Annotated in this window: 98 protein-coding genes, 1 tRNA gene and 1 pseudogene (2 of these 100 cut by a window edge); 57 read left to right on the forward strand and 43 right to left on the reverse strand. The window is 62.3% G+C overall.

Annotated elements, in window-relative coordinates:
- Positions 1–371 carry the 3' end of a methyl-accepting chemotaxis protein gene (locus tag R9B85_RS03600; RefSeq protein WP_423771054.1) on the forward strand. It extends 769 nt beyond the left edge of the window, so the window shows 371 of its 1,140 coding nt (coding positions 770–1,140); its start codon lies beyond the left edge, outside the window; it ends in the stop codon at positions 369–371.
- 30 nt (positions 372–401) lie between these two features.
- Here the strand turns inward: R9B85_RS03600 and tssM are convergent, their stop codons facing one another.
- The 3 genes and pseudogenes from tssM to vasI form a co-directional block, all read right to left on the reverse strand.
- Positions 402–4,010: a type VI secretion system membrane subunit TssM gene (gene tssM / locus R9B85_RS03605; RefSeq protein ID WP_423770843.1), complete on the reverse strand. Its 3,609-nt coding sequence runs from the start codon at positions 4,008–4,010 to the stop codon at positions 402–404.
- A pseudogene (gene tssA, locus R9B85_RS03610) lies at positions 4,007–5,475 on the reverse strand (type VI secretion system protein TssA). The gene tssM and the pseudogene tssA overlap by 4 nt, the downstream one beginning before the upstream one ends.
- Positions 5,463–6,095, reverse strand: coding sequence for a type VI secretion system-associated protein VasI (vasI, locus tag R9B85_RS03615; protein ID WP_181457360.1), 633 nt, complete (start codon positions 6,093–6,095; stop codon positions 5,463–5,465). Before vasI ends, tssA begins: the two are co-directional and overlap by 13 nt.
- 298 nt (positions 6,096–6,393) lie before the next feature.
- Here vasI and tssB point away from each other — a divergent pair, with 298 nt between their 5' ends.
- The 18 genes from tssB (at position 6,394) to R9B85_RS03705 (ending at position 25,631) form a co-directional block, all read left to right on the forward strand.
- Positions 6,394–6,897, forward strand: coding sequence for a type VI secretion system contractile sheath small subunit (gene tssB / locus R9B85_RS03620; protein ID WP_112252900.1), 504 nt, complete (start codon positions 6,394–6,396; stop codon positions 6,895–6,897).
- A gap of 17 nt (positions 6,898–6,914) precedes the next feature.
- Positions 6,915–8,405: a type VI secretion system contractile sheath large subunit gene (gene tssC / locus R9B85_RS03625; protein WP_112252901.1), complete on the forward strand. Its 1,491-nt coding sequence runs from the start codon at positions 6,915–6,917 to the stop codon at positions 8,403–8,405.
- Positions 8,402–8,812: a type VI secretion system baseplate subunit TssE gene (gene tssE, locus R9B85_RS03630; protein ID WP_423770844.1), complete on the forward strand. Its 411-nt coding sequence runs from the start codon at positions 8,402–8,404 to the stop codon at positions 8,810–8,812. Before tssC ends, tssE begins: the two co-directional genes overlap by 4 nt.
- 3 nt (positions 8,813–8,815) lie before the next feature.
- Positions 8,816–10,582: a type VI secretion system baseplate subunit TssF gene (gene tssF / locus R9B85_RS03635; protein ID WP_112252903.1), complete on the forward strand. Its 1,767-nt coding sequence runs from the start codon at positions 8,816–8,818 to the stop codon at positions 10,580–10,582.
- Complete coding sequence (tssG, locus tag R9B85_RS03640) at positions 10,546–11,562, forward strand: type VI secretion system baseplate subunit TssG (RefSeq protein ID WP_112252904.1); 1,017 nt, start codon at positions 10,546–10,548, stop codon at positions 11,560–11,562. The genes tssF and tssG overlap by 37 nt, the downstream gene beginning before the upstream one ends.
- Positions 11,559–12,116 carry an FHA domain-containing protein gene (locus tag R9B85_RS03645; protein WP_112252905.1) on the forward strand — a complete coding sequence of 186 codons (558 nt, stop codon included), beginning with the start codon at positions 11,559–11,561 and terminating at the stop codon, positions 12,114–12,116. Before tssG ends, R9B85_RS03645 begins: the two co-directional genes overlap by 4 nt.
- Complete coding sequence (gene tssJ, locus R9B85_RS03650; RefSeq protein ID WP_215520586.1) at positions 12,113–12,907, forward strand: type VI secretion system lipoprotein TssJ; 795 nt, start codon at positions 12,113–12,115, stop codon at positions 12,905–12,907. Before R9B85_RS03645 ends, tssJ begins: the two co-directional genes overlap by 4 nt.
- A gap of 52 nt (positions 12,908–12,959) precedes the next feature.
- A complete protein-coding gene (gene tssK / locus R9B85_RS03655; RefSeq protein WP_215520585.1) occupies positions 12,960–14,303 on the forward strand; it encodes a type VI secretion system baseplate subunit TssK in 1,344 nt (447 codons plus the stop codon).
- A complete protein-coding gene (icmH, locus tag R9B85_RS03660) occupies positions 14,300–15,172 on the forward strand; it encodes a type IVB secretion system protein IcmH/DotU (protein WP_243432251.1) in 873 nt (290 codons plus the stop codon). Before tssK ends, icmH begins: the two co-directional genes overlap by 4 nt.
- Positions 15,173–15,305: 133 nt before the next feature.
- Positions 15,306–15,821, forward strand: coding sequence for an Hcp family type VI secretion system effector (locus R9B85_RS03665; protein ID WP_207877776.1), 516 nt, complete (start codon positions 15,306–15,308; stop codon positions 15,819–15,821).
- A gap of 73 nt (positions 15,822–15,894) precedes the next feature.
- Entirely contained in the window at positions 15,895–17,961 is a 2,067-nt protein-coding gene (locus tag R9B85_RS03670; RefSeq protein ID WP_423770845.1) for a type VI secretion system Vgr family protein, read from the forward strand.
- A gap of 14 nt (positions 17,962–17,975) precedes the next feature.
- Positions 17,976–19,337 (forward strand): DUF2169 family type VI secretion system accessory protein, encoded by a 1,362-nt coding sequence (locus R9B85_RS03675; protein WP_423770846.1) that lies wholly within the window; start codon positions 17,976–17,978, stop codon positions 19,335–19,337.
- A 1-nt stretch (position 19,338) separates the two neighbouring features.
- On the forward strand, positions 19,339–19,695 hold the full coding sequence (locus tag R9B85_RS03680; protein WP_215520583.1) for a DUF4150 domain-containing protein: 357 nt from the start codon (positions 19,339–19,341) through the stop codon (positions 19,693–19,695).
- A gap of 3 nt (positions 19,696–19,698) precedes the next feature.
- Positions 19,699–20,871 (forward strand): hypothetical protein, encoded by a 1,173-nt coding sequence (locus tag R9B85_RS03685; protein ID WP_207877769.1) that lies wholly within the window; start codon positions 19,699–19,701, stop codon positions 20,869–20,871.
- A 24-nt stretch (positions 20,872–20,895) separates the two neighbouring features.
- Positions 20,896–21,891, forward strand: coding sequence for a WD40/YVTN/BNR-like repeat-containing protein (locus R9B85_RS03690; RefSeq protein WP_423770847.1), 996 nt, complete (start codon positions 20,896–20,898; stop codon positions 21,889–21,891).
- Between the two features lie 100 nt (positions 21,892–21,991).
- Positions 21,992–23,755: a type VI secretion system Vgr family protein gene (locus tag R9B85_RS03695; protein WP_423770848.1), complete on the forward strand. Its 1,764-nt coding sequence runs from the start codon at positions 21,992–21,994 to the stop codon at positions 23,753–23,755.
- Positions 23,756–23,803: 48 nt separating this feature from the next.
- On the forward strand, positions 23,804–24,235 hold the full coding sequence (locus R9B85_RS03700; protein ID WP_112252910.1) for a DcrB-related protein: 432 nt from the start codon (positions 23,804–23,806) through the stop codon (positions 24,233–24,235).
- Positions 24,186–25,631: a DUF6531 domain-containing protein gene (locus tag R9B85_RS03705; protein WP_423770849.1), complete on the forward strand. Its 1,446-nt coding sequence runs from the start codon at positions 24,186–24,188 to the stop codon at positions 25,629–25,631. The genes R9B85_RS03700 and R9B85_RS03705 overlap by 50 nt, the downstream gene beginning before the upstream one ends.
- Here R9B85_RS03705 and R9B85_RS03710 read toward each other — a convergent pair.
- The 9 genes from R9B85_RS03710 to R9B85_RS03750 all read right to left on the reverse strand — a co-directional run bounded on the left by R9B85_RS03710 (position 25,570) and on the right by R9B85_RS03750 (position 33,117).
- Positions 25,570–26,720 (reverse strand): IS3 family transposase gene (locus tag R9B85_RS03710; RefSeq protein WP_087535084.1). Its coding sequence is split into 2 segments (ribosomal slippage): positions 25,570–26,486 and positions 26,486–26,720, totalling 1,152 coding nucleotides; the frame shifts between segments, so codons are not numbered across the junction. The two genes, R9B85_RS03705 and R9B85_RS03710, sit on opposite strands and share 62 nt — an antisense overlap.
- A gap of 88 nt (positions 26,721–26,808) precedes the next feature.
- Positions 26,809–28,155, reverse strand: coding sequence for a tyrosine-type recombinase/integrase (locus R9B85_RS03715; protein ID WP_423770850.1), 1,347 nt, complete (start codon positions 28,153–28,155; stop codon positions 26,809–26,811).
- A gap of 229 nt (positions 28,156–28,384) precedes the next feature.
- Positions 28,385–28,460, reverse strand: a tRNA-Gly gene (locus tag R9B85_RS03720).
- Positions 28,461–28,524: 64 nt separating this feature from the next.
- Positions 28,525–29,085 carry a CDP-diacylglycerol--glycerol-3-phosphate 3-phosphatidyltransferase gene (gene pgsA, locus R9B85_RS03725; RefSeq protein ID WP_015271035.1) on the reverse strand — a complete coding sequence of 187 codons (561 nt, stop codon included), beginning with the start codon at positions 29,083–29,085 and terminating at the stop codon, positions 28,525–28,527.
- Positions 29,086–29,117: 32 nt separating this feature from the next.
- The gene (gene uvrC / locus R9B85_RS03730; protein ID WP_252378244.1) at positions 29,118–30,941 is read right to left on the reverse strand and encodes an excinuclease ABC subunit UvrC; all 1,824 of its coding nucleotides are present in this window, start codon (positions 30,939–30,941) and stop codon (positions 29,118–29,120) included.
- A 6-nt stretch (positions 30,942–30,947) separates the two neighbouring features.
- Positions 30,948–31,586, reverse strand: a complete 639-nt coding sequence (gene gacA / locus R9B85_RS03735) for a response regulator transcription factor GacA (RefSeq protein WP_112252913.1) — start codon at positions 31,584–31,586, stop codon at positions 30,948–30,950.
- Positions 31,587–31,649: 63 nt separating this feature from the next.
- On the reverse strand, positions 31,650–32,039 hold the full coding sequence (locus R9B85_RS03740; protein ID WP_112253242.1) for a helix-turn-helix domain-containing protein: 390 nt from the start codon (positions 32,037–32,039) through the stop codon (positions 31,650–31,652).
- Between the two features lie 117 nt (positions 32,040–32,156).
- Positions 32,157–32,588, reverse strand: coding sequence for a GNAT family N-acetyltransferase (locus R9B85_RS03745; RefSeq protein ID WP_075045798.1), 432 nt, complete (start codon positions 32,586–32,588; stop codon positions 32,157–32,159).
- A 142-nt stretch (positions 32,589–32,730) separates the two neighbouring features.
- The gene (locus tag R9B85_RS03750) at positions 32,731–33,117 is read right to left on the reverse strand and encodes a DUF488 domain-containing protein (RefSeq protein ID WP_207877756.1); all 387 of its coding nucleotides are present in this window, start codon (positions 33,115–33,117) and stop codon (positions 32,731–32,733) included.
- A 127-nt stretch (positions 33,118–33,244) separates the two neighbouring features.
- Here R9B85_RS03750 and R9B85_RS03755 point away from each other — a divergent pair, with 127 nt between their 5' ends.
- Positions 33,245–34,861 (forward strand): inorganic phosphate transporter, encoded by a 1,617-nt coding sequence (locus R9B85_RS03755; protein ID WP_313855630.1) that lies wholly within the window; start codon positions 33,245–33,247, stop codon positions 34,859–34,861.
- Between the two features lie 106 nt (positions 34,862–34,967).
- On the opposite strand, the gene R9B85_RS03760 is transcribed toward R9B85_RS03755, so the two are convergent.
- The 3 genes from R9B85_RS03760 to R9B85_RS03770 form a co-directional block, all read right to left on the reverse strand.
- Positions 34,968–35,663 (reverse strand): glutathione S-transferase N-terminal domain-containing protein, encoded by a 696-nt coding sequence (locus R9B85_RS03760; protein ID WP_112252917.1) that lies wholly within the window; start codon positions 35,661–35,663, stop codon positions 34,968–34,970.
- An 88-nt stretch (positions 35,664–35,751) separates the two neighbouring features.
- Positions 35,752–36,249, reverse strand: coding sequence for a PaaI family thioesterase (locus R9B85_RS03765; RefSeq protein ID WP_112252918.1), 498 nt, complete (start codon positions 36,247–36,249; stop codon positions 35,752–35,754).
- Positions 36,250–36,309: 60 nt separating this feature from the next.
- Positions 36,310–37,692: an amino acid permease gene (locus R9B85_RS03770; protein WP_112252919.1), complete on the reverse strand. Its 1,383-nt coding sequence runs from the start codon at positions 37,690–37,692 to the stop codon at positions 36,310–36,312.
- A 255-nt stretch (positions 37,693–37,947) separates the two neighbouring features.
- Here R9B85_RS03770 and gcvA point away from each other — a divergent pair, with 255 nt between their 5' ends.
- Positions 37,948–38,844, forward strand: a complete 897-nt coding sequence (gene gcvA / locus R9B85_RS03775) for a transcriptional regulator GcvA (RefSeq protein ID WP_015271044.1) — start codon at positions 37,948–37,950, stop codon at positions 38,842–38,844.
- Positions 38,845–39,079: 235 nt separating this feature from the next.
- Positions 39,080–40,333: a 2-aminoadipate transaminase gene (locus R9B85_RS03780; RefSeq protein WP_112252920.1), complete on the forward strand. Its 1,254-nt coding sequence runs from the start codon at positions 39,080–39,082 to the stop codon at positions 40,331–40,333.
- Positions 40,334–40,346: 13 nt separating this feature from the next.
- Here R9B85_RS03780 and R9B85_RS03785 read toward each other — a convergent pair whose 3' ends face one another.
- Positions 40,347–40,649, reverse strand: a complete 303-nt coding sequence (locus R9B85_RS03785; RefSeq protein WP_112252921.1) for a hypothetical protein — start codon at positions 40,647–40,649, stop codon at positions 40,347–40,349.
- A 246-nt stretch (positions 40,650–40,895) separates the two neighbouring features.
- Here R9B85_RS03785 and R9B85_RS03790 point away from each other — a divergent pair, with 246 nt between their 5' ends.
- Positions 40,896–41,321, forward strand: a complete 426-nt coding sequence (locus tag R9B85_RS03790; RefSeq protein ID WP_112252922.1) for a hypothetical protein — start codon at positions 40,896–40,898, stop codon at positions 41,319–41,321.
- 73 nt (positions 41,322–41,394) lie between these two features.
- The gene (gene fusA, locus R9B85_RS03795; RefSeq protein ID WP_112252923.1) at positions 41,395–43,506 is read left to right on the forward strand and encodes an elongation factor G; all 2,112 of its coding nucleotides are present in this window, start codon (positions 41,395–41,397) and stop codon (positions 43,504–43,506) included.
- A gap of 129 nt (positions 43,507–43,635) precedes the next feature.
- On the opposite strand, the gene R9B85_RS03800 is transcribed toward fusA, so the two are convergent.
- From R9B85_RS03800 to R9B85_RS03810, 3 genes are all read right to left on the reverse strand, one after another.
- Complete coding sequence (locus tag R9B85_RS03800; protein ID WP_112252924.1) at positions 43,636–45,078, reverse strand: SulP family inorganic anion transporter; 1,443 nt, start codon at positions 45,076–45,078, stop codon at positions 43,636–43,638.
- A gap of 82 nt (positions 45,079–45,160) precedes the next feature.
- Positions 45,161–46,870: a S8/S53 family peptidase gene (locus tag R9B85_RS03805; protein ID WP_375149341.1), complete on the reverse strand. Its 1,710-nt coding sequence runs from the start codon at positions 46,868–46,870 to the stop codon at positions 45,161–45,163.
- 54 nt (positions 46,871–46,924) lie between these two features.
- On the reverse strand, positions 46,925–48,097 hold the full coding sequence (locus R9B85_RS03810) for a hypothetical protein (RefSeq protein WP_112252926.1): 1,173 nt from the start codon (positions 48,095–48,097) through the stop codon (positions 46,925–46,927).
- 126 nt (positions 48,098–48,223) lie between these two features.
- Between R9B85_RS03810 and R9B85_RS03815 the strand changes: the two genes are divergently transcribed.
- Both R9B85_RS03815 and aceA read left to right on the forward strand, forming a co-directional pair.
- Positions 48,224–48,988, forward strand: a complete 765-nt coding sequence (locus R9B85_RS03815; protein WP_181457362.1) for a secretin N-terminal domain-containing protein — start codon at positions 48,224–48,226, stop codon at positions 48,986–48,988.
- 489 nt (positions 48,989–49,477) lie between these two features.
- On the forward strand, positions 49,478–50,803 hold the full coding sequence (aceA, locus tag R9B85_RS03820; RefSeq protein ID WP_112252927.1) for an isocitrate lyase: 1,326 nt from the start codon (positions 49,478–49,480) through the stop codon (positions 50,801–50,803).
- A 234-nt stretch (positions 50,804–51,037) separates the two neighbouring features.
- Here aceA and R9B85_RS03825 read toward each other — a convergent pair whose 3' ends face one another.
- Both R9B85_RS03825 and R9B85_RS03830 read right to left on the reverse strand, forming a co-directional pair.
- A complete protein-coding gene (locus tag R9B85_RS03825) occupies positions 51,038–51,301 on the reverse strand; it encodes a DUF3077 domain-containing protein (RefSeq protein ID WP_112252928.1) in 264 nt (87 codons plus the stop codon).
- Positions 51,302–51,457: 156 nt separating this feature from the next.
- Positions 51,458–51,700: a hypothetical protein gene (locus tag R9B85_RS03830; RefSeq protein ID WP_112252929.1), complete on the reverse strand. Its 243-nt coding sequence runs from the start codon at positions 51,698–51,700 to the stop codon at positions 51,458–51,460.
- Between the two features lie 1,183 nt (positions 51,701–52,883).
- Here R9B85_RS03830 and R9B85_RS03835 point away from each other — a divergent pair.
- The 13 genes from R9B85_RS03835 to nuoN all read left to right on the forward strand — a co-directional run bounded on the left by R9B85_RS03835 (position 52,884) and on the right by nuoN (position 67,856).
- Complete coding sequence (locus R9B85_RS03835) at positions 52,884–53,297, forward strand: NADH-quinone oxidoreductase subunit A (RefSeq protein ID WP_003251427.1); 414 nt, start codon at positions 52,884–52,886, stop codon at positions 53,295–53,297.
- A gap of 9 nt (positions 53,298–53,306) precedes the next feature.
- A complete protein-coding gene (locus R9B85_RS03840; protein ID WP_003251429.1) occupies positions 53,307–53,984 on the forward strand; it encodes a NuoB/complex I 20 kDa subunit family protein in 678 nt (225 codons plus the stop codon).
- A 78-nt stretch (positions 53,985–54,062) separates the two neighbouring features.
- Complete coding sequence (gene nuoC / locus R9B85_RS03845) at positions 54,063–55,844, forward strand: NADH-quinone oxidoreductase subunit C/D (protein ID WP_085625347.1); 1,782 nt, start codon at positions 54,063–54,065, stop codon at positions 55,842–55,844.
- Positions 55,845–55,846: 2 nt separating this feature from the next.
- The gene (gene nuoE / locus R9B85_RS03850; RefSeq protein WP_003251433.1) at positions 55,847–56,344 is read left to right on the forward strand and encodes an NADH-quinone oxidoreductase subunit NuoE; all 498 of its coding nucleotides are present in this window, start codon (positions 55,847–55,849) and stop codon (positions 56,342–56,344) included.
- Positions 56,341–57,720 carry an NADH-quinone oxidoreductase subunit NuoF gene (gene nuoF, locus R9B85_RS03855; protein WP_039613100.1) on the forward strand — a complete coding sequence of 460 codons (1,380 nt, stop codon included), beginning with the start codon at positions 56,341–56,343 and terminating at the stop codon, positions 57,718–57,720. The genes nuoE and nuoF overlap by 4 nt, the downstream gene beginning before the upstream one ends.
- A gap of 134 nt (positions 57,721–57,854) precedes the next feature.
- On the forward strand, positions 57,855–60,569 hold the full coding sequence (gene nuoG / locus R9B85_RS03860; protein WP_112252930.1) for an NADH-quinone oxidoreductase subunit NuoG: 2,715 nt from the start codon (positions 57,855–57,857) through the stop codon (positions 60,567–60,569).
- Positions 60,566–61,573 carry an NADH-quinone oxidoreductase subunit NuoH gene (gene nuoH, locus R9B85_RS03865; protein WP_003251440.1) on the forward strand — a complete coding sequence of 336 codons (1,008 nt, stop codon included), beginning with the start codon at positions 60,566–60,568 and terminating at the stop codon, positions 61,571–61,573. Before nuoG ends, nuoH begins: the two co-directional genes overlap by 4 nt.
- Positions 61,574–61,584: 11 nt before the next feature.
- Complete coding sequence (gene nuoI / locus R9B85_RS03870) at positions 61,585–62,133, forward strand: NADH-quinone oxidoreductase subunit NuoI (protein ID WP_003251442.1); 549 nt, start codon at positions 61,585–61,587, stop codon at positions 62,131–62,133.
- A gap of 10 nt (positions 62,134–62,143) precedes the next feature.
- Entirely contained in the window at positions 62,144–62,644 is a 501-nt protein-coding gene (gene nuoJ / locus R9B85_RS03875; RefSeq protein WP_003261007.1) for an NADH-quinone oxidoreductase subunit J, read from the forward strand.
- 3 nt (positions 62,645–62,647) lie between these two features.
- Positions 62,648–62,956 carry an NADH-quinone oxidoreductase subunit NuoK gene (nuoK, locus tag R9B85_RS03880; protein WP_003251446.1) on the forward strand — a complete coding sequence of 103 codons (309 nt, stop codon included), beginning with the start codon at positions 62,648–62,650 and terminating at the stop codon, positions 62,954–62,956.
- A complete protein-coding gene (gene nuoL / locus R9B85_RS03885; RefSeq protein WP_114168202.1) occupies positions 62,953–64,806 on the forward strand; it encodes an NADH-quinone oxidoreductase subunit L in 1,854 nt (617 codons plus the stop codon). Before nuoK ends, nuoL begins: the two co-directional genes overlap by 4 nt.
- 40 nt (positions 64,807–64,846) lie before the next feature.
- Positions 64,847–66,379, forward strand: coding sequence for an NADH-quinone oxidoreductase subunit M (gene nuoM / locus R9B85_RS03890; RefSeq protein WP_112252932.1), 1,533 nt, complete (start codon positions 64,847–64,849; stop codon positions 66,377–66,379).
- A gap of 7 nt (positions 66,380–66,386) precedes the next feature.
- Entirely contained in the window at positions 66,387–67,856 is a 1,470-nt protein-coding gene (gene nuoN, locus R9B85_RS03895) for an NADH-quinone oxidoreductase subunit NuoN (protein ID WP_085625354.1), read from the forward strand.
- A gap of 79 nt (positions 67,857–67,935) precedes the next feature.
- On the opposite strand, the gene R9B85_RS03900 is transcribed toward nuoN, so the two are convergent.
- Positions 67,936–68,199: an ogr/Delta-like zinc finger family protein gene (locus R9B85_RS03900; RefSeq protein WP_112252933.1), complete on the reverse strand. Its 264-nt coding sequence runs from the start codon at positions 68,197–68,199 to the stop codon at positions 67,936–67,938.
- 200 nt (positions 68,200–68,399) lie between these two features.
- Here R9B85_RS03900 and R9B85_RS03905 point away from each other — a divergent pair, with 200 nt between their 5' ends.
- Positions 68,400–68,792 (forward strand): helix-turn-helix domain-containing protein, encoded by a 393-nt coding sequence (locus R9B85_RS03905; RefSeq protein ID WP_215520575.1) that lies wholly within the window; start codon positions 68,400–68,402, stop codon positions 68,790–68,792.
- On the opposite strand, the gene R9B85_RS03910 is transcribed toward R9B85_RS03905, so the two are convergent.
- The 3 genes from R9B85_RS03910 to R9B85_RS03920 are packed head-to-tail and all read right to left on the reverse strand — an operon-like array spanning position 68,789 to position 69,751.
- Positions 68,789–69,151, reverse strand: coding sequence for a hypothetical protein (locus tag R9B85_RS03910; RefSeq protein ID WP_023662583.1), 363 nt, complete (start codon positions 69,149–69,151; stop codon positions 68,789–68,791). The two genes, R9B85_RS03905 and R9B85_RS03910, sit on opposite strands and share 4 nt — an antisense overlap.
- Positions 69,144–69,491 carry a head completion/stabilization protein gene (locus R9B85_RS03915; RefSeq protein ID WP_215520574.1) on the reverse strand — a complete coding sequence of 116 codons (348 nt, stop codon included), beginning with the start codon at positions 69,489–69,491 and terminating at the stop codon, positions 69,144–69,146. Before R9B85_RS03915 ends, R9B85_RS03910 begins: the two co-directional genes overlap by 8 nt.
- An 11-nt stretch (positions 69,492–69,502) precedes the next feature.
- The gene (locus tag R9B85_RS03920) at positions 69,503–69,751 is read right to left on the reverse strand and encodes a helix-turn-helix domain-containing protein (RefSeq protein WP_003261017.1); all 249 of its coding nucleotides are present in this window, start codon (positions 69,749–69,751) and stop codon (positions 69,503–69,505) included.
- Positions 69,752–69,971: 220 nt separating this feature from the next.
- Here R9B85_RS03920 and R9B85_RS03925 point away from each other — a divergent pair, with 220 nt between their 5' ends.
- A complete protein-coding gene (locus R9B85_RS03925; RefSeq protein ID WP_423770851.1) occupies positions 69,972–72,044 on the forward strand; it encodes a TonB-dependent receptor family protein in 2,073 nt (690 codons plus the stop codon).
- 163 nt (positions 72,045–72,207) lie between these two features.
- Here R9B85_RS03925 and chrR read toward each other — a convergent pair whose 3' ends face one another.
- Complete coding sequence (chrR, locus tag R9B85_RS03930) at positions 72,208–72,768, reverse strand: class I chromate reductase ChrR (RefSeq protein WP_112252939.1); 561 nt, start codon at positions 72,766–72,768, stop codon at positions 72,208–72,210.
- A 157-nt stretch (positions 72,769–72,925) separates the two neighbouring features.
- On the opposite strand from chrR, the gene R9B85_RS03935 reads away from it, so the two are divergent.
- Positions 72,926–73,144 (forward strand): hypothetical protein, encoded by a 219-nt coding sequence (locus R9B85_RS03935; protein ID WP_003261019.1) that lies wholly within the window; start codon positions 72,926–72,928, stop codon positions 73,142–73,144.
- Here the strand turns inward: R9B85_RS03935 and R9B85_RS03940 are convergent.
- The 4 genes from R9B85_RS03940 to R9B85_RS03955 form a co-directional block, all read right to left on the reverse strand.
- Entirely contained in the window at positions 73,128–75,377 is a 2,250-nt protein-coding gene (locus tag R9B85_RS03940) for an Orn/Lys/Arg decarboxylase N-terminal domain-containing protein (RefSeq protein ID WP_112252940.1), read from the reverse strand. The genes R9B85_RS03935 and R9B85_RS03940 overlap by 17 nt on opposite strands.
- Positions 75,378–75,552: 175 nt before the next feature.
- Positions 75,553–76,311 (reverse strand): DNA polymerase III subunit epsilon, encoded by a 759-nt coding sequence (gene dnaQ, locus R9B85_RS03945; protein ID WP_423770852.1) that lies wholly within the window; start codon positions 76,309–76,311, stop codon positions 75,553–75,555.
- Positions 76,312–76,362: 51 nt separating this feature from the next.
- Complete coding sequence (gene rnhA, locus R9B85_RS03950; RefSeq protein ID WP_112252943.1) at positions 76,363–76,809, reverse strand: ribonuclease HI; 447 nt, start codon at positions 76,807–76,809, stop codon at positions 76,363–76,365.
- A gap of 15 nt (positions 76,810–76,824) precedes the next feature.
- Positions 76,825–77,598 carry a class I SAM-dependent methyltransferase gene (locus R9B85_RS03955; RefSeq protein ID WP_112252944.1) on the reverse strand — a complete coding sequence of 258 codons (774 nt, stop codon included), beginning with the start codon at positions 77,596–77,598 and terminating at the stop codon, positions 76,825–76,827.
- Positions 77,599–77,683: 85 nt separating this feature from the next.
- On the opposite strand from R9B85_RS03955, the gene gloB reads away from it, so the two are divergent.
- The 12 genes from gloB to R9B85_RS04015 all read left to right on the forward strand — a co-directional run bounded on the left by gloB (position 77,684) and on the right by R9B85_RS04015 (position 97,231).
- Positions 77,684–78,463 (forward strand): hydroxyacylglutathione hydrolase, encoded by a 780-nt coding sequence (gloB, locus tag R9B85_RS03960; RefSeq protein WP_112252945.1) that lies wholly within the window; start codon positions 77,684–77,686, stop codon positions 78,461–78,463.
- A gap of 100 nt (positions 78,464–78,563) precedes the next feature.
- A complete protein-coding gene (locus R9B85_RS03965; RefSeq protein WP_133974128.1) occupies positions 78,564–79,994 on the forward strand; it encodes a lytic transglycosylase domain-containing protein in 1,431 nt (476 codons plus the stop codon).
- Between the two features lie 218 nt (positions 79,995–80,212).
- Positions 80,213–82,042 (forward strand): extracellular solute-binding protein, encoded by a 1,830-nt coding sequence (locus tag R9B85_RS03970; protein WP_423770853.1) that lies wholly within the window; start codon positions 80,213–80,215, stop codon positions 82,040–82,042.
- Positions 82,039–83,874, forward strand: a complete 1,836-nt coding sequence (locus R9B85_RS03975) for an extracellular solute-binding protein (protein WP_215520572.1) — start codon at positions 82,039–82,041, stop codon at positions 83,872–83,874. Before R9B85_RS03970 ends, R9B85_RS03975 begins: the two co-directional genes overlap by 4 nt.
- A gap of 1 nt (position 83,875) precedes the next feature.
- A complete protein-coding gene (locus tag R9B85_RS03980) occupies positions 83,876–84,949 on the forward strand; it encodes a microcin C ABC transporter permease YejB (RefSeq protein ID WP_016488245.1) in 1,074 nt (357 codons plus the stop codon).
- Position 84,950: 1 nt separating this feature from the next.
- Positions 84,951–85,970 (forward strand): ABC transporter permease, encoded by a 1,020-nt coding sequence (locus R9B85_RS03985; RefSeq protein ID WP_085664605.1) that lies wholly within the window; start codon positions 84,951–84,953, stop codon positions 85,968–85,970.
- A gap of 1 nt (position 85,971) precedes the next feature.
- On the forward strand, positions 85,972–87,582 hold the full coding sequence (locus R9B85_RS03990) for an ABC transporter ATP-binding protein (protein ID WP_215520571.1): 1,611 nt from the start codon (positions 85,972–85,974) through the stop codon (positions 87,580–87,582).
- Positions 87,583–87,989: 407 nt separating this feature from the next.
- On the forward strand, positions 87,990–90,920 hold the full coding sequence (locus tag R9B85_RS03995) for an aminotransferase (RefSeq protein ID WP_112252950.1): 2,931 nt from the start codon (positions 87,990–87,992) through the stop codon (positions 90,918–90,920).
- Positions 90,921–91,331: 411 nt separating this feature from the next.
- Positions 91,332–92,237, forward strand: coding sequence for a LysR family transcriptional regulator (locus tag R9B85_RS04000; RefSeq protein WP_112252951.1), 906 nt, complete (start codon positions 91,332–91,334; stop codon positions 92,235–92,237).
- A gap of 122 nt (positions 92,238–92,359) precedes the next feature.
- Positions 92,360–93,295 (forward strand): hypothetical protein, encoded by a 936-nt coding sequence (locus R9B85_RS04005; RefSeq protein ID WP_112252952.1) that lies wholly within the window; start codon positions 92,360–92,362, stop codon positions 93,293–93,295.
- On the forward strand, positions 93,292–96,468 hold the full coding sequence (locus tag R9B85_RS04010) for a T6SS effector BTH_I2691 family protein (RefSeq protein ID WP_423770854.1): 3,177 nt from the start codon (positions 93,292–93,294) through the stop codon (positions 96,466–96,468). Before R9B85_RS04005 ends, R9B85_RS04010 begins: the two co-directional genes overlap by 4 nt.
- Before the next feature lie 91 nt (positions 96,469–96,559).
- A complete protein-coding gene (locus tag R9B85_RS04015; protein ID WP_423770855.1) occupies positions 96,560–97,231 on the forward strand; it encodes a DUF6708 domain-containing protein in 672 nt (223 codons plus the stop codon).
- 179 nt (positions 97,232–97,410) lie between these two features.
- On the opposite strand, the gene R9B85_RS04020 is transcribed toward R9B85_RS04015, so the two are convergent.
- The 13 genes from R9B85_RS04020 to R9B85_RS04080 all read right to left on the reverse strand — a co-directional run bounded on the left by R9B85_RS04020 (position 97,411) and on the right by R9B85_RS04080 (position 111,322).
- Positions 97,411–98,106 carry a response regulator gene (locus tag R9B85_RS04020; protein ID WP_423770856.1) on the reverse strand — a complete coding sequence of 232 codons (696 nt, stop codon included), beginning with the start codon at positions 98,104–98,106 and terminating at the stop codon, positions 97,411–97,413.
- Entirely contained in the window at positions 98,103–100,757 is a 2,655-nt protein-coding gene (locus R9B85_RS04025; protein WP_112252963.1) for a sensor histidine kinase, read from the reverse strand. Before R9B85_RS04025 ends, R9B85_RS04020 begins: the two co-directional genes overlap by 4 nt.
- A 156-nt stretch (positions 100,758–100,913) precedes the next feature.
- Complete coding sequence (gene kdpC, locus R9B85_RS04030) at positions 100,914–101,465, reverse strand: potassium-transporting ATPase subunit KdpC (RefSeq protein ID WP_215521521.1); 552 nt, start codon at positions 101,463–101,465, stop codon at positions 100,914–100,916.
- 10 nt (positions 101,466–101,475) lie between these two features.
- Positions 101,476–103,530 (reverse strand): potassium-transporting ATPase subunit KdpB, encoded by a 2,055-nt coding sequence (kdpB, locus tag R9B85_RS04035; protein ID WP_207878609.1) that lies wholly within the window; start codon positions 103,528–103,530, stop codon positions 101,476–101,478.
- Between the two features lie 9 nt (positions 103,531–103,539).
- Positions 103,540–105,234 carry a potassium-transporting ATPase subunit KdpA gene (gene kdpA / locus R9B85_RS04040; RefSeq protein WP_112252966.1) on the reverse strand — a complete coding sequence of 565 codons (1,695 nt, stop codon included), beginning with the start codon at positions 105,232–105,234 and terminating at the stop codon, positions 103,540–103,542.
- 9 nt (positions 105,235–105,243) lie between these two features.
- Positions 105,244–105,333, reverse strand: coding sequence for a K(+)-transporting ATPase subunit F (gene kdpF, locus R9B85_RS04045; RefSeq protein WP_003251485.1), 90 nt, complete (start codon positions 105,331–105,333; stop codon positions 105,244–105,246).
- Positions 105,334–105,571: 238 nt separating this feature from the next.
- Entirely contained in the window at positions 105,572–106,624 is a 1,053-nt protein-coding gene (locus R9B85_RS04050; RefSeq protein WP_112252967.1) for an AI-2E family transporter, read from the reverse strand.
- Between the two features lie 12 nt (positions 106,625–106,636).
- Positions 106,637–107,431, reverse strand: a complete 795-nt coding sequence (locus tag R9B85_RS04055; RefSeq protein WP_215521522.1) for a DUF4892 domain-containing protein — start codon at positions 107,429–107,431, stop codon at positions 106,637–106,639.
- Positions 107,432–107,540: 109 nt separating this feature from the next.
- Positions 107,541–108,395, reverse strand: a complete 855-nt coding sequence (locus R9B85_RS04060) for an alpha/beta hydrolase (protein WP_112252969.1) — start codon at positions 108,393–108,395, stop codon at positions 107,541–107,543.
- Positions 108,392–109,180 carry an alpha/beta fold hydrolase gene (locus R9B85_RS04065; protein ID WP_112252970.1) on the reverse strand — a complete coding sequence of 263 codons (789 nt, stop codon included), beginning with the start codon at positions 109,178–109,180 and terminating at the stop codon, positions 108,392–108,394. The genes R9B85_RS04060 and R9B85_RS04065 overlap by 4 nt, the downstream gene beginning before the upstream one ends.
- A 277-nt stretch (positions 109,181–109,457) precedes the next feature.
- Complete coding sequence (gene sixA / locus R9B85_RS04070; protein WP_112252971.1) at positions 109,458–109,916, reverse strand: phosphohistidine phosphatase SixA; 459 nt, start codon at positions 109,914–109,916, stop codon at positions 109,458–109,460.
- Positions 109,913–110,260 (reverse strand): DUF4389 domain-containing protein, encoded by a 348-nt coding sequence (locus R9B85_RS04075; RefSeq protein WP_027592856.1) that lies wholly within the window; start codon positions 110,258–110,260, stop codon positions 109,913–109,915. The genes sixA and R9B85_RS04075 overlap by 4 nt, the downstream gene beginning before the upstream one ends.
- 36 nt (positions 110,261–110,296) lie before the next feature.
- Positions 110,297–111,322, reverse strand: a complete 1,026-nt coding sequence (locus tag R9B85_RS04080; protein ID WP_025339958.1) for an NAD(P)H-dependent glycerol-3-phosphate dehydrogenase — start codon at positions 111,320–111,322, stop codon at positions 110,297–110,299.
- 220 nt (positions 111,323–111,542) lie between these two features.
- On the opposite strand from R9B85_RS04080, the gene R9B85_RS04085 reads away from it, so the two are divergent.
- The 3 genes in view from R9B85_RS04085 to R9B85_RS04095 are tightly spaced (each overlapping or abutting the next) and all read left to right on the forward strand, a layout consistent with a single transcriptional unit that may run on beyond the window.
- Positions 111,543–113,690: a TonB-dependent receptor plug domain-containing protein gene (locus R9B85_RS04085; RefSeq protein WP_207878614.1), complete on the forward strand. Its 2,148-nt coding sequence runs from the start codon at positions 111,543–111,545 to the stop codon at positions 113,688–113,690.
- A complete protein-coding gene (locus R9B85_RS04090) occupies positions 113,690–114,580 on the forward strand; it encodes an ABC transporter substrate-binding protein (RefSeq protein WP_423770857.1) in 891 nt (296 codons plus the stop codon). The genes R9B85_RS04085 and R9B85_RS04090 overlap by 1 nt, the downstream gene beginning before the upstream one ends.
- Positions 114,577–115,343: the 5' portion of an ATP-binding protein gene (locus R9B85_RS04095; RefSeq protein WP_112252974.1), read on the forward strand. It continues 1,165 nt past the right edge of the window; the window shows 767 of its 1,932 coding nt (coding positions 1–767); its start codon is at positions 114,577–114,579; its stop codon lies off the right edge, out of view. The genes R9B85_RS04090 and R9B85_RS04095 overlap by 4 nt, the downstream gene beginning before the upstream one ends.

A 115,343-nucleotide genomic window follows, 5' to 3' on the forward strand; every position in this document is an offset into this window, starting at 1 on the left:
CCGCCCACATCCAGGGCACCATCGAAACCTTGCGCCGCTCCACGGGTAATGCCGTGCTGGCGATGCAGCGCAGTCACAGCAAGGCCGAGGTCAGCGTCGAACAGGCACTGCTGGCTGCCCGGGCGCTGGACGGGATCACCCAGCGCGTCGATGAGATAAGCGGCATGAGTGTGCAGATCGCTGCCGCAGTAGAGGAGCAGAGCGCGGTGGGTGACAGCATCCAGTGCAACCTGGCCGATATCAGTCAAACCACCCAGAAAAGCGTGCTTGCCAGCAACCAGAGTCGCACCACTGCCGCCCACGTCGCCAAGCTGGCCGAGCGCCTGCAACTGCTGTCGGCGCAGCTTTGGGGGCGCCAGCGCCACGGGTGACGGGTTCGCACCTTATTCTCAAGCCAACCCTCACAAGCCGGCCTGCGTGGTCGGCCCCAGCTTTGGCGACTTCTGCAACAACCCTCGTGGCAACTGGAAACCTTTGAAAGGCTCTTGCGTGATAGGGTTGAAGGCTTTCTGGGCGTTAAGCCTGTAGCGCATCACGCCATCGCCGGTCCTGAAGCTCAGGTCCACGCTGGTCGCCGTGCGCCCATTGAGCGAGCCACGGCTGAGCAAGCGGAACATCGACCAGGGGCCACGGTACTCAAGGCTGCTGCTGTTTCCGTTCTGCCGGAGCAAGGTCAGGTTACTGCGCACCTGCTGCCCCAAGGTATTGGGCCAGACAATACCGGTGATCTGGCGCGGGCCATGGGTGTAGGGAATCAATTGACCGTCCAGGTCCAGCAAGCTTGTACGCTGGTTGGCACTCAGGCCCAAGGGCTCGATGCTGAACTGCACACTCAGGTTGCCGCGCTGATCAAAGAAGGTCTCGCGGATACGATCTGCCCGCTCCAGCTGTTCGAGCACATCACTGCGGATAAGTGACTGCCCCTGCTGGCCGGCCTGCAGGGCTTCGAGGTTATCCTTCAGGAACACCTTCAGGTATTGATCATGAAACTGCTGCAGCCGCCCCTTCGGCCCGAAGAAGGCTTCAAAGTCATCCAGCGAAGCGTCGGGAGCTTTCACCACGAAGGGGTAACGCCCTGCCAGGCGCTGCTGGAAGAAGCTGTACACCTCGGCGTCCCAGCGTCGCTCCAATTCGCGCAGGGCTTCGACATTCAGCACTTGTGCTGTTTGATCGGCGATCTTTCTGATCTGGTGGTTGATCGGTTCCGGTAAGCCGGTGGCCACCCGCTGCAGGGTGCCGATGGGGTCTTGCCCTGTCATCGAGAATCGCTGATGCACGGCCTGCAGTGCGGCCTTGCCTCGGTCGGGGCTGTCTTGCACCGCCTTGGCATAGTCGTGCACGGCCGCGATGGCACCGAGAGTCTCGTCGTAGTAGCTGGGTTTCTCACCGGTTGCCTGCAGCATGGCACTCAGCCCGGCAAATGCGCGCTGTATGGCCCAGGCCTGTTGTTGATCAGGCCTGCCACTTGTCGGTCGCAACGCTTCGACCTCCCCGGGTGCCTCAGCGACAACGGCTGATGAAAGCGAAGTGTTGTCCCTCACTGTGTCCAACAACCGATGCAGGGGTGCTGCTGGCCCGGTCAACTGCTGCAGGATCGCGACACCATGATCCAGGTCGCGGAAGTCGGCCACCGAGAAGGCGTTCAAGGCTCGACGCCAACTGTCAATGAAATCGGCGCTGTACAGGTTACGTAGGCGTTCGCCCAGCGCCTCCCGGTCGGCATCCGAGTAATCGAGCTGATCGCGCTCTCCAAGTGCCCACTGGTCGATCATCGCCATATCTGCAAACCGCTGGCTACGTGGCTCGAAATACTCTTTGAAACCCTTGGCGGTGAGCATTGGCGCTATCAGGACACCATCGCCCTGCCTGAGGCCGGGAGAGGACTGATACACCACATCGAACGCTGGCCCCACCTGATGGCGCAGGTCCAGGCCGGCATTCAACTGCTCGCCAGCCTGTTGTTTCAGGCTCGCGTAGACCCGCTCTGGCAGTGGTACCTTGCGCAGCACCTGCTGCACCTGTGCCAAACGCTGGCTGTACTGCGGAAGGTCGGTATCGGCATAGGTCAAGGCATACTTCAGGTGCCGCATGAGGTCGCGTTGCAATTGCCCCTGCCCGGGGAACTTATGTTGCCACTGGCGGGCCATCCAGTCTTCGACCCATTCGGGTCGGCGGCTCTGGCGGTCCTCCAGCATTCGATATACCCGAAGAGCGGCCATCTGCTGTTCGCTTCCCGGCGGCGCGGCGTCCATGGCATCGATCACACCACTGGCCAAGGCTGGCAGGAAGCGCCTGGAGAGCAAGCTCAGGTAGGCCTCGTCGACGCGGGGGCCAATGGCGCGCCCCTGATACAAGCCAAGGTCGGAAACACCCGGCCACGCGGCACGATAGTTGCCAAACACCGACACGGCATCGCGGATCTGGTCCAGCGGCTCCAGCAGGTTGCGCCCGGTGGGGTCCAGACGCTGGTCCACTTCGTGATGACTGTACTCTCTACTCTTGGCGAGCACATTGGCGGCCTTGGCGCCATTGATGTCGAAGTAGCGTTGCCAACTGGCGATGGCGACACTGAAGGCCAGCACGCCTACTGCAGAACCAACCCAAAGCAACCGACGTTTGCCGCGCGCTACCTTGATGTTGTCCCCGGCAAGGCCGGCCTCCTGGTAGATGACTCGCCGGAAGGCGTGCTGAATGAAGTAGACCAGCGCCTGCCCCTGCGCCTTGCCTTCACGCAGCGGAAACTCGGTCTTGTACGGCTGTGCCGCCTCACGCACGAATGCATTGAGCATGTCGCCCTGCTGCAAGACCGAAGACCAGTACACGCCACGTACCAAGGCAGGCGTGGTGAAGCGGTCACTTGCGAGGGTTTCTTTCAGGAAGGCCAGCAGTATCGGACGCAGCCCGATCAACTGGGCATGCAACGAGAACAAGCGAACACGCAATGGCGCACCGCTCAATACATCGAGCCGGTCCACTACCTGCTCAAACAATTGCCTTATCAACCGATCGTAATGATCGCCATATTCATCCAGCCAGGCATCGAATGTGCCGACCGCATCCAGTTTGAAGGTGAAGCCCAGCATGTTTTCCCGCATGGCGGCGGGAAGGCCAGCGTACAGCTGGTCGAAACCGTCCAGCAGATCGAATTTGGCCAGTACCACATACAGCGGCAGGCGCGAGCCCGACTGACTACTCACTTCATACAGCCGCGTGCGTAGCATATGTGCCAAGGCGACACGTTGCTCAGGCGTGCCATGCAATAGCGCAGGCAGGTCAACAACCAACAGCAAACCGTTGAGTGCTCTCTGGCTTCGGTTACGCACAAGCCAGCCCAGCATGTGTTCCCACAACCTGGCCGAGGTGGCCGGTGGTGCTTTCGACGAGTCCGACTCCTCGGCTGATGAATCTGCCAACGAGTCCTGACGGACGAATGCGCCCGGCGGGTCGATGATCACCGCATCGTTACTGACCCACCAGCCTATCGGATAAGCCAGCTCCTGCGCTTGCCTGCCTCGCGCTTGTGCCTTGTCGATACGGGTCAGGGAAAAACTCTGTTCGGTACGGTCGATGAAGCTGGTCTTGCCGGCCTGTTGGTCGCCCACCACCAGATACCACGGCAGTCGGTACAAGGCACGCCTGCCACCCGCATTGTCCAGATAGCGTGCCAGCCCTTGGTCCAAGGCTTTCTCTTGGGCCTGGACGAAAGGCAACACCTTGTCCAGTTCAGCGTCCACCGCCTGCTTGCGTTCGGCCTGCAAACGGCGAAAACGCCTGCGCAGTACCACAAGCCAGCAGAGAAGCGGTACCAATACAAGCATTAGGCTGGCCAAAACGCGATGCGCCACGCTAGCCAGCGGCTGCTGTTCGCGCCAGACCCATTGCGGGCCGAGCCACCAGATTGCAACCAGCATCAATGCGGCACCCAGCCCGAGCAGCAGCGGCATGGCCAGGCCGATGCGGGCCACCAGGGGCAAGCCCCAACGTTCAAGATGCTTCCACAGTTGATTCATCGTGACTCCCGTTCCTTGTTCCAATCAGCCCTTGATGGGCAGTGCACGCGTACTGCTGAAGGCGTTGAAACACCTCAGGCTCCCAGGCGCTGGCGGTGGTTTCCTGCATCGTTCGAGCAACGCCTGCGCACAAGTCCTGGGCCAACCAGGACACACCCCGAGCAGCCAGCAGATCAGCCGCGATCACAGTGGTATGGCAGCGCTCACGCAGGCTGCGGAAGTCCGCCTGCATGCCCTGCAGCCTGAGCAACACCGCTTCCACGCCGCTGGTTTCCAGTTGGCAGGCCAGCTCCTCTCGCAACGTGGCGAACTCCTGCGAGGCTGCATCCGAATCGGATTGCCCTTGTGCCCCCCTGAGCCACGCCAGACATTGGTCATCGACAAATACCTTGCCGTCGCTGAAGCACAACTGCTGCAGCGCGGGCATGCGCTGCACGAACCGCGCGGTCGCAGCGCGAATGGCCTCAGCCACCTCGCCCATCGCCAGCCGCGTGGCCGCGCTCGCTGCCAGAAAGCTGCCGCGAATCCAGTAGGGGCAAGCCGTGACGCTCTTTTCGATCCGCTGCAGCAGGGCCGCGTCGATTGCAGTAGCGGCAATGGCATCTTCATAGTCCCCGGCAATGTCCTGCGGCACCGCCATCAGCTCCGTGCGGTTGCCCTGCCTGGTTTGAGGCGGCGTCTGGATGTGCGCCCACAAGCCGAACCGACGCAACTGGTAGCCAGCAGGATCGTAAGGGTCCTGTTGATTGATCAGCTCGGCCATGGTCAGCATGGCCCTTCGTGACTCCCGCTCGTTGCCCAACGACACACGGGGCGTCGGCGTGGCGATGACCTCGGCCAGGGGCGCAGACTTGATGCCCTTTGCGGGGGGCTTGTCGGTGGTGGGCTCGGCAAGGCCGTTGGAAAGTTCCGTGTGCTTGCGTAGCAGGCGCTCCAGTTCGCCAAGGGCCGCTTCATCGAGCTGCGCTGCTTCCCGCTGCTGTTGCAGACGTTGCAGCGCGCACTGAGCCGCCGCGGCGTGCGCGGGGCTGAACGTGAAGCGGTCCAGGCGCGGCAACGCCACGAGCAAACGGTTGAGCATCAGGCCAACCAGCTTGCGCTTGCCGAGGAACCCTTTGGGGCCCGGTTTCGGGTATGCGCTTTCCCAATAGACTTCGACCATGCCGGCCAGCAGTGCGACGGCAAAACCCCAGCGCTCCCAGCATTGGCTGCGTAGCCAAGCGACACCCAGGTGGGCGACGATGCGCAGGTGCTTGCACTCCTGGCCCAGGTACTGGCGGGACGCTTCTTCGATATAGGCCCAGTCGATGGAAGGCTCCTGCAACCCACCCAGCTTGACCATTTCCTGGTCGATGGCCTGGTAGGTTTCGTTCTCCACATCGAACAGGCCGGCAGGGTTCTGCGCGTCGATGGGGGCAAGCAACCGGGCAATTTCCTGTGCGGTGACCTCTGCTACCAGCGACATGCCTTACGCGCCTCATCGATGAGTGGGTCCAGCCCCTGGGCGTCGAAAACCAGCCCATCAACGGCTGGGTTGTCGCTCTCGACCTGAATGCGATGGGCCCCGATCAGTGGCTTGATCTGCTCGATGCCCGGCAAGCCCCTGCCAGCGTCAAGCACCTGGCCGTTCTCCGTCACCTGCCAGGGAGTAGCGAGGGTGGAGCCACGCTCCCCCTGCAATCGCACCATCACCCGGCCGGCATCGATGGGGTGTGCGGTAACCAGTTGCAACCTGGAAATGTTCTGCACACAACTGATCACCAGGTAGGGGTACGGTGCGACCGTAGCGATTGCAGGCGCCGAGATCATCAGCCCGTCATCCCCTTTTTTGAGGCGAAACGTCAGCTCCTCCGGCGACCGCCCCGCCTCATGGGTCATCACACGACGCAGCGTGGGCGAATCCTGCTCCGGCGCGGACCATTGCAGTTTCGTCACATGCGCCGGGGTGCCAGCGGCCTGGTCGAAACAAGCCAGACGTTCGACGTTGGAGACTATCTGCGGGCAGTCCCTGGTCTGGCTTGCCAAACTTGGCGCCAGGGAGAGCAACATCGAAAGCCCAACGCCATATGCATAGCGGACAATCATTGGTTTCACTCACTCATCAAATATGGCAACAGCGCTACCCGACTGACCAGTCACGCTTTAACACTAATCATCAAATACAATTACTGGATAGTGGAGCATCGAAACGCAACAAAGGCTAGTACCGAAAAAACAATATTCACAACCAAATATTTCCTTACATTTTCACACTCGACGCACAATATTTTTTCGGTGCATGGTTTTTTACACGCACATAGCGAGACCCCAATTAAGTCTAAATTTAAACACAACTTGTAGGACGCTTCCTACATACATCAAAACTTCACGAAGGCTGACACCCATGAGTAAAAGCTCAGGCTCCGTTGCACCCAAAGAGCGCATAAACATCAAGTACGTACCAGCCACCGACGGCGAACAAGCCGAGGTAGAGCTGCCGCACAAGATGTTGGTACTAGGCGATTTCGGCCTGGATGATGCCCGCGCGCTGGAAGACCGTTCGATCATGCGAATCGACAAACACAGTTTCAACAACGTGTTGAACGACGCCGATGTCAGCCTCGCCATGTCCGTGCCATCCATGCTCAGCACCGCCACCGACGCAGAGCTGGCGGTCAACCTGCAGTTCAAGTCCATCAACGATTTCGGGCCAGACAGCATCGCCCGCCAGGTACCGGAGCTGAACAAGCTGCTGGAGCTTCGCGAGGCATTGGTCGCACTGAAAGGCCCACTGGGCAACGTGCCCACGTTCCGCAAGCAACTGCAGCAGCTGCTGACTAACGAACAGGCGCGCAAACAACTGGCAGAAGAACTTGACCTGGTGCTCGAGGCGCCAAAAGAAGACTGAGACAACGGAGCGTCCCCATGCCAAAGCAAAACAGCACGACCGTCGCGATTGAAACAACAACCGAAACACTGAGCAACGCCCCCCTGCTCGACCAGATCATGGCAGAAACCAAGTTGGTACCTACTCAAGAGGGCTATCAGGTCGCTCGCCAGGGTGTATCTGCTTTTATCGCCGAAATCCTTAAAAGCCATGACCCTGATCAACTCATCAACAAACATCGCGTCGACCAGATGATCGCTGAACTGGATCGGGTGCTCAGCAAGCAGATGGATGCCATCCTGCATCAACCCGAGTTCCAGCAACTTGAATCCGCGTGGCGCAGCCTCAAACTTTTGGTCGACCGAACCGACTTCCGCGAGAACATCAAGCTTGAAGTCTTGCATGTCAGCAAAGATGACTTGCTCGATGACTTCGAGAATGCCGCCGATATCACTTGCAGCGGCATCTACAAGCATGTTTACACCGCAGGTTATGGCCAATTTGGTGGTGAACCCGTTGCAGCGATGGTTGGCAACTACAGCTTCGGCCCCTCTTCTCCCGATATAAAACTGCTGAGTTACATGGCCTCGGTCGGTGCCATGGCACACGCACCTTTTCTCGCGGCGCCCTCTCCTGAGTTCTTCAATCTGAGCAGCTTTGAAGAGCTGCCCAACCTGAAGGAGGTCAAGGACATTTTCGCCGGCCCCCGGCATGCCAAGTGGCGTGCGTTCCGTGAAAGCGAGGATGCCCGTCATGCCGGGCTGACCGGGCCGCGTTTCATGCTCCGCTCTGCCTATCAACCGCAAGAAAACCCGGTCCAGAGCTTCACCTACGACGAGGACATCGCCGGGCGGCACGACAACTATCTGTGGGGCAACTCCGCCTTCCTGCTGGCCAGCTGCATCAATGACAGTTTTGCCCGCTACCGCTGGTGCCCGAACATCATCGGCCCGCAGTCGGGTGGTGCCGTCGAGGACCTGCCGGTGCACCTGTACGAGTCACTGGGCCAGTTGCAGGCCAAGATTCCGACCGAAGTACTGATCTCCGACCGCAAGGAGTTCGAGCTGGCCGAAGAGGGCTTCATCGCCCTGACCATGCGCAAGGACAGCGACAACGCCGCGTTCTTCTCGGCCAACTCGGTACAGAAACCGAAGAACTTCCCCAAGACCCCGGAAGGCCTGCAAGCGCAGACCAACTACAAGCTTGGCACCCAATTGCCCTACCTGTTCATCGTCAACCGGCTGGCCCACTACATCAAGGTGCTGCAGCGCGAGCAGATCGGTAGCTGGAAAGAGCGCAAGGACCTTGAGTCCGAGCTGAACAAATGGATCAAGCAGTACGTTGCCGACCAGGAAAACCCATCAGCCGATGTGCGCAGCCGTCGCCCGTTGCGTGCTGCAAGGGTCGAGGTGTCGGACGTTGCCGGTGATCCGGGCTGGTATCAGGTTTCGCTCGCCGTGCGCCCGCACTTCAAGTACATGGGGGCGAATTTCGAGATCTCCCTGGTCGGTCGTCTTGATACCCAATGAGTGGGTTTTTCGACCGTTTGGTGGCGGATCAACTCGCAAGCCGGGTGCCGTCCAGGCAAGAGAACGCTACCCAGAAGTTCGCCGCCATCAAGCGCCACCTGGAAACGCTGCTCAATGCTCGCCAAGGTTGCTCGCAAAGCAGCGCTGAGCTGGGCCTGAGTGACTTCAACGGGCACGACGCTAGCAGTGGCGACCTGCTGAAACAGGTGAGCGCGGACATTCGCCGCACCATTCAGCGCTTTGAGCCGCGTGTGCACGTGCGCGCGCTGAAGGCCGTCCCCGACTGCAATGCCCCGCTGGAACTGCATTTCAGGCTGGACTGCCACGTGCAGGTCAACAACCACACGGAGCAGCTGCAACTGGAGCTGCTGGTCAATGGCCATAACCGCCACACCCGAGTGAGGTGACCTATGTCACTCAAGGACCGATTCAGCGAAGAGTTGCGTTACCTCCATGAACTGGGGAACGACTTCGCCCAGGACAACCCACAACTTGCCCGCCTGCTCGGCAAGGGTGGCAGCGACCCGGATGTCGAACGCCTGATGGAAGCCTTTGCGTTCCTCACGGCCAAACTGCGGCTCAAGCTGGAGGACGACCTGCCCGAGCTGACGCACCCCATGCTGCAGTTGCTGTGGCCCAACTACCTGCGGCCCCTGCCGAGCGCCACGATCATCCAGTTCACACCGCGCAAGCAAGCGCTCAGCCAGTCGCAACGCATTGCCAAAGGCTCGCGGTTGTTCTCCAGCCCCGTGGATGGTGTGCCCTGCGAATTCCGCACCTGCACGGCGGTGGACATTCACCCGTTCGAGATCGAGTCGGTGAATGCTACCCAGACACTCGACAGTTCGGTGGTTCGCATCGACCTGCAAACCTTGGTCGAGCGGCCGCTGAATACCCTGGGCTGTGCCAGTCTCGACTTTCATCTGAGCGGTGACACCCAAACTGCTCGCACGCTGTACCTGTGGATCGCTCAGTACCTCAAACATGTCTGTGTGACAGTCAATGGTGAGGTACGCCGGCTGCCGGCCAGCAGCATCATGTTCCCAGGCTTCAGCCCGGACGAAGCGCTGCTGCCTTACCCACAGAACGTCTTTGACGGTTACCGGATCCTGCAGGAGTACTTCGTATTTCCCGAGCGTTTTCACTTCGTCAGCATCACCGGCCTGGAGAAAGTCTGGCCTGATCAAGCGACTCAGCGGGTCGGCCTCGAATTTCACTTCACCCGACAGTTACCTGATTCGCTGCGTGTCGGCAAAGCAGACTTCAGCCTGTTCTGCACCCCGGCAGTGAACCTGCTCAGCCACAGCGCCGAGCCCATCGACCTGTCCAGCCGGCCCGCCCAGGTCGAGCTTGTGCCCAGAGGCAAGGAGCGGCACGCCTATGAAATCTTCAGTGTCGACCGGGTCATCAGCACCCGCACCACGACTGACGGAAGTACCGGTGAACACCTGAGAACCTTCCGCCCCTTCGAGTCGTTCGCCCATGAGATCGAGCATGTGCAAGGGCGCACGGCGTTGTACTACCGCTACACACTCGAGGAATCCCTGCGCGGCGATGGCGTCACCCATCGCATCGCTTTCGTGCGCGCCGATGCCAACGCCTACATCGGCGAACTGGAAACAGCGTCCATCGACCTGACCTGCACCAACCGCGACCTGCCGCTGGCGTTGGGTATCGATGACATCAACGTGCTCACCGAGATCACGCCGCCCCTTGCCACCTACACCAACATCCGTGCACCCACCCGCCCGTACAGGCCGGTGCTGGACGGCCAGTTGCAGTGGGCCCTGATCTCCAACATGTCGCTCAACTACCTGTCGCTGCTCTCGGCCGAGCCACTGAAAGCGGTCATCCGCGCCTACGACTTCGCGGCCTTGCACGACATCCAGCAGACACGCACCACCCGCAAACGCCTCGATGGCATCCGTGATGTGCAAACAGAGCCGCTGGACTGGCTGATCAAGGGCCAGCCCATTCGTGGCTTGCGCACGCGGCTGAAGCTGGATCAAAGCGCATTCCTCTGCGAAGGCGACCTGTACCTGTTCGGTTGCGTGCTCGCGCGCTTCTTCGCCCTGTACGCCAGCATCAATTCCTTCCACCAACTGGAAGTGATCAACACCACCAACAACGAGCACTACACATGGCCAATCCAGACCGGCAAACAACCGCTGATCTAGCCGACAAGCTGTTCGCCGAGGCGCACCAGTACAACTTCTTCCAGTTGCTGGAACGCCTGCACGGCTTGCACGGGGATGACCTGGAACCACGCTGGCCAGATCAGGCCACCCGGCTGAGGGTGCGGCTTGCCAGCGACCCGCGGCTGAGTTTCCCGGTTTCCGACATATACAAGGTCGAACGCATGCCCGGGGAAGCTGACCGCTATCGCGTGTGCACCACCTTCATGGGCTTGCATGGCACCGACTCGCCATTGCCCACCTATTACCTGGAGCAGGTGGCATACGAGCATGCACAGGGCATCGGTGTGCGGCCGGCGTTCTTCGATTTCTTCAACCACTACCTGCTCAGCCTGCTGCATCGCATCTGGCGTAAATATCGCTACTACATCCGCTTTCAGCCGGGAGCTACCGATGGGTTCTCTCAGTACATCTTTGCCCTGCTCGGGTTGAATGACAGGCAGTTGCGCGGGGACACGGCACTGCCGTGGAGCCGGCTGCTCAGTTTCGCCGGCGTCATTGCCAGCCGCAGCCGTGCACCGGGCACGGTCGCCGGCATCATCGCCCACTGCTTCGACTTGAAGCAGGTACAGATCCGCGAGTTCGAAACCCGCTCGGTCCCCACTGCCGCCAAGCAACTGGTCAGCCTTGGCCGCAGCAACGGCGAACTGGGCAGCACTTTCATGGTGGGCAGCCGCACGCGAACACGCAGCAGCAAGTTCACCATCGTGATCAGCGAACTCGACCCAGCGCAATTGCGTGACCTGCTGCCCAGCGGCATCAACTTCGGCCGGTTACGGGCATTGATCGACTTCCTGCTGCGTGATGGCCTGGCCTATGACCTGGAGCTGCGCCTGAAGCAGAACGCACTGCCGCCCTTTTGCCTGCACCGTAGCCTGGGTGCCTACCTGGGCTGGACCAGCTTCGTCGATGACCGTCACGGCCAGAGCAGCCCTGTGGTGCGGTTCCGGGGGCGCTCATGAGCACTTTGACCTTGAGCATCACCAATCTGGATCAGTTGCAACACAACGTCACTGCCCGACATCAGTTCGATTGCACAGGCGGCACCATCGGCAGCGCAAAGGCCACCTGGCAGATCAACGATCGTCAGCAGACCGTTGCACCGATCCATTGCGAGATCCGCTGGATCGAGGGCAGCTTCTGCGTCATCGATCGCTGTCAGCGTACCTACCTGAACGACAGTCTCCACAGCCTGGGGTCGCTAACCGCAAGGCGGCTGCTCGAGGGTGACCAGTTGCGCATTGGCGCCTATCGGCTGCAGGCCCAGCTTGCGCAGGCCGATGCACGCTCACTGGAGGACCTGTTCAGCCCTGAACAGAGAACCCTCGATCACTGGTTGCTGGATGTTCCACCCAACACGTGCCAGGCCACTGCTGTCGCCCCCCAGACTGTCACGGACATCTGCTCGGCATTCGAACCGGGCATGGGCAACGACCCTTTGGAGGCACTGGACGCAGAGGCAGCGCCAGCGCAGCAGAGCCCACTGGAACGCCTGATTGCGGGAGACCGACCATGATGCGTCCAACATTCGTGGCCGGCCTGCTGACGGCGCTGATCGGGCTCTCCGGTTGCACGTTGCTGAGCAAGATTGGCCAGGTGGTGATGGACCCCTCATTGCCCGTCGGATCGCCCGGGGAACATCCTACCCAGGTCGCGTTCAGCATCAACGCCAGCCCAACGCTCAATGGCAACCCGAACAGCCTTGAGGTGGCGCCCGAGCCCGGGCCGGTTGTGGCGCCCAGCCCTTACGCGGTCAGCCTGAGTGCAGGCGACCCCTACATGCTGACCGAGAAAGTCGGGGCCCTGTTCGAGTACCTGCTGGAACAATTTCCGGCCATGTCGCCCGTCGATTCGCCAGTTGACGATGGCGAGAATCCGGCGCGCTCCCCCATGGAAGAAAGTACCCCGGGCAGCTACGGCGACCCGACCGTGGTGCTGACCTTGCCGCGCACCACCACCGTGGCCGCCGAGCCCGTCGCTACGCCCATGGCCGTGAAGATCCTGCAACTGCGCGACGACTCACTCTTGCGCAACAGTGTTTACGAACTGCTGGACAAGAACCCTGCCGAGGCGCTGCGCAGCACCTACATACGCGATGACGATTACCTGCTGCGCCCCGGCCAGTTCAAGTTCATCCCCTTTGCGCCCATCGAGCCCGAAACGCGCTTTGTCGCGGTGATCGCCGACTACCGGAACCAGGAAAACGCCACCTGGAGCCAGGTGCTGCGCATTCCGCCCCGCGGGCACCAGATCATCCTGTCGGTGTTGCTCAACGACACGCAGCTCCTGCTCCAGGAGGAAGACTGATGGCGCCTGTAACCCTGCCCTTCTCGATTACTCACGCTGACATGGAGCGCTCATGAGTTCACGTAACCCTGTCCTGTGGCCGGAAGGCCTGTTCGTCAAACCGCAGCATTTCCAACAGGCCACCCGTGCCGCCGAAGCGGCCCTGCATCAACGTCTTGGCAGCCTGAACGCAGCCTTCTATGGCTTCAGCGAATTGCAGTTGAACGACGAGTATCTGAGCCTGGGCAAGGTCGCCATCACCCGTGCACGGGGCATCATGCCGGACGGCACGGTGTTCGATATCCCGGCAGACCTGCCACCACCACCACCGCTGGAAATCGAAGACGACGGCGCGAAAGACAGCGAGATCTACCTGTGCCTGCCGCTGCGCACCGAAGGTGGCCGTGAAGTAAGCTGGCCCGATAACCCCGCCAACTTCCGTTACAGCGCCCAGGCCCTGGAAATCAAGGACACGCACAGCGCCGACGGTGACTTGGTGCAGGTTGACCTGGCGGTGCCCAACCTGCAGCTCAAACGCAAGGCCGACGACAGCAGCGCCTACACCCGCCTGGCGGTGACGCGCATTCTGGAACGGCGCCCCGATGGCAGCCTGCAACTGGATGAAGGCTTCTATCCCACCAGCGTTTCAGTGCGCGCCGTACCCGCGCTGCAACGGTATCTGGAAGAAATCACCAACTCCTTGCGCGAACGTGCGCGCAACCTCGCCGCCCGCATTGGCGCCTCAGGGCAGTCCGGCATCGCCGACATTCGCGACTTCAACCTGCTGCAGGCCATGAACCGTTGGTGGCCCTGCTTCCAGCATCTGGCAAGGCAAGGGCAGACCCACCCTGAACAGTTGTACCTGTGCATGAGCCAGGCCTGCGGCGAGTTCGTGACGTTTACCGACGAGAGCCGGCTGCCGCAGGAATACCCCGCCTATCACCATACCGCGCTGCGCACCTCCTTCAAGCCGCTGGAGGACACGCTGCGCCGGGCACTGAGCACGGTACTGCAACCCCGCGCCGTTTCGCTGCCATTGGAGACGCTGGAGTACGGCGTCATGACAACCGCACTGGAGGACCGCCGACTGATCGATGAGGCCACTTTCATCCTGGCCGTACGCGCCGATCTGCCACCTAAGGCGTTGCGCCAGATGTTCATCCAGAAAGCCAAGATCACTTCACTCGAAGCACTGGAGGACCTGGTGCCGCTGCAACTGCCCGGCATTCCTTTGAACGCCTTGCCCGTGGCGCCTCGCGACCTGCCCTTCCATGCAGGCTTCAGCTATTTCGAGCTGGACCGGCGTGACCCGGCGTGGGCGTGCATGAGAACGGCTAATGGCTTCGGGATTCATGTGGCTGGGGACTTCCCAGGGCTGGAGCTGCAGTTCTGGGCGATCAGGGGGGAACAGAAATGACAGGGGATTTCAACAATGAGGATGATGTCACCCAGAGCGTAGTGACGTCGATTCAGCACGCCAAGAAGAAGGCACAAGAAGGGCAAACACGCGCCCATGCTGAGGCCGAACAGAGTGAGAGCGAGGCCAACCCCGCAAAGGACGAATATCTAGGGTACGCAGCAGACCCAGACTTTCAGCTACGTGGCGGCTACGACAACCTGATGCTGGATGCCGCAGCACCGCTGTTCGGCCTGGTGATACGCCTGCGCACACTGGATGCGCTGCCCAACATCAAAGATGTGCATCAGCAGGTGCGCAACCAGATCGAAAATATTCGCGAGGAGATACGCCAGCACGGCTACGAGCCCGCTCAGTTGCTGGCGTACTCATACGGCCTTTGCCTTTTCATCGATGAAGCTGTCATGGACAGGCCTTGGGGTAAAACCAGTTGCTGGAGCCAGGAACCCCTGCTCAGCATCTTCCACGACGAAACCTGGGGTGGAGAGAAAGTCTTCACCGTACTGTCGCGCCTCATGCAGGAACCCAAACGTTACCAGGACGTATTGGAGTTCATGTACTTCGCGCTTTGCCTCGGTTTGAAGGGCAAGTACGCCATTGCGCCGAAGGGCGAAGAAACCCTCAACGCATTGATACACCACCTCCACGGGATTATCCGAGAACTGCGCGGCCCGACTCCGGAGACCGTCTGCGATCCGTACACCAATGTCGCCCCAAGCAACTTCCGCATGAACCGGCAATGGCCGTGGTGGAGTCCGTTGGTCATTTCCGCCCTCGCCATGGCGGTGGCGTACGGCATCTACAGCTACCGGCTGCACCTGATTACCACCGAGGTGTTGGAGTCGCTGAACGGCATTTTGCAGCAGTAGATCGGCAGAAACCGACGCAGCTGACTTCAACGAATTGACGAGGCGACTGCTTCGTTGACAAGCCCATCGTTCCCGATGGCCACGCCACTCCGAGTGCGCGTGATTTATCCACATGGACGCAGGAGAGACTGCCATGCCAACACCCGCTTACATCAAGATCACTGGTCAAAAACAGGGCAACATTACCGCTGGTGCATTCACCGCTGACTCCGTCGGCAATGTTTACCAGCAAGGCCATGAGGATGAAATCCTTGTCCAGGAAATCAATCATGAGGTCACTACACCCACTGATCCACAAAGTGGCCAACCCAGCGGCCAGCGCGTACACAAGCCGTTCAAGTTCACTAGTTCGCTCAACAAAGCCACACCACTGATGTATCAAGCGCTGGCCACCGGCGAAATGTTGCCGACTGTCGAGGTCAATTGGTACCGCACCTCGACGGAAGGCAAACAAGAGCACTTTTTCACCACCAAGCTCGAAGACGCCACCATCGTCAGCATCAATACCGTCCTGCCCCACGCTCAAGACAAGGAGAACGAAAACTACACCCAGCTGATCGAGGTAGCGCTCGCCTATCGGAAGATCACCTGGGCACACGATGTCGCAAACACCGAAGGGTCTGACGACTGGCGCGCACCAGCCGCCTGATATTCACGAATGCTCCGGGCGGGTTTACCTGCCCGGACTTTGTGTCACCTCAGACGGCGGACAAGGATTGCTTATGCCTAGCCAATCTGACTTGCGTTACAGCTTCCAGCCGCTGGTTGGCAACGCTGAATTAGAAGTGGTGTCGTTCGAACTCCGAGAGGGGATCAGCATGCCCTTCAAGTTGGAGCTGAAACTCATCAGCTTCGAAAACGATATCGACTTCGGCCACCTGCTCGACAAGCCCGTACTTTTTGCCATCTGGGACGGCGAACGCCCGGTGCGCTACGTGCACGGCCTTGTCAGCCGCTTCAGCCAGGCTGAAAGTGGCTTCCACCGCACCTACTATGACGCGCTGGTCGAGCCGCAACTGGCCCGTGCCGACCTGCGCTCGAACTGGCGCATCTTCCAGCAGAAGACCGTTCCACAAATTCGTGAACTGATGCTCAAGCGCCAGGGCATCACCCAGTACGAACTGCGCGCCAGCATGGACCATCAGGTCCGCGAGTTCTGCGTTCAGGCCGGTGAGACGGACCTGGCGTTCATCGCCCGCCTGGCTGCTGAAGAAGGCTTCGTCTACCGCTTTGCGCACAGTGAAAAGCTGCACAAGCTGATCATTACCGATCGGCTGCAATCATTCGGGCTGATCAGTCATGGGACCATCAAGGCCGAGGATGACGACGAGGGCTTCTTTGATGCCGACGAGCCTGTAGACCCTGACAGCGTGCTGTACCAAGCCACCGGCGGTGGCGATCAAGCCATACCGTGCCTTCGCCGCTTGCGCTACAGCGAACAGGTGCGCACTGCTCGCCAGGTTCAGCGCGACTACACCTTTACCAACCCGGCCTACCGCCAGGAACATAGAGCCGCCGGGCCCTTCCTGGAGCATCAGTCCAACGAGTACGAATACTTCGATTACCCAGGCCGCTATAAACGCGATGCCGTGGGCAAGCCGTTCACTGAAAACCGTATCACCGCGCTGCGCCACGATGTGCGTATTGCCGAGGTTGAGGGTGACGATGTTCGCCTGCAACCTGGCCTGAGTTTCACCCTCACTGGCCACCCACGTGACGACCTCAACGCGCATTGGCGGGTGAACACGGTTACCCACAGAGGTAAACAATTCACCAGCCTGCAGGAAGAAGCCGCCGGCGCCGATGTCAGCACGCACTACGAGCAGACCGCCGTGCTGATTCCAGGGCGAACCGAATGGCGCCCTGCCCCACTACCAAAACCACGCGTTGACGGCCCGCACATGGCAACCGTGGTCGGGCCGAAGGGCGAGGAGATTTATTGCGATGAGTGGGGCCGGGTGAAAGTCAGCTTCCCTTGGGATCGAGAGAGCCAGAACAACGAATTCAGCTCCTGCTGGGTGAGGGTTTCACAAGCCTGGGCGGGAGGCAGCTGGGGCGCGATGGCCATCCCGCGCATCGGCCAGGACGTGATCATCCAGTACGTCAATGGCGACCCCGACCAGCCGATGATCACTGGACGCACCTATTGCGGTGACCAGCTGCCGCCGTATGACCTGCCCGACCACAAGACCCGCATGACCATCAAGAGCCAGACCCACAAGGGCGATGGATTCAACGAGCTGCGCTTCGAGGATGAGCTGGGCCGGCAGGAGGTGTTCATTCACGCCGAGAAAGACCAGAACAACGTCGTCAAACACAACGAAACCACCTTCGTCGGCAATGACCGAAGCGAGCGAGTCGACCACAACGAAACGATCTCCATCGGCGACCACCGCACTGAAGACGTTGGCAAGAACGAAACCATCAGCATTGGCGCCAACCGCAGCGTGACCATCGGTGCTAACAAGACCGAAACCATCAAGCTGGCCAAGGCAGAAACCATCGGTTTGGCTAAGGTCCTGACCATCGGTGCGGGATACCAGGTGAGTGTGGGCGCGGCCATGAACACAACTGTTGGGCTCAGCCAGAGTGAGCAAGTGGCTATTCATAAGTCAGTGGTGATTGGCAACAGATTCAGCATAACCGCAGGCGACGAACTGAGCATCACGGTGGGCAAGGCCACTCTGGTGATGAAGTCCGACGGCACTGTGCTGATCAACGGCAGCAACTTTGACTTCAGTGCCACAGGGCCTGTGCAAATCAACGGCAAGGATGTCGATCTCAACTGAAGGGGTAGCCCAAGATGGAATTTCGCAACCTGACGCCATTTGACGTCATGTGCTTCAGTGCAATCGATAAACAGGATGTCGAACATCCTGTGATTGTGATGAAGGTTGGTTATCGGTTAGAGCCTATCGCCGAGAAGCCCGGGCACCTAAGTGCCCAAGTAATAGATGATGAGCCCGTAGCACTCTGCTTGGCTGATCAGTACTTCGGTGAGGAAGGGCGCAGCAGCGCAAAAGAGGAAAGCGACTTAGCCCCCTTCAAGCCTCGCTGCGATGTGATCATCAACGGGCACGCCCACGCCCCCAATGGCACTCCCACTCGCGATTGGGTAGCTGGCATTCGCCTGAGCGAACCGGCAGCGCCCTTGAAGGTCAAGGTCGAGCAGCCTAAGCCTTTGAAGGCAGGCGAACCACTTACGCAGCAGCAACTCTATGCCTGGCGTGATGCGCAAGCCGAAGCAAACCTACGCCGCGCGAACGCACCCACTCGCAATATTCTTTTGGATAAACGACTACGCTTCACAGGACCGCGAGTATTTAGGCAAGGCTTCTTGGGTGGTTGGCATCTGACCGAAGCCGAATTGGCCAAGAATGTACCATTACAATGGGAATACGCATTTGGCGGATCGAGTGTCTTTGGAAACCCGCACTACCCCGAGCACACGCCTGAGCCCTACCTACTCAATCAGGTCTGTTATAGCAACCCTCTGGGTCGAGGCTGGATTGAGCGTCGTCACTTTGAAGTGGCCAGCTCACTTGAGCTGCTCCTTGAGGAATTACCCGCCCCCCAGATTGAACCGACTGATAGGCCTATCCAAAGGCTGCTGAAAACCTCCCAGCCAGACGGGAATACCAATGCCATTCAAATGGCTGAAATTTCGAATGCCCTGGATCATCAGCCTGTTGGCTTCGGGGTCGTAGGACGAGCTTGGGCACCTCGCCTGGCTTTGGCCGGCACATACGACAGTGACTGGCAAGACAGACGCTGGCCAGGTCTGCCCGGCGACTTTGATTTCGGCTATTGGAACGGAGCGCCGGCAGATCAGCAGACCGCATTCTTGAGGCCGGACGTTCGTATTGAGCTGTTCAACCTCACCTCCCCCGATTGGAACCACAACGGGCAATCATGCATAGAGTTGCCAGGGCACCGCCCTTTTCTGCTTGCTCGGTTGCACAGCGGTGTAATGATTCCCCTACCGCTGATGACGGACACGCTCTTGATCGACACCGACTCAATGACGCTGTCGCTGACTCATCGAGTAAGCCTCCCCTCCCAAGACCCTATCCGTGTCTTGGAGGCCCGATTTGAAGCTGATCCAGTCGCTCCCCTCATTAAATGGGACTCGCCAACTTGCGCAACTGACAACAGGGGACGCTGAGATGGCGGAGAACATTCTTGCGCGAAAACAGGACAAGTGGCTAGTTGTCAGTATCGTTCCTGATGTTTGTAAGACGCCTATGGGAGGTGCTACTCCACCAGTACCCTACCCCGTCACGGCTGAACTTAAAGCAGCCACAGGTGTAGCAAAATCAGTACGTGTCAACGGTAAACCCATCGTCGTTTATGACAAAAGCTTGGTACCTCAAACTGAAGGCGATCAGGCGGGAGCAGCCAAAGGGGTTATCAGCGATACCGTTGGTGGAAGATGCTACCCCCAAGAGAAAAGCAGTACCGTCAGAGCCGAGGGAAAATTGGTCGTGCGCCATAACGATCTATTCTGGATGAATGGGGCATGAGTTGTGGACGAACCACTCAACATCGAGATAAGCAAATTTCAGAAATCCATCAGCGCCACTAAGAGCATCGCAACTTACCAACAGGGTGACCATGTCGTCGTACAGCTGTGGCAAGGAGAAACTCGGCTTTACAGTGACACTCTTACCTATGAGGAATATTTAACCTTCAAGGATAGTGCCCCTGAGTATGGACTACCGAATTATCCGCCACCCGAGATCTACAATGATAGAGAGACAGGTGGGACAACCGCCAGCGGTAACACGATAGGCCGTGTCGTCGGCGAAACCGCAAAAGCAGAAGTTCCAGCTACATCTGCCAACCCACCACAGGAGGCTGAAACAGAAAAGGAAAGTTGGTGGAAAAAAACCAGCCCGTGGGTACATGGCACACTGGACGGAGTTGGGTTCGTACCAGGCTTGGGCGCTATTCCTGACGGTATCAGCGCGTTCATTTATGTATTGGAAGGGGATATTGAAAACGCAGGCCTTGCTGCTTTTGCCGCGATCCCGGTTATCGGCGATGCAGCTAAAGGCGGGGTACTTGTAGGTAAAGCTGCTGGCAAAGTAAACAGATCTCTAAAAAACAGCCACGCCAAGACTCCAAAATCCTCACCTCCGACAGAACGGAAGCCGAATGGCCCGAAAAATAACGGGGGAAAGTCTAAAGGCGAGAAAAGAGATTGCCGACTTCGCAAATATGGCAACGGAAAGAATTGCCCACCTGGAAAAACAGGGCATCATATAGTAGCAGACCGCGCTTTTAGGCTACCCAACAAAAACAAAAACCCAGGACCACGAGTGCCTGGTGGGCTTTCACATGCAAACGGCTACACTATCTGTGTCGATGGAGGCACACCAACCAAGAAAGGTAGCAAAGCAAATGAGCATGGTCTGATCCACGCTATTTATGACCCAGCTGAGAGAGAATTAGGTAGCAGAGGCACACCTGAGGGAACGGCTACATTAGGTGAGCTTGAATTGATTGGCGTAATGGCAGCTTCGGCTATAACCGGGTGCAATCCTACAAAGATGCTTGCAGAGCTACACGCATACCACACCAGCATGGGTTTGAAACCCGGCGATCGGTACCGTGCTTACAACAAAACAAACCTTCTAAACCATGACGACATTACAAAGCTCGGCTCCAAAACCCAAAAAGGCTCAGGCGGCCTATAACTCATCAAAAAAGAAGAAAACAAAATGAACGGTACTAGCAAAATAACTTTTGGAAGCGCATGCGCAATCAATGACGACATGTTATATGTCGCATCTTTTGCGGACAAGCTTGAGAACACAGAGCACACACGAATGTTCGTTCTAAATCTTAACCTGCCTGAAAAATGGCATTACCATGACATTAATCACAAGACAGTAATCTCGATCGCATTAAGGCCTGCGCACACTGAAACCATAAGAGCTGGATGCTCGCTCACAACCAATGGTGAAATCGAAATATACAACTCCAACGGCATTGAGACCTTAGCAATCCCCAAGAAGAGCGAAGCAAAATTGACTTCACTAGCCATAGTTGACAACATATTTTTTGCTTGCGGCGGCGAAGGCCAAATTTACCAACTAGACCAAAGCAACTGCATAGAAACCGGTTACCAGATAGCACAAAAAGCAACATCAACCTTATCAAAGCTACTTGAAACCATTAACTCAGACACCCCACAAAAAATACAAGACCTTGCTCAGCTATCACGATCAATTATAACCTTTCAATGCATAGACGGGCTTTCCAAGGAAGACATTTACACCTGCGGAACAAACGGCACAATATATCACTGGAACGGTGCCTCATGGAACAAATGCAAAAGTGGCACTAGACAACACCTGCATAATATTCATTGCATCTCAACTGATGAAGTGCTGATCTGCGGTCACAACGGGACAATTGTAAGAGGCAATTACAAAGACGGCTTTAAACGGATACCCACCGAAAAAATAGACACGAATTTTTGGTGCATCAAACAATTTAATAAACAAATTTTCATTGGAACAACCACAGGCTTATTCTTACTGAATAACAAGAGCTTTGAGAACGCCATCCCTTCTAGCCTGCCAACCCCTCACGAATATAGCATAGAGAATTTAAGCTCAACCAAAAATACTCTCTGGGTAACAGCAACCAAATTCATTTTGCGCCTTCAAAATGGCCAGTGGGAACTGATAGAACACCCAGACAACCTATAATCTCTTGAAATCATACCAGAGACCCCAGCCTTGAACTATTCAATGACGAGCTTAGGCGTTTCATAACAGGCTAAGCGGAGAATTATATGGATGACCTGGCTTGGTCAGCCGATTCAGCCAAGCTGAGGGCGGCTTCTACCGCACCTACTATCACGCGTTGGTCGAGCCACAACTGGCGCGTGCCGGTCTGCGCTCGAACTGGCGCATCTTCCAGCAGAAAACCGTTCCGCAAATTATTGAGCTGATGCTCAAGCGCCAGGGCATCAACCAATACGAACTGCACGCCAGCATGGACCATCAGGTCCGCGAGTTCTGCGTTCAGGCCGGTGAGACGGACCTGGCGTTCATCACCCGCCTGGCTGCTGAAGAAGGCTTCGTCTACCGCTTCGCGCACAGTGAAAAGCTGCACAAGCTGATCATTACCGATCGGCTGCAATCATTCGGGCTGATCAGCCATGGGACCATCAAGGCCGAGGATGACAACGAGGGCTTCTTTGATGCCGACGAGTCTGTAGACCCTGACAGCGCGCTGTACCAAGCCACCGGCGGTGGCGATCAAGCCATGCCGTGCCTTCGCCGCTTGCGCTACAGCGAGCAGGTGCGCACCGCTCGCCAGGTTCAGCGCGACTACACCTTTACCAACCCAGCCTACCGCCAGGAACACAGAGCTGCCGGGCCCTTCCTGGAGCATCAGTCCAAAGAATACGAATTCTTCGATTACCCAGGCCGTTACAAACGCGATGCGGTCGGCAAGCCGTTCACTGAAAACCGCATCACTGCGCTGCGCCACGATGTGCGTATTGCCGAGGTTGAGGGTGACGATGTTCGCCTGCAACCGGGCCTGAGCTTCAACCTGTCAAGTCACCCACGTGACGACCTCAACGCGCATTGGCGGGTGAACACGGTTACCCACAAAGGCAAACAATTCACCAGCCTGCAGGAAGAAGCCGCCGGCGCAGATGTAAGCACGCACTACGAGCAGACTGCCGTGCTGGTCCCCGGCCGGACCGAATGGCGCCCCGCCCCACTATCAAAACCACGCGTTGATGGCCCGCACATGGCGACCGTGGTCGGCCCGAAGGGAGAAGAGATCTATTGCGATGAGTGGGGCCGGGTGAAGGTCAGCTTTCCCTGGGACCGGGAAAGCCAGAACAACGAGTTCAGCTCCTGCTGGGTGCGTGTGTCGCAAGGCTGGGCCGGTGGCAGTTGGGGTTCGATGGCGATCCCGCGCATCGGCCAGGACGTGATCATCCAGTACGTCAACGGCGACCCCGACCAGCCGATGATTACCGGGCGTACCTACTGTGGTGACCAGCTTCCGCCCTACGACCTGCCCGACCACAAGACCCGCATGACCATCAAAAGCCAGACCCACAAGGGGGATGGTTTCAATGAGTTGCGCTTTGAGGACGAACTGGGCAAGGAAGAGGTGTTCATCCATGCCCAGAAGGACCAGAACACCCAGGTCAACCACAACCAGTCTCTCACCGTCGGTGTTGATCGCACCCAGAGCATTGGCCAGGACGAGTCTGTTGCCATCGGCCGCAATCGCCTGCGCGTAGTGAAAGCCAACGACACCCTGAAAGTCGGCGGCGGCAAAAACGACCTCATCGCCGGCAACTACGAGATCGAAGCAGGCAACACCCTGCGCCTCAAGTGCGGCAAGACACTGATCGAGATGCAGGCCAACGGCACGCTCAATATCACCTGCGAGACCTTCAACCTCACCGGGCAACAGACCGGGCAGATCAACACGCCCGCAGCGAAGCTCGACCTCAACCCTGAGGGCGGAGCGGCAGGTGCCGCAGCGGATGGACGCGATAGCAGTGCACTGAAAGCCGATGTGGATGGGCATTTCAAGTAGCTGCTTGCACTTGCCCGTACGTAAAGACCTCCTGAAAGGACTCCCGCAATGACGGAATACCTGACTCACGACCTGATCCTCAACCTGGGCGAGGAAGCACCTGAAGACCTGACGCTCAACATGCTGCGCTTTCGTGCCCGAGACACCACGTTGGTAATGGCGCGCAGCCCCGTCGGCAACGACAAGACCCTGGACCAAGCCATCGATGACCAACTGCGGATGCTGCGAAAAAAGTCCGGGGCAATGACCATCACACCTACGAAGATCGCGCGTTTGGGGGGCGGTGAACACTCCGTCGAAGCCCGCGAAATGGCCATTGAATTCAAGGTAGGGGACAAGCCCAATTTCCAGCTCCAGGCCGCCTGCCTGATTCCAGGTCAGCACCGGCTGCTAGTGATCAATTACAGCAAGCCAAGCCCTTTGAGCAGCGATGACATCGAGCACTGGCGCGCAATCAAACAACAGCTCCGATTCACCTGAACCCTTCACCACCAAGGTCAACCTCATTCAGAACTTTTGGAGCTTGCAAGCCATGGCGCAGATCGTTCACGCCGCCCGCATGGGCGATGAAATCCTGCATCCGTCCCTGATCGCCGAAATGGTCAGTGCCGTTGCAGAGGCCGTCATTTATGCCGCAGCCACCGCCGCCGTGGCTGCCGCTATCAGCCTGGCCGTTGTCGGTACTGTCGCGACAGGGGGCGCAGCGGGCATCGCCATCGCCGCCGTTGCGGGGGTGGCGGTCGGTGCGATGAGCACCCTTTCGGTCGGTGAAGATCAGACTGTCGGCGACGCCATCTCCCGCTTTTGCGACAGCCTTGGCAACAGCGTGGATGCACCCGATCCCTACGGAAAGATCGAAAGCGGGTCACACAACGTGTTCATCAACAGCAAGCCCGCCGCTCGCGCAGCCGGTATCACAGGGCCGCCAGGAGGGGGAGCGACCGACGCCGAGCAAGCAGAGCCTTCGATTCTGGAGAACGTGGGTTCCATGGCCATGGCGGCGGTGCCCTACCTGCTCCCGGTAGTGGGGCTGGGCATGGCGATCCGCGACATCTTCAACCCGCCCGTCACCACGCCAAAGGACCCTGGCGCGGAATCCAAAGAGCAGGACAAGATTTCATGCAGCCGCCACCCGCCTCTGCCCGAAAACCATATTGCGCAAGGGTCGGACAAGGTCTTCATCAACGGCCAGCCTGCCGCGCGATCGGGTGACAAGACCACCTGCGATGCCACGATCGATGTGAATGAGAAGGTATCGCCGAATGTACGCATTGGCGGCGGGACAGCGACGGTTCGGGATATTCGCAATGGCAAAAGCAAGGTTGCGATGTTTACCGGGATTATTGCTGGGATACTTATTTCACGACGTTTTGGGCGCATTAAAGGTTGCAAGGCTGGCAACCCTGTTGCTGTAGCCACGGGTAGCAAATTCCAGGACGGTCCCGAGGACACTGACTTCAGTCTCCCTGGCCTGCTCGGTATCGAATGGGCTCGCCGCTACGATAGCAGGGACACTCGCAATGGTGGCCTGTTCGGAAAGGGCTGGAGTGTTCCTTATGAAGTTGAACTGGTCCGCGTCCCGCATCCTGAAGGCGGCGAGTTGTGGATTTACGTCGATGAAGAAGGCATTCGCCTGGAACTCGGGCGCCTGCGCGCCGGCGATGCCTTTGTCAGTGTTGTGGACGGCTTGGCTTTCTTCCAGTTGGAGGATGGCCCAACAGTTGTCGAGGACATTCATGAGGGACGCTACAAGGTTTTTGATGTCGACCCGCACGAGCCCAGTCGTTCAAGACTCATGAATCGCCCCTGGTTTTCTAGACACTCTCCAAGCTCAGGAAATAGCGTTTCTCATACTCTACTGGAGACAGCTGCATAGCACTGCTGTGTCGGCGTTTAGGGTTATAGAACATCTCGATGTAATCGAAAATATCACTTCGGGCTTCTTCACGGGTTGTGTAGATCTTTCGTCGGATTCGCTCTCGCTTCAAAAGCTGGAAAAAGCTCTCGGCTACGGCATTGTCGTGGCAGTTTCCCCGCCGGCTCATGCTGCTGATTACATTGTTGGCCTTCAAAAAGCTTTTCCAATCCGAGCTACTGAACTGACTGCCTTGATCTGAGTGAATCATAACTTGCTGCTGAGGCTTGCGTCGCCAAACAGCCATCAACATCGCGTCGATAGCCAGGTCGCTGCACATCCTTGGCTTCATTGACCAACCAATTACTTGGCGTGAGAACAGATCCAGCACTACCGCGAGGTAGAGCCACCCTTCATAGGTGCGGATGTAAGTGATATCTGTCACCCAGACCTTGTTCGGCTCACTTACCTTGAACTGCCGCGCGAGGTGGTTGGGCGAGGCCACTGTTGGTTTTCCACCATAGAACCCTGGACGCCGCCGATAGCCCGTTTGAGAACGCAGCCCCTCCGCCTGCATCAAGCGCCTGACTCGATTTCGGCCGCATTCCTCTCCCAGCTCACGCAGGTCATCGTGAATTTTGCGGTAGCCGTATACACCTCCGCTTTCCAGCCAAGCGTGTTTGATCAAGCCAAGCAGACGTTGATCTTCTTTTGCTCGGGCAGATTGAGGCTCGGCCAGCCAGGCGTAATAGCCGCTGGGGTGCACCTTGAGGGTTTGGCAAAGGCGCCGCACCGGGTAATCAGTCGAGTGCTTCTTGATGAAGGCGTACTTCAGCCGCACTCCTTGGCAAAGTACGCGGCGGCCTTTTTTAAGATGTCTCGCTCTTCCGTCACGCGCTTGAGTTCAGCGCGTAGCTTGCGCAGTTCGGCCTGCTGATCGTCGTCTTGCTGACGCTGCTCTTGGGGCTTGCTGTAGACCTTGATCCAGGCGTAAAGACTGTGCACGGACATGCCCAGGCGCTGGGCGACATCGGCGACAGGTTTGCCTTTCTCGGTCACTTGCTTGACCGCTTCGATCTTGAATTCTTCGGGGTAACGCTGACGACTCATGGCACCTCCTATTTGGGCCTCATTATGAGGCTTGGAGGTGTCTACGAAACCAGGGGCGATTCACATCGGGGATCCTTTGCCCCATCATTCAAGCAGCCACTGCAGGTGTTCGAGGTAGCGACAACCCCTGCTCTGCCGCCGACTTCAACAGCGCAGCGATAAACCCCAAGTCCTGCGAAGCCTCCGCCACCGGCCGTGCCGGCTGTGGCAAACCAGCCTCCCAACAATCCAGCCGATCCGCCCAATCCTGCATCATGCCCCGGCGCTGCTCCACGTACTCGGCGTGGTTGTAGGAGCGCCGCACCTGGTTGGGGTCGGCATGGGAAAGCTGCGCATCGATCCACTTCTGCTCGTACCCCAGTTCATTCAACGCCGTGGAGAGCGTGCCGCGGATGCCATGGCCCGTCAGTCGGCCCTTGTAACCCATGCGCTGCAGGGCCGTGTTCAGGGTGTTCTCACTGATACTGTCCTTGGGCCGGCTTCGGTGGGGCAGCAAATGCCGATTGCTCGGCAATTTGGCCGCCAGAAGGGCCTTCACTATTTCGATGGCCTGCCAGGAGAGCGGCACGATGTAGGGCGGGATTTCCTCGCTCTCGCGGCGCTCCCGCACCTGCAACTGCTTCACGATCTCGGACGGGATGATCCACAGCCCACGCTCAAGGTCGAACTGCTCAGGCGTGGCGGCGCGCAACTCCCCAGTACGAACCCCCGTCAGCAGCAACAAGCGGATACCCCACACCGTATTGGCATGCCCGCCGTAGGCGCTGACCTTGCGCAGGAACGCCGGCAGATCCGCCATACGCAGGTGGGGGTTGTGGCGCACCTTGGGCTTGGGCAGTGCCACGATATCCAGGTCTGCGGCCGGGTTGCTGGCCAGCCCCTTCTCAACCATGGCGTAGCGGAACAGTTGGTTCAGCCACGTGCGGCATTTCTCGGCAGTGGTCATCGCCTTGCGCCGCTCGATCTTGCGCAGCACTTCCAGCACATGCTGGCGAGACACCTCGATGATCGGTAGATCGCCCAGCCAAGGCAGGATGTCTTTCGTAAAATGCCGCTCGATCTGCTCCAGCGTGCTCTGCCGGCCACGCTTGAGGCTCAAAGCCCTGAAGACGTACCAGTCGTCGTAGACGGCGCGAAAGGCGTTCTCGGACGCAGAGCAGGCTGCCAGGCGGGCCTCACGGCGGTTGGCGCGGGGATCGACACCCTGGGCCACCAATGCACGCGCCTGGTCCCGCGCCTCCCTGGCCTCCTTGAGGCTGACGGCCGGGTAGACGCCCATCGAGATCCGGGCCTGCTTGCCCAACCAATAGAAACGAAAGTGCCACTGCTTGGCGCCCTTGGCACCGACGAACAGTGCAAGGCCAGCGGTGTCTTTGAGGGTGTAGTTCTTGCCGGTCGGCTTTGCCTGGCGGACAGCGGTATCGGTCAATGGCATGTGTACATCTCCCGGTCTCGTAAGGTCGAGGAGATGTATATCGATGCCCAAGGCCCAGCTCAGCCATCAATCCGCTACGCCAACTACCCGGAATCGCTGTACTTAAAAATGTACTTAAATTTCGTGGCTGCTGGTGGATTCAGGCAGACTGCGCTGGAACGAAAAAAGACGCCGAAGCGTCTATTTTCAAGGACTTACAGACTTCCATGGAACTCTGTAGATCGATAATTGGAGCGGGAAACGAGACTCGAACTCGCGACCCCGACCTTGGCAAGGTCGTGCTCTACCAACTGAGCTATTCCCGCGTCGTGATGGGTGCCATTCTAGCGATTTCCAAAACGGCGTCAACCCCTTGATTCAAAAAAACTTTTACTTCTGCTCAGAGCCTTCGCGCAGGTGCGGCCAAGCAGCCAGCAGGTAGTGCACCATCGACCACAGGGTCAGCCCCGCCGCCACCAGCAGCAGCGCGTAGCCGAGGATTACCCAGAAGGTCACCGCCGGCGGGTTGGCCAGCAGGATCACCAGCGCCAGCATCTGCGCCGCGGTTTTCCACTTGCCAAGGTTGGACACCGCCACATGCGCCCGCGCGCCCAGCTCGGCCATCCACTCGCGCAACGCCGATACCACGATCTCGCGGCCGATGATCACCGCAGCCGGCAGGGTCAGCCAGAAGTTGGCGTGGGTTTGCACCAGCAGCACCAGGGCCACCGCCACCATCAGCTTGTCGGCCACTGGGTCGAGAAACGCACCGAACGGCGTGCTCTGCTGCAGGCGACGCGCCAGGTAGCCGTCCAGCCAGTCGGTGGCGGCGGCAACGGCAAACACGCTGCTGGCGGCCATATAGCTCCAGTGATAGGGCATATAGAACAGCAGGATGAAGATCGGGATGAGCAGGACGCGTAGAACGGTGAGCAGGTTTGGAATATTCATCGGTACGACTGGCCGCAAGTTGAGCCCGCATTCTACTCGCTATGCAGGCTGGCATAAATCGACTCGGCAAGCTTTTTACTGATGCCGGGCGCTTTGGCGATTTCATCGATACTGGCGCGGTTGAGCTCCTGCAGGCCGCCGAAATGTTTCAGCAGGTCGCGCCGGCGCTTGGGCCCTACCCCGGCCACATCCTCCAGGCTGGACACCCGGCGGGCCTTGCCACGGCGGGCGCGGTGGCCGGTGATGGCGAAACGGTGGGCCTCGTCACGGATCTGCTGGATCAGGTGCAAGGCCGGTGAGTCGCCCTTGAGGGTAAACTCATGGTGCACGTCGTTCAGGTACAGGGTTTCGAAACCGGCCTTGCGCGTCACGCCCTTGGCCACGCCAAGCAGGGTCAGGTCGCTGAAGCCCAGCTCCTGCATTACGTCACGGGCCATGTTCAGCTGGCCTTTGCCGCCGTCCACCAGCAGCACGTCGGGCAGCTTGCCCTCGCCGTCCTTGATGCGCCCGTAACGGCGGGTCAGGGCCTGGTGCATGGCGGCGTAGTCGTCACCGCCGGTGACGCCTTCGATGTTGAAGCGGCGGTAGTCGGACTTGAGCGGGCCTTCGGGGCCGAATACCACGCAACTGGCCACGGTGGCTTCGCCGCTGGAATGGCTGATGTCGTAGCACTCCAGGCGCTGCGGCACCTCGTCCAGGCCCAGTACCTCGGCCAAGGCCTCGAAACGTGCGGCCATGTGCTGGCGGTTGGCCAGGCGGGCATTGAGCGCCTGCTCGGCGTTGGTCACCGCCAGCTGCTGCCAGCGGGCGCGGGTACCGCGTACCCGGTGGCTGATGGTCAGCTCGCGGCCACGCAGGGTGTGCAGGGCTTCGCTGATGGCTGCGAAGTCTTCATGCACCACGTTGACGATCAGTTCGCCCGGCAATTCGCGCTCGGCATTGCCCAGGTAGTACTGGGAAAGGAACGCGGCCATCACTTCGGCCACCTCCTCCTCGATACCTACCTGCGGGAAGAAGTTCTTGCTGCCCAGCACCCGCCCGCCGCGTACGCTGATCAGGTGCACGCAGGCGCCACCAGGGTTGACGAAGGCGGCGACAACGTCGACATCGCCGCTGCCGCCTTCGATGTACTGCTGGTCCTGGACCCGGCGCAACAAGGCGATCTGGTCGCGCAACTCGGCGGCCTTTTCGAAATTGAGGGCCATGGCGGCCTTCTCCATCTCGGCATTGAGCTCGTTGCCCAGTTGCTGGCTACGCCCTTCGAGGAACATCACCGAGTGGCGCACGTCCTCGGCATATTCCTCGGCGGTCACCAGGCCCGTGCAGGGCCCTTTGCAGCGCTTGATCTGGTACTGCAGGCATGGCCGGGTGCGGTTGGCGTAATAGCTGTCTTCGCACTGACGCACCGAAAAGGCCTTCTGCAGCAGGCTGAGGCTTTCGCGAATGGCTCCGGCGCTGGGGTACGGGCCAAAGTAGCGGCCCTTGGCCTTCTTCGCCCCACGGTGGATGCCCAGCCGCGGGAACTCGCCGTCGGAAAGGAACACGTAGGGGTAGGATTTGTCATCGCGCAGCAGGATGTTGTACGGCGGCCGCCATTCCTTGATCAGGTTCTGTTCCAGCAGCAACGCCTCGGTTTCGTTGGCGGTGATGGTGGTTTCGACCTGGGCGATGCGGGCCACCAGCGCGGCGGTCTTGGGCGCCAGGCCGGTCTTGCGGAAATAGCTGGCCAGGCGCTTCTTGAGGTTCTTGGCCTTGCCCACGTAAAGCAGCCGGGCTTCGCCGTCGAACATCCGGTAGACGCCCGGGCGACCACTGCAGGTAGCCAGGAATGCGCTGGCATCGAAAACTTGGGACATGAGGTTTTACAGGCTTGCGTCGACCATGCCGTGGCGAACGGCCAGCAAGGTCAGTTCGACGTCGCTGGTAACCGAGAGTTTTTCAAAGATCCGATAACGGTAAGTATTGACGGTCTTGGGCGAGAGGCACAACTTGTCTGAGATGATCTGCACTTTCTGGCAGCCGACGATCATCAGGGCAATCTGGATTTCCCGTTCCGACAAGGCATCGAACGGCGAACCCTGCGGCTGGAAGGGTTTCAACGCCATCTGCTGGGCAATCTGCGGGCTGATGTAGCGCTGGCCGGCGAAGGCCAGGCGGATGGCCTGGACCATTTCGTCAAGGCCGGCGCCTTTGGTCAGGTAGCCAGCAGCACCGGCCTGCAGCAGGCGCGTGGGGAACGGGTCTTCCTCGCACACGGTCACGGCAACCACCTTGATGTCCGGGTGGCTGCGCAGCAGCTTGCGGGTTGCCTCCAGGCCACCGATGCCAGGCATTTTCACGTCCATCAGCACCACATCCGGCTTCAGCTCACGGGCCAGCTTGAGTGCCGATTCACCCGAATCACCTTCGCCCACCACCTGCAGACCATCGATGTCGGCAAGCATGCGTGTAATACCGGTTCGTACCAGATCGTGATCGTCGACCACTAAGACCCTAATCAAGCACACACCTCGTCAGCAGGGCGATTGGATCCTGCCACCTTAACAAAATTTTTCACGGCGGACCTAACGCATTCCTTCCGTAAGAAACGCCTGACGTTCAACCGTAAGCGGCCTCATTGTCTGCCGGGATTTGTCGTTGTTGGTCAAACGCCGCAACAAGTGCCAAAGGGCCGCTTGGTCGTCGCATGACAACTGCCGGAAAGCCCCCAGCAAACCGGACTCATCGGTGCTCAGCCCCTCGAGCGGTACGGGGGTGCGGGTGCCGCTGAGCACATAAAGTGCATCCACGCCCCTGGCTGCCAAAGCCGCCAGGTAGTCGACCCGCGGCGAACGCTCACCACTCTCGTATTTGCCTTGGGCATTGGGTTCGACCCCGCCGATATCGCCAAACACGCGCTGGGTCATCCCCAGGCGTTCTCGCTCTTCCCGCAGCCGCGGACCGATTCCATTCATGGGGTTCTCCTTGTCCCTGATCACAATCATGTACGGCCTACCCGCCAGCAGGCAGCCGTGAACGCCTGGGTTCACTATGCCGATGCTCACCAGTCGCGACAAGCCATCATTAAGCTATTAGTCGATCGTGCGCTGCATGCGCACAAAGCATTCGTCCTCGCCCATTTCGACGAAGCCGTGGCGTTGGTAGAGCACGCGCGCCGGGTTGCTGCGAAACACCATCAGCCGCAGCAGCGGCAGGTGCCGCTGGCGGGCCCACAGTGCCAACTGCTCCAGCACCCAGCTGCCCACCCCACGCCCACGGTGCTCGGGTAGCAGATGCAACTCGCGAATGAACAGCGCCTGGCGGTCCTGGCTGAGGCTGCAGAAGCCGAGCACGGCGTCGCCTTCGGTCACCAGCCATTGCTCGCGCCAGCCCCAGGCTTCGTCGAAGGCTTCCTCTAGCCACAGCAGGTCGTATTCGCGGTAGTACGGCAGCATGGCGCGGCGCGTGAGGTCGCGGGCGAAGGTGCGGTGGGTGTCGTTGGCGGGGGTCAGTTTCAGGGACATCACATTTCGGACTCTTCGGTTTGCCAGGCCCGGCCCTATCGCCGGCAAGCCAGCTCCCACAGTTACAACGATAGCCTTGAAGGCAGCGCCGTACCTGTGGGAGCTGGCTTGCCGGCGATAGGGCCAGCACAACGAATACCAATCATTGGGCGTAGCACACGGGCGAACTGCCGGGCCCACGGCGATCCAGTTCGTCCTCCAGCCATTCGGCCAGCACCTGGGCATTGTTGTGCTCAGTATCCTTGCCCGCATAAAGCAATGTCAGCGTGCCCTTTCCGGCCAGATCGAGCAGCGGGTACCAGTGCTCGGGGTGCGCCGCCAGCTCCTGCCGGTAACGCTGGGTGAAGCCGGCGAAATCCACTTCTCCCTGGTGAAATGCCTTGCGCAACTCATCAGAGGGTGCAACTTCGCGCAACCACTGCCCGTGCAGGTCGTCCTTGCGTTTGTTACGCGGCCACAGGCGATCAACCAGCACGCGCTGGCCGTCGTCTTGCTCAACCGCATCGTAGACACGCTTGCAGCGAATCATGGGCTTCTCCTGCCACTACCGTCCGTCTTGAGCCTAGATAAATCATTGATCGAGGTCACGGCCGGGTTACGAATTGTTTCTATGCTCAAGGCCTTCGGCACCCTTGCCCACTCCAACCGGAGCCACCATGGCAACCCCTTCACTGGCCAGCCTGCCGCAACTGGCTCAACGCGATGCCCGCCCGCAACTTGCCCACAAACCCGGGCGTGCCACCCTGGTGTTGTTCTTCGGCCTGCTGCTGGCCGGCATTGCCTATACCGCCTGGAGCCTGAAGCAGGACGTGGCGGCCAGCGGTACGGTAATCACCACGGTTACGCCATTCCTGCTGCTGGGCCTGGCGTTGCTGATTGCCCTGGGCTTCGAGTTCGTCAATGGCTTCCATGACACCGCCAACGCAGTGGCCACCGTCATCTACACCCACTCGTTGCCGGCACCGGTCGCAGTGGTCTGGTCCGGGCTGTGCAACTTCCTCGGGGTGCTGCTTTCCAGCGGCGCGGTGGCGTTCGGCATCATCGCCCTGCTGCCGGTGGAGCTGATTCTGCAGGTTGGTTCCTCGGCCGGCTTCGCCATGGTCTTCGCCCTGCTGCTGGCGGCGATCATCTGGAACCTTGGCACCTGGTGGCTGGGCCTGCCGGCCTCATCCTCGCACACCCTGATCGGTTCGATCATCGGCGTGGGCGTGGCCAATGCGCTGATGCACGGGCGCGACGGCACCAGTGGCGTGGACTGGGCCCAGGCCAGCAAGGTCGGTTATGCCCTGCTGTTCTCGCCACTGATCGGCTTTGCCTGTGCCGCGCTATTGCTGCTGGCCCTGCGCGCGCTGGTCAAGCGCAAGGCGCTGTACCAGGCGCCGGAAGGCCAGACACCTCCGCCATGGTGGATCCGTGGCGTGCTGATCCTGACCTGCACCGGGGTGTCCTTTGCCCACGGCTCCAATGACGGCCAGAAAGGCATGGGCCTTATCATGCTGATTCTGGTTGGTACCCTGCCGATGGCTTACGCACTGAACAAGACCATGCCCAATGAGCAAGCCTTGCAGTTTTCCGCGGTCGCCGAGGTAACCCGCCAGGCACTGGTGCGCAGCAACCCGCAAGCGGCACCGGCCGACCCGCGCCAGGTGCTGACCACGTTCATTGCCGAGCCACGGGCCAACCCGCAACTGATACCGGCGCTGGCAGCGCTTACCGGCATGATCGGCGAAGAGGTCAAAGGTTATGGCTCGCTCAAGCGGGTACCGGCCGAAGCCATGGCCAACGTGCGCAATGACATGTACCTGACCAGCGAAGCCATCCGCCTGATCGAGAAGAACCAGCTGGTAGGGTTCGATGCAGGCACACGCAGCCAGTTGCTGCTGTTCAAGACCCAGCTGGATGATGCCACCCGCTACATCCCACTATGGGTGAAAGTGGCCGTGGCCATCGCACTGGGGCTGGGCACCATGGTCGGTTGGCGGCGTATCGTGGTAACGGTAGGCGAGAAAATCGGCAAGACCCACCTCAGCTATGCCCAGGGGGCTTCGGCTGAAGTGGTGGCAATGTGCACCATCGGTGCGGCGGACATGTTCGGGTTGCCGGTGTCGACCACCCATGTGCTGAGTTCCGGGGTAGCCGGGACCATGGTGGCCAACGGGTCAGGGATTCAGAAGCGCACGCTGGTCAACCTGCTGATGGCCTGGGTGCTGACCTTGCCGGCAGCGATGCTTTTGGCCGGTAGCCTGTACTGGGTGCTGCACCAGATATTCTGAATCTGTACACCGTCCCCTGTGGGAGCGGGTTTACCCGCGAATGCGTCGGTAAACCCAACATCGCATTCGCGGGTAAACCCGCTCCCACAGGATCGGAGTCAACTACTCAACCTGGAATTTTCAGGCCGCGCTGCACGGCTGGCCGCTCGAGGAATGCCGCCAGCACCCGCTGCACTTCCTTGAACTGCTCGAAGCCGACCAGATCACGGGCGTTGTAACGCTCGACCAGGTTACGCACCCACGGGAAGATCGCGATATCGGCAATGCTGTACTCGTCGACCATCCATTCCCGGCCTTTCAGATGCCGGTCCAGGACCCCGAGCAGGCGCTTGGACTCGTTGACATAACGGTCGCGCGGGCGCTTGTCCTCGTATTCCTTGCCAGCAAAGAAATGGAAGAACCCCACCTGGCCGAACATTGGCCCGATGCCACCCATCTGGAACATCAGCCACTGCAAGGTCTGGTAACGCTGGGCCGGGTCCTGGCTGAGCAACTGGCCGCTCTTCTCCGCCAGGTACTGCAGGATCGCTCCCGACTCGAACAGCGGCAGTGGCTGGCCACCCGGGCCATTAGGGTCGAGGATGGCGGGGATCTTGTTGTTGACGCTGAGCGAAATGAACTCGGGGCTCAGCTGGTCATCGTTGTCGAAGCTGACCTTGTGCGGCTCATAGGCCAGGCCGATCTCTTCGAGCATGATCGACACCTTGACGCCGTTGGGCGTAGGCAGCGAGTAAAGCTGCAGGCGTTCGGGGTGTTTTGCGGGCCACTTGCGGGTAATGGGGAAAGCACTGAGATCGGTCATGATCAACCTTGCCTGGGGGAATGAACCTCTCACTCTAGAGACATCCCCGACCGCTGACCATCACCGACCACTCCTCAGCACGGTCGGCTCATGCTTGGCCGTGGGCCTTGAGCTTGAGCTTTTCGGTATCGACGCGGACGAACACCGAGTCGGCGGTCACCGTCAGCACATCGCCGGCCCAGACTTCGCAGATCACCCGGGTCTTGCGCCCGACCTCACCTTCCACACGCGCCTTGAGCAACAGTTCCACGCCCATGGGTGTGGGCTTGAGGTAGTTCAGGCCAAGGCTGCCAGTGACACAGTCGATGCGCGGCAGGCTCCCCGCTTCGCGACCTTCGTTGCGGTAGTGGTAAGCCATCGCCGTCCAGTTGGAGTGGCAGTCGACCAGCATCGCCAGCAGCCCGCCGTAGACCAGGCCGGGCCAGCCGATGAAGGTGCTGTCGGGCGCGTGCCGGCACACCAGATGGATGCCATCGGCGTCCCAATGGCTTTGCAGGTGCAGGCCGCTGGGGTGGGAGCAACCGCAGCCGTAGCAAGTGCCGTCGGGTGCGGCGAGGGCCTGGAGGGAAAGGGAATGGTCGTTCATACGCTTCCTGTGCTTATTGATATGGGGGGCGCGCAACGCCCCCACATTAAAGCAGAAACATCAGGCCGTCTGGGTAGCCACACTGGCGCGCCGCTGGGTCAGCGAAACCAGCAGGATGAACGCAGTCACCCCGGCGGTCATCAGTGTCTCGTAGCGGTAGGCATCGCTGAACAGCATGTAGCCCAGCACCATGACGATGGTGCCGATCACCAGCCAGGTCAGCCACGGGAACAGCCACATCTTCAGCTCCAGCGGCCGCCCTTCACGCTCGGCACGGGCACGCATGCGCAGCTGCGACACGGCAATCACCAGGTACACCAGCAAGGCGATGGCGCCGGTGGTGGACAGCAGGAAGCCGAATACCTTGCCCGGGAACACATAGTTGACGAAGCACCCGGCAAAGCCGGCCAGGGTCGAGAAGATGACCGCCACGGTCGGTACGCCAGCGCCGGAAATACGCTTGGTAACGCTCAGCGCCTGGCCGCGGGCACCCAGCGAATAGAGCATGCGCGACGCGGTGTACAGGCCCGAGTTCATGCAGCTGGTCACGGCCACCAGCACCACGATATCCACCAGCAGCTTGGCGCCCGGCACGTTCAGCACCTCAAGCACACGCTGGAACGAACCCACCGCTTTCAGCCCGGGGTCGTTCCAGGCCACCAGCGACACCACCAGGAAGATCGACGCCAGGTAAAAGATGGCGATGCGGTACACCACCAGGTTGGTGGCGCGGCGGATCTTGTCTTTCGGGTTGGCGGTTTCGTCAGCGGCAATGGTGACGATCTCGGCACCGAAGAACGAGAAGATGGTGATCAGCACGCCACCGAGCACGGTGCCGAAACCGTTGGGCATGAAGCCGCCGTTGTCCCACAACCGGCTGACCCCGGACACCTCGGCCAGCGGCCAGACGCCGAACACTGCCAGGCTGCAGACCACGATGAAGGCGATGATCGCCACCACCTTGACCAGCGCGAACCAGTACTCGAAGGCACCGAAGTTCTTCACGCTGATCAGGTTGGTACCCGACAGCACCAGCATGATCAGGAAGGCGAACAGCCACGACGGCACGTCAGGGAAATAGGCATGCAGGATATCGGCGCCGGCGATGGCCTCGACCGGAATGATCAGTACCCAGAACCACCAGTACAGCCAGCCGATGGTAAAGCCTGCCCAGGGGCCGATGGCTTCGGAGGCATAGGTGGAGAACGAGCCGCTGTTTGGGTTGGCGATGGCCATTTCACCCAGCATGCGCATCACCAGCAAGACCAGCAGGCCGGTCATGGCGTAGGAGATGAGGATAGCCGGGCCGGCGGTGGCGATGGCGTTGGAGGACCCGATGAACAGGCCGGCGCCGATGATGCCGGCGATGGAGATCATGGATACCTGACGGGACGTCAGGCCGTGCTGCAGGGAGCGCTGTTTGTTGTTGTGTAGCGAAGCCATGAAGAACCCTCGAATGGGTCGGCCGCAGCGGAGCGGCTGAAGACTGGAGCAGAATTCTTATAAATTTCTGATGTTCGTTGTTGTTGTTTTGCAGATGCCGGAAGCGGGTACTGACCTCCTCTTCGCACGACCGGTTGTAATCGTTGATCCAGGTCAGTATTAATCTATAGGGCGGGGTCAACAAACGACCTTTTCGAAACACATGATTCCATTACGGAATGAACTCCTTCCTTTTTTGCTCGGTATTTGCCCGTCATGTCCAAACGCCTGATGCCTTCGACCACCGCCCTTCAGTGCTTCGAAGCGGCCGCCCGCCACCTCAGCTTCACCCGCGCGGCCCAGGAACTGCACCTGACCCAGAGCGCCGTCAGCAAGCAGGTGGCACAGCTCGAAGACATGCTGTCGCACTCGCTGTTCCAGCGCATTCGCCGCCGCCTGCACCTGACCCCGGCCGGCGCGCTGTACCTCACCGAAGTGAACAAGATCCTCACCCAGATCGACATTTCCAGCCGTTACATCCTCAGCTACGGCGACGAGACCGAAGTGCTGCGCATTGCCACCCAGCCCACCTTCGGCGCGCGCTGGCTGGTGCCCCGGCTGAAGGGTTTTGGCGACCGCTACCCGCGTATTCACCTGGATATTCGCAATGAGCTGGAGCCGTTCGACCTGGTGCAGGCCAAGGCCGACATTGCGTTTTTCTTCGGCCAGGGCACCTGGCCCGGGGCAACCTGCATCGAGCTGTTCAGCGAAGAGGTGGTGCCGGTATGCAGCCCGCAGCTGCTGGCCAACCACCGTTTCGACAGTGCCCAGGCGCTGACCGAGCACCGCCTGTTGCAGTGCGTGTCACGCCCGGAGGCCTGGCACGAATGGTTCCTGGGGCTGGGGTTGCATAGCCAGAACAGCTACCACGGGCCGCGCTTCGACACGTTCTACCTGTGCATCCGCGCGGCCATTGCCGGCTGCGGGATCGCTCTGATTCCGCGCTACCTGGTGGCCGAAGAGCTGAGCGAGGGCAAGCTGGTGGTGGCCTGGGACCACCCGGTGGCGAGCAATGGCCGGCACTTCATCGCCCATGCCGAGCATGCGGCCGAAGTGCCCAAGGTGCGGGCCTTCGTGCAGTGGATTCGGGAGCGGGTGGCTGAGGGGGATTGATTCAGCCTGTAGCGGCCACTTCGCGGGCTTGCCCGCTCCCACAGGGATCGCACAGCTTTCAAGCGTGGCGCCGTACCTGTGGGAGCGGGTTCACCCGCGAAGAGGCCAGTGCTAGCAATACAAAATCAGCCAAGATCAAGAATCCAGGGAATGATCGCAATCGAATAATTCGTTTGCGGAATAACCCGCCAACACGCTTGGATAATAAGAAACTCGAACAAGGTCCGCGTGCCCCATGAACCAGGAAAGTATCAGCCAATCCATTGCCATCGTTCACCCGATCACACTTTCCCATGGCCGTAATGCCGAAGTATGGGACACCGACGGCAAACGTTACATCGACTTCGTCGGCGGTATCGGCGTACTCAACCTGGGCCACTGCAACCCGGCCGTGGTGGAGGCGATCCAGGCCCAGGCCGCTCGCCTGACCCACTACGCATTCAACGCAGCCCCGCACGGCCCATACCTGGCACTGATGGAGCAACTGAGCCAGTTCGTACCGGTCAGCTACCCCTTGGCCGGGATGCTCACCAACAGTGGCGCGGAGGCTGCGGAAAATGCCCTGAAAGTGGCCCGCGCTGCCACCGGCAAACGCGCCATCATCGCCTTCGACGGCGGCTTCCATGGTCGCACCCTGGCCACCCTGAACCTCAACGGCAAGGTCGCCCCTTACAAGCAGCGGGTCGGCGAACTGCCGGGGCCGGTGTACCACCTGCCCTACCCCAGCGCCGACACCGGGGTCACCTGCGAACAGGCCCTCAAGGCCATGGACCGCCTGTTCAGCGTCGAGCTGGCAGTGGAGGATGTGGCGGCGTTCATCTTCGAGCCGGTGCAGGGCGAAGGCGGGTTCCTTGCCCTTGACCCAACCTTCGCCCAGGCCCTGCGCCGCTTCTGCGACGAGCACGGCATCCTGATCATCATCGACGAGATCCAGTCGGGCTTCGGCCGCACCGGCCAGCGCTTCGCCTTCCCGCGCTTAGGGCTTGAACCCGACCTGCTGCTGTTGGCCAAGAGCATTGCCGGCGGCATGCCGCTGGGTGCGGTGGTCGGGCGCAAGGAGTTGATGGCAGCGCTGCCCAAGGGCGGCCTGGGTGGCACCTATTCAGGCAACCCGATTGCCTGCGCAGCGGCCCTGGCCAGCCTGGCGCAGATGACCGACGAGAACGTCGCTACTTGGGGTGAACGCCAGGAGCAGGCAATCGTGCGCCGCTTCGAGCGCTGGAAGGCCTCGGGCCTGAGCCCGTTCATCGGCCGCCTGACCGGCGTCGGCGCCATGCGCGGAATCGAGTTCGTCAATGCCGACGGCAGCCCGGCACCGGCGCAACTGGCCAAGGTGATGGAAGCGGCACGCGCCAAGGGCCTGCTGCTGATGCCCAGCGGCAAGGCGCGGCACATCATCCGCCTGCTGGCACCGCTGACCATCGAGGCCGAAGTGCTCGAGGAAGGCCTGGATATCCTCGAGCAGTGCCTGGTGGAGCTGGGCTCCTGAGGACAACCGGGGCTTAAAGACCCAGTTCCTGCGGGGTGAGCATGTCGGACTCGAAGGCAATCCAGCCGCCTTCGAGTTCGGCTTGGCCGTTGACGATCGGGCCGTAGTAGGTCAGGCCGTTTTCCAGGGTCACGCAGATGTGCGTGGCGTTCTTTTCGGGGGCTGCGAGCGTACCGACGAAATGCACCTTCTTCAGCGTTTCGGTCACCGCTTCCAGGCCAACGCGCATGTTGGGGTTTTCCGAGGCTTCGGTGTCGCCGCCACGGTCTTCGGCGCTGATGGTGATGGTGGCGATGTACGGGTACTTGGTGCTCAAGCGGGGTTACCTCTGTGGGTGTGTAGGCGTATGGGCGCGTAGAGTACGGCAGGTGATCTCTATTGTCTCTACCGGCCTCTTCGCGGGCACGCCCGCTCCCACAGGGACTACACATTATTCAAAGGCTGTGTTGTACCTGTGGGAGCGGGTTTACCCGCGAAGAGGCCAGGCCTGCAAAAGGTGATCTGAAGGGCCCGATCTGTTAGGGTGCCCGGCGATGCAAGCCACACCACACGAGGATCCAGAGTGAGCGCCGAAGAACCCCTTATCGCCGACCTGTTCGAGGTCGACAAACGCCTGTCCCTCAAGCCCGTGGTGGACTTCAACAGCTACCTGCGCAACGCCTTCGGCGAAGGCCCGTGCCGTTGCCACCGCTGCACCGAAGGTGGCGACCAAAGCATCTACAGCCACGCCCACACCTTCACCTTCGACGGCCGCCAGTGGCACCGCCGCTTCGCCAGCACCTCCGGTAGCGACGTCGCCCAAGCCCTGAAAAAGGCCTGGCTGTCGTACACCAAGGCCGACCTCAACCTGGTCGGCAACCTGGACCTGACCACCCTCAAGACCTTCACCGAAGCCGCTCTGCACGCACGCCTGCTGGCGCTGTTGCCTGCCAGCGGCCTGGCCCGCGAAGTGGATGGCCAGTGGCTGCTGCAGGCCCAGGCCGACTGACGGCCCGGCGGTAAAGCAGGATTCTCCCGTTCTGCTACCGTGGGAGAATCCGCTCACCCGCAGGTAGTCCGCCATGGCCCGTACAACGCCCATCGAGCTGTACCGCAATATCGGCATCGTCGCCCACGTGGACGCCGGCAAGACCACGACCACCGAGCGGATCCTGTTCTACACCGGGGTCAACCACAAGATGGGCGAGGTGCACGATGGTGCCGCGACCATGGACTGGATGGCCCAGGAGCAGGAGCGCGGCATCACTATCACCTCGGCAGCGACCACTGCTTTCTGGCAAGGCTCGACCAAGCAGTTCGCCCACAAGTACCGCTTCAATATCATCGACACCCCCGGCCACGTCGACTTCACCATCGAGGTGGAACGCTCGCTGCGCGTGCTCGATGGCGCGGTGGTGGTGTTCAGCGGCGCGGACGGGGTCGAACCGCAGTCCGAGACAGTATGGCGCCAGGCCAACAAGTACCACGTGCCGCGCCTGGCCTACATCAACAAGATGGACCGCCAGGGCGCCGATTTCCTGCGCGTGGTCCGGCAGATCGACCAGCGCCTGGGCCACCACCCGGTGCCGATCCAGCTGGCCATCGGCAGCGAAGAAAACTTTCAGGGCCAGATCGACCTGGTGAAGATGAAGGCCATCTACTGGAACGATGCTGACAACGGCACCAGCTACCGCGAAGAAGCCATCCCTGCCGAGCTGCAGGCGCTGGCTGACGAATGGCGTGCGCATATGGTCGAAGCAGCGGCCGAGGCCGATGACGAACTGACCTTGAAGTTTCTTGATGGCGAAGAGCTGAGCATCGAAGAAATCAAGGCCGGCCTGCGCAAACGCACCCTGAACAACGAGATCGTGCCGACCATCCTCGGCTCGTCATTCAAGAACAAAGGCGTGCCGCTGATGCTCGACGCGGTCATCGACTACCTGCCCGCCCCGTCGGAAATCCCGGCCATCAAGGGCACCGACCCGGATGACGAAGAAAAGCACCTCGAGCGCCACGCCGACGACAGCGAACCGTTCTCGGCGCTGGCCTTCAAGATCGCCACCGACCCGTTCGTCGGCACTCTGACCTTCGCCCGGGTCTATTCCGGCGTGCTCAGCTCTGGCAATGCGGTGCTCAACTCGGTCAAGGGCAAGAAGGAACGCATCGGCCGCATGGTGCAGATGCATGCCAACCAGCGCGCCGAAATCAAGGATGTGTGCGCTGGCGACATCGCCGCGCTGATCGGCATGAAGGATGTGACCACCGGCGACACCCTGTGCGACATGGACAAGCCGATCATCCTCGAACGCATGGACTTCCCCGACCCGGTGATTTCCGTGGCGGTGGAGCCGAAGACCAAGGCCGACCAGGAAAAGATGGGCATCGCCCTGGGCAAGCTGGCCCAGGAAGACCCGTCATTCCGCGTGCGCACCGACGAAGAGACCGGACAGACCATCATTTCGGGCATGGGCGAGCTGCACCTGGACATCATCGTCGACCGCATGCGCCGCGAGTTCAACGTCGAGGCCAACATCGGCAAGCCGCAGGTGGCCTACCGCGAGAAAATCCGCAACACGTGCGAGATCGAGGGCCGCTTCGTCCGCCAGTCCGGCGGCCGGGGCCAGTATGGCCACTGCTGGATCCGCTTCGCCCCCGGCGACGAGGGCAAGGAAGGTCTGGAGTTCATCAACGAGATCGTTGGCGGCGTGGTACCGCGCGAGTACATCCCGGCGATCCAGAAGGGTATCGAAGAGCAGATGAAGAACGGCGTGCTGGCCGGCTACCCGCTGATCAACCTCAAGGCGGCGGTGTACGACGGCTCGTACCACGACGTCGACTCCAACGAAATGGCCTACAAAATTGCCGCCTCGATGGCCACCAAGCAGTTGTCGCAGAAAGGCGGCGCGGTGTTGCTGGAGCCGGTGATGAAGGTGGAGGTGGTGACGCCGGAGGAGTACCAGGGTGACATCCTTGGCGACCTGAGCCGGCGCCGCGGGATGATCCAGGATGGTGACGAAACGCCGGCCGGCAAGGTGATCCGTGCCGAGGTGCCGCTGGGCGAGATGTTCGGCTACGCCACCTCGATGCGTTCCATGACCCAGGGTCGGGCCAGCTTCTCGATGGAGTTCACCCGTTATGCAGAGGCGCCTGCGAGCATTGCCGATGCCATCGTCAAGAAGAACCGCGGGGAGTAATTCGCTCTCCTGTGCTGGCCTCTTCGCGGCTAAAGCCGCTCCCACAGGGAATGCACAGTAGTCACTGGCTGTGTTGTCCCTGTGGGAGCGGCTTTAGCCGCGAAGAGGCCGGCACAGATAACAACATTCTCAGTGCTGCTCCCCAGCCCGCTTCAGCAGCTTCTTGCAACGCTCGGACAGATGCACCACCCGCAATTGCTTACCAGCCCTGGCATACCGCTCGCGCAAGGTCTTCAACGCAGCAACCGCCGAATAATCGACAAAGCTCAAATGCTGGCAATCCAGGGTCACCTTGGCCGGGTCGTTAGCCGGGTCGAACTGGTTCAGGAACACCGTTGTCGAGGCAAAGAACAGCGTGCCGTGCACCTGGTAATGCTTGCCCTCCTCTCCATCCTCATGGCTGTCGGCATAGAGCTCCCGCGCATGCTGCCAGGCGAAGTTCACCGCCGCGATGACAATGCCGAACAGCACCGCCACCGCCAGGTCGGTGAGCACCGTTACCACGGTCACGGCAATGATCGCCAGCACATCGCTCAGCGGCACCTTGTGCAGCACCCGCAACGACGCCCAGGCAAAAGTCTGCTGCGCCACCACGAACATCACCCCGACCAGCGCCGCCAGCGGAATACGCTCGATCAGCGGCGACAGGAACAACACGAACAGCAGGACCATCACCCCGGCCACCACACCCGACAGCCGACCACGGCCATTTGAGCTGAGGTTGATCACCGTCTGGCCGATCATCGCGCAACCACCCATGCCGCCGCACAGGCCGGAAACCATGTTGGCCGCACCCAGCGCAACGCACTCGCGGTCCGGGTAGCCACGGCTCTCGGTGATTTCATCGGTCAGGTTGAGGGTGAGCAAGGTTTCCAGCAGGCCGACCATGGCCATCAGCACCGCATACGGCGCTACGATTTTCAGGGTTTCGAGGTTCCACGGCACATCCGGCAGGGCCAGGTGTGGCAGGCCGCCGGCGATACTCGCCATGTCGCCGAGGGTGCGCGTGGGCAGGTGGAGCACGTACACCAGTAGACCGACACCGAGGATCGCCACCAGCGCCGGCGGCACCGCGCGGGTCAGCTTAGGCAGTACGTAGACCACCAGCATGGTCAGCGCCACCAGGCCGATCATCAGGTACAACGGCATTCCAGTGAGCCAGTGTTCACCTTGCTTGAAATGCTCGAGCTGGGCCAGTGCGATCACGATTGCCAGGCCATTGACGAAACCGAGCATGACCGGGTAAGGCACCAACCGCACCAGCTTGCCCAGACGCAGCAGGCCGAACAGCATCATCACCACGCCGCCCAGCAGCACGGTGGCCAGCAGGTACTGGGCGCCGTGCTGCACCACCAGCGCGACGATCACCACCGCCATCGAACCGGCAGCGCCGGAAATCATCCCCGGCCGGCCGCCGAACAGCGCCGTCAGGGTGCAGATGATGAAGGCGCCATACAGGCCCATCAGCGGGTTCAGGTGGGCCACCAAGGCGAAAGCGATACACTCGGGCACCAGTGCGAACGAGGTGGTCAGGCCGGCGAGCAGGTCGGCGCGGAGTCGGGCGGGTTTCATGAGCATCCTGGGGTCGGTCCGGGCGGACGGGACAAAAACAAGGGTCGCGATGTTACGGAATTTGCCCGTCAACAGCCACCGTTCAACGCACCCGGTCGCGACTCTGCACGGCCAGGTCCAGCGCCCGCTGCATGTCCAGCCGCGCAGAGCGGCCAAGGTCGGGGTGATGCAATTGCCCGTTGCGCTCCGATGGCAGAATCGGCGCGGTCAGGTCCTCGGCATCCATGGCTTCGAAATCCTGCTCGGCGCCCAGGGTCAAGGCGCTGCGCCGCAACAGCATGCGCACCTGCTGCGGGGTCAGGGCCGGGTTGATCGCCAGCATGGTCGCCACGGTGGCGGTCACCAACGGGGTCGCATACGACGTGCCGCAATGCGGCTCGGCGGCTGGCGACGGGCGGATGCAGGCAGCCGCACTGATGTCCACACGCATGTCGATGTTGGAACTGTGGCGTTTGCGCACATGGCGCGGGTCTGCGACTGGTACCGGCCTGTCACTGCGCTGGTGGCCGCCCACCACCAGCAGTTGTTCGGTGATGAACGACGATGGCAGGCGATATTCATCGGTCCCCGACCAGGACGCACCGTTGCCGGCCGAGTTCACCACTACCACGTCAGGATGCTTGGCCCGCAACCAGAGGAAGAACTCTTCGAGCAGCTCTTCATAGCCGCTCATCGCCAGCCCGGAACGTACCAGCGAATCGACCTCATCGCCCTTTACGTTCTTCGCCCCGACCCGGTGAATCCCCCAGCTCCAGTTCAAAACCCGCGCGCCGTCTTCGACCAGGTTCACCGAGGCAGCGATGTTCGCCGTGATGCCGGCATCGGAGTTGCGCTCGACGATGACATCAAAGCCAGGGTTCTGCTTGCCCAGCCCCGGCAGAAAGCCGTCGCCCTGCGCTGCCAGGATGCCGGCCACATGGCTGCCGTGGCTGGTCGGGCGTCCGCCGTCGCGGCCGTACAGGCAGGTCCGGCCCGTGTCGCAGCGGCCGCGGTAGCTTTCGAACGCCGGCGCGTCGAAGTCGAGATCGCGCTCGATCACACCCACCCGCACCGGCTGTACCGGCACAGCGGAGGCAGCGATACGCCGCTGGTAGAAGTACAGGGCGTCCATGAAGCGGTTGGCGGCCCATTCATCCGCCTGGACGATGGCCGCCTGCTCGCGCCCGCCACCTTCCTCGCCGCGCTCCGGGGCAGACTCCTCGACAATCACTGCATCGACGCTAACTTCACTGCCCATGCGCAGGATCATCGCGTCGCGCTGCACCAGGTCGCCCACCGGCAAGCGCAACTGGTAGACATTCAGCGGCGGTATGGCACCCACGACCTGGGCGCCGTACTTCCCGGCGATCCGTCGGGCTTCGCCGAGGCCATCATGTTTTTCCTCGATCAAAAGGCTTACCAAGTCCACATAGGTGGTGAGGCCATCCATGTTCTTCGCCACTTCATCAGGCCCGGCGGCCACAACATGGCTGCGCTGGCGTGTCAGCCAAACCGGGTTGCTGGTGCGCTCGCCGTCCTCCAGCCACAGCGGAGCACTGCGCAGGGCTTGTTTGGCCAACTTCAGCGTAAGCCGGTCACCTTGCCGCTCGAAATCGGCTGTCGGCAGCCGCGCACCACCGAGCCAGACCGTCGGCAACTGCGCCCCGAGCCCCTCGGCGCGCAGGCACCATTGCTGCTGGCCATCGCCAACCAGGTCGCCGCAACGCTGCAGCTGCTTGATGCGCAACGAATCAGCTGCAGCCTCGGCACAAACGCTGCACAGGCACAACAACAAGATCAGAACACGCTTCATGCACTCAGCCCCACTCAATCCCTGTGCGTGCGACTGGTGGGGTAGATCAAAGGTTCAGCTGCGGCCCGCCGCCTTGTCCCGTGCAAGCCATTCAGCCATGGAAGCATCCTCAAGCGCGTACTCTCCGCGATTGGCCTTCCATACCAGCTCCTTGTCACGCAGGGCATCGAGGGCCTTCTGGACGCTGGTCGTGCTGGCGTTGATTTCCGCCCGGGCCTGCTCCAGCTTACGGTTCACATCCCTCAAGGTTTGCTCGGTAAATGGCGAAAACGGCTGCCGGCCCAACGTCCGCTCGGCCATTACCTCAAGCACTGCCTGCTGCAAGGCCGACAGGTCGTTCCAGGCGCTTTCGTAGTCACTCCACACGCCCGCCTGATGATTGAGCGCCCCTGTGCGCAGCAATTCACCCAGGTTGCCCGCCTCACCCAGGCCCACGCTCACTTCGGCCAACAGCTTGTTGAGCATTTCAGGGCGGCGCCCGACCAACTCGAACGCATACGCAAGGTCCTCGACCTTGAACTGGTTGCTGGCGGCCAGACGCCGGTTCCACAAATCAGTGATGAACTCGACATACTCACGCCCCAGCAAGGGGAATGGCGTAATGCTGGCCCCAAAGAAGGGTTGCTTGCTCTTGAGCACCAGGTTGGCCAGCTTGTCGCGGCTGGAGCCAGTGAACACCAGACGCAAGCCGTCCGGGCGGTCACCACGGTTGAGATGGTCACGCGCGGCTTTCAGCGCGAACATCGCATTCAGGCCATCTTCGCTGTTGAGGGCATGCTGGGCCTCATCGATGATCAGTACCACCATCTGCCCCGACACTTGATGCAACACGGCAAGTGCGTGAGCCAAGGTAGTCCCCTCAGGCAGTTGCGGGCGAGTAAAATCCCAGCTGAGGGTACGCAGCAGGTTTATCTTGTCGATACCGGCCTTTTTCGCAGCCTTGGCCAGCGCACCTTCGAAGCTGCCCAGCGCAGCACCGATGGCGCCACTGATGAGTTCTGCCGGCGCGGCGTCGCGGTCCGACCACAGGTCGACATAAACCGGTAGCCAGCCGCGCTGTACGCATTCCGGAATGAAGTCGTTGTTGAGGAAGGTGCTCTTGCCCGTACGTCGGGGCGCGGCGAGGAACATGCCCGAGCTGTAATCGACCAGCGACTCGCCGGCCAGGTCTCGGCCCAGAGCCTTGGCCAACTGATCACGACGTAGAAGCGGGCGGATGGGTGACATGCAATTACCCTCAATTATCTTGATGACTATAATTTATAGCCTACAAGATAGAACCCGATAAATCACCCACTCGGCCACAGCACCAACGTGATCCAGATCCGGCAGCCAGCCGCTAAATTTGCCATCATGTTGATTCCACCTGCGGAGATCATGGACATGCCGCTACGCCCCCTTTTCGCTTCCCTGCTGCTGGTCGCCAGCCTCAGCGCCCAGGCCGCCACCGAAGTCGTACCCCTACAACACCGCAGCAGCGCCGAACTGCTGCCCGCCGCCCAGGCGTTCATCGGCAAGGACGGCAGCGTCACGGCGTTCGAGAACAAGCTGATCGTCAACGCCAGCCCCGAGCGCATCGACGACCTGCGCACCCTGCTACAACAGCTGGACACCGCACCCAAGCGCCTGCTGATCAGCGTCGACAACAACGACAGCAACTTTCAGGACAACCGTGGCAACGCACGTGTCATCCACTACGGCACCAGCAACCGTGACGGCGGCATGCAGCAGATTCAGGCCAGCGAAGGCCAACCGGCGCTGATCCAGGTAGGCCAGAGCATCCCGATCACCAGCACCAGCACTGACGGCTACGGGCGCATTCAGAGCAACACCGAATACCGCAACGTGACCCAGGGTTTCTATGTCACCCCCAGCTTGAGTGGCGACACGGTTCGTCTGCAAATAAGCACCAATAATGACCGCATCAGCCATGAACGCGCAGATGTAGTGAAAGTGCAAAGCACCGACACGACAATCACCGGCAAGCTCGGCGAGTGGATCACCCTGGCGGGTTACAACCAGCAGAGCCAAGCCGACCGTAGCGCGTCAAGCCACAGTTACAGTACCCAACGGGGTGAAAACATGACTTTGCGTGTCAAAGTCGACCTTCTTGACTGATCCCAGGCAATTCAAGGCTTCGACCAAAGGCCTTGAAACTGACTGCCAAGTCGCATTAGACCAAAGATGTAGTAAGTGAAAAAAACCACTACAAAACATTTGACAGGGTCTTTTTCCCAAGGGCATGATGGCCTCGCTCCCGCTAATCAGGGGCCCTGGCAAGGGCCTTCGAGGCGCACTCCTCCCACCCTTGGAGGCGTCTCGTGTCTATACGGCCCACAAGGCGGTTCGACGGGATTGCGACTGCAACGAAGAAGTTGTCCCGAGGGACGGAAGCGCATCACCGCAGTACTGGCAATCGCGTAGCACCGCAGCAAGGCAACCACGAGCCGACCTGCCGGAGCACCCTTTCGCCTGGCCTGCACACCCTTCCCCTTCGAGCCTTCGCGTTCGCCGTCGCACTCCTGCGAACAGGACAGCCGCCAGCTCCTGATCTGCTCCGAGCATCAGCACAATTACCCCAAGATCGATGCGACGAGGTTTATTTCCATGGCACTGACACGCGAACAGCAAATTGCAGCCCTCGAGAAAGACTGGGCCGAGAACCCGCGCTGGAAAGGCGTGACCCGTACCTACACCGCCGCTGATGTCGTTCGCCTGCGTGGCTCCCTGCAGCCGGAGCACACCCTGGCCCGCCTGGGTGCAGAAAAACTGTGGAAGCTGGTCACCGAAGGTGCCCACCCGTCCTTCCGCCCAGAAAAAGATTTCGTCAACTGCATGGGCGCCCTGACCGGCGGCCAGGCAGTGCAGCAGGTCAAGGCCGGTATCCAGGCCATCTACCTGTCCGGCTGGCAGGTTGCCGCCGACAACAACTCGGCCGAGTCCATGTACCCTGACCAGTCGCTGTACCCGGTCGACTCGGTACCGACCGTGGTCAAGCGCATCAACAACTCGTTCCGCCGCGCCGACCAGATCCAGTGGAAAGCCGGCAAGAACCCGGGCGACGAAGGCTACATCGACTACTTCGCGCCGATCGTGGCTGACGCCGAAGCTGGTTTCGGCGGCGTACTGAACGCCTACGAGCTGATGAAGAACATGATCGAAGCAGGCGCCGCCGGCGTGCACTTCGAAGACCAGCTGGCCTCGGTGAAAAAATGCGGCCACATGGGTGGCAAGGTACTGGTACCAACCCAGGAAGCCGTGCAGAAGCTGGTAGCCGCGCGCCTGGCAGCTGACGTATCGGGCGTGCCGACCATCATCCTGGCCCGTACCGACGCCAACGCCGCCGACCTGCTGACCAGCGACTGCGACCCGTACGACCAGCCGTTCGTGATTGGCGAGCGCACCCGTGAAGGCTTCTACAAGGTACGCGCCGGCCTCGACCAGGCCATCGCCCGCGGCCTGGCCTACGCACCGTACGCCGACCTGATCTGGTGCGAAACTGCCAAGCCGGACCTGGACGAAGCCCGTCGCTTCGCCGAAGCGATCAAGAAGGAATACCCGGACCAGATCCTGTCGTACAACTGCTCGCCTTCCTTCAACTGGAAGAAGAACCTGGACGACGCGACCATCGCCAAGTTCCAGCGCGAGCTGTCGGCGATGGGCTACAAGCACCAGTTCATCACCTTGGCCGGCATCCACAACATGTGGCACGGCATGTTCAACCTGGCGCACGACTACGCCCGCAACGACATGACCGCCTACGTGAAGCTGCAGGAACAGGAGTTCGCCGACGCCAGCAAAGGCTACACCTTCGTCGCGCACCAGCAGGAAGTGGGTACTGGCTACTTCGACGACATGACCACCGTGATCCAGGGTGGCGCTTCGTCGGTGACTGCACTGACCGGTTCGACCGAGGAAGAGCAGTTCCACTGATAGTGGGTTGCTGTTGAAAGAAGGCCCGGGGCTTGTGAAAGCCCCGGGCCTTTCTTTTTGCGTGTACTGACGGGCAACAGGCTAGCGCCAAACATGTGGGAGCGGCCTTGTGTCGCGAATGGGCCGCAGAGCGGCCCCGGCAATCTTGCGACGATGCACCGATCCCGGGGTCGCTTCGCACCCCAATCGCGACGCAAGGCCGCTCCCACAGGAGAAATCGCGCCTGTCGGCACCTCAGTGCTTCATGCCCAGCTCTGCATCATCCATCAGCGCCTTGGCCATCGCACTCAGGTAATGGGCGGCCCATATCATCAATGGCTTCTCATCCATCAGGCCGGTGATGGTCAGTTCGCGTACATAGCCCATCAATTCCGAGGACTGCTCGCGGGCGTCCTTGCACGGAATACCGGGCTCGATGCGGAACAGTGGGTGGGTGCCGTTTTCGCCTTGGTAGAAGGTGGTTTTGCCGACGGTGAATTGGGTGTCTTCTGTTGTCATTGTTCAATTCCCTGAGAATTCTCTACTGCCTGGGCCGGCCCTTTCGCGGGCAAACCCGCTCCCACAGGTGCTGTGCAAGTCTTGGCGCTTGTGATGAACCTGTGGGAGCGGGTTCACCCGCGAAGAGGCCCGCCCAGACAACACATCAATCAAGCCTTAGTGCAAAGTCCGAGGCTCTGTGTGCATCTGCGCCTGAACCAATGCCGACTCCAGCAAAGCCCGCAACGTCTCCAGTTCATGCATCGACGTCATCATCAAAACCGACGCCGGCGACTTGGGCTGCAGCAGCATGGCCTGATGCACAACGGTCGCAGCGCACAGCGCATAATCCGTGGCCTGGATCAGGGTGTCTTCGAGGGAATGGGGGTTATGGGGTGGATCGGGAACGATTTTCAACATATCGACTTCCGTTGGCAGTGCCGCTACCCGTCTGCTGTCAAACAGAAGGGTGGCAGCTGTACGTGGGTTGACAGACCGGCGGAAATCGCAAAGTTCCGGCGCACGCAAGCGTGCCCGCACGTACAGCCACCATAACAGCGAGCCGCACACGATTTACCGTCACAGCCTGTCAAAGCTGTATCGTTGATGAGCAACGACAGGCCGAGACTAGAGCGCTGCCAGAGCAGCGGCAACGGAAAATGCGCGGCAGGAGTATGTTTGGGAAATGGCCTACAGGGAAGGGGCTAAATCCGACATGTCAGGTGTTCTGCGCCCGATTGCGCCAGGGCGGCGAGGTGCCTGCCTTGGTTTTTGCGGTGTTGCGTAGATCGAGCGCCGCCCGCGCGGCGCTTCGCGGGACAAGCCCGCTCCCACATTTGTTGCAACGTGGCCATGTCAGTTAGGCCATGGTTGTGAGCCTTGTTGGTCTGACTCAATTTCTCGACTGGCGCTGCCGCCGCCTCAACAGTCTCAAGACATGCACCAAGACAGGCAACCATGGCCTGACAGGTTCGGCACGTTGCAACAAATGTGGGAGCGGGCTTGTCCCGCGAAGCGCCGCGCGGGCGGCGCTCGATCTCACAGACACTGCATTCATTTCGCCATACCCATGGCAACCACCGCCCCTCAAAGACATCCCCCTCCCCACAATCATGTCTATGCTTGAGGCAACACAACCACCCACCGCTTCATCAGCCAGCCATCGCTCGATCGATAAAATATTGACCCAGAGCGGGGCGAACGGTGTCGGAAGCTGCTAGAACAGGCGTTTTTCGCATTTGCAAGTAGGGGGAATCGCCAGATGAACTTTACAAGACGCAGAACAGGGGAAATATCAGGCATCAGGTTAAATGATATTAATTATCATTACGAAACTTGCAATTCGTTACCCCCTGCAAGAAACATAATTAACAAAACCGCACGCAATGCCCGAATCTCAAGGCTTTCAGCCAGTTACGAGCAGGTTTTGTACTTAATCCTACGAATAAATTTGCGACAGAAATTTTACTTGCACCGGGTTTACCCATAAAATCAGCGCGATTGATTCAGCTGCGACATTTGGTCACTGCATGTGCGACACCAGGTCGCCGCTCTACACTTATTTCAGACTGCAGAGCTGGGTCTCTGTATAAGGATCTCTAGCATGTCCGATTCGGCAGGACTCATCGCCCACAACTGGGGCTTTGCCATCTTCCTCCTGGGTGTCGTCGGCCTGTGCGCCTTCATGCTCGGCCTGTCCAGCCTGCTCGGTAGCAAGGCCTGGGGCCGCGCCAAGAACGAACCCTTCGAATCCGGCATGCTGCCCGTCGGCAGCGCCCGCCTGCGCCTGTCCGCCAAATTCTATCTGGTCGCGATGCTGTTCGTGATCTTCGATATCGAAGCCCTCTTTCTCTTTGCATGGTCTGTGTCCGTCCGCGAAAGCGGCTGGACCGGATTCGTCGAAGCACTCGTTTTCATAGCAATTCTGTTGGCTGGTCTTGTCTACCTATGGCGCGTCGGGGCACTTGATTGGGCTCCCGAAGGTCGCCGCAAGCGGCAAGCGAAGCTGAAACAATGAGGCTTTGGCATGCAATACAATCTCACCAGAATCGATCCGGATGCGCCCAACGAGCAGTACCCGGTCGGTGAACGGGAAACCGTCACCGATCAACTGCTGGAGGACCAGGTCCACAAGAACATCTTCATGGGCAAGCTTGAAGATGTGCTGCGTGGCGCGGTCAACTGGGGTCGCAAGAACTCCCTCTGGCCGTACAACTTCGGCCTGTCCTGCTGCTACGTGGAAATGACCACGGCCTTCACGGCACCCCACGACATCGCCCGCTTCGGCGCCGAAGTCATCCGGGCCTCGCCGCGTCAGGCCGACTTCATGGTCATCGCCGGTACCTGCTTCGTGAAGATGGCGCCGATCATCCAGCGCCTGTACGAGCAGATGCTCGAGCCCAAATGGGTCATCTCCATGGGTTCGTGCGCCAACTCCGGCGGCATGTACGACATCTACTCGGTCGTTCAGGGGGTCGACAAGTTCCTCCCCGTGGACGTCTATGTGCCTGGCTGCCCGCCACGCCCTGAGGCTTTCCTGCAAGGCTTGATGCTGCTGCAGGAGTCGATCGGCCAAGAACGACGCCCGCTTTCCTGGGTTGTTGGTGATCAAGGTATTTACCGTGCCGAGATGCCAGCCCAGAAAGACCTGCGTCGTGAGCAGCGCATTGCAGTAACCAACCTGCGCAGCCCCGACGAAGTCTGATCCAGCGACCTGCCGCCCGCTCCCCTGGAGCCGGCGGCCTGGCTTCATTCTTAACGTTGACCCAAAGCGACCGAGACCATGACAGCGGACAACGCTATTTTCATTCCGCCCTACAAGGCTGACGACCAGGATGTGGTCGTCGAACTGCACAACCGTTTTGGCGCCGAAGCATTCGTCGCCCAGGAAACCCGCACCGGCATGCCCGTGCTGTGGGTCAAGCGCGAGCAGCTCAAAGAGGTGCTCAGCTTCCTGCGCGGTGTGGCCAAACCGTACAGCATGCTGTACGACCTGCACGGCGTCGACGAGCGCCTGCGCACCCAGCGCCGCGGCCTGCCAGCCGCCGACTTCAGCGTGTTCTACCACCTGCTGTCGATCGAGCGTAACAGCGACGTGATGATCAAGGTATCGCTCAGCGAAGGCGACCTGAACCTGCCGAGCGTGACCGGTATCTGGCCGAACGCCAACTGGTACGAGCGCGAAGTCTGGGACATGTTCGGCATCGACTTTGCCGGCCACCCGCACCTCAGCCGCATCATGATGCCGCCCACCTGGGAAGGCCACCCGCTGCGCAAGGACTACCCTGCCCGCGCCACCGAGTTCGACCCCTACAGCCTGACCCTGGCCAAGCAGCAGCTTGAAGAGGAATCGGCACGCTTCAACCCGGAAGCCTGGGGCATGAAGCGCCAGGGCGCCAACGAGGACTACATGTTCCTCAACCTCGGCCCCAACCACCCTTCCGCGCACGGCGCCTTCCGTATCGTCCTGCAGCTGGACGGTGAAGAGATCGTCGACTGCGTACCGGACATCGGCTACCACCACCGTGGCGCCGAGAAAATGGCCGAGCGCCAGTCCTGGCACAGCTTCATCCCCTACACCGACCGTATCGACTACCTCGGCGGGGTAATGAACAACCTGCCGTACGTGCTCGCCGTCGAGAAGCTGGCCGGCATCAAGGTGCCACAGAAGGTCGACACCATCCGCGTGATGCTGGCCGAGTTCTTCCGTATCACCAGCCACCTGCTGTTCCTGGGTACCTACATCCAGGACGTCGGCGCCATGACTCCGGTGTTCTTCACCTTCACCGACCGCCAGCGCGCCTACACCGTGATCGAAGCGATCACCGGTTTCCGCCTGCATCCGGCCTGGTACCGCATCGGTGGCGTTGCCCACGACCTGCCGCGCGGCTGGGACAAGCTGGTCAAGGACTTCGTCGAATGGCTGCCCAAGCGCCTCGACGAGTACGAAAAGGCTGCCCTGCAGAACAGCATCCTCAAGGGCCGTACCATCGGCGTTGCCGCGTACAACACCAAGGAAGCGCTGGCCTGGGGTACCACCGGTGCCGGCCTGCGTGCCACCGGTTGCGACTTCGACCTGCGTAAAGCCCGCCCCTACTCCGGCTACGAGAACTTCGAGTTCGAAGTACCGCTGGCCCACAACGGCGATGCCTACGATCGCTGCATGGTCCGTGTCGAGGAGATGCGCCAGAGTATCCGCATCATCGACCAGTGCCTGCGCAACATGCCGGAAGGCCCGTACAAGGCGGACCACCCGCTGACCACGCCGCCGCCGAAAGAGCGCACCCTGCAGCACATCGAAACCCTGATCACGCACTTCCTGCAAGTCTCGTGGGGCCCGGTCATGCCGGCCAACGAGTCGTTCCAGATGATCGAGGCGACCAAGGGCATCAACAGTTACTACCTGACGAGCGATGGCGGCACCATGAGCTACCGCACCCGGATCCGTACCCCGAGCTACCCGCACCTGCAGCAGATCCCTTCGGTGATCAAAGGCAGCATGGTCGCCGACCTCATTGCGTACCTGGGCAGTATCGACTTCGTTATGGCTGACGTGGACCGCTAAGCATGAACAGCACGCTTATCCAGACAGACCGTTTCGCCCTGAGCGAAACCGAGCGCTCGGCCATCGAGCACGAAATGCATCACTACGAGGACCCGCGCGCGGCGTCCATCGAAGCCCTGAAGATCGTCCAGAAGGAACGTGGCTGGGTGCCGGACGGCGCCATCCACGCCATCGGCGAAGTGCTGGGCATCCCGGCCAGTGACGTCGAAGGCGTGGCCACCTTCTACAGCCAGATCTTCCGTCAGCCGGTCGGCCGCCACATCATCCGCGTGTGCGACAGCATGGTCTGCTACATCGGCGGCCACGAGTCGGTGGTCAGCCAGATCCAGAGCGAGCTGGGCATCGGCCTCGGCCAGACCACCGCCGACGGCCGTTTCACCCTGCTGCCGGTGTGCTGCCTGGGCAACTGCGACAAGGCCCCGGCGCTGATGATCGACGACGACACCTTCGGTGACGTGCAGCCGGCTGGCGTTTCCAAACTGCTGGAGGGTTACGTATGACCATTACTTCCTTCGGCCCGGCCAACCGCATTGCGCGTACCGCCGAAACCCACCCGCTGACCTGGCGCCTGCGTGATGACGGCGAGCCGGTCTGGCTGGCCGAGTACGAGTCGAAGAACGGCTATGCTGCCGCGCGCAAGGCGCTGGCGCAGATGTCCGCCGACGACATCGTGCAAAGCGTCAAGGACTCCGGCCTCAAGGGCCGTGGTGGCGCGGGCTTCCCCACTGGCGTGAAGTGGGGCCTGATGCCCAAAGACGAATCCATGAACATCCGCTACCTGCTGTGCAACGCGGACGAAATGGAGCCGAACACCTGGAAGGACCGCATGCTGATGGAGCAACAGCCCCATCTGCTGGTCGAGGGCATGCTGATCAGCGCCCGCGCCCTGAAGGCCTACCGGGGCTACATCTTCCTGCGTGGCGAATACACCACCGCAGCGAAGAACCTCAACCGCGCCATCGAGGAAGCCAAGGCCGCCGGCCTGCTGGGCAAGAACATCCTCGGCAGCGGTTTCGATTTCGAGCTGTTCGTGCACACCGGTGCCGGCCGCTACATCTGCGGTGAAGAAACCGCACTGATCAATTCGCTGGAAGGCCGCCGTGCCAACCCGCGCTCCAAGCCGCCCTTCCCTGCCGCCGTGGGCGTGTGGGGCAAGCCGACTTGCGTGAACAACGTCGAAACCCTGTGCAACGTTCCGGCCATCGTCGCCAACGGCAACGACTGGTACAAGTCGCTGGCCCGCGAAGGCAGTGAAGACCACGGCACCAAGCTGATGGGCTTCTCCGGCAAGGTCAAGAACCCGGGCCTGTGGGAACTGCCGTTCGGCGTCACCGCCCGCGAGCTGTTCGAAGACTACGCCGGTGGCATGCGCGACGGCTTCAAGCTCAAGTGCTGGCAGCCAGGCGGCGCCGGTACCGGCTTCCTGCTGCCCGAGCACCTCGACGCACAGATGTACGCCGGCGGCATCGCCAAGGTCGGCACCCGTATGGGTACCGGCCTGGCCATGGCGGTGGACGACAGCATCAACATGGTTTCGCTGCTGCGCAACATGGAAGAGTTCTTCGCCCGCGAGTCGTGCGGCTGGTGCACCCCATGCCGTGACGGCCTGCCGTGGAGCGTGAAGATGCTGCGCGCACTGGAAAAAGGCCAGGGCCGCGCCGAAGACATCGAGACGCTGCTGGGGCTGGTCAACTTCCTTGGCCCAGGCCGTACCTTCTGTGCTCACGCACCAGGTGCCGTCGAGCCATTGGGCAGTGCCATCAAATACTTCCGCTCGGAATTCGAGGCCGGTGTCGCTCCAGCTGGTGCTGGCGATGCGCTGCGTCCGAACCTGGCAAAGCCGATCCAGGCCGGGCCGATCGTGGTCGGCGCATAACAAGATGATTGAGGCGGGTGGTCCGTGCCACTCGCCAGCTTGCCGGCCGGCCCGAGTCGATCGCGGCGTGTCGCAAGCTCACCGATTTCCATTAGCCACGCCCGCTCACGCGGGCCAACGAAGAACTTTGAACAATGGCCACTATCCACGTAGACGGCAAAGCGCTCGAAGTCAACGGTGCAGACAACCTGTTACAGGCCTGTCTGTCGCTCGGCCTCGACATCCCTTATTTCTGCTGGCACCCGGCGCTTGGTAGCGTTGGCGCCTGCCGGCAGTGCGCGGTCAAGCAGTACACCGACGAGAACGACACCCGTGGTCGTATCGTCATGTCCTGCATGACCCCTGCCTCCGACGGCACCTGGATCTCCATCGACGATGAAGAGTCCAAGGCGTTCCGCGCCAGCGTCGTCGAATGGCTGATGACCAACCACCCGCACGACTGCCCGGTGTGCGAGGAAGGCGGTCACTGCCACCTGCAGGACATGACGGTAATGACCGGCCACAACGAGCGCCGCTACCGTTTCACCAAGCGTACCCACCAGAACCAGGACCTCGGCCCGTTCATCGCCCATGAGATGAACCGCTGCATCGCCTGCTACCGCTGCGTGCGCTACTACAAGGACTATGCCGGTGGTACCGACCTGGGCGTGTACGGCGCTCACGACAACGTGTACTTCGGCCGCGTCGAAGACGGCGTGCTGGAAAGCGAGTTCTCGGGCAACCTGACCGAGGTCTGCCCGACCGGCGTATTCACCGACAAGACCCACTCCGAGCGCTACAACCGCAAGTGGGACATGCAGTTCGCCCCGAGCATCTGCCATGGCTGCTCCAGCGGCTGCAACATCAGCCCGGGCGAGCGCTACGGCGAACTGCGTCGCATCGAAAACCGCTTCAACGGTTCGGTCAACCAGTACTTCCTGTGCGACCGTGGCCGCTTCGGCTATGGCTACGTCAACCGCAAGGATCGCCCACGCCAGCCACAGCTGGCCGACGGTACCAAGCTGGGCCTGGACGCCGCCCTGGACAAGGCCGCCGACCTGCTGCGCGGGCGTACCATCGTCGGTATCGGCTCGCCACGCGCCAGCCTCGAGAGCAACTACGGCCTGCGTGAACTGGTGGGTGCCGAGTACTTCTACTCGGGCATGGAAGCCGGCGAACTGGCCCGCGTACGCCTGGCCCTGAACGTGCTGAACAACAGCCCGCTGCCGGTGCCGACCCTGCGCGATATCGAAGACCACGACGCCGTGTTCGTGCTCGGTGAAGACCTGACCCAGACCGCTGCCCGCGTCGCACTGGCGGTGCGCCAGGCCACCAAGGGCAAGGCCGAGGCCATGGCCGAAGCCATGAAGGTGCAGCCGTGGCTCGACGCCGCCGTGAAGAACATCGGCCAGCACGCACTGTACCCGCTGTTCATCGCTTCGCTGGCTGAAACCAAGCTGGACGACGTCGCCGAAGAATGCGTGCACGCCGCCCCCGCCGACCTGGCCCGTATCGGTTTCGCCGTGGCCCACGCCATCGACGCGAGCGCCCCTGCCGTCGAAGGCCTGGACGCCGAAGCGAAAGCTCTGGCCCAGCGTATTGCCGACGCCCTGGTCGCGGCCAAACGCCCACTGGTCGTAGCCGGTACCTCGCTGGCCGACCCGGCGCTGATCGAAGCCGCCGCCAACATCGCCAAGGCGTTGAAGCTGCGCGAGAAGAACGGCTCGCTGAGCCTGGTGGTGCCTGAAGCCAACAGCCTCGGCCTGGCCATGCTCGGTGGCGAGTCGGTCGATGCCGCGCTGGACGCGGTCATCAGCGGCAAGGCCGACGCCATCGTCGTGCTGGAAAACGACCTGTACGCCCGCGTACCGGCCGCCAAGGTCGATGCAGCCCTGGCCGCAGCCAAGGTGGTGATCGTTGCCGACCACTCGAAAACCCCGACTGTCGACCGCGCCCACCTGGTGCTGCCGGCCGCCTCGTTCGCCGAAGGCGACGGTACCCTGGTCAGCCAGGAAGGCCGTGCCCAGCGCTTCTTCCAGGTTTTCGACCCGCAGTACCTGGACAGCAGCATCCAGATCCACGAAGGCTGGCGCTGGATGCACGCCCTGCGCGCCACCCTGCTGAACAAGCCGGTCGACTGGACCCAGCTGGACCATGTCACCAGCGCCTGCGCCGAAGCCGCGCCGCAACTGGCCGGCATCGTCAACGCCGCGCCAAGCGCCGCGTTCCGCATCAAGGGCATGAAACTGGCCCGCGAGCCGCTGCGTTACTCCGGCCGTACCGCCATGCGCGCCAACATCAGCGTGCACGAGCCGCGTACCCCGCAAGACAAGGACACCGCGTTCGCCTTCTCCATGGAAGGCTACTCGGGTTCGGCCGAACCGCGTCAGCAGGTGCCGTTCGCCTGGTCGCCGGGCTGGAACTCGCCGCAGGCCTGGAACAAATTCCAGGACGAGGTCGGTGGTCACCTGCGTGCCGGTGACCCGGGCGTACGCCTGATCGAACCGCAAGGCGACCGCCTGCACTGGTTCAACGCCATTCCGGGCGCCTTCAACCCGGCCCGTGGCACCTGGACTGCCGTGCCGTTCTTCCACCTGTTCGGCAGCGAAGAAAGCTCCTCGCGCGCCGCCCCGGTACAAACGCGCATTCCGGCAGCCTACGTGGCCCTGGCCAAGTCCGAAGCCGACCGCCTGGGCGTCAACGACGGTGCCCTGCTGAGCCTGACCGTGGCCGGTGTGGCCCTGCGTCTGCCGCTGCGTATCAATGAACAGCTGGGCGCTGGCCTGGTCGCGTTGCCGAAAGGCCTGGCCGGCATTCCGCCTGCCATCTTCGGTGCATCCGTCGAAGGTCTGCAGGAGGCAGCACAATGAGCTGGTTCACCCCCGAAGTGATCGATGTGATCCTCACCGTGCTGCGGGCCATCGTGGTCCTGCTGGCGGTGGTGGTCTGCGGCGCGCTGCTCAGCTTCGTCGAGCGCCGCCTGCTGGGCTGGTGGCAGGACCGTTACGGTCCGAACCGCGTCGGCCCGTTCGGCATGTTCCAGATCGCTGCCGACATGCTGAAGATGTTCTTCAAGGAAGACTGGAACCCGCCCTTCGTCGACCGCGTGATCTTCACCCTGGCACCGGTAGTGGCCATGAGCGCCCTGCTGATCGCCTTCGTGGTCATCCCGATCACCCCGACCTGGGGCGTCGCCGACCTGAACATCGGCCTGCTGTTCTTCTTCGCCATGGCCGGCCTGTCGGTCTACGCGGTGCTGTTCGCCGGCTGGTCGTCGAACAACAAGTACGCCCTGCTGGGCAGCTTGCGTGCCTCGGCGCAGACCGTGTCGTACGAAGTGTTCCTGGGCCTGGCGCTGATGGGCGTGGTGGTGCAGGTAGGTTCGTTCAACATGCGCGACATCGTCGAGTACCAGGCGCAGAACCTGTGGTTCATCATTCCGCAGTTCTTCGGTTTCTGCACCTTCTTCATCGCTGGCGTCGCCGTGACTCACCGTCACCCGTTCGACCAGCCAGAAGCGGAACAGGAACTGGCCGACGGCTACCACATCGAGTATGCCGGCATGAAATGGGGCATGTTCTTCGTCGGTGAGTACATCGGCATCATCCTCATCTCGGCGCTGCTGGTAACCCTGTTCTTCGGCGGCTGGCACGGCCCGTTCGGCATCCTGCCGCAACTGTCGTTCCTGTGGTTCGCGCTGAAGACCGCGTTTTTCATCATGCTGTTCATCCTGCTGCGCGCCTCGATCCCGCGCCCACGCTATGACCAGGTGATGGACTTCAGCTGGAAGTTCTGCCTGCCGCTGACCCTGATCAATTTGCTGGTGACCGCTGCGATCGTGCTCTACAACACGCCAGCCGTCGCGGCCCAGTGAGGATTTGACCCATGTTCAAGTATATCGGCGACATCGTTAAGGGCACCGGCACCCAGCTGCGCAGCCTGGCAATGGTGTTCTCCCACGGGTTCCGCAAGCGCGATACCCTGCAGTACCCCGAAGAACCCGTGTACCTGCCGCCGCGCTATCGCGGCCGCATCGTCCTCACCCGCGACCCCGATGGCGAGGAGCGCTGCGTAGCGTGCAACCTCTGCGCGGTGGCCTGCCCGGTTGGCTGCATCTCGCTGCAGAAGGCCGAGACCGAGGACGGCCGCTGGTACCCGGAGTTCTTCCGCATCAACTTCTCGCGCTGCATCTTCTGCGGCCTGTGTGAAGAAGCGTGCCCGACCACCGCGATCCAGCTGACTCCGGATTTCGAAATGGCCGAGTTCAAGCGTCAGGACCTGGTGTACGAGAAAGAAGATCTGCTGATCTCCGGCCCCGGCAAAAACCCTGACTACAACTTCTACCGTGTTGCCGGCATGGCAATCGCTGGCAAGCCGAAGGGCTCTGCACAGAACGAAGCCGAGCCGATCAACGTGAAGAGCTTGCTCCCATAAGGACAGAAAGATGGAATTCGCTTTCTACTTCGCATCCGGGATCGCCGTGGTCTCCACCCTTCGGGTGGTGACCGGCACCAACCCCGTGCACGCCTTGCTTTACCTGATCATTTCGCTGATTTCCGTGGCCATGATCTTCTTCGCCCTGGGTGCGCCGTTCGCCGGCGCCCTGGAAGTGATCGCCTACGCCGGCGCCATCATGGTGCTGTTCGTGTTCGTGGTGATGATGCTCAACCTCGGGCCGGCTTCGGTCGCCCAGGAACGGGGCTGGCTCAAGCCCGGTATCTGGGCGGGGCCGGTGATTCTCGCCGCCCTGCTGCTGCTGGAGCTGCTGTACGTGCTGTTCGTCACCCCGAGCGGCGCCGGCATCAGCGGTACCACCGTGGGCCCGAAAGAAGTCGGCATCAGCCTGTTCGGCCCCTACCTGCTGGTGGTCGAACTGGCTTCGATGCTGCTGCTGGCCGCGGCCGTCACCGCCTTCCACCTGGGCCGCAACGAGGCGAAGGAGTAAATCATGGGTGCTATCCCTCTCGAGCATGGTCTGGCAGTCGCCGGCATCCTGTTCTGCTTAGGTCTGGTTGGCCTGATGGTCCGCCGCAACATCCTCTTCGTGCTCATGAGCCTGGAAGTCATGATGAACGCCTCTGCCCTGGCGTTCGTCGTCGCCGGTGCCCGTTGGGTCCAGCCCGACGGCCAGGTGATGTTCATTCTGGTGATCAGCCTGGCAGCCGCCGAGGCCAGCATTGGCCTGGCCATCCTGCTGCAGCTGTATCGCCGCTTCCACACTCTCGACATCGATGCTGCCAGTGAGATGCGCGGATGAACCTTCTCTTCCTGACTTTCGTCTTCCCCCTCATCGGCTTCCTGCTGCTGTCGTTCTCGCGCGGGCGGTTCTCGGAGAACCTGTCCGCGCTGATCGGCGTCGGCTCGGTAGGCCTTTCGGCGGCCACGGCCGCCTACGTCATCTGGCAATTCAACGTCGCCCCGCCTGAAGGCGGCGCGTACAGCCAGCTGCTGTGGCAGTGGATGTCGGTGGACGGCTTCGCGCCGAACTTCACCCTGTACCTGGACGGCCTGTCGGTCACCATGCTCGGCGTGGTCACCGGTGTCGGCTTCCTGATCCACCTGTTCGCGTCCTGGTACATGCGTGGCGAAGCCGGCTACTCGCGCTTCTTCTCGTACACCAACCTGTTCATCGCCAGCATGCTGTTCCTGATCCTTGGCGATAACCTGCTGTTCATCTACTTCGGCTGGGAAGGCGTGGGCCTGTGCTCGTACCTGTTGATCGGTTTCTACTACAGCAACCGCAACAACGGTAACGCGGCACTCAAGGCATTCATCGTCACCCGCATCGGCGACGTGTTCATGGCCATCGGCCTGTTCATCCTGTTCGCCCAGCTGGGTACCCTGAACGTGCAGGAACTGCTGGTACTGGCCCCGCAGAAGTTCCAGGCTGGCGACACCTGGATGGTGCTGGCAACCCTGATGCTGCTGGGTGGTGCGGTCGGTAAATCGGCCCAGCTGCCACTGCAGACCTGGCTGGCCGATGCGATGGCCGGCCCGACCCCGGTTTCGGCGCTGATCCACGCGGCAACCATGGTGACCGCAGGCGTTTACCTGATCGCCCGTACCAACGGCTTGTTCCTGCTGGCACCGGACATCCTGCACCTGGTGGGCGTGGTCGGTGGCGTGACCCTGGTACTGGCCGGCTTCGCCGCGCTGGTGCAGACCGACATCAAGCGTATCCTCGCCTACTCGACCATGAGCCAGATCGGCTACATGTTCCTGGCCCTGGGCGTAGGCGCCTGGGACGCGGCGATCTTCCACCTGATGACCCACGCCTTCTTCAAGGCCCTGCTGTTCCTGGCTTCCGGTGCGGTGATCGTGGCCTGCCACCACGAGCAGAACATCTTCAAGATGGGCGGCCTGTGGAAGAAACTGCCGTTGGCCTACGCCAGCTTCGTGGTCGGTGGCGCTGCCCTGGCTGCCTTGCCGATCGTGACCGTGGGCTTCTACTCCAAGGACGAGATCCTCTGGGAAGCCTTCGCCAGCGGCAACACCGGCCTGCTGTACGCCGGCCTGGTCGGCGCGTTCATGACCTCGCTGTACACCTTCCGCCTGATCTTCATCGCCTTCCACGGCGAAGCCAAGACCGAAGCCCATGCTGGCCACGGCATCAGCCACTGGCTGCCGCTGGGCGTGCTGATCGTGCTGTCGACCTTCGTCGGCGCCTGGATCACCCCGCCGCTGGCAGGCGTGCTGCCTGAAAGCGCCGGCCACGCTGGCGGCGAAGCCAAGCACGCGCTGGAGATCACCTCGGGTGCCATCGCCATCGCCGGTATCCTGTTGTCGGCCCTGCTGTTCCTGGGCAAGCGCCGCTTCGTCAGCGCCGTGGCCAACAGCGGCATCGGTCGTGTCCTTTCGGCCTGGTGGTTCGCTGCCTGGGGCTTCGACTGGATCTACGACAAGCTTTTCGTCAAACCGTACCTGCTGATCAGCCACATCCTGCGCAAGGACCCGGTTGACCGCACCATTGGCCTGATTCCGCGGATGGCGCGTGGCGGCCACGTCGCCATGAGCAAGACCGAGACTGGCCAGCTGCGCTGGTACACCGCCTCTATCGCCGTGGGTGCCGTGCTGGTGCTCGGTGCCGTGGTAGTGGCTGCGGTATGACTATGAATCTTGCGACTTTGCCAAAGGAAACCAACCCGTCATGATTTTGCCTTGGCTGATCCTGATCCCCTTCATCGGCGGCTTCCTGTGCTGGCTGGGTGAGCGCTTCGGCGCCACCCTGCCGCGCTGGATCGCGCTGCTGACAATGTCCCTGCTGCTCGGCATCGGCCTGTGGCTGTGGGCTAACGGCGACTACACCCTGGCCCCCGCCCCGGGCGCCGAGCCTGCCTGGGCCCTGGAATACAAGGTCCAGTGGATCCAGCGCTTCGGCATCAGCATCCACCTGGCCCTCGACGGCCTGTCGCTGCTGATGATCCTGCTCACCGGCCTGCTCGGTGTGCTGTCGGTACTGTGCTCCTGGAAAGAGATCCAGCGTCACGTCGGCTTCTTCCACCTCAACCTGATGTGGATCCTCGGCGGCGTGGTCGGTGTGTTCCTGGCCCTTGACCTGTTCCTGTTCTTCTTCTTCTGGGAAATGATGCTGGTGCCGATGTACTTCCTCATCGCGCTCTGGGGTCACAGCTCGGCAGACGGCAAGAAGACCCGGATCTACGCGGCGACCAAGTTCTTCATCTTCACCCAGGCCAGCGGCCTGATCATGCTGGTGGCGATCCTCGGCCTGGTGCTGGTCAACTACACCAACACCGGCGTGATCACCTTCAACTACAGCGACCTGCTCAAGGCCGAGCTGCCAGCCGGTACCGAGTACCTGCTGATGCTGGGCTTCTTCATCGCCTTCGCGGTGAAGCTGCCGGTGGTGCCGTTCCACTCCTGGCTACCTGACGCTCACGCCCAGGCACCGACCGCAGGTTCCGTCGACCTGGCCGGTATCTTGCTGAAGACAGCGGCCTACGGCCTGCTGCGCTTCGCTCTGCCGCTGTTCCCGAACGCCTCGGCCGAGTTCGCGCCAATCGCCATGACCCTGGGCCTGATCGGTATCTTCTACGGTGCATTCCTGGCCTTCGCGCAAACCGACATCAAGCGCCTGGTCGCCTTCTCCAGCGTCTCGCACATGGGCTTCGTGCTGATCGGTATCTACTCCGGCAGCCAGCAGGCCCTGCAAGGCGCAGTGATCCAGATGCTGGCACACGGCCTGTCCGCTGCCGCGCTGTTCATCCTGGCCGGCCAGCTGTACGAGCGCCTGCATACCCGTGACATGCGCCAGATGGGTGGCCTGTGGCACCGCATCGCCTACCTGCCAGCCATCAGCCTGTTCTTCGCCGCCGCCTCCCTGGGCCTGCCAGGTACCGGCAACTTCGTCGGCGAGTTCCTGATCCTGATCGGCAGCTTCGCCAGCGTGCCGTGGATCACCGTGATCGCCACCACTGGCCTGGTGTTCGGTTCGGTGTACTCGCTGATCATGATCCACCGCGCCTACTTCGGCCCGGCCAAGACCGACACCGTGCTGGCCGGCATGGACGGTCGCGAGCTCATCATGGTCCTGGGTCTGGCAGTACTGCTGATCCTGCTGGGCGTGTATCCACAGCCGTTCCTCGACACCTCTGCCGCCACCATGAGTGGTGTGCAGCAGTGGCTCGGTTCCGCTTTCACTCAACTCGCTTCGGCCCGGTAAGAGCGCTATGGAATTCACCACTCAACACTTCATCGCATTGGCGCCGATGCTGATCACCACCATCACCACGGTGGTGGTGATGCTGGCGATCGCCTGGAAGCGCAACCACTCGCAGACCTTCCTGCTGTCCACCGTGGGCCTCAACCTGGCCCTGCTGTCGATCCTGCCGGCGCTGAAGGTCGCGCCGCTGGCGGTCACTTCGCTGGTCACCATCGACAAGTTCGCCTGCCTGTACATGGCGATCATGCTGGTGGCGACGCTGGCTTGCGTCACCCTCGCCCACGCCTACCTCGGCGAAGGCTCCAAGGGCTTCCCGGGCAACCGTGAAGAACTCTACCTGCTGCTGCTGATGTCGGCCCTCGGTGGCCTGGTGCTGGTCAGCGCCAACCACCTGGCCGGCCTGTTCATCGGCCTGGAGCTGCTGTCGGTACCGGTCTACGGCCTGGTGGCGTATGCCTTCTTCAACAAGCGCTCGCTGGAAGCCGGCATCAAGTACATGGTGCTGTCGGCCGCAGGCTCGGCCTTCCTGCTGTTCGGCATGGCCCTGCTGTACGCCGACGCCGGCAGCCTCACCTTCGACCAGATCGGCAAGGCCCTGGCCGCTACCAGCATGCCGAGCCTGCTGGCCCAGCTGGGCCTGGCCATGATGCTGGTCGGCCTGGCCTTCAAGTTGTCGCTGGTACCGTTCCACCTGTGGACCCCGGACGTATACGAAGGCGCCCCGGCACCGGTCGCAGCCTTCCTGGCCACCGCCAGCAAGGTTGCGGTGTTTGCCGTTGTCGTGCGCCTGTTCATGCTCTCCCCTGCTGCCAGCAGCGGCGTGCTGAGCACCGTACTGGCAGTGATTGCAGTGGCCTCGATCCTGATCGGTAACCTGCTGGCACTGACCCAGAGCAACCTCAAGCGCCTGCTCGGTTACTCGTCCATCGCCCACTTCGGCTACCTGGTCATCGCCCTGGTCGCCAGCAAAGGCCTGGCCCTGGAAGCCATGGGCGTGTACCTGGTCACCTACGTGATCACCAGCCTGGGCGCCTTCGGTGTCATCACCCTGATGTCCTCGCCTTACGGCGGCCGTGACGCCGATGCGCTGTACGAGTACCGTGGTCTGTTCTGGCGCCGTCCGTACCTGACCGCGGTACTGACCGTGATGATGCTGTCGCTGGCGGGTATCCCGCTGACCGCCGGCTTCATCGGCAAGTTCTACATCATCGCCACCGGCGTCGAGTCGCACCTGTGGTGGCTGGTCGGTGCGCTGGTGATCGGTAGCGCCATCGGCGTCTACTACTACCTGCGTGTCATGGTCACCCTGTACCTGGTCGAGCCGAACCTGCGTCGCCACGACGCCCCGCTGAAGTGGGAACAGCGCACTGGCGGCGTCATGCTGCTGGCCATCGCCATTCTTGCCTTCGTGCTGGGTGTGTATCCGCAACCGCTGCTGGAAATGGTCCAGCAAGCCGGCCTGCAACTGATCGGCTGATCGCCCCGGCAAAACAAGACACCCCGCTCATGCGGGGTGTTTTTTTATCTGCACGTTTTGTATCCGTAGCCATGAAAGCTCATTCGCCGGGGTTGTCCTGCACGGCTGCCGGCAGCGCTGCCTTGCGCAAATCACCATTGGCCGAAGGCAGGTAGACTTCCGGGTTGGGCATGCCGCTGGGCGAGAGTTCATGGGTCATCTCGAACTCGGCGCGCACTGACCAGCCACAGGCCTCGGTGGTGCATTGCAAATAAGCGATCCGCAGAAAAATATGACGCCCTTCGCTGGTACGGATACGCATCCGGCTATGGCAATGCGGGCAAACCAGCTTGTATGTACTCACGGCAAGTACCTGCAAGCATTGTTCGGGCTTACCTTCTGTGAGAATAGTCGTCCGGTTTTGTCAGTATTGGCTGCATATATAGGTGTATTCTTCAGTTTGATGCTTCTCATTGCAGGAATGCTCCTTAAAACGCAGGGCTGTATTCATAACGAGTAGTTTAAGCCCATGGAATATCATTAAACCAGTCATGGATATTTGTTATGAGTACCCACGTACTTGCTTCGGTGCTGACCCGGCTGAAGCTTCTGACCGCTACGGAATCTGACGCCGAGCTATCCAGAGCGCTTTCGATCAGCCCGCAGACATTGAGCAGCTGGAAGGTGCGCGACAGCATTCCTTATTCACTTTGCATAGACATTGCCAAGCAATACGCATGCTCACTGGACTGGCTTCTGCTGGGTGAACCCGAACGACATCGCGCAGGCCTGGACGACGAAGGCTGGGAACAGGACATGCTCGCGCGCCTGCGCACCCTGTCGCTTGCCGATCGCCAAGCCGTTCTCCTGCTGGTCCAGGACAAGCAACGCATCCAGCAGCTGGAGCGGCAATTGAACGCGCTGACCAGTCGCTCGCCCAATGCCGCCAGCGGCTAGCCCCGGCGGCGCCAGCGCTGGATGAGTTCACGCGGGTCCAGCGTATCCAGCCAGACCATCACCTTGAGGCTGATGGGGATCACCACCACGGCAGCCACGAACCCCGCCATGCCACGGCTCAGCAAGGGCACCAGTGACGAAACCAGCGGCTCGAACAGGTGGCCAACCCCCACGGTCACGAACACCAGCAAGAGTTTCTTGCCCAGCGTCAGGCGCCTGGCCTTGTTGGTGATCAACCGGTCACGCGCCGCGCTCACCAACAAAGCCCCCAGCAGCGCGGCGAACAGGACATTGCCATCCACGCCCAGCAACTCCACCAGCGCCGGGGCCAGGCTGTCGACAACAGATTTTTCAGTCATGGGCAGCCCCTCGGAGTGCGGCGGGCAGGTAGGCGGTCGAGCCCAGGTTACGCATGACCGCGGCTTCGACAAAGCGGATGTAGCACACCCGCAATGCACGCCCGTGGTCATGCCCGGCCACATCCTCGAGGCGCTTGTAGCCCCGCTCTCGCAACACCGCGCGCCAGCGTGCGAATTCACGTGCCGCGTCGATGGCAGCGCAGCGTGCGGCCACTTCCAGCACAGCTTCACTGACAGGCCGCTTCAGGTTCAGGCGCTCACGCAGCCTGTCCAGGTCTACCCGTGGCCAGAAGGGGTCATGGCAATCGGCATAACGCCGTAACCGAGGATCGTTGCCCATGCTTCACCCCCTCACTGCTCGGCCAGCATGCCGTAGCGAATGGCCTTGATCACCGCAGCCACCCGCGTGGGCACATCGAACTTGCGCAGGATGTTCGACACATGGAAGTTCACCGTCGATTCCTTGCATTCCAGTATCTGGCCAATCTCCCACGAGCTCTTGCCGTAGGCACACCACAACAGCACTTGCCGTTCACGTGGCGTCAGGCGAACCGGGGCGTCCGCCAGGGGTTGCTGCGAGTGTCGTGCGTTGTCAGTCATGTTTGAACTCCACGGGTGATTGAGCGAGGCATCGCTGCCGGTCTGCAATCACCTTACGAAGCGCGGGTCGCCCAGCTCCATCGCTGCGGCTTGTAAAGAACTTTCGTACAAAACCGTCTGACGAAGGTTGCGCGATATTTGTCGACTTTCCTCGTGCTCCAAGCGGCATTTCGCTCGTCTCAACGCCGTTGTCCATTCGCCTTTCGCCTGGAGTCGTACAATGCGTTGCGTTTTGCCCCCACCATCCTGCCTCGGCCTGCTGGCTGCTTTCGCTGCCTCCCAGCCCGCCCTGGCTGCATCTTCGGTCGAGTTGGGCCAGGTGCTGATCACCGATGAGGAGCAGAACGACCTGACCGCAGCCAGCGAACGCCTGCACGAAGTGCCGGGCGCAAGCAACCTGGTGGACATGCAGCGTGTAGGGCAAGGCCGGGTTGCCAGCAACCAGGATGTACTGGCCTACCAGCCCGGGGTGTTCGCGCAATCGGCGGGCAACGATGGCATCAAACTGTCGATCCGCGGTTCGGGCATCAACCGCGCACCGGGGGCCCACGGCTCCGGGGTCTACACGATGTTCGACGGCCTGCCCCTGACCGGCCCGGGCGGTACGCCCTACGAGCTGTTCGAGCCGCTGTGGCTGAGCCGTGCCGAAGTGCTGCGCGGCGCCAACGGCTTCGACCAGGGTTCCCTCGCCCTTGGCGGCGCGATCAACTATGTCACCCACACCGGCTACGACGCCGCGCCGCTACAGGTGCGCTACGAAGTCGGCAGCCGCGGCTACCAGCACCGGCATATCAGCTCAGGGCAGGTGCTGGGCAACCTCGACTACTACGTGGCCCTGACCGATTCGGAATATGACGGCTACCAGGCGCACAGCAGTGGCAGCGCCAAGGGCGTTGCCGCCAACGTCGGCTACCGCTTCAACCCGAACCTGGAAACCCGCTTCTACCTGCGCTACCGGGAAACCGAGAACGAGCTGGCCGGGCGCCTGACCAAGGAGCAGATCAAGCACCACCCACGTGCGGCCAACCCGGCCTACCTGGCCCGCGACGACAGCCGCCCGCAGCCGGGCAGCACCTGGGTGGGCAACAAGACCACCTTCTACCTCGACGACGATGCGCGCCTGGAAGCCGGCCTGGTATACCACGACTACCCGATGGACCTGCGTGAAGGCCCGATGCGCCTGAAGGTGGCCTACACCGATGTCAGCGGCACGCTGAACTACTTCCGTCGCGATACCTTGTTCGGCCATGAGAGCAAGACCACCATCGGCTGGCGCACCACCAAGCACCTGCCCAACAGTGGTGCTTCGCAGTTCAACCGCAACGGCGATGTGTTCGGTGAGCGCACCCGTGACTTCACCTACCAGGGCTCGGACACGGTGCTGCATGTGGGCAACGACCTGGAACTGGTGCCGAACCTGTGGCTGACCACGGGCCTGGCGATGATCTATACCCGCCGTGAAAGTGATGTCACCTACCCTGCCGAGGGCGGCAAGGTAAGCATGCATGACTGGGACTATGCGCCACGCGTGGGGCTGCGCTATGACATCCGCCCGGACCTGCAGGTATACGGCAACCTGAGCCGCTCGGTAGAGCCGCCCCACCCGTGGTCACTGATCTGGAGCTCGCCCAAAGTAGGCGGCAAGCAGATCCAGCCGATCGAGATGCAGAACCAGACCGCCACTACCCTGGAGCTGGGCGCGCGTGGCGATTCGGTGCTTGGCCGCTGGGACCTGGCCTGGTACTACGCGCAGGTGCGCCATGAACTGCTGGCCGTGGAAGTGGTGCCGAACTTCACCTCGGAGTTCAACGCCAGCCCCACCGTGCACCAGGGCGTGGAAGCCGGCCTCGACAGCACCCTGTGGGAGCGCGCCGGTACTGGCAAGCTCAGCCTGCGCCAGGCCTACACCTTCAGTGATTTCCACTACCGCGATGACGACCAGTTCGACGACAACCGCCTGCCGGGCATCCCCATGCACTACTACCAGGCCGAGCTGCGCTATGACTGGCCGAGCGGCTTCTACGCCGGGGTCAACACGCAGATGGCGTCGAAGGTGCAGGTGGACTACGCCAACAGCTACCACGCCGATGAATATGCCTTGCTCGGCGCGCGCCTGGGCTGGGATTCACCGAAGCAGGACTGGCAGACCTGGCTGGACCTGCGCAACCTGACCAACAAGCGTTATGCGGCGACGGTGACACCGACCTATGACGATGCCGGCAAAGACAACGCCCGCTCGACGCCGGGCGAAGGCTTTGGCGTGTATGCCGGGGTTTCCTACAGCTTCCGCTAATCCGCTTTTTTGTAGGAGCGGCCTTGTGTCGCGAAAGGGCTGCGCAGCAGCCCCAGGATTTCAGCTTCGCAACATAAATTGCCGGGGCTGCTGCGCAGCCCTTTCGCGACACAAGGCCGCTCCTACAGGGATCGTGCGCTCAGCGATGATTGCTCAAGGCAGGTCAAACCGCCCGGTTCAACTTAACCCACGAAGCAAACTTGTCGACAAATGCCTGCAAGAACGGCCGGGTCTTGTCGTTGAGCTTGCCTGCGTCATCGAACAGGCTCGCTGCACCGCCGATGTAGGCCTCAGGCATCTGCATGCACGGCATATCCAGAAACACCAGCGACTGGCGCACGGCATGGTTGGCACCGAAACCACCAATAGCCCCCGGCGACACACTGACCACCGCCGTTGGCTTGCCCCCCCAAGCGCTCTGCCCGTAGGGCCGCGACCCCACATCGATGGCGTTTTTCAGGCAGCCCGGCACCGAACGGTTGTATTCCGGGGTAACGAACAGCACCGCATCGCTGCGGCGGATTTCGTCGCGAAAACGCTTCCAGGCCTCTGGCGGTGCGTCGGCCTCGACGTCCTCGTTGTACAACGGCAGATCGCCGATCTCGACGATCCTCAGGGCAAGGCTGGACGGCGCCAGTTCCGAGAGTGCGCGGGCGACCTTGCGGTTGTAGGAATCCTTGCGCAAGCTACCGACGACAACCGCTACCGAATACACCTGGCTCATGGCAATTTCCAACCTTCGCTGAGTAAAGGGACGTTGTAGTTATAGATGACCGTTCCTCGGCGCCTTGGTTTTTTTTCCGCGGGGCGAAAACTTCCGACGCTGTTCCACGGTCTATGCCTGCAGACATTTCCCACGCAATTCAGAGGTTTCCACCCAAATGGCAGCAGTAATGGTCGGCCAATTCCACGCCCGTGACGCCGAAGGCCGCATCTACCCCGTGCACGAGTTCCAGGAGTCGACCCTGCAAACCGACGGCAGCACGCTGGGCGCCCCCATCACCACCTATCGCCTGGCCATCGGCGACAAGGTCAACCACCTGGGCGAAAACCGCTTCGAACTGGCGCGCAGCGGCGTCGAGATCATTCGCATTCCTTGATGCAATCCACCGTGTAGCGGCCGCTTTCGTTCTGCAGGCCGTGCACGTCGGCGACGAAACCTGGGAAGCCCTGGTTGAACGCCCGGGCGAATGCCAGGTAATCGAGTATCGAGCGGGTCGCCTCGGTGAACCGCTCGCCCGGCATGATCAATGGAATACCAGGCGGGTACGGCACCAGCATCACCGCCGCCACGCGCCCCAGCAGCATCTCGATCGGCACCGCTTCCACCTCACCGCGCACCATCTGGTCATAGGCCCGGGCCGGGCTCACGGCTACCTCCGGCAAGCGCGTGAACAGCCGCTTCAGCTGCTTGGCCGTGGCATTTGCCCGGTAGCAGCCATGCAACTGGTCGCACAGGTCGCGCAGGCCCATACCCTGGTAGCGTGAGGCATCGGCAGCCACCACGCTCGGCAGGCAGTTGTTCAGGGCGGTATTGCCGTCATAGTGGCGCTTGAACTCCAGCAACTCGGTAAGCAGGGTGCTCCACTTGCCCTTGGTGATGCCCATCGAGAACAGCACCAGAAAGCTGTAAAGGCCGGTTTTCTCCACCACCAGCCCCCGCTCCCAGAGGAACTTGCTGACCACCGCCGCCGGGATGCCATGCTCGCCCAGCGCACCGCCCGCGCTCAGGCCCGGCATCACCAAGGTCACCTTCAGCGGGTCGAGCAGCACATAGTCGTCCGCCACTTCGCCAAAGCCATGCCACTCCGCCCCCGGCTGCAGCAGCCAGTCCTGCGCGGCCAAACGGTGGATGCCTTCGGCACTCGGCGGCTGCCAGATGCTGAACCACCAGTCGTCGGCAGCGATATGCTCGCGCAGGTTGGCCAGGGCACGGCGAAAGCTCAGCGCCTCGTCGAACATTTCCTGCAACAGCGAACGCCCGGCCGGCCCCTCCATCATGGTCGAGGCCACATCCAGCGAAGCGAGGATGCTGTATTGCGGCGAGGTCGAGATGTGCATCATGAACGCTTCGTTGAAGCGGTCACGGTCCAGCTGGCGCCTGGCCCCGTCCTGCACATGAATCATCGAGGCCTGGCTGAACGCGGCCAGCAGCTTGTGGGTGGAATGGGTGCTGAACACCAGCGGGCTGTCTGCCGCGCAGGCCGTGCCCATGGCATGGCGCCCGGTGAAGAACTCGTGGAAGGCCGCATAGGCGAACCAGGCTTCGTCGAAGTGCAGCACCTCGACACTGGCGCCCAGGCTCTGCTTGATCAGCCCGGCGTGGTAGCACAGGCCGTCGTAGGTGGAGTTGGTCACCACCGCCAGCTTGATGCGCTGCCCGCGATCGCGGGCAAGAGGGTTGGCCTGGATCTTCGCCTGGATCGCCTCGGCGCTGAACTCGCTGAGAGGGATCGGGCCGATGATGCCCAGTTCGTTGCGCTCGGGGCACAGATAGAGGGGAATGGCACCGGTCATGATGATCGCGTGCACCACCGACTTGTGGCAGTTGCGATCCACCAGCACCAGGTCGTCGCGGCCGACCATGGCGTGCCAGACGATCTTGTTGGCCGTGGAGGTGCCATTGATGACGAAGAAGGTATGGTCGGCGCCAAAGTTGCGTGCGGCCCTGGCTTCGGCTTCGGCCAAGGGGCCGGTGTGATCGAGCAGCGAGCCCAGCTCCGGCACGGAAACGGACAAGTCCGAGCGCAGGGTGTTTTCCCCGAAGAACTGGTGAAAGGCCTGGCCAACCGGGCTTTTGCGATAGGCCACGCCGCCGCCGTGGCCCGGGGTGTGCCAGGAATAGTTGGACTGCGCGGTGTGCTGTACCAGGGCCTTGAAGAACGGCGGCAGCAGGCCGTCGAGGTAGATGTGTGCGGCACGCGCCACCTGGCGCGCAAGAAACGGCACGGTGTCTTCGAACAGGTAGAGGATGCCGCGCAGCTGGTTGAGCTCGCTCATGGCTTCGGCGGGGGCGTTTTCCAGGGTCACCTGTTCGCCCAGGGCGAAAATCGGCAGGTTGGGCGCACGCAGGCGGGCCAGTCGAATCAGCTCGGCCATGCTCTGCAGCAGGTGAGTATTCTCGCCGACGCCCTCGGCGGCAATCAGCATGCAAGCCAGGCCATGGTGGGTGGCGGCGACCAGGCAGGCCTCGGCATGGTCGGCGGCGGCGAGGATGGCAAAGCCGTCCTGGCGCAGTTCCTCGGCGATGCCCCGCACGCGTTCGCCAGCGACGCTGTCGGCCTTGATGGCACGGTGGACAATGAGGATGGGGAACTTGAGGTCCTTGTACATCAGGTGGCTACCTCCGAAGGACATGGCGTCCATTTCAGGGTAGTTGAGCCTTGTACTGCCTGTACTGGCCTCTTCGCGGGTGAACCCGCTCCCACAGGGACTGGATTGTATTCAAGACCAGTCGATTGTCTGTGGGAGCGGGCGCGCCCGCGAAGAGGCCGGTACAGGCTGAAAATCAGCTAGCAGGTGTCTCGGTCAAAACCTGCCACATGGATGGCCCACCCGCCGACTTGGCAATGGCCGCCAGGCGCTCGGCATGCGCCTCCAGCTCCTCGGCACTGGCCATGATCACCCGCCCGGGCACACGCCCGGTAATACGGCGAATCTCGCTGCCGCCAGCACCGCCCCCTTCATCCCCCGATTCTGCCCCATGCCCGGCCAGCGACAGGCTGGTCTGGCCACCGGTCATCGCCAGGTAGACGTCAGCCAGCAGTTCCGAGTCGAGCAATGCGCCGTGCAGTTCACGGCCCGAGTTGTCGATGTCGTAGCGTTTGCACAGCGCATCCAGGCTGTTGCGCTGCCCCGGGTGGCGCGAGCGCGCCAGCAGCAGGGTGTCGAGGATGGTGCAGTGCTGGGAAATGTCCGCGCGGTCCTGCTGGCCCAGCAAGGTAAATTCGTTGTTGATGAAGCCAACGTCGAACGCCGCGTTGTGGATGACCAGCGTGGCGCCCTGGATGAACTCGAAGAACTCCTCGGCCACATCGCCAAAGCGTGGCTTGCCGACCAGGAAGGCATCGGTGATGCCGTGGACGTTGATGGCGCCCTCGTCACTCTCGCGGTCCGGCTGCAGGTAAACGTGGAAGTGCCGCCCGGTCAGGCGCCGGCCGATTACCTCGACACAGCCGATCTCGATGATCCGGTGGCCTTCGCTGACCGGCATACCCGTGGTTTCGGTATCGAGAATGACGAACCGTTTATCTTGCTGCTGCTCCACGCGGGGCGCTCCAACTTGCATCAGTTACAAAGGGCGCAATTGTACCCCAGCTCAACGCTTGGCGCGCACCTCATCGACGCCACGGTTGGCCAGCTGGTCGGCGCGTTCGTTGCCGGGGTGGCCGATGTGCCCGCGTACCCACTTCCAGGTCACCTTGTGGCGGTTGACCTGCTCATCCAGCTGCTGCCACAGGTCGGCGTTCTTCACCGGCTCCTTGGCCGCGGTTTTCCAGCCGCGCTTCTTCCAGTTGGTCATCCATTCGTTGATGCCCTTCATCACGTACTGCGAGTCGGTGGTCAGCACCACCTCGCATTCGCGCTTCAGCGACATCAGGCCCTGGATCGCAGCCATCAGCTCCATGCGGTTGTTGGTGGTTTCACGCTCGCCGCCCCACAGTTCCTTCTCGACGCCCTTGTAGACCATCAGCACGCCCCAGCCACCAGGGCCCGGGTTGCCCTTGCAGGCACCATCAGTAAACATCTCGACGCTATCGCTCATGTACCACTCTTGAAGTCAGTGCTTGTCAGTTTCGGGGTTGGCCGCCGTGCGGTTGACCTTGGCCAGCGGCAGCGGCAGCAGTTTGCCCATCGGCTCGCGGCGCTCCGGGCGCAACGGCCGCAGGCCCACCACCATCTTGCGCGCCACCAGCAGGTACACCCCGCCTCCGGAGCCCTGCCAGCCGCCGGCCATCCGTTCCCAGCCCTGCAGGCGGTGCTGCCAGGCCGGCGAGGCAAGCGGCGGACGATAGCACCCGAAGCGGCGTTTCTCCAGCGCGAAGCCCAGCAGGTTGAGCCAGTCGCCCACCCGCGACGGCGAGATGCAACGGGCCTTGCGCAGGGCGCCGTGGCTGAAGAAATGGCGCATGCCCCAACTGCTCCAGGGGTTGATCCCGACGATCAGCAGGTGCCCGCCAGGGCGCACGGCGCTGGCCGCCTCGCGCAGCAGGCCGTGGGGCGACAGGCTGAAATCCAGGCCATGCTGCAGCACCACCACATCGGCGGCGTGCTCGCTCAGCGGCCAGGCCTGCTCTTCGCAGACAATCTCCACCCCCGGCAGCGGCGCGCCGAGGCGCACGTTGCGCTGCACCTGAGGCGCGCTGGGCGGTGGCTCGGCGCAGGGCCCGTAGTGCACAAGGTAACCCCCGAAGAAGCGCCCGAGCTCTTCTTCCAGCAGTTTTTCCTCCTCCTTGAGCATCAGTTGGCCGAGTGGGCCGTTGAACCACTCACGGGCCAGGCTGATCAGCTTGACCCACTCCGGGTCGGCCTGGGCAAAGGCTTGGTCGGTCATTGCGCTCTCCCTCGAAGGTTCTCGCACCGCGCCATCGCGGCTAAGATGCCTTCATGTGCCACGCTAGGCGAATCGGATCCGCACCATGATACAGATCGATGCTCTCCCCGCTTTCTCCGACAACTACATCTGGTTGTTACAGGATACTGCCAAACGCCGCTGCGCGGTGGTCGATCCGGGTGACGCCGGCCCAGTGGAACGTTGGCTGTCGGCGAACCCCGGCTGGGTACTGAGCGACATCCTGGTCACCCACCATCACAATGACCACGTCGGCGGCGTGGAGCGGCTCAAGCAACTGACCGGCGCCCGCGTCTGCGGCCCGGCCCGCGAGCACATTCCCTGCCGTGACCTGGCGCTGGACGAAGGTGACCAGGTGACCGTGCTTGGCGTGACCTTCCAGGTGCTGGCCGTGCCCGGCCATACCCTGGGGCATATCGCCTTGTTCAGCGACCAGCCGGCAACACCCGTGCTGTTCAGTGGCGACACATTGTTCGCCGCCGGTTGCGGGCGCATGTTCGAAGGCACCCCCGAACAGATGCAGCCTGCCCTCGCCCGCCTGGCAGCCCTGCCAGAGCACACCGAAGTGTACTGCGCCCACGAATACACCCTGAGCAACCTGCGTTTCGCCAAGGCGGTGGAACCCGGCAACCCGCACGTTCAACAGCGGTTCGAGGACGTTACCCGTTTGCGTGGCGAAAATCGCATCACATTGCCATCAACGATCGGTCTGGAGCGCCTGACCAATCCCTTCCTGCGCACCTCTGAAACATTAGTTAAACAAAAAGCAGACGAATGGAAGGGACATTCAAACCCCTCGCATGTCGCTGTTTTTGCTGCCTTGAGGTCTTGGAAGGACACCTTCTGATAACCTCAAGATATATCGCAAGCGATGGTCAAAGGTTGACCAGGCCCGGAGCGGTTTCTAGAATCGCCGAAATTTTTCACCCGGAAACCTGTGTCAGCCGATGTCTTCCCGTAGCCGCAGAACCTCTCATTCCGTCGCCCTGACGCGCCTGGCCCAAATCAGTGCGCTGGCCCTGGCCGCCACTTTGGTGGGCTGCCAGAGCACCCGTCAGCTCGACGAATCCGATAGCGTTCGCGCGCACAACTACCAGGCGCGGATCAAGCACAAGCCTTCGCCGCTGCTGGTCAAGCCGGCCGAGCAGGCACCCCAGGATGTATGGGAACGCATGCGCCAGGGCTTTGCCCTGCAGGACAACATCGACGTCAACCCGCGCATCGAGCAGCAGCGTCTGTGGTTTGCCAGCAACCCAAGCTACATCGAAAGCGCCGGCGAGCGTGGCAGCCTCTACCTGCACTACATCGTCGAGCGCCTCGAAGAGCGCGACATGCCGCTGGAGCTGGCCCTGCTGCCAGCCATCGAAAGCGCCTACAACCCGATGGCCTACTCGCGCGCCCACGCCGCAGGCATGTGGCAGTTCATTCCGTCCACCGGGCGCCACTTCAACCTGCGCCAAACCAACTTCTACGATGGCCGTCGCGACGTGACCGCCTCGACCAATGCCGCACTCGATTACCTCAGCCGCCTGCACGACATGTTCAACGGCGACTGGCTGCTGGCCCTGGCTGCCTACAACGCCGGCGAAGGCACGGTCAGCCGCGCCATCGAGCGCAACGAGCGGCTCGGCCTGCCCACCGACTACTGGAACCTGCCGCTGCCGCAGGAAACCCGCGACTACGTGCCCAAGCTGCTTGCCCTGTCGCAGGTGGTACTCACGCCGCAAGCCTATGGCGTGAACCTGAACCCGATCGCCAACGAACCTTACTTCGAGGCGGTGGCCATCAACGACCGCCTCGACCTGTCGCGGGTAGCAGCCTTCGCCAATATCGACGAAGACGAGCTGATCCAGCTCAACCCGGCATTCAAGAAGCGCATGACCGTGGACGGCCCGCAGCAGCTGCTGGTACCCACCGCCAAGGCGCAACTGCTGAGCGACAGCCTGTCCAACCTCAAGCCCGAGCAACTGGTCAGCCTGCAGCCGAACAAGGCCGTGTTCGCCCGCGCAGTGGCCGAAGCCAAGGCTCCGGTCGCGGCGCGCAGCTACCGGGTCAAGCGCGGCGACAATCTGGGCGCAATCGCCAAGGCCAACCGCGTTTCGGTCAAGGACATCAAGCGCTGGAACCGTCTCTCCGGCAACAGCGTGCGCGCTGGCCAGGTGCTGGCCCTGCGCGGTGGCAGCGCGCCGAGCGCTGCTGGCAATCGGGTAGCCGCCTCCGGGAAGCGCTCCACGCAGTACAAGGTACGCAAAGGCGACTCGCTGTACCTGGTGGCCAAGCGCTTCAACGTGGAAATGAAGCACCTCAAGCGCTGGAACCCACGCAGCGGCCATGCCCTGAAGCCAGGCCAGACCCTGACCGTCTACCTCTCGCATTGATGTAGTGCGGGGCCGCTGCGCGCCCCATCGCCGGCAAGCCAGCTCCCACACCGACCGCATCGACTTGAAGTCTTGTGCAGTACCTGTGGGAGCTGGCTTGCCGGCGATGGGCTGCAAGGCAGCCCCTTGCAATCCTCAAGTTCGCACTCTTTTTCCAACCCCACCAAGCTGTTACTGTACCCCGATCAAAGCCCAACGCCTCTGGATCGGATGCCGACTTGATACGTCCCCTCCTGCTGTCACTCAGCCTGGCCTTGAGCTTTCCCGCAGCCGCGATGGTGAGCGAAAGCCACGGATACGCGCAGTTCGGCACGCTCAAGTACCCAGCCACATTCACCCATTTCGACTGGGTCAACCCGCAAGCGCCCAAGGGCGGCACCTTGCGGGCCATGGCTTTCGGTACCTTCGACACCCTCAACCCCTACACCTTCAAGGGGTCGAGCCCGATTACCACGCCCAATTTCCAGCAATACGGCGTCAGCGAGCTGAACGAGCCGCTGATGGTCGGCACCGGCCAGTACGACCCGTCCGGCGACGAACCAACCTCCAGCTACGGCCTGATCGCCCGCTCTGTGGAGTACAGCGAGGACCGCAGCTGGGTAGTGTTCAACCTGCGCCCGGAAGCCCACTGGCATGACGGCAAGCCGATCACCTCGGCAGATGTGGCCTTCTCCTACCGCACGCTGCTCAAGGATGGCCACCCGATCTACCGCACCAACCTGCAGGAAGTGCAGCGGGTGGACATCCTTGGCCCGATGCGCATCCGCTTCGTGTTCAAGCGCGCCGGCAACCCGTTGCTGATCCTGCGCCTGGGCGAAATGCCGGTGCTGCCCAAGCACTACTGGCAAAAGCGCGATTTCAAGGCCACCACCTTCGAGCCCCCGCTGGGCAGCGGCCCCTACCGCATCACCCAGGTCCAGCCTGGGCGCCGGCTGGTGTTCGAACGGGAGAAGAACTACTGGGGCAAGGACCTGGCGGTGAACCTTGGCAAATACAACTTCAATCGCGTGGAGTACGAATTCTACCGCGACGCCACGGTCGCCTTCGAAGCGTTCAAGGCCGGCGAGTTCGACATCTATATCGAGCACCAGGCGAAGAACTGGGCCAACGGCTACAACTTCCCGGCCGTGCGCCGGGGCGAGGTAATCAAGGCACAGATCCCGCACCGCATCCCCACGCAAACCCAGGGCCTGTTCATGAACAGCCGCAGGGCCACCTTCAGCGACCCACGGGTTCGCCAGGCGCTGGGGCTGATGCTCGACTTCGAGTGGACCAACCGCGCGCTGTTCAGCGGCGCCTATCGCCGTTCGACCAGCTACTACCCCAACAGCGAGTTCGCCGCCACCGGCCTGCCCACCGGCAAGGAGTGGCTGCTGCTGGCGCCGTTCCGCGACCAATTGCCGGCCAGCCTGTTCAGCGAACCCTACAAGGTCAGCCAGACCGATGGCCGCGGTATCAGCCGCCACACCCTGCGCCAGGCCCTCGGCCTGCTCGCCGAGGCCGGCTGGAAACTGAACGGGCAGCGCCTGGTTGACAGCAAGGGCCAGCAGCTGCGCATGGAGCTGCTGCTGGTAAACCCCAACCTTGAACGCATCCTGCAACCTTATGTCGAAAATCTGGCCAGCATCGGCATCGATGCGCGCTTGCGTACCGTGGACCGCGCCCAGTACAAACAACGCCTGGACCAGTTCGATTTCGACATGATTCTGATGACCCTGAACCAGACCCTGAGCCCCGGCCTCGAACAGTGGCTGTACTTCCACTCCAGCCAGGCCACGACCAAGGGCAGCAAGAACTATGCTGGGGTCAAGGACCCGGTGGTCGATCATCTGCTCGACACCCTGCTCGCCGCCCGTACCCGTGATGACCAGGTCGCCGCCGCCCGCGCCCTGGACCGGGTGCTCTCATGGCAGTACTACATGATCCCCAACTGGTACCTCGACAATCATCGCCTGGCCTACCGCAACCGGTTCGCCTTCGTCACCACGCCGCCCTACACCCTCGGGCTGAACAGCTGGTGGATCAAGACCTCGGAGAAAGCCCAATGACGCCAACGCACCGACTGCGCCGGCTGGCCGGCAGCCTGTTGCTTGCCTGCCTGAGCCTTTCCGCCCTGGCCGCACCGCAGCACGCGCTCACGCTTTATGACGAACCGCCCAAGTACCCGGCCGACTTCAAGCACTTCGACTACGTCAACCCTGACGCGCCCAAGGGCGGCACCTTCCGCCAGTCCAGCTTCGGCGGTTTCGACAGCCTCAACCCGTTCATCAACAAGGGTGTGCCGGCCGAGAATATCGGCAGCATCTACGACACCCTGATGCGCCAGAGCCAGGACGAGCCGTTCACCGAGTACGGCCTGGTGGCCGGCAAGATCGAAAAGGCCCCGGACAACAGCTGGGTGCGCTTCTACCTGCGCCCCGAGGCACGCTTCCACGACGGCCACCCAATGCGCGCCGAAGACGTGGTGTTCACCTTCAATGCCCTGATCAAGGACGGCGCGCCGCTGTACCGCCAGTACTATGCCGACGTCGCCGAAGTGGTCGCCGAAGACCCGCTGACGGTGCTGTTCACTTTCAAGCACAAGAACAACCGTGAGCTGCCGCTGATTCTCGGCCAGCTGCCGGTGTTGCCCAAGCACTGGTACGAAAGCCGCGAGTTCAACCGCGGCAACCTGGAAATCCCGCTGGGCAGCGGCCCGTACAAGGTCGCCGAGGTCAAGGCCGGGCGCTCGGTGCGCTACGAGCGGGTCAAGGACTACTGGGCCAAGGACCTGCCGATCAACCGCGGCTTCTACAATTTCGACGTGATGACCTTCGACTCCTACCGCGACACCACGGTCGCCCTGGAAGCGCTCAAGGCCGGGGCGTTCGACTATGCGCTGGAAGTCAGCGCGAAGAACTGGGCCACTGCCTACAACGTACCCGCCGTGCGCGATGGCCGGCTGATCAAGGAAGAATTGCCCAACGGCAACCCCACCGGCATGCAGGGTTTCATCTTCAATATCCGCCGCCCGGTGTTCCAGGATGTGCGCGTGCGCCAGGCGCTGAGCCTGCTGCTTGACTACGAGTGGACCAACAAGCAGCTGTTCAACGGCGCCTACACCCGTACCGGCAGCTACTTCGAAAACTCGGAAATGGCCGCCCGCGGCCTGCCCGGCCCCAACGAGCTGAAAATCCTCGAACCGCTGCGCGGCAAGGTCCCCGAGCAGGTATTCAGCCAAGCCTTCCACAACCCGGTCAGCGACGGCAGCGGCATGATCCGCGAGCAGCAGCGCCAGGCCTACAAGCTGCTGCAGGAAGCCGGCTGGAAAATCGTCGACGACAAGATGGTCGACGCCCAGGGCAAGCCGGTGAGCATCGAGTTCCTGCTGGCACAGACTGAGTTCGAACGTATCCTGCTGCCGTTCAAGCGCAACCTCGCCGACCTTGGCATCGACCTGAACATCCGCCGGGTCGACGTTTCCCAGTACATTACCCGCCTGCGCTCGCGCGACTACGACATGATCGTCGGTGGCTACCCGCAGTCCAACTCGCCGGGCAACGAGCAGCGCGAGTTCTGGTCCAGTGCCGCCGCCGACAACCCTGGCAGCCGCAACTTCATCGGCCTGCGCGACCCGGCCATCGACCAGCTGGTGGAGCAACTGATCAATGCCGATTCGCGCCAGAGCCTGATCGACCACTGCCGGGCCCTCGACCGCGTGCTGCTGTGGGGCTACTACGTGATCCCCAACTGGCATATCAAGACCTGGCGCGTGGCCTACTGGAACCACATCGGCCACCCGGACGTCTCGCCCAAGTACGACATCGGCATCGACACCTGGTGGATCAAGCCTGGCGTAACCCCGGCCGCCAGCGCAGCCACTGCGGACGAGGCCGAATAACATGCTGGCCTACATCCTGCGCCGCCTGCTGCTGATCATCCCGACCCTGTTCGGCATCCTGATCATCAACTTCATCATCGTCCAGGCAGCCCCCGGCGGCCCGGTCGAGCAGATGATCGCCAAGCTCGAAGGTTTCGAAGGCGCCACCAGCCGCATTGCCGGTGGCGGCGCCGAAGTGTCCGTGGCCGGCTCCAACTACCGTGGCGCCCAAGGCCTGGACCCGGCACTGATCGCCGAGATCGAGCGCATGTACGGCTTCGACAAGTCGCCGCCCGAGCGCCTGTGGATCATGATCAAGAACTACGCCCGTCTGGACTTCGGCGACAGCTTCTTCCGCGATGCCAAGGTCATCGACCTGATCGTCGAGAAGATGCCGGTGTCGATCTCGCTGGGACTGTGGAGCACGCTGATCATGTACCTGGTATCGATCCCGCTGGGCATTGCCAAGGCCGTGCGCCACGGCAGCCACTTCGATGTGTGGACCAGTTCGGCGATCATCGTCGGCTATGCCATCCCGGCGTTCCTGTTCGCCATTCTGCTGATCGTGCTGTTCGCCGGCGGCAGCTACTTCGACTGGTTCCCGCTGCGTGGCCTTACTTCCAACAATTTCGACGAGCTGAGCACCACCGGCAAGGTGCTGGACTACTTCTGGCACCTGGTACTGCCGATCACCGCGCTGGTCATCGGCAACTTCGCCACCATGACCTTGCTGACCAAGAACAGCTTCCTCGACGAGATCAACAAGCAATACGTGGTCACTGCCAAGGCCAAGGGCCTGAGCCGGCCACGGGTGCTGTATGGCCATGTGTTCCGCAACGCCATGCTGCTGGTGATTGCCGGTTTCCCTTCGGCGTTCATCGGCATCTTCTTCACCGGCTCCCTGCTGATCGAGGTGATCTTCAGCCTCGACGGCCTCGGCCTGATGAGTTTCGAAGCGGCCATCAACCGCGACTACCCGGTGGTCTTCGGCACCCTGTTCATCTTCACCCTGCTGGGGCTGGTGGTGAAACTGATCGGCGACCTGACCTACACCCTGGTCGATCCACGCATCGACTTCGCCAGCCGGGAGCACTGACATGGCCTTGTCCCCCCTCAACCGCAGGCGCTTCGAGCGCTTCAAGGCCAACCGCCGTGGCTGGTGGTCGCTGTGGCTGTTCCTGATCCTGTTCGGCCTGAGCCTGGGCGCCGAGCTGATCGCCAACGACAAGCCGATTGCCGTGCGCTACGACGGCGAATGGTACTTCCCGGCGTTCAAGCGCTACCCGGAAACCACCTTCGGCGGCGAATTCCCGCTGGAAGCCAACTACAAGAGCCCGTACATCCGCGAACTGCTGGAGAAGAAAGACAGCTTCGTGCTGTGGGCACCGATCCCGTTCAGCTACCAGAGCATCAACTACGACCTGCGCGTACCCGCACCGGCCCCACCGTCGGCGGACAACTGGCTGGGCACCGACGACCAGGGCCGCGATGTGCTGGCACGGGTGATCTACGGCTTCCGCATCTCGGTGCTGTTCGCCCTGACACTGACCGTGCTCAGCTCCATCGTCGGCGTGATCGCCGGTGCCCTGCAGGGCTTTTATGGCGGCTGGGTCGACCTGGCCGGGCAACGCTTCCTGGAGGTCTGGTCGGGCCTGCCGGTGCTGTACCTGCTGATCATCCTTGCCAGCTTCGTGCAGCCCAACTTCTGGTGGTTGCTGGGCATCATGCTGCTGTTCTCGTGGATGAGCCTGGTGGACGTGGTGCGCGCCGAGTTCCTGCGCGGGCGCAACCTGGAATACGTGCGCGCAGCCCGCGCGTTGGGGATGCGCAACGGCGCGATCATGTACCGGCACATCCTGCCCAACGCCATGATCTCGACCATGACCTTCATGCCGTTCATCCTCACCGGCGCAATCGGCACCCTCACCGCCCTGGACTTCCTCGGTTTCGGCCTGCCGCCTGGCGCACCGTCGCTGGGCGAGTTGGTGGCCCAGGGCAAGTCCAACCTGCAGGCCCCCTGGCTGGGCATCAGCGCCTTCGCCGTGCTGGCGCTGATGCTGAGCCTGCTGGTGTTCATCGGCGAATCCGCCCGCGATGCCTTCGACCCGAGGAAGTGACATGAGTGAACAGAACCTGATCGAAGTGCGCGACCTGGCGGTGGAATTCGTCACCGGGGACCAGGCCCACCGCGTGGTGAACGGCATCAGCTTCGACATCCGCAAGGGTGAGACGCTGGCACTGGTGGGCGAGAGTGGCTCGGGCAAATCGGTCACCGCGCACTCGCTCCTGCGCTTGCTGCCCTACCCCCTGGCCCGCCACCCCAGCGGCAGCATCCGCTACGAGGGCAAGGACCTGCTGCAGCAGAACGAGAAGACCATGCAGCGCATTCGCGGCAACCGCATTGCGATGATCTTCCAGGAGCCGATGACCTCGCTGAACCCGTTGCACTGCATCGAGAAGCAGATCAACGAAATCCTCCTGCTGCACAAGGGCCTGACCGGCAAGGAGGCCACGGCGCGCACCCTGGAGCTGCTGGAGATGGTCGGCATTCCCGAACCACGCAAGCGCCTGAAGGCCCTGCCCCATGAGCTGTCGGGCGGGCAGCGCCAGCGGGTGATGATTGCCATGGCCCTGGCCAACGAGCCGGAACTGCTGATTGCGGACGAGCCGACCACGGCGCTGGACGTGACCGTGCAATTGAAGATTCTCGACCTGCTGAAGAAACTGCAGGCGCGTCTGGGCATGGCCCTGCTGCTGATCAGCCATGACCTGAACCTGGTACGGCGCATCGCCCACCGTGTGTGCGTGATGCAGCACGGGCAGATTGTCGAGCAGGCCGAATGCGCCACGCTGTTCAGCGCGCCGCAGCACCACTACACGCAGATGCTGATCAATGCCGAGCCCAGCGGGCTGCCGGCGCACAACCCGGTGGGCGCGCCATTGCTGGAGGTGGATGACCTCAAGGTGTGGTTCCCGATCAAGAAGGGCCTGCTGCGGCGCACGGTCGACCATGTGAAGGCGGTGGACGGGGTCAACTTCAGCTTGCCGCAGGGGCAGACGCTGGGGATTGTCGGCGAGTCCGGGTCTGGCAAGTCGACGTTGGGGCTGGCGATCTTGCGCCTGATCTCCAGCCAGGGCGGCATTCGCTTCCATGGGCAGAACCTGGAAGGGCTGAACCAGAAGGCCGTGCGCCCGTTGCGCCGGGAGATGCAGGTAGTGTTCCAGGACCCGTTCGGCAGCCTGAGCCCACGCATGTGCGTGGCGGATATCGTCGGTGAAGGGTTGCGCATTCACGGCATTGGCAACGCGCAGGAACAGGAAGCGGCGATTATTGCTGCCCTGGAGGAAGTGGGGCTGGACCCGCGCACGCGGCATCGCTATCCGCATGAGTTTTCCGGTGGGCAGCGCCAGCGCATTGCCATTGCCCGGGCGTTGGTATTGAAGCCGGCGCTGATCCTGCTGGATGAGCCTACGTCGGCGCTGGACCGCACGGTGCAGCGCCAGGTGGTGGAGTTGCTGCGCAATCTGCAGCAGAAATACAACCTGACCTACCTGTTCATCAGCCATGACCTGGCAGTGGTCAAGGCGTTGAGCCACCAGTTGATGGTGATCAAGCATGGGCATGTGGTGGAACAAGGGGATGCACAGGCGATCTTCCATGCGCCGCAGCATCCGTATACCCGGCAGTTGCTGGAGGCGGCGTTCTTGGAGGTGGGTGCGGCTAGTTAGCTTTTGGGGGCTGCTGCGCAGCCCATCGCCGCGGTTCCAAGCCTGCTCCCACCCCGACCGCGCTGGCTTCAAGCCATGCGCTATCCCTGTGGGCCATTTCCCAATCCTCGCCGAACCCAAGACTTGCACCAAGGCTGATTAATGTGTCGCCAGGGCCGGCCCTTTCGCGGGCGTGCCCGCGAAGAGGCCCGTCCAGGCAGTCGAGAATTTTCAGGGGATTCAAGAATGACCACGGAAGACACCCACTTCACTGTCAGCAAAACCACGTCTACCAAGGCGAACACGGCATACACAGCTCCGGGGCAGCAATCCAATCATCAAATTTTCTGACAACAATCGTCTTCCATCATCAGCCAGATCGAGCATAAATTCTCCACCGTCAACCCCCAGCAGCAACGGTAGAGCCCATGTCCAGCACACAATACCAGCCCGCCTCCCCTGCCCTGACCACGCTGATCCAGCGTTCCGGCCTGCCCAGCCCTGCGCTCGGCGAAGCCCAGGCACATGCCGTGCTGCAAACGCACTACGGCATTGCCGGCAACCTGTCGCCACTGGGCAGCCAACAGGACCTTAACTTCCGCGTAGACGCCCCCCAAGGCAGCTTCGTGCTCAAGGCCTGCCACGGCAGCTACGCCCAGCTCGAACTGGAAGCCCAACACGCGGCCCTGGCCTACCTTCGCGAACAGGGCTTGCCAGTGCCCGCCGTGCGCCCGGCAAGCGACGGCCAGATGCTGCTGGCGCTGGAAATAGACGGGCAACCGCTGCGCCTGCGCCTGCTCGACTACATCGAAGGCCAACCGTTGACCCGCCTCAAGCACATGGAGCCACGCCTGATGGCTGAACTGGGCGGGCTCTGTGCGAAGCTGGACAAGGCACTTGCCAATTTCGATCACCCAGGCCTTGCGCGCACCCTGCAATGGGACCCGCAGCATGCCCAGGCACTGATCGCTCACCTGCTGCCGGTGCTGCAGGACAGCGAGCAGCGCGCCCGTATCGAACACGCCACCCGCCAGGCCAGCGAGCGCCTGACGCCGCTGGTTGCTCACCTGCCAAGCCAGGCCGTGCACCTCGACATCACCGACGACAACACCGTGTGGGCCCGTGATGCCCAGCGCCAATGGCAGCTGCAAGGGGTGATCGATTTCGGCGACCTGTTGCGCACGTGGCGCATCGCCGACCTGTCGGTAACCTGCGCGGCGCTGCTGCACCATGCCGAGGGCGACCCGCTGCGCATCCTGCCAGCCGTGCATGCCTACCAGGCGCTCAACCCACTGAGCGAAGCCGAACTGCGCGCACTGTGGCCACTGGTGCTCAACCGCGCCGCCGTGCTAGTGCTGAGCAGCGAGCAGCAACTCGCCGTAGACCCCGGCAACCAGTACACCCGCGACAACATCGCCCATGAATGGGAAATCTTCGACACTGCCACCGCCGTACCCTTCGCGTTGATGGAAGCGGCCATCCTGCAAGCTGCGGGCCTGCAGCCTGCCACGCTGGACCTGAGCGGCTGCGCGCCACTGCTCCCTGAGCTGGACGGGCAGGCAGTGACGCGCGTCGACCTGGGCGTACTCAGCGTGCATTGCGAGGCGGGCAACTGGGAGCAACCGGGCTTCGACCAGCACCTGCTGACCACGCAACCGGCCCCGGCCTGCAGCCTGCACGGGCAGTATCGCCTGTCGCAAACCCACATCGACCGCCCCGAAGAGCCCGCCACCTGCGCCTTGGGCGTCGAGTTGCATGTACCCAACGGCAGCCTGGTACAAGCGCCAGATGCCGGCACCTGGCAGCGCCATGGTGACGGCCGTGGCTGCCTGCGCAGCGCGCACTGGACCTTGTGGCTGCAGGGCCTGGAAGACGCGCCTGCAAATGGCCAGGCCGTGGAAAAAGGCCAGCCGCTGGGCAGCAGTTGTGGCTTCCTCAGTGTGCAACTGTGCCTGGATGACGGCATCCAGCCGCCATTCTTCGCCACGCCATCCCAGGCAACGGCCTGGCTGGCCCTGTGCCCGTCGCCAGCTGCCTTGCTGGGCTTCGACTGCAACGCCGAACCACTCCCTGACCCACAGGCCCTGCTGGCCCGCCGCGACGCCAGCTTCGCCCGCTCGCAGAAGCACTACTACGCGCAACCGCCCCACATCGAACGCGGCTGGCGCAACTACCTGATCGACATGCAGGGCCGCTCGTACCTGGACATGCTCAACAACGTCGCGGTGCTGGGCCACGGCCACCCGCGCATGGTCGCCGAATCGGCGCGGCAGTGGTCGCTGCTGAACACCAACTCGCGCTTCCACTACGCGGCCATCACCGAGTTCTCCGAACGCCTGCTGGCGTTGGCACCCGCAGGCTTCGACCGGGTGTTCATGGTCAACAGCGGCACCGAAGCCAACGACCTGGCGATTCGCCTGGCCTGGGCCTACAGCGGCGGGCGCGACCTGCTCAGCGTGCTGGAGGCCTACCACGGCTGGTCGGTGGCCACTGATGCCATTTCCACCTCCATTGCCGACAACCCGCAGGCCCTGGAAACCCGCCCGGACTGGGTGCACCCGGTCGAAGCGCCGAACACCTTCCGTGGCCGCTTCCGTGGTGCCGACAGCGCCACCGACTACCTGCGCGACGTCGACGCCAAGCTGGCCGACCTCGACGCCCGTGGCCGCCAGTTGGCAGGCATCATCTGCGAACCGGTGTACGGCAATGCCGGGGGTATTTCGTTGCCGGCCGGTTACCTGCGCGAGGCCTATGCCAAAGTACGTGCCCGCGGCGGCGTGTGCATCGCCGACGAGGTGCAGGTCGGTTATGGCCGCCTGGGCGAGTACTTCTGGGGCTTCGAGGAACAGGGCGTGGTGCCTGACATCATCACCATGGCCAAAGGCATGGGCAACGGCCAACCGCTGGGCGTAGTCATCACCCGCCGCGAGATTGCCGAAGCACTGGAAGCCGAGGGCTACTTCTTCTCCTCGGCAGGTGGCAGCCCGGTCAGTTGCCGCATCGGCATGGCGGTGCTGGACGTGATGCAGGAAGAAGGCCTGTGGGACAACGCCCGCGATACCGGGCGCTACTTCAAGTCGCGCCTGCAGGCACTGGTCGACAAGCACCCGCTGGCCGGCGCGGCGCATGGCTCGGGCTTTTACCTGGGGCTGGAACTGGTGCGCGACCGCGCAACCCTGGAACCAGCTACCGAGGAAACCATGACGCTGTGCAATCGCCTGCGTGACCTGGGCATCTTCATGCAGCCGACTGGCGACTACCTGAACATCCTCAAGATCAAGCCGCCGATGTGCACCAGCCGGGCGAGCGTGGACTACTTTGTCGACAGCATTGATCGGGTGTTGGGCGAAGGGCTGTAAGGAACTGGGTGGTGCTGGCGGCGTTGGCCTTTGGATATTCAGCGCCTGTGAGCCCCAGCGCTTTGTGGGAGCGGGCACGCCCGGGCACGCCCGCGAACACCGGCAAAGCCGGTGCCATCAACCGCGTCGTCTGTTTCGCGGGCGCGCCCGCTCCCACAGGTGCTGCGCTGGCTTGGAGTTGACGCTGTACCTGTGGGAGCGGCTTTAGCCGCGAATACCGGCGAAGCCGGTGCCCTACCCCGCGCAGGCTTCTTCGCGGGTAAACCCGCTCCCACAGGTACCGCACAGGCTTCAGGTTCACGTTGGACCTGTAATGCGCCGCACCAGCGGCGCTCGATCCCACAGGGGCCATAAAACTTTCGCCTCATCTATTACTATTCGCTCACACCCCCCACCTCAGGTTCAATGAACATGGCCTTTACCAGCGACTCCCTGGCAATCTTCCTCGCGGTGCTGGAGGCAGGCTCGTTCTCTGCCGCCGCGCGCAAGCTGGGGCGTGTGCCTTCGGCCGTGAGCATGGCCATCGCCCAACTGGAGGCGGAGCTGGACCTGGTGCTGTTCGACCGGGCCACGCGCAAAGCCTTGCCCACCAGCGCCGCCCTGGCCCTGGAACCCCAGGCCAGGCAGGTGATCTGCCAGCTCAACCTGCTCGACGCCCAGGCCCTGCAACTGCACAAGGGCCTGGAAAAGCGCCTGACCATCGCCATGGCGCCCGAGCTGCAGACAGGCCGCTGGAGCCAACCACTGGAAACCCTCGCCCAGGAATTTCCCAGCCTGGAAATCGAGGTGCGCTCGGCCACCCAGGCCGAAGCCATCCGCCTGCTGCACGACGGCAGCGTGCAGCTGGCGCTGGTCTTCGAACGGCCTGGCATCGACGAGCGCGAGTCATTCCTGGAAGCTGGCAGCCAGTTGCTGGTTGCCGTTGCCTCCCCCCGCCATCCGGCCGGGCAAAACAGCGGCACGCCATTACCTGAAGAGGCTTTCGCCGAACAGCGGCAGATCATCGTGGCCTCGGGCAAGGCCACCGGGTCGGACCCGCGCATGGTACTGTCGCGACGCATCTGGCTGACCGACAGCTACCTGGCCACGCTGGACCTGGTGCAATCGGGCCTTGGTTGGGCGTATCTGCCGCAGCCGTTGGTTGAACCGTTGATCGCTTCGGGCGCGCTGGCAGAGGTGCGTTTCGACAACATGGCCAGCCGGTTGCGCCTGTGGGTGGACATCATCTGGGTCAAGTCGCGCCCGTTGGGCCTGGGCGCCCGGCGCTACCTTGAGGTGGTGCGCCAATGCTTTGAAACAGAATCCCCGAGGTCCTGAGCGATACGCCTGCCTCGTCCGAAAGCGAAAAATCCTACAACTGGTTAGGAAGCCAATAACTACCTGCAGCATTGATTCCCCGTTAGGTTTCTGCTCGCCATCAAGAAGAAAAGGAACTTCTCATGTCGAGCCAGTCCGCGCAGGGCTACGTGCAGTCGGTCGATCACTTCGCCAACCTGCAGCGTCAGCCAGACGAGGCCCTCTACCTTTTACTGGACCCATTCGCCGGCTGCCCGCCTGAGCACCCGCTGGCCATCGCTGCCCTCGGTGAAGCGCTGGGTAGTGATGCCGTAACACGCGTCGACTGCAGCGGGCTGGTGCAGGATCCCGAATGCTGGCCAGCTCTGGTGCGGCTTGCGAAACCCGGCGATGCGCCCACAGCCCTTGCGTCATTGAGTGCGACCTGCGCCGCTCGTGAATCGGCAGCTACCTGGCACTACGTGTGTGGCTGGCTGATCAGCGACCAACCCGCCAACCTCATCGCCCGGCACATCAGCCAGCAGTGTCAGGTACTGCACCAACCAAAACCGCACGGTATCACCGCCTGGTTCGAACCGGTGCGGCTGGCGCTGCTGCGCGCGACCCTGAAAAACGCAGACGAAGTCCTCGGACCTGTTCGCAGCTGGCTACATCCCGATGGTCGGGGCAGTTGCGAGGTATTCGAGCGAAAACCCATGGCTGGCGAACTGGCCGTCCCCGAGGCCGTAAGGGCGACACAGCATGTCGCACCACAGATCATTCAGCTGCTCTGTGCCTGGCATCGCCTGAGTGCCGTGCAGCATTCCCATGCAGGCCTGCCGGAAAACGCCCCCACCCATGCCATGAACCTGATCCTCAATGCGTTCAGGCAAGGCCTGCGCGACCGCGCCGATATCCAGTGCATGAGCCTGCACATGCTCATGGTCCACCCACTGCTCCTTCAGCACCCGACCATCCAGCACGCGGTGGAAAAGGCAGCTGCCGGCGAACAGCGCCTGGCAGACCGCTTCGCCAGCTACGACGACTGCACCTGGTCGCACATCGTCGCCAGCCTGCCGAAGGCAAGGAGTTACTCATGAGCATCAGCAAAACCATCCACATCACCATGCAGGAAGAGATCCCCAATACCTACGGCACCTGTAATGCCTGCGAACGCTCCGGCCTGCCGATTCTGCTGCTGCGCGAGGCCTACGCCCCACGCCCGGATACAGGGCGCCCCTATCGCCTGGCAGACGATAGCGAAATCATCTTCCACCCGATGCACACCGACCAGTTGCGCCTCCTGCGCCAGGGTTATGTCTACGTACTGCTCGACCAGGAAATCTGGCAGGCCTACGAGGTAGCGGCGGAAGGTACCTTGCAGCGCTTTCCGGTATCGCAGATGCCCTTGGGGCCACCCAGGTCGTTACCCAAGGTATGCGCCACCGAAGGCCACGATGTGATCGCCTCCTTCATCAACATCGATACCCTGCTCTACCGCAAGGCCTGGATCGCCTTCGCCAACGACCCCTGGCCCCGTGCGGTACTCGACCGCTATCGGCAAGGCATCGCCGACAGTGACCCGGGCACCCTCGCCCGCTTCGTCGAAGTGGACCTGAACACCGCACGCAACGACCCTGCCAGCCTCGGCATCGCCATGACCGACAGCTTCCGCTTCGGCCTGGAGCAGGTGCTGGAGTTCTCTACCTTTTCCTCCGCCAGGTTCACCAGCGCTCATGGCTTTTACAGCCGCCTGGGCCGCTGGCATGAAACCCGCACCCATGTACGCAATGTCATCCAGCAGGAACAACTGCCCAATGGCCTGCTGGCGCTGACGCTGCCCGACCCGGTCGGCATGGTCATGGAGCTCAACGCGCAACGCACTGGCTGGGTGCAAGCCCTGCAGGAATGGCGGGCGCAGCCGCAGCGGCACTTCGAATACTTCACCTCGCAAGCACTACTGGGCATCCGCGAACTGCACGCGGCCACGGCGGCCGCGCAGGGTGCCGAGGACGCGCAGCGGGAAGCCCGGCAGGTCAAGCAGTGGAACGACAGCCCGATCGCGGCCAAGGCGTATCTGCCGCCGGTGGACATCGACGCGCAGACCGCACGCAACATCGCGCGCAAACAGCAAGAAGCGCGCGAGCGGCTGGAAGAGCGTTACGACGAAAGCGCCCGCGCCGCGTTCCAGGCCGATTACGACCGCGAACTGAAAAACTGGCAGTCGATGATCGACCAGGTTGGCGATCTGTATGCGCGCCACTATGCCAAACGGGCGTTTCAGCAAATCGGCTACCACGACTATGACGCGACCTCCCCTGTTTCGGTGGAGTACTTCATCCAGATGATGGCCGCCTGCCTGGCCGGCGGGCCCACTGAACCCCTGCCTCAGGAGGGTCAGCCGCTCGGGATCACCCAGCATATCTGGCAGCAGTTGCTGGAAGACGACCGTAGCCTGCTTTACCAGGCGCTGCTGGCCAAGAACCAGAAACTGATGCAGCAGGTGACCAGCGCGCTGGCCGGGGACGACTTCGGCAAGGTGTACGACATCATCAAGGGCATCGCCGGCACCGCCGATGGCCAGTTGCTGATGATCAAGCCGATACAGGATGCCGTTGGCCAGTTGCTGGCCGCGACCAACAGCGCAGGGAATGCGCTCAGCCAGCACCTGAGTGAACGGACCAAGACCCTGATCGGCCATGTGCATCGCTCGGCGTTTGCCCTGTTCGCCGGGCAGCAGGTAACGCCGTTGCGCGTGTCGCTGACAGTGGGCGAGTACATGAGCCTGCTCAATGAAGCCCTGGAGGCGCGGACCGACGCGTTTCTGCAGCAGGTAGGCAAACAGTTCCGTGATCCCCTGGGCCGTAAGGTGCGGGCCATGGTGCTGAGTGGCGCGATCAATATTGCGGCAGCGGGTAACCGCAGCCAGATGATCGAGGTGATGCTCTGGACGTTGGAAAGCGCCGAGAGTTTGCAGGCGCGGTTGGTGCAGTTGCGTGAGGGTGCAGCCGGCGGCGTCGGGGCGCTGGTACGCAATGTTGTGATTGGTGCGGGTACGCTGCGTGCGCAGGTTTCCGATGGTTTGAAAATCAGCTCGATAGCCGCACAAAACATGGCGAGTGATGCTATGCGCAGCATGCGGGATGCGGCGACTAGTACCGGAAGTGTAGGCCTGCTCCTTACCTTGGGCAGTATATGGTTTCAGCAGGACAGCCTGGGCAAGAACTATCGAGCGCTGCATGAAACAAATACAAGCAACCCGGAAGCGCTCGCAACAATCTGGTCATCATCGCTTGGGGTACTTGGGGCAAGTGTTGAAACAGCAGGTTTCACCATAGCGCTGGTACGTCCCAATCCAGAATGGCCTGGAACAATCACCAATTCATCGTTGGCAAGCAAATTAGCCAGGTATGGTGGTGCTATCACAGCTATGGCAGGCCTCATGGATGGAGCCCAGTATGCCTTTGCAACTTTCCGCACAATTGAAAATGGCGACAATACGGCCTCATCAAAATATCGTATTGCCAGCGCAACAGCGTTCCTATCGACATTTTCTGGAGTAGCTGTGGCATTCGGAAAAGCCGCTCTGCTCGGCCCCCTTGGCATCACGATAGTGCTGGTACTGGCCACATACACATTAGCCACAATAGCAAAACGGAAAGAGTCAACGCCTACGGAGCTATGGTCACGGCGCTGTAGATGGGGCATTCCAAAAGCGCAACGTGCGTGGTTCGAAGCCGAGCATCTTGACGCTGCGATTGGAGCTCTCAATGCAGCAACTCTTGGTGTCCAGGCAGATGCTAGAGTCAACCTTCGCTTGGCATCGAATGCTCATCTTGATACTGCCGCACCGAAGGGAACCATCATTAGTGATGGCCACACGGTACCTGCAGTTTTCATGCTCGATTTCCACTTTACCTTGCCCAATTATCAAGCCAACCAGTCTCATTACCGCTGGGAATTACATCTTTATCAATCTGGATTATCCGAAAACACAATAATCCTCTCAGGCGAGAGCGCACCAAACCCCGAACTAACGATCACACAACCCAGCAATGTAAATATTTTTCCACTTGGCAATGACAAACAACACCAGAGCAAACTCGACAGCGAACGTGGAGTATTTACCACCCAATATTCCTTACCTCTGCATGACAATCACCACATTCGCGATATCCAATTCATCTTAAATTACCGCCCAAATAAAAATGACGATGCAGGCAATGCACGCCTGGAGATCAAAGAAAATAAAATAAAAATCAAGGATCTCTGACAATATGAAACGCCCACTATTAGATCCACCTTGCCCACGCTGGATAAAGGACCTACCGACGCCTTGTGAGTCGCCTACTGTAGAACCCCTCATGGAAAAGCAAGCACCGAATCATCAGTGTGCAATCTACTTAGAAATCGCTCGACAAACCACTACACCGCGATGCGCCAGCTCAATACTTACCGTGATATTATGCATTCCACTCACGCTCAATATTTACTTAATGCTCTCGTTACTCGAACCCAAAAATCTAGAGTCCATAATATATTCAATCCTTGAACTCATGCTGATAGCCTGGGGAGTTGCCACAGGAATTCTTATCGATACCACGCCACCACTCGACGAACCTATCAGATTCAACCGCCCCCGCCAAAAAATCTACGCCTACAATTTTATGCGCCAGTGGTGGAATCCTTTCGACAAGGGCAAAATCGCCGCCGTGAGTTACAACTGGTCGCAGGTCCGCGCTGAACTGTGGGCACAAACCAGAAGTGGCCTAATTGTCAGATGGGGCGCCATGCTTTCAATCGTCGCACCGGGCACAAACAATGTTATCGATCGATTCCACCTGAGTGTGATGGGTACCGATGAGCTTACTTGGGCCTATATCTGCACCTACATGCAAGAAGGCCCCGCGGCACTCCCCCCGCCCGGCGCACCTAAAGACCATGACGATATTCTCTGGTGTGAGTTCGCCCTGCGCCTGGCACCCCGAGTAGTGTGGCCAGCAGAAATGGATCTGGAGTCGAGAACCGCGCCCTGAGCTTACCGTCTTGCGCTACTTGCTCTGGCCCCATCGCCAACATGCCAGCTCTCATGGAACTGCACATAACTCATTGAATTAGCGGGGACTCTGTGGGAGCGGCTTCAGCCGCGAACACCGGCGCAGCCGGTGCCATGCACCGCGCTGGATTCTTCGCGGGCATGCCCGCTCCCACAGTGCTATATGGTCGGCGCCACCAGCCTGTACCCCACCCCTGGCTCGGTGATGATGAACCGCGGCGCCGTAGGGTCATCACCCAGCTTCTGCCGCAAATGCCCAACCACAATCCGCAGGTAATGGGTGTCATCTACATGGGTAGGCCCCCAGATATCCTTGAGCAGTTGCTGCTGGGTAATCACCCGCCCCGGGTGCCCGGCCAGTTGCGCCAGCAGCGCATACTCCTTGCGGGTCAGCGCCACTTCCACGCCATCCAGGGTCACCCGGCGAAAGGCAAAGTCCACCATCAGCGGCCCAAAGCTGGCCGCCACTTCCGAGCCACCGGCCTGCGGCACCTGACGCAGCAAGGCGCGCACCCGCGCCAGAAACTCCTGAATGCCGAACGGTTTGGTCACATAGTCATTGGCGCCGCCATCCAGCGCATCGACCTTCTGCACTTCACTGGCGCGCACCGACAACACCAGCACCGGCACCGCGCTCCATTCGCGCAGGTCACGCAGTACCTGCTGGCCGTCCATGTCCGGAAGGCCCAGGTCAAGCACCACCAGGTCCGGCTTGCCCAAGGCCGCCTGGGCCAGCCCTTCCGTGCCGGTGGCGGCCTCGAGCACCTTGTAGCCTTGCGAGGCCAGGCTGATACGCAGGAACTTGCGGATCTGCGGTTCATCGTCGATGACCAGAAGGGTGGCGGACTGACTCATGGGGTTTCGCTTTCGGTTTCAGGTTGAGGAGGCAGCGGCAAGCATAAAGTGATGCTGGTGCCCTGGCCATCGATGCCTTCACCCACCAAAATCTGCCCGCCATGGGCGCCGATCATGCCCTGGCAGATCGCCAGGCCCAGGCCGGTGCCCTGCCCGCCTCGGTCGCCACGAGCGGCGGTATAGAACATGTCGAAGATCTTCTCGCGGTCGGCCACGGGAATGCCAGGGCCCTGGTCGCTGACGGCGAAACACAGCCGGGCGTCCTGCACCGCCACCTGCAGCTCCAGCCGGCCATTGGCTGGCGAGAAGCGCGCGGCATTTTCCAGCACGTTGACCAGCGCCTGCTCGATCAATGCCGCGTGGACGAACAGCAACGGCAGCTCGGCCGGCACGTCGGTGTGCACCCGCAGCGGCGCCAGCACAGCGCGCAGGCGGTTGAGCGCGCTGCCAACGATGTCGGCCGGGGCAACCCAGTCGCGGGCCAGCTTCAGGCCACCGTGGCCCAGGCGGGTCATGTCGAGCAGGTTCTGGATGTAGCGGTCGAGGCGTTCGGCCTCGTTGCGGGTGCCCTCCAGCAGTTCTCGGCGGTCGGCGGTGGGGATCGCCTCGCCCAGCGCCAGCAAGCTGTCGATGCTGCCGCGCATGGCGGTCAGTGGGGTACGCAAGTCATGGGAAACGGACGCAAGCAAGGCGCTGCGCAGCTGCTCGGTTTCGCCGTGCAGGCGTGCGGCCTCCAGCTGTTCGGCCAGACGGGCGCGCGCCAGGGCCTGGGCCAGTGGCTGACCAAGGGCGGTGAGCAGGCGTCGGCGCGGATCGCTAAGCGGTTGGCCCGAACGCGGGCGCACACCGAGCAGTGCCAGGGGCTGCTCATCCACCGCCAACGGCCACCACCACCAACGGCCATTGGGCAAGGTGTCGCTGCCATGACCGGCGGCCTGGCCGTGCTGCCAGGCCCATTCTGCGGCGGCGCGTTCATTATCGCTGAAGGTATGGGCTTCGCCGCTGGCCACCTGCAACCGGCCTTCGACATTGCGCTCCAGCAGGCACACCTGCATGTCCTGCCAACCGTCCAGGTGCTGGCCGGCGGCGTTGAGCACCGCTTGGCGGTCGGTGGCCACGGTCAACCGGCGCGACAGGTCGAGCAGCTGGCTGGTCTGCGCCTGGGTCTCGCGCAGCGCCTGCAACTGGCGACGCTGGCGGGCGGCCAGGTTGCCGGTGAGCGCGGCCATCAACAGGAAGAACACCAAGGTCAGCACGTCTTCTTCGCGTTGGATCCTGAACGACAGGTTGGGCGGGATGAACAGGAAGTCGTAGGCCAGGAACGACAGCACCGCGCAGGCCAGCGCAGGCCCCAGGCTGCTGCGCACCGCCACCAGCAACACCGCGGCCAGGAACACCAGCGAGATATTGGGCAGGGCCAGCACACTCGACACCGCCCAGGCCAGGCCCGCGGCCATGACCGTGGCCAGCAGCGCCAGCAGGTAATGGCGCCAGACCCACACCCGCCGCACCGCCGATCGTGGCGCTTGCGGCTGCGCGTCGCGGTCCAGCACGTTGATTTCCAGGCCGTGGCTTTCGCGCAACAGCCGCGCGGCCACACCGGCACCGAACAAGCGCCGGCGCAGGCGGTCACGGGACTGCCCGACCAGCACCAGGCTGGCCCGCCGTTCGGCGGCATGCTGGATCAGCGTGCGCACCACTTCGCCGGCACGCAGCAGTACCACTTCCCCGCCCAGGCGTTCGGCCAGTTGCTGGGCAGCTTGCAGGCGCAGCCGTGCGGTTTCGTCGCGCAGGCGGCCGTTGTCCACGTGTACCAGGCTCCAGGGCAGGTGACGGCGTTGCGCCACGCGGCTGGCATGACGCACCAGGCGTTCGGCCTGGTCGTCGCCATCCACGCCTACCAGCAAGCGCCCACGCAGGGCTGGGGCTTCCTGGCCGCGCTGGCGATAGCCGTGGGCCAGGTCGGCATCCACCTGGGCAGCAGCGGTTTGCATGGCCAGCTCGCGCAGGGCGGTAAGGTTGGTTTGCGAGAAGAACGCATCGATGGCGGCCCGCGCCTGCTCGGGCACGTACACCTTGCCTTCGCGCAGGCGTTCGAGCAGCTCACGGGGTGGCAGGTCGATCAGCACCAGCTCGAAGGCTTCCTGCAGTACCCAGTCCGGCAGGGTTTCGCGCACTTGCACGCCGGTAATGTCGCGGACCTTGTCGTTGAGGCTTTCCAGGTGCTGGACGTTGACCGTGGTGTACACGTCGATGCCGGCAGCCAGCAGTTCCTGTACGTCTTGCCAACGTTTGGCGTGGCGGCTGCCAGGGGCATTGGTGTGGGCCAGTTCGTCGACCAGCACCAGGGCCGGCGCGGCCTTGAGCAGGCCGTCGAGGTCCATTTCCTCGAGGGTGACGCCGCGGTATTGGCTGCGCAGCAGGGGCTGCTGCTGAAGGCCAGCGAGCAGTACCTCGGTTTCGGCACGGCCATGGGTTTCGACCACTCCGGCCAGCACCTGAACGCCCTGGCGTTGCTGGGCGTGGGCGGCCTGGAGCATGGCGAAAGTCTTGCCGACGCCGGGGGCGGCGCCAAGGAACACCTTCAGCCGGCCCCGGCCGCTTCGCGGGAGGGTAGCCAACAGCGCGTCTGCGCGGGTGGAGTCACTCATCTTTCATCCTTTGCTATTTCCAGCAAGCAGCAAATCCAGGGACAAACACCGTACCTGTGGGAGCGGGTTCACCCGCGAATGCAGTAATAGCGCCACCGACGCATTCGCGGGTAAACCCGCTCCCACAGGGTCCCTGCCAGCCCCTCAAGTCATCTATCAATGGCTGAGGTTTTCCAAGGCCTGGTTCAAGGCCAGCACATTGACCACCGGTGGGCCGATCAATGGGTGGAGGGTGGCCTCTTCCAGCAAGCCTTGCAAGCGCTCCACCGGCAACTGCCGCGCCGCCGCCACCCGAGGGATCTGGTAGGCCACGGCCTCCGGTGGCAAATGCGGGTCGAGGCCGCTGCCCGAAGTGGTCAGCAACGCCTGTGGTACTGGCCCCTGCTGCGCCCGGTACAACGCAGCCGCATCACCCTTGACCCGCTCGGCCAGCGCCGGGTTGCTCGGCGACAGGTTGCTGGCACCGCTAGCCACGGTGCCGTAGGCGCCCGCCGACGGCCGCGCGTGGAACCAGCCATCACCCTGGAAATCCTGGGCGATCAGCGCCGAACCGCGCACCCGTCCCTGGTCATCGCGCACCAGGCTGCCATTGGCCTGGTTGGGGAAAGCCACCTGGGCAATACCAGTCACCGCCAGCGGATACAGCGCGCCAGTCACCAGGGTCATCAACAGGGCCAGGCTCAATGCCGGGCGTACATAAGCATTCATGATGGCCTCCTCAGACCAGGTGCAGGGCATTGAGCAGCAGATCGATCAGCTTGATACCGGCAAACGGCACGACAATGCCGCCCAGCCCGTAGATCAGCAGGTTGCGCCGCAGCAGGTGCGCCGCACTGGCCGCCTGCACCCGCACACCACGCAGCGCCAGCGGGATCAGCACGATGATGATCAGCGCGTTGAACACGATGGCCGACAGAATCGCACTCTGCGGGCTGGCCAGGTGCATCAGGTTGAGCACGCCCAGCTGCGGGTAGATGGCGGCGAACAGCGCCGGCAGGATGGCGAAGTACTTGGCCACATCGTTGGCGATGGAAAAGGTGGTCAGCGCGCCGCGGGTCACCAGCAGTTCCTTGCCGACCTGCACCACATCCAGCAACTTGGTCGGGTCGCTGTCCAGGTCGACCATGTTGGCCGCCTCGCGCGCAGCCTGGGTGCCGTCGTTCATGGCCATGCCCACATCAGCCTGGGCCAGCGCCGGGGCGTCGTTGGCACCGTCACCGCACATGGCCACCAGACGGCCGTCGTTCTGCTCCTGGCGGATCCGCGCCAGTTTCTTCTCGGGCGTGGCCTCGGCCAGCACGTCATCCACGCCGGCCTCGGCAGCGATGGCGGCAGCAGTCAGCGGGTTGTCGCCGGTCACCATCACCGTGCGGATGCCCAGTTTGCGCAGCTCGGCAAAGCGCTCGCGGATGCCGGGCTTGACCACGTCCTTGAGGTGGATCACGCCGAGCAGGCGCTTGTCGATGCACACCAGCAAGGGTGTACCGCCGCTCTGGGCGATGCGCTCCACTTCACGGGCCAGTGCCTGGGGCATTTCCAGGCGTTGCATGCCGACGAACGCCAGCACGGCATCGACGGCGCCCTTGCGGTAGCGGCGCTGCTGCAAGTCGATGCCCGACAGGCGCGTCTCGGCGCTGAAAGCCACGGCCTCGAATTGCCCGGCGGCTGGTTCGACGAAGTCGTGCAGCTGACGCAGATACTCGACGATCGACTTGCCTTCGGCGGTGTCGTCCGCCAGCGAGGCCAGCAAGGCGCCCTCCCCCAGCTCGCGAGCGGTAATGCCCGGTGCCGCGTGCAGCGCACTGCAGCGGCGGTTGCCGAAGGTAATGGTGCCGGTCTTGTCGAGCATCAGCGTATGCACGTCACCGGCAGCTTCCACCGCACGGCCAGAGCGGGCGATGACGTTCAGCCGCACCAGCCGGTCCATGCCGGCGATACCGATGGCTGACAGCAGGCCACCGATGGTGGTGGGGATCAGCGTCACCAGCAATGCGGCGAGAAAGATCAGCGGCAGGCTGCCACCCACGAAGTGGGCGAACGGCTGTAGCGTCACCACGACGACAAGGAAGATCAGGGTCAGGCCGATCAACAGGATGTCGAGAGCGATTTCGTTCGGGGTCTTCTGCCGCTTGGCGCCTTCGACCAGGGCAATCATGCGGTCGAGGGTCGAATCACCCGGGTTGCTGGTGATGCGGATCAACAACCAGTCGGAGACCAGCCGGGTATTGCCGGTCACTGCCGAGCGGTCGCCGCCGGACTCGCGGATCACCGGCGCGGACTCGCCGGTAATGGCGGCCTCGTTGACCGCGGCGATACCTTCGAGCACCTCGCCGTCACCGGGGATCATTTCGCCGGCCACCACGCGCACCACATCGTCCTTGCGCAGCGCGCTGGCCGCGACGGTCTCGTAGCTGCCATCGCGCTTGCGACGCTGAGCGACAAGCCCCTGGCTACCGGCCTTGAGGCTATCGGCGCGGGCCTTGCCACGGCCTTCGGCCAGGGCCTCGGCGAAGTTGGCGAACAGCACGGTGAACCACAGCCACAGGGCGATCTGCACGGCTACGCCGGTGCTTACGCCGCTGCCGGGGGCGAAACACAGGACGGTGGTCAGCACAGCAGTCAGGGCGACCACCAGCATCACCGGGGAGCGCTTGAGCTGGCGCGGGTCGAGCTTGACGAATGCCTGCACCAGCGCCGGGCGCCACAGCGCGGCGAAGCGGGTCTGGTCCTTGGCATTGTGCCGGGCTTGTACTTCAGGAATGGGCATGTTCATGGTCGGTCCTCAAAAACCCAGGCTCAAGTGTTCGGCGATCGGCCCAAGGGCCAGGGTCGGCAGGAAGGTCAGGCCACCGACCAGCAGGATGGTGACCAGCAGCAGGCCGGTGAACAGCGGGCCATGGGTGGGGAAGCTGTTCTGCCCCTGGGGTGCGCTTTTCTTCGCCGCCAGGCAGCCGGCCAGCGCCAGCACCGGCAGGATGTAGCCGAAGCGACCGACAAGCATGGCCAGGCCGATCATCAGGTTGTGGAACACCGTATTGGCACCGAAGCCGGCAAAGGCCGAGCCGTTGTTGGCCGTGCCCGAGGTGTAGGCATACAGTAGTTGGCTGAAGCCATGCGCACCCGGGTTGCTTACTGCACCTGCCGGGCCTGGCAGGCTGGCGGCGATGGCCCCGAGCACCAGCACGCCGACCGGCATCACCAGCAGGGTCGCCACCAGCAACTGCACCTCGCGCGCCTGCAGCTTCTTGCCCAGGTATTCCGGGGTGCGGCCGATCATCAGCCCGGCCAGGAACACCGCGATCAGCACGAACAGCAACATGCCGTAAAGCCCTGCACCGACGCCGCCGAAGATCACCTCACCGACCATCATGTTGACCATCGCCACCATGCCGGTCAGCGGGTTGAGGCTGTCATGCATGGCATTGACCGAACCGTTGGAGGCAGAGGTGGTAGTCACTGTCCACAGCACCGAACCGGTGGTGCCGAAGCGGCTTTCCTTGCCCTCCATGGGCGCGCTCTGCTGTACCTGCGCGCTCTCGAGGGCCGGGTTGGGCTGGTACTCGGACCACAACGCCGTGCTGCCGCCGATCAGAAACAAGGCAAGCATGCAGGCAAGGATGGCGCGGCTCTGGCGCAGGTCCTTCACGTAGTGGCCAAAGGTGAACACCAGCGCCACCGGGATGAGAATGATCGAAGCCACCTCGAACAGGTTGCTCCAGGCCGTGGGGTTTTCGAACGGGTGCGCCGAGTTGACGCCGAAGAAGCCTCCGCCGTTGGTACCCAGCTGCTTGATGGCGATCTGGCTGGCGGCCGGGCCCAGCGGAATGGTCTGCTCGGTGCCTTGCAGGGTGACCGCGTGGGCGTAGTCGGCCAAGGTTTGCGGTACGCCCTGCCATACCAGCAGCAACGCCAGCAGCAGGCATAGCGGCAGCAAGCCGTAGAGGGTGGCGCGGGTCATGTCGACCCAGAAGTTGCCCAGCGTCGTGGCGCTGCGCCGGGCGATGCCACGGCACAGGGCGACCAGCACGGCCAGGCCGGTGGCGGCGCTGACGAAGTTCTGCACGGTCAGGCCGAGCATCTGGCTCAGGTAGCTGACCGACGCCTCACCGCTGTAGGCCTGCCAGTTGGTGTTGGTGACGAAACTGACGGCGGTGTTGAACGCCAGCGACCATTCCTGGCCGGGCAGATGCTGCGGGTTCAATGGCAGGTAGCCCTGCAACAGCAGCACGGCGAACAGCAGCAGGAACCCGGCCAGGTTGAAGGCCAGCAGGGCCAGGGTGTACTGCTGCCAGTTCTGTTCCTGGCTGGCGCGCACGCCCGCCAGCCGGTAGCAGGCCTGCTCGACCGGGCCCAGCATGGGCGACAGCCAGGTGCGCTGGCCTTCCATGACCTTGAAGTAGAACCGCCCGAGCCAGGGTGCCGGTAGCAGCACGATGGCGAAAAATGCCAGCAGCAAGGCGAAGTCGTAACTGTGCATGGCCGCTCCCTAGCTGCGATCGGCGCGCAGCAGCGCCACCAGCAGATAAAACGCCAATGCCACTGCCAGCAGCAGTGACAGCCCGTCGAGCATGTTCATGTGTGGTTCTCCCCGTGGTGCGGCTTGGGCCGCTTTGGGGAAATTGTCCGAGGGAGAGGCGTAAAGGGGCGAGATAGGAGGATGGGGATGGTAATAAAGAAGGTGTAAAGATCAGCGGTTTGGGTTGTCTGCACTGGCCTCTTCGCGGGTGAACCCGCTCCCACAGGGACTCCACAAGGCTCAAGGCCTGTGCTGTACCTGTGGGAGCGGGTTCACCCGCGAAGAGGCCGGTACAGGTTTACTGCTGAGGCGGCTGCGGGGCGGCGTTGCGGCTCCAGTCCAGCAGCAGGCTGTAACCGACCGCCAGCAAGGTCGGCCCGATGAACAGGCCAATGAAACCAAAGGCGATCAAGCCGCCGAACACGCCCAGAAGCACGATCACCAACGGCAGGTTGCCGCCACGGCTGATCAGGTACGGCTTGAGCACGTTGTCCACACCACTGATGACGAAGGTGCCCCAAACCCCCAGGAACACCGCCATGCCGTATTCGCCCTTCCATACCAGCCAGGCAGTGGCCGGAATCCAGGCCAGCGGCGGGCCCATGGGGATCAGGCTGAGCATGAAGGTCACCAGGCCCAGCACGATGGCACCGGGCACACCGGCAATCAGGAAGCCGATCAACGCCAGTACACCCTGCGCGGCGGCCGTACCGATCACCCCGTTGACCACCCGCTGCACCGTACCGGCCACCAGCTCCAGGTAATACTCGGCGCGGTCGCCCATCAAGCGGTGCAGCAAGCGCAGGACGAACGCCGACAAGCGCGGGCCATCGCGGTAGAAGAAGAACACGAACACCAGGCTGAGGGTCAGCTCCAGCACACCGCTGCCGATCTGCGCGCTGCGCGCCAGCAACCAGTTGCCCACCTGCCCCAGGTGCGGCTTGACCGAGGCCAGCAAGGCCGCGCCCTGCTGGTCCAGCGATTGCCACCAGCTGACCAGGCGCTCGCCAACCAACGGGATGCCACCCAGCCAGGCCGGTGCATCGGGCAGGCCGTCCACCTGCACGTCACGCACGAACGCCGTCGCATCGCGAATGTGATCGGCCAGGTTGAACCCCAGCCACACCAGCGGCAGCGCCACGATCAGGATCCAGGCAGTGGTCAGCAGGCTTGCCGCCAAGGTTTCGCGCCCGCCCAGCGCACGCGTCAGCAAGCGCATCAACGGCCAGCTGGCAAAGGCCAGGATGGCCCCCCACAATAGCGCGGAAATGAAAGGTGCCATTACCCACAGGCCGGCACCCAGCAACGCCAGCAGCAGAATCTGGACCAGCAAGCGGTCGTTGTTAGCCATGGTGGTGCTCGTTCAACGGATCAGTTCAAGGTGCAGGCCGTCGGTAGGCGCGCTACCGACTTCGAGGCGGCCACTGCGCACCCCCGCCTTGACCAGCGCCTCGCGCCAGGCTTCAGCCTGGGCGCCACTGAGGCTGGCACGCAGGGTGCTGTCGAGGTTCAGGCTGCGGGCCAGCAGGTTCGCCCAGGCGTCTTGCGGTGCGGCCAGGTCAGGGTAGTCGAGCTTGCCGGTGTCGCGCATTTCGCGCAGCACCGTGGCGGCGGTCGGCAACAGTTCGCCCAGGGGGCTGCCGGCGACGAACTCTTCCACGTGCAGGTAGGCGCGGCGGTTGCCGCGGGTGACGCTGTACAGCGCAACCAGGGTATCGGCCTGCTCCGCCGAGCGGCGCAGCAGGATGAACGCCTGCTGCTCGTCGCCGCCGTTGAGGCGGGCATTGCCGAACACATCATTGGCCCACAGGCTGGCCTCGCCGCAATCGCGGCCCTGGCACCAGAACAGCGGGTAGCCACCGTCGCGCTGCAGTGCTTCACGAGCGCTGGTGAAGGCTTCGCGGGCGGTACGCTCGACCGGCAGTTCATAGGTTACCGAGCTGACCTGGCCACGGCTTTCGACCTTGTCCTCGACCCGCAGGCGGCCGCTGATCTTGCGCAGCGGGCCCATGGGGTAGACACGTTCCTGCTCCACGGCCGGGCGCTGGTCGACCACCTTGGCGTCCACCGGCACCGGCAGGCTGCCGGCCCACGACACGGGGCTGGATAACACCAGGCAGGCAGCGAAGGCAATACGGATGGCAACAGGCGCGCTCATTGGCGACCCAGGCGGCGCTCAGCGCCGAGATAAAGCTCCAGGATGTCTGGCAGTTGCATGGTTGTCTCCCTGTTCAACCCGCCAAGCCTCGACACTTGTCCGGTGCAAGTCAAGCAAAGCCAAAGAAGCGATTGAAACAGTCTGCGACAAGGGCCGCGCCCTGCTCATCGTTCAGGTGCAGGTGATGGCCACCGGGCAGCGTCACCTGCTCAAAGGGTAGCTGCTCCAGCAACCCGGTGTGACGCACCAGCATTCCGTCCGCGGCGACCACCAGGCGCGCGGGGCAACTCACCCTGTGCACATAGGCCATGGCCTGGGCCTCGCTCAGGCGCACTGGCGAAGGCAGGGTCAGGCGGCTGTCGCTGCGCCAGCTGTAGCCACCGGGCACCGGCATCAGGCCACGCTGGGCCAACAGCTCGGCCGCCTCGCGGCTGACCGCGACCATGCCTTTCATGCGTGCCTGCACGCCCTGCTCCAGGGTCGTGTACACCGACTTGCGCTTGCCATCCAGGCGCAACTGGGCCTGCAGCGCCATGCCCAGCCGCTCACCGGCATCCTGCTCGGCGCCAGTCGGCGGGATGACCCCGTCAATCAGGGCCAGATGGCTGACCCGCTCCGGCAACGCGCCAGCCAGTTGTACCGAAATGATTGCCCCCAGCGAATGGCCCAGCAGGGCGAAACGTTGCCAACCCAGCTGTTCGGCCACCCGCAACACATCATGGGCGTAGTCGGCCAGGGCGTAGCCGGCGCCGAGCGGCCGGTGCTCGGAGTAACCATGCCCGGCCAGGTCCAGGGCGACGATGCGCAGGCCTTTCAGCTGCGGCGCCAGGCGGGCGAAGCTGTTGGCGTTGTCCAGCCAGCCATGCAGGGCGATCACCGGCAAACCGTGCTCGGGGCCAAACAGGTGCGCCGCCAGTTCGATATGGCCCAGGCTCAGGCGGATCTCCTCGACCTGTGCACTCATGCCTGGCTCCAGCGGTCGAACAGGCCCTTGATCAGGCTGGCGGTATCGGTTGGCCGCTCCAGCGGAAACATGTGTCCGCCTGGCACGCTGTGGTATTCACCCTTGGGCATGCCGCGCACGGCCAATGTGTGGTGGCGGCGAATGACATTGCTGCGCTCGCCGCGGACCATGGCCAGTGGCACCTGCAACTGCCGCGCGGGCGCAGGGCTGGTATGCGGAATGCTGCGGTAGATGCTGATTTCCGTGGCCGGATCGAAGCGCAACTGCAGCCCCTGCTCCATCGCCTGCAGGCCGTGCTCTACATAGGCATCGAGGCAGTCGGGGTCGAAATGGCGGAACAGTGACTTGCCGGCGAAATAGTCCCGGGCACTGTCGCGGTCATTGAAGGTTTCGCGGCGCCCCAGGGTGCGACCAGCCGGGGTGATGCGGTCGATGAAGCCCAAGCGCTTGGCGGTGCGCAGCAGCCATTGGTCGGCGCGGGTAAGCACCGGCGAGTCGAGCATCACCACGCCACGGTAATACTCGGGGCAGCGCAAGGCGGCGTGCAGGTGCAACACCCCGCCCAACGAATGGCCGACACCCCATACCGGCTGGCCCTGCCGGGCCAGGTGGTGCAGCAGTTCGTCGACCAGGCTCTGCCAGTTGTCGTCCACCGGAAATCGCGGATCGTGCCCGTGCTGGGCCAGGTGCTGCACCTGGTAGTCCGGCGCCAGGGCAGCAAACAGCTTGCCGTAGGTGGCCGAGGGGAAACCGTTGGCATGGGCGAAGAAAATCTGCTGCGACATGGCGCCGGGTCCGGATGGGGGAATGATGGCCCATTGTCGGCATCGCGGGGCGGTTCGGCAATGTCCGTAAAGGTCATCGCCGAGGGCTATCAGGTCAGGCTGGTGGGCGCAAATGTATTGCATCAATCTCCTGACCTGCGCGGACTCCTGTAGGAGCGGCCTTGTGTCGCGATGGGCTGCGAAGCAGCCCCAGGGTTTCAGCGCAGATGCACAAATTGCCGGGGCTGCTTCGCAGTCCATCGCGACACAAGGCCGCTCCTACAGCTGACCGCGGGGCTCAAGCCGGGGAGTTGATCGCCCGAAGGGTCATCAGCCCAGCCAGTGGCCAATCCCCTTGCAGCTCCGCCAGGCTGGCAGTGCTCATGCCCGCCGGTTGCTGCTGGTGACCATGCTCCAATGCCCCGACCAGGTTACCCACCAACGGCTGGTGGCTGACCAGCAGCACATGCTCCAGGCCCAGGCGCTCGATTTCGCCGATCACCTGCTGCACATCACTGTCGGGCGTCAGCCAGGGCACCGTGCACACCGGCTCGGCGAAACCCAGGGTGTCATGCACCAGGGCGGCCGTTTGCTGGGCGCGTACGTAAGGGCTGGCGATGATCGCCTGCAGCGGCTGGCCCAGCAGGCGGGCGGCGCTGTGCAGCACCTGCTCGCGACCGTGGGCGGTCAGCCGGCGCTCGGCATCGCTGTTGGCCCGCGGCTCCGCTTCGCCGTGGCGCAGCACCCACAGCTTCACAGCTTGGGCTCCTCGTCACGCACCGGGTGCGGGGCCGGGGCCACGGCGTGCGGCGCCTCGCCTTCCGGGGCACGCGGTGCCGGCCAGTCGGCGAACGGCCAGGGCTTCTGGTCGCTGTGGAAGCTGCCGAAGCGGCCGATCTGCGCCAGGTACTGGCTCAGGCTGTCGCCGAAGTTCATGAGGCTGGCGCTGGGGGCGCCGTACACCAGGCGGTAGATCAGCTGTACCAGCACCAGGCCACCGAGCAGCAGCTCGGCCAGTTGCCAGACCACCAGGAACACCAGCATCCACAGGACCCGCAGGATGATCGACTCGCGCTGGGCGCGTTCGGGCGTATCGTTCATGTGTTGCTCCTTGCTGTTGTCAGAGCCGCTGAAGGCTCAGTTGAAACCGCTGATGGAAATGAAATCGACATCGGTCTTCGGCTCGGCACGCATCAGGTGCTCGATCACCTGGTTCAGCGTGCGGCCTTCGAACAGGATGGCATGCAGGCCTGCCACCAGCGGCATGTACACCTGCACCTCCTGCGCCTTGGCCTTGAGCACCTTGAGGGTGTTGACGCCTTCGGCCACTTCGCCCAGGCGGTTGACCGCCTGCTCCAGGCTCAGGCCCTGGCCCAGCGCGTGGCCGACCTGGTAGTTGCGGCTCTTGGGCGAGGAGCAGGTCACGATCAAGTCACCGACACCGGCCAGGCCGAGGAAGGTCATGGGGTTGGCGCCCTGGCTGACGGCGAAGCGGGTCATCTCGGCCAGGGCGCGGGTAATCAGCATGCTCTTGGTGTTCTCGCCCATGCCCAGGGCCACCGCCATGCCGGCGATGATGGCGTAGACGTTCTTCAGCGCCCCGCCCAGCTCGACACCAAAGCGGTCGGCACTGGCGTAGACGCGGAAGGTACGCCCATGCAGCACCGCCTGCACCTGCTGGCACAGCTTTTCGTCTTCGCTGGCGACCACCGTGGCGGTCAGCGCATGCTCGGCGATTTCACGGGCCAGGTTGGGGCCGGACAACACGCCGATGCGCGCCTCGGGGGCGATTTCCTCGAGGATCTGGCTCATCAGCTTGAAGCTTTGCGCTTCGATGCCCTTGGTCAGGCTGACCAGGCCCTTGCCGCGCAGCAGCTCGGCATGCGGGGCCAGCACGCTGCGCAAGGCGCTCGATGGCAGGGCGACGAAAATCAGCTCGCTGGCCTGCAAGGTGGCCAGCAGGTCGCTGACCGGCTCGACGCCATCGTGCAGGCGGATGCCTTTGAGGTAGCGCGGATTCTCGCGATTGACGCGCATCGCCTCGGCCTGCTCCGGGTCGCGCATCCATTGGCGCACCGGCACACCGTTTTCTGCCAGCAGGTTCGCCACGGCGGTGCCGAAGCTGCCGCCTCCCAGAACTGCAACAGGTTGCTGTTCAGTCATATCCAATCCGTTAAAGCCAAAAGTTAAGTGGCGACCGGGCCATTATACGACTCGCCTGCTACAGGACCAGTGTCAGTACTGGCCTCTTCGCGGGTAAACCGCTCCCACAGGTACCACGCAGCCTTCAGCAGCGGTGCGGTCCCTGTGGGAGCGGGTTTACCCGCGAAAGGGCCGTCACGGGCAATGCAGATCACTGGCAAATAAGCCACGGTCAGTTACCATGCCTGTTTCAATCCTGATACAAGGCCGCTTTGTGTTCCCTGGCACGCCCCCGTACCCGCGCCTGCTCATACTGACTGCCCTGCTCGGTGGCCCGGCCGTGGCCGATGACCTGTTCATCGACAACACGGACCTGCCGCAGGTTCTGACCGCCACGCGCCTGAAACAATCCCCCGCCGCAGTTCCGGGCAGCATGACCGTGCTCGACAGCGAACTGATCCGCGCCAGCGGTGCGCGGGACATCCCCGAGCTGCTGCGCCTGGTGCCGGGCATGATGGTGGGTTACAACGCCGGCAACCAACCCACGGTCAACTACCATGGCAGCAACGTCAACGATGCCCGGCGCATGCAGGTGCTGATCGATGGCCGTTCGGTGTACCGCGCCGGCCTGGCCACGGTGGACTGGAGCGACATCCCCGTAGCCTTGGAGGATATCGAGCGCATCGAGGTGTTCCGCGGCCCCAACACGGTCAGCTACGGCGCCAACGCGCTGATGGCCGTGGTCAACATCCTTACCCGCAACCCTGCCGACAGCCATGGCACGCGGCTGAAGATGACCCGCGGCCAGGACGGCATCAACGACTTCTATGCCAGCCACGGTTTCGGCTGGGATGGTGGCGACATGCGCCTGTCGCTGTCCGGCCAGCAGGACGATGGCTTCGACGAGAACCAGTTCGGCCAGGACTATCGCGACAGCCGCCGGTTGACCCGCTTCAATATCAACGCCAGCCACAGCCTGGCACACGACCAGACCCTGGAATGGCAACTGGCGGCGAAGGAAGGCAGCAACCAGCGGCCTTATACCTATCAGCCGGTGTTCGCCAGGTACGAAGCCGGCAACAACGCTGATGTCAACGCCAAGGATTACGCCGGCTCGTTGCGCTGGACCAAGGATTTCAGTTCCGAGCACAGCCTGTATATCCAGGGCTCGGCCCAGCATTTCGACCGCCAGCAGGTGTGGCGCGCCTGTGACGCCTTGCAGTCGTTCAGCCCGGAATTGACCCAGCTCTGGCAAATCAACCCTGACTTCGCCGAAAAAGTGGCGCGAGGCATTGCTACCGGCGCGCCGCTTTCGACCGACGATCCGGTTCTGAAGGGGCTGCTGCAGAAGGTTCAGCAACAGTGGGAGAACGGTGGCAAGAACCAGGTTTGCGGTGACGTCGACCAGAGCACCCGCGAAACCCGCTACGACCTGGAAATCCAGGACACCCTGAGCCTGACCGACAGCCTGCGCCTGCTCAGCGGCATGAACTACCGCTATGATCGTGCCGACTCGCAGACCTACTTCAACGGCAGCATCGACGACCAGACCTGGCGCCTGTTCGGCCAGCTGGAGTGGCGCGCCGACGAGCACTGGATCCTGCAGGGCGGTGCCATGTTCGAGGACTCGCGCCTGTCCGGCAGCTCGCTGACCCCGCGCGTGGCGGTCAACTACCTGATCACCCCGCGCCATGGCCTGCGTGCGGTGTACTCCGAGGCAGTGCGCTCGCCAGACATGTTCGAGAACAACGTCAACTGGAGCTACACGGTCAAGAACCTGACCCCCAACGCTTTCGGCCTGCAGAACGGCGAATACTTCGTCAAGACCCGCGGCCCCGGCGACCTCGACCAGGAACGCATGCGCTCTCGCGAGCTGGGCTACAACGGCTACTTCAGCGACATCGACCTGAACATGGATGTGAAGCTGTTCTACGACGAGATCACCGGAATGATCAGCGAGCCCCTGAAGAACAACCAGTACATCGCCAGCAATGCCAACAAGGCCCGTTTCAGCGGCAGCGAGGCGCAACTGGACTGGCGCCCGACCCTGCGCGACCGCCTGCGTCTGACCTACGCCTACGTGGATGCCTGGGCCAGCAACCCCGCCGACCGCCGGCTCAGCGCCCGCAACAGTGGCTCGGCCGGGTGGATGCGCGAGTGGGGTGATGGCTGGTCCAGCGCACTGTTCTATTACGGTGACGATGCACTCAACCAGTACCGCTACGAGCGCCTGGACCTGCGCCTGGCCAAGCGTTTCCGGGTGCATGGCAGCAACCTGGAGCTGGCCGCGCTGTGGCAACAGCGCCTGGACGATGAGCCGACCACGGCAATCCAGAACCGCTACGACAGCCGTCACCGGCTGAGCGTGAGCGCGGAGCTGGAGTTCTGATGGCCCTGCTGCTGCGCCTGTTGCTGTTGTGCCTGTGGCCGATGGGGCCGCTGTCCGCCAGCGAAATCGTGTTGGTAGGCGCGGAAGACCAGCCCGGTATTCGCGGTTTCGTCGCTGCGCTGGAAAGCCGTCGGCCGCACGATCATGTGCACTTCCAGACCACCGCCGACCTGCCACGCCCGAGCAAGCTCAAGGCCGACCAGCGCCTGATTTTGCTGGACAACGCCGCACTGGAATGGCGTCTTGGGGAAACCGCCGGCCCGCCGGCTCTGGCCATGAGGGTCAGCCGGGTACAGGCTGAACAGCGCCTGGGAAAGTCGCGGCCCGCGTTCCTCACGCTGCTGTGGAGCGACCCGCCCCTGGCCCGGCAGCTGCGCCTGGCGCGCTACCTGCTGCCGCAGGCCCAGCGCATTGGGGTGTTGTACGGTGAGCACAGCAGCTTCCTGCTCGAAGAGCTGCGTCATGCCGCCCGCGCGCTGGGCCTGGAGATCATTGCCCAGGACTGGCCCGACCCGCGCGACAGCCGCCCTCTGCAACATTTGTTGGCCAACAGTGACGTGCTGCTAGGCCTGGACGACGCCGACCTGTTCAACTCCAAGACTGCGAAGAACCTGCTGTTGAGCAGCTATGGCCGGCAGATGGCGCTGATCGGCCCGAACGCCGGGTTCGTCCGCGCCGGCGCCCTGGCCAGTACCTTCAGTGACCAGGACGATTGGCTGGCGGTGCTCGACCAGTTGCTCGACCAGCCACCGGCGCGCTGGCCCCGCAGCCTGTACCCGGTACGCTTCGGCGTCAGCGGCAACCAGCAGGTGGCGCGCGCCCTGGGCCTTGAACCGATCGATCCGAACGCCGCCGCCAAGGCCCTGGCCGAAGGAGAACCCTCCCCATGAGCAAGCGCCTGAGCTGGGACATCCACACCCGCACCCAGATAATCAGCCTCGGCCCTGCCCTGCTGCTGACCTTGCTGCTGATCAGCTTTTTCACTTTCGTGCGTATCCAGGACCTGCGCCAGGAACTGAACCACACCGGTCAACTGATCGCCAACCAGCTGGCGCCTGCCTCGGAATACGGGGTGATCTCGGGCAACAACGAAGTGCTCGAGGGCCTGATGCGCGCCACGCTCAGCATCCCCCACGTGCGCTTCCTCGAGGTGCAGGACAGCCGCAACCACATCCTGGTGTACGTGGAGCAGTCCGACGAAAGCGCCAACCGCGCGCAACGCGTCGAAGTGTTCCAGGCGCCCATCCGCCTGCAGCAGATCCGCCTGGACAGCGACTTCCTGCAACAGGGCAAGGCCACCACCCCGGCCATCGGCGACGATTACCTGGGCCGGGTGATCGTCGGCATGTCCGATGACGCCTTCAGCCAGCGCCAGCAGGAAATCGTGATCAAGGCCGGTATCCTCGCGCTGTTCGCCCTGCTGTTTACCTTCCTGCTGGCACGCCGCCTGGCCCTGAGCCTGGCCAAGCCGATCAGCGACATGGGCCATGCGGTCAAGGCCATCCAGCAGGGCGAGTACCACACCCTGTTGCCGGTGGTCGATGACAGCGAACTGGGCCACCTGGCGCGCCACATCAATAACCTGGCCCACGCCCTGGAGCAGGCCAGCAACGAACAGAAGCAGGCCATTGCCGAGCTGATCCAGGCCCGCGA

This window comes from Pseudomonas sp. NLJ1 (assembly GCF_049486705.1).
In the GTDB taxonomy this organism is placed as follows: Bacteria; Pseudomonadota; Gammaproteobacteria; order Pseudomonadales; family Pseudomonadaceae; genus Aquipseudomonas; species Aquipseudomonas inefficax.

Coding starts and splice junctions, on each gene's coding strand:
- tssB (WP_112252900.1), top strand. CDS start 6,394: ATGAGTAAAAGCTCAGGCTCCGTTGCACCCAAAGAGCGCATAAACATC.
- R9B85_RS03905 (WP_215520575.1), top strand. CDS start 68,400: ATGAGTACCCACGTACTTGCTTCGGTGCTGACCCGGCTGAAGCTTCTG.
- R9B85_RS03705 (WP_423770849.1), top strand. CDS start 24,186: ATGACATCGAGCACTGGCGCGCAATCAAACAACAGCTCCGATTCACCT.
- tssF (WP_112252903.1), top strand. CDS start 8,816: ATGTCACTCAAGGACCGATTCAGCGAAGAGTTGCGTTACCTCCATGAA.
- nuoN (WP_085625354.1), top strand. CDS start 66,387: ATGGAATTCACCACTCAACACTTCATCGCATTGGCGCCGATGCTGATC.
- R9B85_RS03910 (WP_023662583.1), bottom strand. CDS start 69,151: ATGACTGAAAAATCTGTTGTCGACAGCCTGGCCCCGGCGCTGGTGGAG.
- R9B85_RS04060 (WP_112252969.1), bottom strand. CDS start 108,395: ATGAGTGCACAGGTCGAGGAGATCCGCCTGAGCCTGGGCCATATCGAA.
- R9B85_RS04015 (WP_423770855.1), top strand. CDS start 96,560: ATGGAAAAGCAAGCACCGAATCATCAGTGTGCAATCTACTTAGAAATC.
- icmH (WP_243432251.1), top strand. CDS start 14,300: ATGACAGGGGATTTCAACAATGAGGATGATGTCACCCAGAGCGTAGTG.
- R9B85_RS03715 (WP_423770850.1), bottom strand. CDS start 28,155: ATGCCATTGACCGATACCGCTGTCCGCCAGGCAAAGCCGACCGGCAAG.
- R9B85_RS04085 (WP_207878614.1), top strand. CDS start 111,543: ATGCCTGTTTCAATCCTGATACAAGGCCGCTTTGTGTTCCCTGGCACG.
- kdpA (WP_112252966.1), bottom strand. CDS start 105,234: ATGCACAGTTACGACTTCGCCTTGCTGCTGGCATTTTTCGCCATCGTG.
- nuoK (WP_003251446.1), top strand. CDS start 62,648: ATGGGTGCTATCCCTCTCGAGCATGGTCTGGCAGTCGCCGGCATCCTG.
- R9B85_RS03810 (WP_112252926.1), bottom strand. CDS start 48,097: ATGTCACCCATCCGCCCGCTTCTACGTCGTGATCAGTTGGCCAAGGCT.
- R9B85_RS03680 (WP_215520583.1), top strand. CDS start 19,339: ATGGCGGAGAACATTCTTGCGCGAAAACAGGACAAGTGGCTAGTTGTC.
- R9B85_RS03750 (WP_207877756.1), bottom strand. CDS start 33,117: ATGATTCGCTGCAAGCGTGTCTACGATGCGGTTGAGCAAGACGACGGC.
- R9B85_RS03915 (WP_215520574.1), bottom strand. CDS start 69,491: ATGGGCAACGATCCTCGGTTACGGCGTTATGCCGATTGCCATGACCCC.
- nuoH (WP_003251440.1), top strand. CDS start 60,566: ATGAGCTGGTTCACCCCCGAAGTGATCGATGTGATCCTCACCGTGCTG.
- R9B85_RS04080 (WP_025339958.1), bottom strand. CDS start 111,322: ATGACTGAACAGCAACCTGTTGCAGTTCTGGGAGGCGGCAGCTTCGGC.
- R9B85_RS03925 (WP_423770851.1), top strand. CDS start 69,972: ATGCGTTGCGTTTTGCCCCCACCATCCTGCCTCGGCCTGCTGGCTGCT.
- R9B85_RS03745 (WP_075045798.1), bottom strand. CDS start 32,588: ATGTCCCTGAAACTGACCCCCGCCAACGACACCCACCGCACCTTCGCC.
- nuoC (WP_085625347.1), top strand. CDS start 54,063: ATGACAGCGGACAACGCTATTTTCATTCCGCCCTACAAGGCTGACGAC.
- R9B85_RS03690 (WP_423770847.1), top strand. CDS start 20,896: ATGAACGGTACTAGCAAAATAACTTTTGGAAGCGCATGCGCAATCAAT.
- aceA (WP_112252927.1), top strand. CDS start 49,478: ATGGCACTGACACGCGAACAGCAAATTGCAGCCCTCGAGAAAGACTGG.
- R9B85_RS03985 (WP_085664605.1), top strand. CDS start 84,951: ATGGCCTTGTCCCCCCTCAACCGCAGGCGCTTCGAGCGCTTCAAGGCC.
- R9B85_RS04055 (WP_215521522.1), bottom strand. CDS start 107,431: ATGAGCGCGCCTGTTGCCATCCGTATTGCCTTCGCTGCCTGCCTGGTG.
- R9B85_RS04090 (WP_423770857.1), top strand. CDS start 113,690: ATGGCCCTGCTGCTGCGCCTGTTGCTGTTGTGCCTGTGGCCGATGGGG.
- rnhA (WP_112252943.1), bottom strand. CDS start 76,809: ATGAGCGATAGCGTCGAGATGTTTACTGATGGTGCCTGCAAGGGCAAC.
- uvrC (WP_252378244.1), bottom strand. CDS start 30,941: ATGTCCCAAGTTTTCGATGCCAGCGCATTCCTGGCTACCTGCAGTGGT.
- gcvA (WP_015271044.1), top strand. CDS start 37,948: ATGTCCAAACGCCTGATGCCTTCGACCACCGCCCTTCAGTGCTTCGAA.
- R9B85_RS03675 (WP_423770846.1), top strand. CDS start 17,976: ATGGAATTTCGCAACCTGACGCCATTTGACGTCATGTGCTTCAGTGCA.
- nuoJ (WP_003261007.1), top strand. CDS start 62,144: ATGGAATTCGCTTTCTACTTCGCATCCGGGATCGCCGTGGTCTCCACC.
- R9B85_RS03740 (WP_112253242.1), bottom strand. CDS start 32,039: ATGAATGGAATCGGTCCGCGGCTGCGGGAAGAGCGAGAACGCCTGGGG.
- R9B85_RS03665 (WP_207877776.1), top strand. CDS start 15,306: ATGCCAACACCCGCTTACATCAAGATCACTGGTCAAAAACAGGGCAAC.
- R9B85_RS03760 (WP_112252917.1), bottom strand. CDS start 35,663: ATGACCGATCTCAGTGCTTTCCCCATTACCCGCAAGTGGCCCGCAAAA.
- pgsA (WP_015271035.1), bottom strand. CDS start 29,085: ATGAATATTCCAAACCTGCTCACCGTTCTACGCGTCCTGCTCATCCCG.
- R9B85_RS04065 (WP_112252970.1), bottom strand. CDS start 109,180: ATGTCGCAGCAGATTTTCTTCGCCCATGCCAACGGTTTCCCCTCGGCC.
- tssG (WP_112252904.1), top strand. CDS start 10,546: ATGGCCAATCCAGACCGGCAAACAACCGCTGATCTAGCCGACAAGCTG.
- tssE (WP_423770844.1), top strand. CDS start 8,402: ATGAGTGGGTTTTTCGACCGTTTGGTGGCGGATCAACTCGCAAGCCGG.
- nuoF (WP_039613100.1), top strand. CDS start 56,341: ATGACCATTACTTCCTTCGGCCCGGCCAACCGCATTGCGCGTACCGCC.
- gloB (WP_112252945.1), top strand. CDS start 77,684: ATGATACAGATCGATGCTCTCCCCGCTTTCTCCGACAACTACATCTGG.
- R9B85_RS04020 (WP_423770856.1), bottom strand. CDS start 98,106: ATGAGTCAGTCCGCCACCCTTCTGGTCATCGACGATGAACCGCAGATC.
- R9B85_RS04000 (WP_112252951.1), top strand. CDS start 91,332: ATGGCCTTTACCAGCGACTCCCTGGCAATCTTCCTCGCGGTGCTGGAG.
- R9B85_RS03670 (WP_423770845.1), top strand. CDS start 15,895: ATGCCTAGCCAATCTGACTTGCGTTACAGCTTCCAGCCGCTGGTTGGC.
- R9B85_RS03965 (WP_133974128.1), top strand. CDS start 78,564: ATGTCTTCCCGTAGCCGCAGAACCTCTCATTCCGTCGCCCTGACGCGC.
- R9B85_RS03940 (WP_112252940.1), bottom strand. CDS start 75,377: ATGTACAAGGACCTCAAGTTCCCCATCCTCATTGTCCACCGTGCCATC.
- R9B85_RS03825 (WP_112252928.1), bottom strand. CDS start 51,301: ATGACAACAGAAGACACCCAATTCACCGTCGGCAAAACCACCTTCTAC.
- nuoI (WP_003251442.1), top strand. CDS start 61,585: ATGTTCAAGTATATCGGCGACATCGTTAAGGGCACCGGCACCCAGCTG.
- nuoE (WP_003251433.1), top strand. CDS start 55,847: ATGAACAGCACGCTTATCCAGACAGACCGTTTCGCCCTGAGCGAAACC.
- R9B85_RS03935 (WP_003261019.1), top strand. CDS start 72,926: ATGGCAGCAGTAATGGTCGGCCAATTCCACGCCCGTGACGCCGAAGGC.
- nuoL (WP_114168202.1), top strand. CDS start 62,953: ATGAACCTTCTCTTCCTGACTTTCGTCTTCCCCCTCATCGGCTTCCTG.
- R9B85_RS03990 (WP_215520571.1), top strand. CDS start 85,972: ATGAGTGAACAGAACCTGATCGAAGTGCGCGACCTGGCGGTGGAATTC.
- tssK (WP_215520585.1), top strand. CDS start 12,960: ATGAGTTCACGTAACCCTGTCCTGTGGCCGGAAGGCCTGTTCGTCAAA.
- kdpB (WP_207878609.1), bottom strand. CDS start 103,530: ATGAACATGCCCATTCCTGAAGTACAAGCCCGGCACAATGCCAAGGAC.
- R9B85_RS03920 (WP_003261017.1), bottom strand. CDS start 69,751: ATGACTGACAACGCACGACACTCGCAGCAACCCCTGGCGGACGCCCCG.
- R9B85_RS03830 (WP_112252929.1), bottom strand. CDS start 51,700: ATGTTGAAAATCGTTCCCGATCCACCCCATAACCCCCATTCCCTCGAA.
- R9B85_RS03700 (WP_112252910.1), top strand. CDS start 23,804: ATGACGGAATACCTGACTCACGACCTGATCCTCAACCTGGGCGAGGAA.
- R9B85_RS03755 (WP_313855630.1), top strand. CDS start 33,245: ATGGCAACCCCTTCACTGGCCAGCCTGCCGCAACTGGCTCAACGCGAT.
- tssC (WP_112252901.1), top strand. CDS start 6,915: ATGCCAAAGCAAAACAGCACGACCGTCGCGATTGAAACAACAACCGAA.
- nuoM (WP_112252932.1), top strand. CDS start 64,847: ATGATTTTGCCTTGGCTGATCCTGATCCCCTTCATCGGCGGCTTCCTG.
- R9B85_RS03955 (WP_112252944.1), bottom strand. CDS start 77,598: ATGACCGACCAAGCCTTTGCCCAGGCCGACCCGGAGTGGGTCAAGCTG.
- R9B85_RS03770 (WP_112252919.1), bottom strand. CDS start 37,692: ATGGCTTCGCTACACAACAACAAACAGCGCTCCCTGCAGCACGGCCTG.
- R9B85_RS04025 (WP_112252963.1), bottom strand. CDS start 100,757: ATGAGTGACTCCACCCGCGCAGACGCGCTGTTGGCTACCCTCCCGCGA.
- tssM (WP_423770843.1), bottom strand. CDS start 4,010: ATGAATCAACTGTGGAAGCATCTTGAACGTTGGGGCTTGCCCCTGGTG.
- kdpF (WP_003251485.1), bottom strand. CDS start 105,333: ATGAACATGCTCGACGGGCTGTCACTGCTGCTGGCAGTGGCATTGGCG.
- R9B85_RS04050 (WP_112252967.1), bottom strand. CDS start 106,624: ATGGCTAACAACGACCGCTTGCTGGTCCAGATTCTGCTGCTGGCGTTG.
- R9B85_RS04075 (WP_027592856.1), bottom strand. CDS start 110,260: ATGAACGATACGCCCGAACGCGCCCAGCGCGAGTCGATCATCCTGCGG.
- R9B85_RS03980 (WP_016488245.1), top strand. CDS start 83,876: ATGCTGGCCTACATCCTGCGCCGCCTGCTGCTGATCATCCCGACCCTG.
- R9B85_RS03995 (WP_112252950.1), top strand. CDS start 87,990: ATGTCCAGCACACAATACCAGCCCGCCTCCCCTGCCCTGACCACGCTG.
- chrR (WP_112252939.1), bottom strand. CDS start 72,768: ATGAGCCAGGTGTATTCGGTAGCGGTTGTCGTCGGTAGCTTGCGCAAG.
- R9B85_RS03645 (WP_112252905.1), top strand. CDS start 11,559: ATGAGCACTTTGACCTTGAGCATCACCAATCTGGATCAGTTGCAACAC.
- nuoG (WP_112252930.1), top strand. CDS start 57,855: ATGGCCACTATCCACGTAGACGGCAAAGCGCTCGAAGTCAACGGTGCA.
- kdpC (WP_215521521.1), bottom strand. CDS start 101,465: ATGAATGCTTATGTACGCCCGGCATTGAGCCTGGCCCTGTTGATGACC.
- R9B85_RS04005 (WP_112252952.1), top strand. CDS start 92,360: ATGTCGAGCCAGTCCGCGCAGGGCTACGTGCAGTCGGTCGATCACTTC.
- R9B85_RS03780 (WP_112252920.1), top strand. CDS start 39,080: ATGAACCAGGAAAGTATCAGCCAATCCATTGCCATCGTTCACCCGATC.
- fusA (WP_112252923.1), top strand. CDS start 41,395: ATGGCCCGTACAACGCCCATCGAGCTGTACCGCAATATCGGCATCGTC.
- R9B85_RS03840 (WP_003251429.1), top strand. CDS start 53,307: ATGCAATACAATCTCACCAGAATCGATCCGGATGCGCCCAACGAGCAG.
- vasI (WP_181457360.1), bottom strand. CDS start 6,095: ATGATTGTCCGCTATGCATATGGCGTTGGGCTTTCGATGTTGCTCTCC.
- R9B85_RS03800 (WP_112252924.1), bottom strand. CDS start 45,078: ATGAAACCCGCCCGACTCCGCGCCGACCTGCTCGCCGGCCTGACCACC.
- R9B85_RS03765 (WP_112252918.1), bottom strand. CDS start 36,249: ATGAACGACCATTCCCTTTCCCTCCAGGCCCTCGCCGCACCCGACGGC.
- R9B85_RS03815 (WP_181457362.1), top strand. CDS start 48,224: ATGTTGATTCCACCTGCGGAGATCATGGACATGCCGCTACGCCCCCTT.
- R9B85_RS03835 (WP_003251427.1), top strand. CDS start 52,884: ATGTCCGATTCGGCAGGACTCATCGCCCACAACTGGGGCTTTGCCATC.
- R9B85_RS03975 (WP_215520572.1), top strand. CDS start 82,039: ATGACGCCAACGCACCGACTGCGCCGGCTGGCCGGCAGCCTGTTGCTT.
- R9B85_RS03805 (WP_375149341.1), bottom strand. CDS start 46,870: ATGAAGCGTGTTCTGATCTTGTTGTTGTGCCTGTGCAGCGTTTGTGCC.
- tssJ (WP_215520586.1), top strand. CDS start 12,113: ATGATGCGTCCAACATTCGTGGCCGGCCTGCTGACGGCGCTGATCGGG.
- R9B85_RS04010 (WP_423770854.1), top strand. CDS start 93,292: ATGAGCATCAGCAAAACCATCCACATCACCATGCAGGAAGAGATCCCC.